Below are 84,639 nucleotides of genomic sequence, written 5' to 3'. Positions count from 1 at the left end.
AAAATAAAAAAAGCAGACCTATAAGCCGGATTCTGTATCTCGATTGCTCGAAACCCTTATCATTTATCTAGACTTGCAATTACTCACAAGTTCAAGCTGTCTACCCTTCAACAACGAACGAGAAGCCCTTAAATGCTGATATACTTGACATTTCACCGCATAGAGTTTACCTGGTTTCACTACAGCATTATCTGTACATACTTTCTGTTGCACTTGTCCTAATCTTACGACCGACGGGCGTTACCCGCTATGCTTCTCTTTGGTGTCCGGACTTTCCTCCCTCAATAAATTGACGACGATAAGGCGGTCTGCTGGTGCAAAAGTAGTTTTTTTAGGAGCTAATCCCGCTATCCGTTGCAATCTTTTTTTTAAATGTCACACTTCGACAAGCTCAGTGTGACATTTAAAAAAAAGGATTTCCACTTCTATCAGGGCTATGGGAGAAACCTGCCAAATTAATTCCTATTTTTAAATTTTGGGATTTATTTTCTAAAATTTACATCGACTTAGACAAGCTCAGTCTGACATCTATAAAAATTTGACTTTTGAAATTGTTTTTTGAAATTGAAATTGCTTTTTGGAATTTTAACTTCTATATTTGCTTTCGAATAAAAATTCTATGGAACAATTTGTAGTATCGGCCCGCAAATATCGTCCGCAAACGTTTAAAGACGTTGTGGGACAACAAGCCATTACCAATACTTTACTCAATGCCATAGAAACCAATCACCTTGCCTCTGCCCTATTGTTTACTGGCCCTCGTGGTGTAGGAAAAACAACTTGTGCGAGGATTCTTGCCCGAAAAATAAATCAAGAAGGTTACGACGATCCGTATGAAGATTTTGCCTTTAATGTTTTTGAACTTGATGCGGCATCTAACAACTCGGTAGATGATATTCGTAATTTGATAGACCAAGTTCGCATTCCGCCACAAACAGGAAAATACAAGGTTTATATCATCGACGAGGTGCATATGTTGTCTTCTGCGGCATTCAACGCTTTTTTGAAAACGCTGGAAGAACCGCCTAAACACGCCATATTTATTTTGGCTACGACCGAAAAACATAAAATTATTCCGACGATTTTATCTCGTTGTCAAATATTTGATTTTAAACGAATTACGGTAAAAGATGCTAAAGAACATCTAGCAGAAATTGCTAAAGAACAAGGAGTAGCCTTTGAAGACGATGCTTTGCACATTATTGCACAAAAAGCTGATGGAGCTATGCGAGACGCTTTGTCTATTTTTGATAGAGTGGTTTCTTACTGTGGAAACAACCTAACTCGTCTGGCTGTAACTGAAAATCTAAATGTGCTTGATTATGAAACTTATATTGGTATAACTGATTTAATTTTGGAAAATAAAATTCCAGAATTATTATTAGCTTACAATGATATTTTATCCAAAGGTTTCGATGGACATCATTTTGTGGCAGGATTGGCATCACATTTCAGAGATTTATTAGTTTCTAAAACGCCATCAACCATTTCCTTACTTGAAGTTGGCGAGCAAGCACAAAAAATGTATTATGCACAATCGCAAAAAGCCTCACAAGAATTTCTTTTGCAAGGAATTGAAATTGCCAATGATTGTGATTTAAAATATAAAGTGTCCCAAAATCAGCGATTACTAGTTGAACTTTGCCTTATGCAGCTTGCCTCTATCACTTTTGATGGAGAAAAAAAAAAGTTGACAAATTTATAATTCCACCTACATATTTTAGGAATAATGGATATTCTATTTCAGAAAAAATAAATGTCAATGTCAATAGCAATGTCAAAAATCAAAATTTAATTGCTGAAATTGAAATTCAAAAAGAGAAAAATCAAATCGAAGATGATGAAAAGTCTCCAGAGGATATAAATAATATCGAAATTACAAATTTAGAAATAGAGGAAGTTGAAAAAGTTACTCAAAAAATCCAAAATCCTAATTCTCAATTCCTAAATCAAAACAAAGTTTCTGCTTTATCAATGTCGAGTATTCGTACCAAAAAACAACTAGAAGCACAACTCAAACCACAGGAAAAGCACCACGACGAATTACCTACAGAGCCATTTACTGAAACCCAAATGCTAGAACAATGGATAAAATATGCTAATAGATTGGGTGACAAAGGTTATAAGATATTAGAATCTTTATTATTGCTTAATGATCCAAAACTGGAAGGTACAACGATTATTCACGAATTGCCAAACGAGAGTTCAAAAATAGATTTTGAAGGAGAGAAACACGATTTATTAGGTTATATTCGAGGGAAATTGCACAACCACAACATTACCATCGAAATTAGGATAAACGAAACTATTGAAGTCAAAAAAGCTTTTACGGTTCAAGAAAAATACGAACGCTTGAAAGGGTTGAATCCAGCTTTAGAATTATTGAAAAAAACTTTTGATTTGGATTTGTAAAAAAGTATCAAATTAGTTAATTAATTCAAGTTGCTAGTTAATTTTTTTATAGAAATCATAATCAATGACTTGATAATAGTAGTGAAAATTAGTGCAAGTTAGATTGATAATATCCATTTTATGAAACACAGATTTTAGAAATTTCTAAAATTTCTAAAATCTGTGTCAAAAAAACGATTCTATTTCTATTGTTGATTTAAATTTATTTATAGCTTAATTAATTAGCAACTTATATTAATTAAATGAAAATCAAAAAAGCAAATCCAAAAGACCATTTGATTTTAACTGAAATAACAAAAAAATCAAAAGCATATTGGGGATATTCCGAACAACAAATTTTGAAATGGAATGATAATCTGACAATTTCAGAAGATTATATTAAAAATAATTTTACTTTTAAGTTATTAAATGATAAAAAAATTATTGGCTATTATTCGTACCTAATCAAAGAAAATGTTGTTGTAAAATTGGATAACTTATTTGTATTGCCTGAATATATTGGAAAAGGATTTGGAAAATATTTAATTAATGATTTTTTTAACCGAATTAAGAAAGGCAAATTTGAAAAAATAACGCTTAATTCAGAACCAAACGCTGAAAAATTTTATCAAAAAATTGGATTCACAAAAATTGGAGAGTTAGAAACTTCCATAAAAAATAGATTTATGCCGATTATGGAACTAGATCTTTAAAACATCAGTACTCTTTTATTTTGCTCGACTATTCTCTGATTCTCCTGTAGCCTTCTTTTTATAAGTAGTTTTTGTAAGTTTTCCAAAATTGTATGACAATGCAAGCCGTAAATAATTGGTATTGAATTTTCGATTGTAATATATTTGAGTTTCACCCACATTATAATCGCCAGAAGGAAAAGCTGTGTGAAATATATCATTGGCGATTAATCTGCATTTTAATGATTTATTAAGAAAACTTTTTTCTAAACCAATAGTTATATTCCATCTGCTTCTATCATAATATAAGCCAGAATATTTTTCGCCAAGATACCAAGCTAATAATTCAATATTAAATAAATTTGGGATTTTAAAAGTAGTATTGGTATATAAATAAAGTTGAGGCTGTGGCGTTAAAATTTGAAAGTTGAATTGATCGTCTTTTAAATCAGTATAATTAAAACTTAAATTGTTTGTTGAAGTCAACCAATCAGTACTAAAACTTTTAGAAATTGTCAAAAAATAATTGTTGCGGTTTTTTAAATTAATCCCTTTTAAAACATAACTATTTGGCTCACTACCTCTTAAAGCTGCTCCGTTAATTGGATCTGTACTATAATCATAGCCTATTTTTAAGCTATAACTTTTATATTTAGTATTCATTTCTATAGAATGAGCTTTTTCTGGAACCAAATCTGGATTACCTTGAATAGAAGTAAATGGATCTTGATATATAAGATTAGGATTAAGTGCTCTATATTGTACCCTGTTTATTCTGGAAGAATAAGAAGTATTTAAACTCAGTTCATCAGACAGTTTTATGTTTAATGACGCACTAGGGAATGCATTCCAATAATTTTTTGCTATTGATTGTAACTTTTTTTCAGATTCAACAATCAGTAAATAATCGGTTGTTTCTGTTCTTAAGCCTACGGAATAATTTATTTTACTATTCCATTTGCCTTTATAATTTATATACGTTGCTGCAATAGTTTCTTCATACCTAAAGCTATTGGAAAGTAAATCAACTTGCGTAAAGTTTTGTCCATTGGTTGAAGTAAAAAAATCTAAAACAGAATTGTTACTGGCGTTACTAATTCTAGCTCCAATTTCTATCATATCATCATTTTTAAATGCTTTTGTAAAATCTAATTGAGCATTTGAAAAAGCTATTTTAAAATTAGTTAAGTTTTTTAAGACATTAAATGAAGTTAAACTTTCCTCCCGTTTTTCATCAATAAGATCATTAATGTTGTAGCTATAAATAACATATTGTGTACCTATAAACAAAGAAGATCCCAATGTATCAAGCACCGAATTGTAGTTTACTGATATAGAATTATTATAAGTTGTATTGTCTTTTTTTATATCGCTAGTATATAAACCTAATCCAGAATTAGTGGTAATTTGATTAAAACTAATTTGATTTCCTCCCAATTTTTCAAGAAAACCATTGTATTCTGCCGAAATATAGCTTTTATCATTTATTTCATATTGTAAACCTACTCCATAATTAGAATAATTGTTTAAATCTCTATTCCATTCTGTTTTTAAATTGGAGTTAAAAAATTCATTTTGCGCTTCTCTTTTTCTAGTTGTTTTTAGTACTTCTCTATCTTTACCCGATTGAATTGAATAATTTCCCAATAAAGAAAATTTGCCATATTTATAGTTTAAATCACTACTTGTAAAAGTGTTAAATCCTGCATAATTTGAATAACTAGTATTCTGTTTTATAGAACCATTGTATCCATCATCACTATTTTTTTTAGTTTTAATATTCAAAACAGCTCTGCCTTCTGCTTCATATTTGGCTGAAGGATTAGATATAACTTCGATTTTATCTATTTGGGAAACTGGAATTGAAGCAAATTGCTCGTCGGTAATTCGTCTTCCATTCAAATAGATAATTGCCTGTCCTTTGCCAAAAATCGAAACGCTATTTCCATCTAAAATAATACCTGGCGTTTTACTTAATATCTCATTTAGTGAATTACTTTCTGAAAGCAACGTATTTGAAACTTTGACTTCAACTGTGCCATTGGCTTTTTGAATAATTGTTGGATTTTTTACTGCAATTTTGACTTCATCTAGGAGAGAAGAGCGCATTTTTACTTCAATAACTCCTAAATCGATTACTGCTTTTCCTTTATATTTTACTTTTAGGAAAGTATCTTCAAATTCCAATGAAGTTAATTTTAAAATTATCTCTTCATTATTTAAGTTACCTACTAGAAATTTTCCATCCAAAAAACTATTTCCTTTAATGAAAGTTGAATCTATGGAAGACAAGACTAGTACATTGCCAAAAAGTAATTCTTTATTAGAATTCGTAACTTTTGCAGTTATTGAATTTATGGTTTGTGAATTTGAAAGGACTGAAAAAAAGAAAAGGAAGTATATAAACATTCTTTGCATAAACTTATTTTTTTATTTTTTAATTAACCATTATTGCAATGTTATTAACCACTTCGTTAATTCCGTTTAGTTTTTCAGTTGGGATAAGCATTCCGTTAGCTAGTAATATGATAGTTAAATTTTTATCTGGAAATTTTCTGAAAGCAGTCGCAACACCTCCTGAAAAACCATAAGATGTTTGTTCGTTAACTTTTATTAAATCCAATCCGTAACAAAAATATCTTTGCTTTTTATAATCAAATGGTGTTAGCAATTGTTTCTTTGTTACTTCTGAAATAAAAATTCCTTCGTCAAATTTTTTATTCCAATCAATAAAACTGTTCAAGGTTAAGTTAAGCCCAGCAGTTCCGTACATATACTCTGGAAAGTTCCAATTTCTTTTCAAAAAATAATTATCATTTTCACGTTTCATATAACCATAACTCAAGTTCTGTATAACTTTTAAATTATTTCCTTCAAATACCACCAAGTTTTTAGAAGAAGGAAATTGGGTTTCAATTATATATTCACTTAACGTTTTTCCAACTATCTTTTTTAGAATACGGCTTAAAACCCAAAAGTTAGTTTGATTGTAATCGAACTCATTGCCACTGCTAAATTTTATAGAATCTTTATAAACTTTACTTTTTGCTACTTCTTCATCTCTGTCGGTTTCATAGGCAACTATATCTGGTAATCCTGACGAATGAGTAAGTAAATGTTTAATTTTTACATTTTTCCAATCTTCGGGCAAATCATCTAAAAAATCGGAAATTGTATTTTCTAAAGACATCTTTTTTTGTTCAATTAATTGATGAATTGTAATAACAGAAAAAACTTTTGTTGTAGAAAATAAAGGAAATAAGGTGTTTTCATTTACAAGCACTGAATATTCAACATTAGCAACTCCATAATACCTTTTATGAATTATTTTGCCATTTTTGATAACTGCTAATGCTACACCTGGCAAATTATATTGCTCTTGAACTTTTGAAATATAACTATCAATATCATTATTGAGTTTAGTATTAGTTTGTGCGTTTATTTCCAAAATAGAAAATAGACTTATTATTAAAAGTAATGGCAGTCTCATTTATTCTTGTTTTTTACCTTTTTCTATATTTGTTGAAATTTTATCCACAATAAACCACTCGTTATTAATTTTCATCATATTAAAATAATCTGTAAATAATCGTTGTGGTGTTTCTATTTCACATTTTGCTGAAGCAATGTTTGCTGTAACATCAATCGTGACAATTTTACCTTTTGTGTTTTCTATTTTTGGTCGAAGCTTGAATCTACCCAAATAATTTTTTCTATCAATTACTATTACTTGATTGTCTTTTATATTTTTTAAGTTGCAAGTTGCGTGCATAGTTTTTCCAAGTTTTAATGAATCACCAGTCATCCATCCATCAAAATAGGTTTCAATGGTTTTTTCGATAAGCTTTTTTTCTTGGATCAAATTATCAGAAGTTTCAGTTTTATTTTGTGCATTTGTAGAAAATACAAAACATAAAAAAGGAATAAGGCATAAGGATACTCTTTGCATAATTTTAATTTTTAAAATTGTTTCTGCAAAGATGCTAAGTCAAACTTAAATGAAGGTACAAGAATTATAAAATGGTAGTACGGATTTATAAATTTGTACTACTCTTTGTTATTTTGCTGAAAATTGAGTGGTGTCGAGCCTTTGATTTTTTTAAAAGCAGAGAAGAAAGTAGATTTTGAACTAAACCCTACTTCATAGCCAACGCCTTCCAAAGTGAATTTATCGTTGGTTAGTATTAGGTTACAAGCTTCATTAATACGATATTCATTGACAAAAGTGGTGAAGTTTTTACCTAAATTATCATTTAAAAGTTGTGATAATTGGTGACTAGATATATTTACCTCGGTTGCAAATTCGTTCAAGCTTAAATTTGGGTTTTGATACCTCTTTTTTTCATTCATTATTTTTTTAATCTTTTCAATCAAAAAGTTGGCATCGGCATCATTTACTTTTTTATTGACATACTTAATTGTGGTTAATGAGAACAAACTGTCAGTTTTATTTCTAAAAAAGAAGGCGAGAATACTAATGTATAATAGTAATGAAAATAGAATTGCCCCATTTATGTAAATGAAATAAATGGTTAAAATACTCATTGCATAAAATAAAAAAATGAGTACATTACTAAAATAAACAAGCAACAACCAGTTTTCATTTGGTTGAATACCATCAGAAGTTTTTATGAGCTTTCTTTTAATAATATCTTTTATAATAATTCCAGAAGCAAGAATATAAAGAAACCAAATAGTGTAAATAAATGGTATGATGTGACTTCCCCATAGCTCAGGATAAGTTATATACGGAACTACTATTCCAATTATAGCAATCACAATAAATAATAGTGTAAGGTGTAATTTCCAATTATTAGGTGTTGTTTTTCTTTTTTCTACTATAGATTTGGTAAAGAAAAAAAGTAAAGGCCCAATAAAAAAACAAGCGGAAAGTCCTATTTGCAAATAAATTTTAGAAAGCCCGTGATTAAAATAAAAGAAAACAGATTTTCCAATTCTAATACTTAATGCAAATAGCAATAAACCTAAGAAATAATTGGATAAATGTTTTCCTTTGTTAATAAAAATAAGATAACTACCTAATATTAAACCATTAAATACACCTAGTAAACTAAAAAAGAATAAAATTTCTCTACTTGAATTCATTTATTTAAAGTAATTGATAATTCGTAAATCCCAAATTAAATCTTCCCATAATACAAAGCTTTCACAATACCATCAGACAATCCAATTTTTGGTACATAAATTTTGGTTGCACCACTCCATTTCATTGCTTTAAGATAAATGCTTAATGCTGGGATTATAACATCGGCTCGATCTGTATTTAAAGCTAATTCAGCAATTCTTTGTTCGTAGGTAAGTGAACTTAAATATTGGTATTGCGAGTTTAAATACATATATGACAATGGTTTTTCTTGCGCTTTACCCGACAATTTAAATATTTTATTGATATTTCCACCAGAACCTATTAATGTGATATTTTCATAAGGTTCGGTGATGGTTTTAATCCATTTTTCTATTTCTTCCCAGACTATTTCGTTTACCATATTATTTAGTAAACGAACCGTTCCGTTTTTAAATGATTTAGAAGCTATCATTTTTCCATCAGAAAACAAAGAAAATTCGGTGCTTCCGCCACCAACATCAACATATAAATAGGTTTCTTCGGTTTTTATAAACTGATGCAAATCGGAGGAAGCAATAATGGCAGCTTCTTTTTTTCCATCGATGATTTCAATTTTAATATCAGCTTTCTTCTTAATAATTTCAGTAATTTCTTTTCCGTTATAAGCCTCACGCATAGCAGAAGTAGCGCACGCCATATACTTTTCTACTTTATATACTTTCATTAATAGTTTGAATGCTTTCATCGCATCAATCATCCTGTCAATATTCTCTTCGGTGATTTCTCCTACTGTAAAAGCATCTTGTCCCAAGCGTATTGGAACACGAACTAATTCACTTTTATTAAACTGTGTTTCTTTGCCTTCTTGCTCAACAACGTTGGTTATCAACAATCGCATAGCATTTGAACCAATATCAATGGCGGCATATTTTTTTATTGAAATCATTCTTTGATTTTAGATATTAGAATTGGATATTTAGATTTAAAAATATCTATTTCAGTCTTTCTTCATAATATTTATAGGTTTCCAATTGTGCTCTAAAAACTGGATTATCCCCACGCAAACGGTACTTGTTGTCTAATTTTTCGGAATGAAAACGTGCCTTTACGTTTCCTTTCCAACCCAAATCAAAAGTATCTATTAATTCTGTTTTTATATCTTCATCATAAATTGGACAAGTAACTTCGACTCGAGCATCTATATTTCGAGTCATTAAATCAGCTGATGAAATATAAACTTCAGGGTTATTATTGTTTCCAAAAATATAAACTCTAGAATGTTCTAAATAATTATCAACAATTGAAATGGCTTCAATATTCTCGCTCATTCCCTTTATTCCTGGCACAATAGAGCAAATTCCTCTTATAATTAATCGAATTTTTACACCAGCTCTACTAGCATCATATAGCTTATCTATCATTTTAACATCTGACAAACTATTCATTTTCAATTTAATATAGGCAGATTTTCCTAGATTAGCGTTAAGTATTTCTCTATCAATCAATTTATAGAAACGAGTTCGAGTATAATGAGGAGAAACGATTAAATGTCTGTATCTGTGAATTCTATAATTAACCATAAAAAAATCGAAAACTTTAGAAACGTCTTTCAAAATTTCTTGGTGTGCTGTAAATAAAGATACATCGGTGTAAATTTTTGCAGTCGATTCGTTAAAATTTCCTGTAGAAATAATTCCATACCGTTTTAATTTTCCATTTTCAATTCGTTCTACCAGACAAATTTTACTGTGTACTTTTAGTCCTTTAACCCCAAAAATAAGATGAATACCTTCGGTTTGCATTTGTTCTGCATAAAAAATATTACTTGCTTCATCAAAACGTGCTTGTAATTCTATTTGAACGGTAACTTTTTTACCATTTTTAGCTGCACTTATAAGCGAACTTATAATTTGAGAATTCTTCGCCAATCGATACAATGTTATTTTTATGCTAGAAACATAAGGATCGAGTGCTGCTTCTCGCAAAAATTTAATAATATAAGAATAAGATTGATATGGCGCGTTGACAAGATAATCTTTTTCGTCAATTTTTTTGAGCATACTTCCTTCTAAACTTAAATCTTTTAAAGGTAAAGGAATGTTTGTTTTGTATAATAAATCATATCTACCAAGATTAGGAAAATCCATATAATCTCTACGATTGTGGTATCTTCCGCCAGGAATTATACTTTCTTTAGCATCGATTCCCATATTTTCTAAGAAAAATTTAAGTGTGTCTTTTTCTATATTTTGGTCGTAAATAAAACGTACTGGCTCGCCTATTCGTCGGTCTTTTACACTTGACGATACTTTCTCTAAAAAACTCTTATTCAAATCGCTATCTAAATCCAACTGAGCATCACGTGTAATTTTTATCATGTGTGCCGAAATACTGTCATAATCAAAAATATTGAAAATATTATGCAAATTGTATCGGATTAAGTCATCCAAAAGTATAATATATTGTTTGTCATTTATAGATGGCAAAACCACAAAACGATTGATGTTTTTTGGAATTTCGATTACAGCATATCGAATGTCTTTTTTAGATTTTAACTTGTCTATAATTGATAATTTTTCTTTGGGTTTTATGACCAATTTTATGGCTAAATACCCAGAAGTATCTTTAAGTAATGGAAACTCAGCCAAATCATTCAAAATAATAGTTACCAATTCAGGACTTACTTTTTGAATAAAATAATCTTTAACAAACTGTTCTTGAGAAGCAGGAATTTCACTTTCGTTAATCATATAAATTTGCTGATCTTCGAGCTCTTTTTCAATTACATTTAAAATTCGTAAGCTTTCTGATTGTTGGCTTATCACTATTTCTGTAATTTCTTTAAGTAGTTTTTGAGCAGAAATACCTCCTAATAACTTTTCGCTGGCTTGTCCAGAAATACTTAAACGACGAATTGCAGCATAGCGAACTCTAAAAAACTCATCTAAATTATTGGAAAAAATACCTAAAAATCGCATTCTATCCAATAATGGAACTCGTTCATCCGCAGCTTCTTGCAAAACTCTAAAATTAAATGCTAACCAACTTTTTTCTCTATCTACGTATCTATTTTCTGTAACTGCCATTATGTAATTTCTTTTGGAAAAATGGTATGAATTGTTTTTCCTTTTTGAATGTTAGACCAAGTATTTTCTTCAAATTTAACAAATACTAAACCAGCGGTAGGTACATTGTATATTAACTTATCACCAAATTTATTGACAAAATCGGTTAGGGCTCCATTATGGCCAAAAACGATTAAATTTTCGATTTCATCAGGACATTTCTTAATTATTTGAGCTAAATCATATTCATCAAAAGTGTATAACTCGTCTTTAAAATTAATGACATTATCGTCAATTGACAGCGTTTTGCAAAATAAATGAGCTGTTTGAGATGCTCTTTTGGCCGAACTACTCCAAATTGTATAGGGTGAAGGCAAAATTGACTCTGCTTTTTTAGCAACTATTTTGATGCTTTCGATTCCTATATCAATCAATTCTCTATCTTTATCAGAAACAGGTAAATCCCAACTGGATTTGGCGTGACGAATTAAAATTAGTGATTTCATTTTTAAATCTTTTTCTAAAATTAATGATTTTTTATTTAACCACAAAGTTCATTAATTAAAAGAGCAAAGTTCACTAGAAATAAAAATCTAGTGAACTTTGTGTATAAAAAAAATTAAAGCTATTTAATTCAAAAACTAACGAATTAACTTTTTGTATTTCAAGCGTTTAGGAGTCAAATCGCCACCCAAACGTTTCTTTTTATTTTCCTCATATTCTGAGAATCCTCCTTCAAAATAATAGACTTCAGAATCGCCTTCAAAAGCTAAAATATGTGTGCAAATTCTATCTAAAAACCATCTGTCGTGAGAAATAACCACTGCACAACCTGCAAAATTCTCTAAACCTTCCTCCAATGCACGAAGCGTGTTTACGTCCAAATCATTGGTCGGCTCATCTAGCAAAAGAACATTTCCTTCTTCTTTCAAAGTCATTGCCAAATGCAAACGATTGCGTTCACCACCCGAAAGGGTCGATACTTTCTTATTTTGTTCTCCACCACCAAAATTAAAACGAGACAAGTAAGCACGAGAATTGACTTGACGACCACCCATCATAATGAGTTCTTGACCATCAGCAAAATTTTCCCAAATAGATTTATCTGGATTAATATTAGAATGCGCCTGATCTACATAAGCAATTTTTACGGTTTCGCCCACCAAAAATTCTCCAGAATCTGTTTCTTGTTCGCCCATAATCATTCTAAAAATTGTCGATTTACCAGCACCGTTTGGCCCAATAATTCCAACAATTCCAGCCTGTGGTAGCGTAAAATTCAAATTATCATAAAGCAACTTATCTCCAAAAGCTTTTGCCACATTTTTGGCTTCAATCACATTTGTTCCTAAACGAGGCCCGTTTGGGATATAAATTTCTAGATTTTCATCTAATTGTTTTTGATCTTCGTTTAGCAATTTATCATAATTCTGTAAACGTGCTTTTTGCTTGGTTTGACGACCTTTGGCTCCTTGACGAACCCAGTCTAACTCTCGCTCTAAGTTTTTACGACGTTTAGAAGCTACTTTTTCTTCTTGTGCCATTCTAGTCGATTTTTGGTCTAGCCAAGAGGAATAATTTCCTTTCCACGGAATGCCTTCTCCTCTATCCAACTCCAAAATCCAACCAGCCACATTATCTAAGAAATACCTATCGTGGGTTACTGCAATTACAGTTCCAGAATATTGTGCCAAATGTTGTTCTAACCAAAGTACCGATTCTGCATCCAAGTGATTTGTTGGTTCATCCAGTAATAAGACATCAGGTTGTTGCAATAATAAACGACACAAAGCCACACGACGACGCTCACCACCAGAAAGATTTTTGATAGGTGTATCTCCATCAGGAGTACGTAAAGCATCCATTGCAATTTCTAGTTTGGTATCGATTTCCCAAGCACCAAGCGCATCAATTTTATCTTGTAAAGCAGCTTGACGATCCATCAACTTCTCCATCTTCTCAGCATCTTCATAATACTCAGGCAAACCAAACATATCATTGATTTTGTTAAACTCATCAAGCACTGCCATAGTTTCGGCAACTCCTTCTTTTACAATTTCGATAACCGTTTTACTATCGTCTAGTTGTGGTTCTTGTTCTAAATAACCAACCGTGTAGCCAGGTTGAAAAACAACATCGCCTTGGTAATTTTTATCAACACCTGCAATAATTTTTAAAAGAGAAGATTTTCCAGAACCATTAAGTCCTAAAATACCAATTTTTGCTCCATAGAAAAAACTTAAATAGATATTTTTAAGTACGGGTTTATCTGCACCTTGATACGTTTTACTCAATTTTTGCATTGAGAATATTACTTTTTTATCGTCTGACATTTTTAGTTATATATTAATTTTGATATTGAATTTGTTAAACCCTTCCTTTCAAAGCATTAAAAACCCAAGCTATAGAAAAAAAACCTATTCCTATTGTAACGAAGCCCCATCCAGCTACATCATCATATTTAAAAAGTCCCATCCCTATTAGAATGAGTCCCATAATTATCATCAGTAAGGTGGCGTAACCTAAAATTGTATTTTTATTCATTCCCATAGTCTTATTTTTTATTAAATTTTGAGGACAGCAAATATCGGGATTAATTTTAAAGTGGAAAAACTTAATTGAAGATTTTGATTAACATTTCCTTTAATAAATCTGATTGCGGCAAGGCATTAGCTCCTACTCCTTTGCTTTTTACATCAATATCTCTCAAAGTAGTTACAATTTGACTAACTTTTTTCATTGGATAATTACGTAAAGCCAAATCATATTCTTTCAGAAAAAACGGACTCACACCTAAAACTTTGGCAACATTATTTGGGTTTCTGTCTTTTAATCCATGGTATTTTAGAAGTTTAATAAAAAAACTAAAAACCAAACTCGTGGTTACTACCATTGGATTATCTTTTGGATTATCTGCAAAATACTGTGCTATTTGGAAGGCTTTGAGTTGATTTTTAGATCCTAATGCATTTTGTAATTCAAATACATTAAAATCTTTGCTGAAACCTATATTTTCCTCAATATGTTTGGCAGAAATAGTACTCCCTTTTGGTAAAACAATAGCAAGTTTATCTAATTCATTGGCAATTTTACTCAAATCTGCACCCAAAAATTCTACAAGCATAGCGTTTGCTTTGGGTTCAATTGTATATCCTTTGCCTTGCAAAACTCTCGAAATCCATTGTCCGACTTGATTTTCGTACAATTTTTTACTTTCAAAAACAACTCCATTTTTATTTAATAATTTGGTTATTTTTTTACGTTTATCTAGTGTTTTATATTTGTAGCAAAAAACTAAAACTGTAGATGGCATTGGGTTTTCGGCATAACTCTCTAGTTTGTCAATAGTTCGTATCAAATCTTGGGCTTCCTTAACTATCACAACTTGTCGCTCAGCCATCATTGGGTAACGCTTTGCGGTTCCAATAACATCTTCAATAGTTACGTCACGACTATATAAAACAGTTTGATTGAAGCCTTTTTCGTCTTCAGAAAGTATATTTTTTTCGATATATTCTGCTAATTTATCTATGTAATAAGGTTCTTCTCCCATTAAAAAATAAATAGGTTTTATATTACCTGCTTTGATATCGCTTATTATTTTTAAAATTTCGTCCACTAAAAATGTTGATTTGGTTATTTGGTAATTCGTTTATTTGATATTACTTTCGTGAAATGCAACCACTACATTTTCCTAATTATACATTTCGGTTCAAAAATAGTGAAAATAAAGTGTCTATTTTTGATGAAATTAGAAAAAAATTCGTGATTTTAACTCCAGAAGAATGGGTACGTCAAAACGTAGTTCAGTTTTTATTGGAAGAAAAAAAATATCCAAAATCATTAATAAATGTTGAGAAAATTTTAAAAATTAATGGATTAACCAAACGATATGATGTTGTAGTTTTTAATAACGATGGTTCTATTTTAGTTTTGATAGAATGTAAAGCACCAGAGATTAAAATTTCGCAAACTACTTTCGACCAAATTGCTCGTTATAATGTTACCTTAAAAGCAGAATATTTAATGGTAACCAACGGATTGAATCATTACTTTTGCAAGATGGATTTTGTGAATGAAAAATATGAATTTCTTGAAACTTTACCTGAATATAAAAATTAGATGTTAGAAAAAAAAATTGCGGTAGTTATTTTAAACTGGAATGGACAAGAATTGTTAAAACAGTTTTTGCCTTCAATAATAAAATATTCACAAGAAGCTACTATTTATGTTGTTGATAACGCTTCGACGGATGATTCTGTTTTATGTATTAAATTGCATTTCCCTACTATAAAAATCATCCAAAATAAATATAATTATGGCTTTGCCAAGGGATATAATGAAGCTTTAAAGTTTGTAGACGAGGAAATTTATGCCTTAGTAAATTCAGACATTGAAGTTACCGAAAATTGGCTTGAACCTATCATTTCGTTATTTGAAATCGAAGCTCAAACAGCCATTATTCAGCCTAAAATTTTAGATTTTAAAAACAAAGAATATTTTGAATATGCTGGTGCCGCAGGAGGTTTTATTGACAAATATGCGTATCCGTTTTGTCGTGGACGAATTTTTGAAACTTTAGAAAAAGACAATGGTCAATATAATGATACAATTGAAATTTTCTGGGCATCAGGTGCTTGCTTTTTTATTAGAAAAGAAGTTTTTTTGGAATTGAAAGGTTTTGATGCTGATTTTTTTGCACACCAAGAAGAAATAGATTTGTGTTGGAGAGCATTTAATAAAGGATATGTTACCAAATACCATAGCAAATCTACTGTTTATCACATTGGAGGAGCAACTTTGCAAGAAGGAAATCCTAAGAAAACATTTTTGAATTTTAGAAATTCGCTTTGGATGATGTTAAAGAATCTTCCTAAATCAATCCTAATCCAAACACTCTTAATACGAATGCTTCTTGATGGAGTGGCTGCTTTTCGATTTTTATTTCAAGGAAAAATATCGCATTTTTTTGCAGTTGGTAAAGCGCATTTGTATTTGTATATGTCCTTTTTCAATTTTTTAAAGAAACGAGATAGCCATCAATCAAAAAAATATTATAAAATAAAATCTATAGTTTACCGTTATTTTATTAACAATGGCAAGGTATTTGACCATTTGTAAACAATCAAAAACAAAAATAATTATGAAAAAAATCTTAATTTTATTAGCAACAATCTCATTACTAACCAGTTCCTGTGTTTCTAAAAAGAAATTTATCGAATCTGAAGCAAAAAACAAAGAGATTCAGGATTTATTGAATACGGCTACTGTAAAATTAAATTCTTGTTTAGAAGAAAAATCAGGTCTTAACGCTTCATTAGCTAGTTTAAGAGATCAGAATGATAATTTGAAAAAGAACAATTCTGACTTGATTAACAATATGGGGAATATGACTACTTTGTCTACAAAAGGTGCCGAAAACATTGAGAAAGCTTTAGAAACTATTAAGGAAAAAGACCTTAAAATTACTCGAATGCAAGATGCTTTAACTAAAAAAGATTCTGTAACTCTTGCTCTTGTCACTAGTCTAAAAAGTTCTGTAGGAATCTCTGATCCAGATATTGAAGTTAATGTGGAAAAAGGAGTGGTATTTATATCTATTGCCGATAAATTAATGTTTAAAAGCGGAAGTTATATTGTAAGTGATCGTGCCAAAGAAATATTAGGAAAAGTAGCCAAAGTAGTTAATGACAAACCAACATTTGAGTGTATGGTTGAAGGTCATACTGATGATGTACCATTTACAGGAAATGCCATTTTGTTAGACAATTGGGACTTGAGTGTAAAACGGTCAACAGCTATTATTCGTGTTTTGACCAAAGAGCATAAAGTAAATCCAAAACAATTAATTGCTGCTGGTCGTGGTGAATTTATCCCTTTAGTTGATAATAGTACAGCTGAGAATCGTTCTACAAACAGAAGAACTCGTATTGTGGTTTTACCAAAAATTGATGAGTTTTACGAGATGATTGAAAAAGAAATGAAAAAACCAGTGAAATAGTAATTAAACATTGTTATTTTATTTCGGAATAAAATTATTGAAGTAGTATTTGTTTTTATCCAAAAAACATATTACCGATTAACTGAAGCAAATCCAAAAAAAAAGAGGCATTAAATTGCCTCTTTTTTTTTGGATTGTTTATTTTAAACTTTTAGATTATTTCTTTTTCTTTTTTGAAGATTTAGATACATCTGCTGATTTTTGAGGCAATTCATATTTCATAGTTACCGTGTTTAAGTTATATTTCGATTCTACAGCTTTATTCTTTAATGTAAAATCTCCTGTTGGTAATAGTGTAAAATTGTATCCTTCATTTCTATTTCGCTCTTGGGTTTCAGAAGCGGTTTTATTTTTATCTAAAAAAACTTGCTCTTTTATGTTTGTTGAAGTTTGGGTATTCGAAAAAACTTGCATTTTCGTTGCTGGATTCCAAATTTGAACATTTGTAACAACAATTGTTTCTTTTTTAAGCTTTGTTTCTGAATTCATTTTTTCTGTCCAAGATACATAGTACAATGGAGTAGATTTAGTCACAAATTTTTTAATCACACAATCAGTAGGTGTAATGCTGCTTGAAAATGCTTTTAATAAAAGTGTATCTTTTTTAATTGAATTCTCGTTTCTAAAAATATAAAAATTTGGCTTTATAACTTCAGCCGTTAGGTTTTCTGTTTTGGTAATTATAACAGCTACTATTGGATTAGTAGTCGACTTTTTCTTTTTTTGAGCATTACTAGTTCCGCAAAAAAGAACTAAAACAAGTAGGGCAATTTTTTTCATAATTTTATTTTTATTTGGAAAGGTAATATACAAAAATTGATGATATACAAGATTAAACTAATTTTAATTTTATAAAGATATTGCGTTTAAGAGTAATTATGCAGTTGCTTGATTTGTGGCTAGCGGAATATTATGAACGTCAGATTTGAAGATTGTACTATTTTTTAATTTTTATTTAGAAACTTAACCATATTGGCTTTCATTCATTCGTGAGTAATAATAGCTATTCCCATTTTATTTTTAAGGTCTAAGATTTATGAAAATTCAAATATTAGAGATTGCTATTTTTTGTTATTTATTTAAGATATGATATTCAATTAATCCATCAATTGGGCGACGCAATACATTTCCAATTTTGATGTTGTGTTTCTTGAGTACTTGTTCTAATTCTTCTTTGAGATAAAATGCTATTGAACCTATGAAATGTACTGGAACTTCTTTATAATTATCAAATTGTTTGATATAGTTTTCTACAAAATCTTCCATTTCTTGATAAATGTATTTTTTGCAAAAATCAGTATCTTTATGCTTGATTAAAAACTTGGCAAAAGTAGCCAAATAGGCATTTGGATTGGGTTCTTTGTACAGATTATTCTTGACTGGATCGGGTTCTACATCATATGTGGTTTCAAATTCTTTGGCTAATTCGGGTGGCATTTGGTTGAAATAATAAGCTCGTAATAAATGACGTCCAAAACGATTTCCTGAACAATCGTCCATAACAATATAGCCCAGAGATTGTACTTTTTGATGCAAAACAGTACCATCAAAATAACTACAATTGGATCCTGTTCCTAATATACAAACAATGGCTTTTTCGTTTTTTGGAGTTGTGGCATAAACCGCTGCATAAGTATCTTCGTGAACAGAAACGGTTGCATTTGGAAAGTATTCCTTGAAAACTTCTGTTAAAAAAATTTTCATTCTGTCGGTACCACATCCTGCTCCGTAAAAGAATAGACTGGAAACTTCTTTTTTGTTATGTGAAATATCAAAACGATCTTCTAGCCTGTTTAAGATTTCTTCTTTGGTTAATACCTCAGGATTTAATCCTAATGATTGTGTGGTGAAGAATACTTTTCCATTATAATCTATGGCAATCCAATCGGCTTTAGTAGAACCGCTATCTACGAGTAGTTTCATTTTATTCAATTAAAAATTAAAAATTACGAATTACGAATAAAAAATTCGAAATTCAATATTTATTATTTGAAATTAAAAAAAAACGAATTAAAAATTATAGCCAATTTACTACTTTAAAGCATTTTATAATTTTTAATTCGTAATTATATTAATTCGTAATTATTTATAATCCCGCAATGTGAACCGATAAATCTATTAGTTTGCTTGAATATCCGTACTCGTTATCATACCAAGAAACGAGCTTGAAAAAAGTAGAATTCAAGCCGATTCCAGCTTTGGCATCAACAATAGATGTTCTTGGATCTGATACAAAATCTTGTGAAACTACATCGTCTTCAGTGTATCCTAAAATACCTTTCATTGTGGTTTCTGAAGCAGTTTTCAAGACTTTCATTATTTCTTCGTATGTAGTTTCTTTAGCCAGTTTAACTGTTAAATCGACTACAGATACATCGACAGTTGGCACACGCATTGACATTCCTGTTAGTTTCCCATTAAGAGCCGGAATTACTTTTCCAACTGCTTTTGCTGCGCCTGTTGATGATGGAATCATATTAACTAATGCAGAACGACCACCACGAAAATCTTTGCGTGATGGACCATCATTAGTCATTTGTGTTGACGTTGTGGCGTGAATGGTTGTCATTAAACCTTCCACGATTCCAAAATTATCATTAATTACTTTAGCCAATGGTGCCAAGCAATTTGTGGTGCAAGAAGCGTTTGAAACTACAAGGTCTGTAGCTTTTGCTTCGGTGTGGTTTACGCCCATTACAAACATCGGGGCATCTGCTGATGGTGCTGAAATAATTACTTTTTTTGCTCCACCAGTAATGTGTGCTTTGGCAGTATCTATTGTAGTAAAAAAACCAGTACATTCGGCTACTACGTCTACTCCTACTTCGTCCCATTTTAGATTTACTGGATCTTTTTCTGCAGTAATTCTGATGTGATTATCATTAACGAATAGTTTTCCATCTTTTACTTCTACTTTTCCTGCGAAACGTCCGTGCACTGAATCGTATTTTAATAAATATGCTAAATGATCTACATCTAACAAATCATTTATGGCTACTACCTCAACATTATCTCTATTGAAGGTTTCTCTAAATACTATTCTTCCAATTCTTCCGAATCCGTTTATTCCTAATTTTACTTTTGACATTTTTATTGTTTAATCGTTAATGTATTAATTCGTTGATTTGGTTATTTGTTGATTTGAAATAAACAGTTATGTTGACATAATATCAGATACTCTTAATAATTCTTTATCGATAGAATAGTGCCCTTTGATGGCTTGTTCTAATGGTGTTAGTGCAATTTCATCTTTCAGAACACCTACCATATAATTTGATTTTCCTTCCAGTAATGATTCAACCGCTTTTACGCCCAAACGTGAGGCTAAAACCCTATCGAAACAAGATGGCGATCCACCTCGTTGCATATGTCCTAATACTGAAACTCGAACATCATATTCAGGCATATGTTCTTCAACATAATCTTTTAGTTCAAATACGTTCTTACCCATTTTATCTCCTTCGGCAACTACTACAATACTTGATGATTTTCCTGATGCCTTAGATTTTTGAAGTGATTCTAACAAACGATCTAATCCTAAATCTTCTTCAGGAATAAGGATTTCCTCTGCTCCTGCTCCAATTCCAGCATTTAATGCTATATGACCAGCATCACGACCCATTACTTCTACAAAGAAAAGACGATTGTGTGAACTGGCTGTGTCTCGAATTTTATCGATTACTTCCACAACTGTATTTAATGCGGTATCGTAACCTAATGTATGGCTCGTGCCAAAAATATCATTGTCGATAGTTCCTGGAATTCCCATTACAGGAAAATTGAATTCATTATTGAAGATTTCGGCTCCTGTGAAAGTTCCATCTCCACCAATAACGACCAATCCGTCAATATTTGAATTGACAAGATGTTGGTGCGCTTTTTGACGACCTTCAACAGTCATAAATTCTTTGGAACGAGCAGATTTTAGTATAGTTCCGCCTTTGTTAACAATATTATTCACTGATCGAGGTCCCATTTCTTTGAAATCGCCTTCAATCATTCCTTGATAACCACGGTATATTCCGATACATTCTATGTTATGAAAAGCGCACGTACGAACAACCGCACGAATGGCTGCATTCATACCTGGAGAATCACCTCCAGATGTAAGAACGCCAATTTTTTTTATGTTTTTTGACATTATTGCAATAATTGAATTGTAAAATTAAGAAAGTAATAAAAATAGTTGCGATATATTTGTTAAAATATGTGACATCCTTAAAATTTCAAACGTTTTCGTTAATAAGTTTTTAATCAAGGACTGAATTTAGTTTATTTCTGGAACTAATTCTGTTTCATTTTTTGGTTTTTCAGTCGATTTTTTTTGACGTTGCTCTGTAAATTGAATAAACTCAGGAGTTAAGTCAGAATCTGGAATTTCGTCTTTAGATTTTTTGTCTGTCTTCTCTTTTTTTGAATTAATTATCTTTCGAATCAATTCTTTAAAATTATTAAAATCAACTTCATAAGTTAAACCTATTCCTTGAGTATAACCAACACCTTCCCCTATATAACTAATATCGTTTTCACGGTTGAAAACTCGAGCTTTGAGTGAGCCATCTTCGTTTAATCTCAGTTGAATTTCAACATCACCCACAATAGCTGATTCATTAACACCACCAACAGGAACTCCTAATTTTCCATTGAGTGTCACTTTCTCACTAATTTGGGTTGAAAGTGTAAATCCTACTTGTCCGCTACTTTGATCTTCAAGGTTTTTACTATTATTACCTTGTACATAATATGGATTTACTTTGAACTTATCATCTTCACTAGAAAAAATTCCATCAAAAAGGCCTTTGGCTGTTTCAAGAAGATTTCCAGTCAAAGCAGTTCCATCAACACCACTATCACTCAAAAATCCACCAGTAGAAAGTAAATATATGGCTTGTTTCTGTCTGGTATCACTATCACTTAATTTGAAATCTAAATCTGATTTTAGAACTGAACTTACAGTTGGAAAATTAATTGATATTTCTGGAACAGGATTAGTTAATTTATCCGTTAATTTTATAGATACTTCTGTAGGGATTTTTTTTGTAAACGAAGAATTATCTAATAGTATTCCAGGATTTGCTTCTGTTTTATAAACGGCTTCCATATTTAATATTGCATTGAGTGGATTGCCTTCCCACGAAATGGATCCTAGTGGTTTTACAATGAATTTCTTATCAATAATCCCACCATATTTGAAGTTATATTCCCCTTTGTCGACAATAAAGTCACCATACATATTGAATTTTCCTAAAGTATTTATTTCCATAAGGATGTCGCCATAACCTCGTCCTTTCAAACTATGCCCTGTACTTTTATTGATAATTACTTCAATTTCAGCTTCTTTTGTAATATTCAATTGAAAATTAAGTTCCAATCCATTGTTTATTTTTATTTTTTTGGAAAGATTTTTAGCAAGACCATCTGTAGCAGATTTGAATTTGATAAAATCGCGTTCTGAAGTCGATTCTGAATCACTAATCGGAATTTTTATTGAAGTTCCTTTTTCAGATGTGGCATCAACATTAATAACCAATCCGTTTACAGGTCCTTTAATAGTAGCATCGCCATCGATAAAAGCAGTTCCATAATAGAGTGCATCATCCGCATCTTTAGTATCTAATACTACAATTCTATCTGAAGAAATATTTAAATCAAGGAACCAATCTGCAAACTTTGTATGACGAATTCCTCCGTTTAAAATACCTTTAGTTTTATATTTTACATCCGAAATATTGATACTTCTAAAAGCAAATTGATTCTCTGTTACATCAACAATGGAATTGTTTTTAAAATTATAATCCACATTCAAATATGGAATTTTGAGTCCTGCTTCGTTCAAATAAAGTCGTCCAGTAATTTCGGGTTCTTGAAATTCGCCCTCAAATTTAGCTGTTCCTGATGCAAAACCACGAATGTTTTTTATAACCTCGCCGCCAAGTGGACTAAATGCAGACATATTGAACTGGTCGAGTCTTAAATTTAGATCTAAAAAAGTTTTTTTATTGTCAATTGATACATTTCCGTCAGCTGAAAAAGATTCTAATCCATCATTTTTTAGTATAGAATTAATTTTAAAATTTTTGAATGTATTGTCCCCTTGAACATCAATGGCTAATTTTCCAAGTGCAAATTTATTGATGCTCAAACTATCAACAGTTATAGTTGATGATGGCTCATATATAGATTTATTTTGTTTAAAATTAACCAATCCATTTACTTTCCCTTTGATTTTTAGACTGTCTATTGCTGGTGTTATTTTATCCAAGTCGACATCTTTAAACGATAATTTCAAGTCTTTATAAGTAGAGTCCCGCAAAACACCCATCAGTTCCATTGCTTGTTTTTCGTGAGTTATTGCAATTTTTTCTATCGAAAAATCGGTTAGTTTTTTATTGAAAATGATTTTATTGTCTTTGGATTCGTTTTCATTTATAAACCACAAATAGTCTTTAAAATTTATTTCCGATTTCTTGATACCAACCACACTATTGTTTTCCTCATTTATAGTATGGTACATATTCAGATTGTAAAAGTCATTGCCTTTTTTACCTCCTTTAAACTCGGAACGGAAAAATAAAGTATCGTTTGCAGTAACATTTATTAAACTGAAATCAGAAACAGTATAGTGTTTTGTTTTTATACTGTCCAATTCTACATAAGCATTGTACAATGGATTTTTGTTGTCAATTTCAATATTTATATTTTCAAAATAATTGTCGTAAGCCTTAATTCTAGGAGATTTGAAATTAAATTTAAAATCATCGTTATCTGAGTTTATAGTTCCCCTCATAATTGTATTTTCACCTAGAGACACTTCAGGATAAAAAACTTCAATTAATTTGTTATATACATTAAAATCAAACTTCAAAAACTGTCCTTTGTTGACTTTATTGGGAGAATAATTAGCATATAAACTTCCTAAGGAATTCTCTATCAATTTCTGCAATTGATTAAACTGGAATTTACCCACGACTTTTCCTTCGATGATATCTGGAGAATTAATAGTCATTGTTCGTACTCTGTTTTCATCAAAGGTAGATTTGACAACAAAATCATCAAAAAAGTAGGTGTCATTACCATTTTCATATGATGTTTGATTAATGTATACTTCTCCATACAAATTATCAATGCTATTTCCTTGCAATTTCATTACAACATCGCCTCTAAATACTGCAATGGAATCAGCAGTATAAAATTTTAGCTTTTCAAGATTTGCATATTCCACATTGGCGTGAAAATCATATTTTTTCTCCCGATTGCTTATATCTAAAACACCGTCAAAATTCATTTTTAGATTGGGATCATTTGTTGCTATATTTCCTTTAAAAATAGAGCTATTCATAATCCCATCAATAGAAATATTCTTGTAGTTATAGTTGTTGTAAACAATGCTTTGCGCTGTACCTTTTAGTTTGGTATTTAAAAATTTCTGTGTAAACCCTTTACCATCAACATCTAAGTTAAGATTCACAACACCTAAATCACTTCTGTTTAAAAGTTTTCCGAGATTAAAATTTTCCAACTTAATGTTTCCTAAATAAGTGGCATTGTCAATATTATTAATGTTTGTCATATCCAACACAGATTGAACCTTACCTAAATCAGTGTTCAAAATAACATCTGCTTTTATGGTTTTTAGAGTCACTTCCGTTTTTCCTGAAATAGTAAATGTTCCAAATTTCTTGAAAGTAGTTGGTAAATTTTCGCCAAGAATTTTTGGCAAAATAGCAGTTAAATTATTGTATGTAGAAGAAATTTTGTTAATATCTCCTTTCATATAAAAATCATTTTTCTTTTTTGAAAATAAATTTTTAAATGTAAAATCACCTATAATTTCAGAATTATTATTGTCTTTTAATTTTAATTTTTGGGTAGAAAAATCGTTTAAAGTTCCAATAATTTTTGAACTAAAATCAAATCTTTGGTTTATGCCAAATTCACCATAGAAAAGTTTCAAATCGTTAGACGATAATGAAGCTTGATTTACTTTAATGTCAAAAACTACTTTGTTATTAAAATCTGAGAAATCTTCTCTTTTATATCGCAGAACAATATCGCCATCGAGTTTTGATTCAGGCGTTTCTAGCTTTAGTTTATCCAGAATTATGTTTTTCTTGGTATAGGTAAAATGTGAATTCAAATCATTGACAATCAATCCACGCTGATCTACAAAAGACATTTGATTGATAATGGTACTGACGTCTGGTCCAAGGACTTTAAAATTAGCAGTTTGGGCATTTAATTTTCTTAAATTAAGGATTTTAGGATTACTTAAATTATTATCTGTTAAAATGAAATGACTGTTTGTTACATATATATTTTTTGAAGTAAGAAGAAATTTCTTTTTTGATTTTGATGGTTTTCCGTCATCAAACAATGCTATAAATTTATCTAAATTTGAATCCTTTTCGCCCTTGTAATTCTTTAGGTGAAAATCTAAACCATCTAATCTAATATCTCCAAAAGTCAAATCACCATCAATTAATTTCTGATAATCTAGGATATTAGTTTTTAATCTGTTAATATAAAAAAGAGTGTCTTTTTTATGGTCTTTGACCATAATTTTTTTAAGTTTCATTCCTCCAAAAACACTAATGCTTGCCTGTTCAACTGTAATATCTGTACCAAAATCTTTATTTAATTGTTGGGTTATATACTTTGCCAATTTGGTTTGCGTAGCTGGTAATGACAAAACAATAGCTCCTACCAGCAAAAGTAAAATGATTCCCAAAAGGAAAGACAATACAAATTTTGTTATTTTTTTAAAGACGTTATTTTTTTTATTTTCTTTCAAGAATTGCAATTTCCTATAGTAAATGTATCCAAAACTAAAGTTTTTAATAAAAAAATCTATATTTTTGGACTTCGATGTAAATTTAGAAATTTTATATCGGTTTGTCAAATATAACGCAAAATCTGTGCCTTTTATGATTCCCAATCCTATTTATATTCTTGCTATTGAAAGTTCCTGTGATGATACAGCAGCAGCAGTTCTTGAAAACAATACTGTTTTATCCAATGTTGTAGCAGGGCAAGCCATTCACGAGCAATATGGAGGCGTAGTTCCTGAATTAGCCTCTAGAGCCCATCAACAAAATATAGTTCCTGTCATTGATGCTGCTTTAAAAAAAGCTAATATCACTAAAAGTCAACTCTCCGCTATAGCTTTTACACAAGGTCCAGGACTTATGGGCTCCTTACTTGTTGGCAGTTCATTTGCAAAATCAATGGCACAAGCATTACATATTCCAATCATTGGTGTAAACCATATGCACGCTCATATTTTAGCACACTTTATTGACGAAGAAGGTTTTGATAAACCTGAATTTCCGTTTCTGGCTTTGACAATTTCAGGTGGCCATACACAAATTGTAAAAGTAATTAGTTTTTTTGATTTGGAAATCATTGGCGAAACTACTGATGATGCTGTTGGAGAAGCTTTTGACAAAAGTGCCAAAATACTTGGACTACCCTATCCTGGCGGACCATTAGTTGACAAATATGCACAACTTGGCAATCCAAAAGCGTATAAATTTACAAAGCCTCGAATTCCAAATTTAGATTTCAGTTTCTCGGGTTTGAAAACTCAAATTCTTTATTTTATCCAAAACAATATTAAATTAAATGCTAATTTTATTGAAGAAAATAGGAATGATATTTGTGCTTCTATTCAAAATATTATTATTGAAATTCTAATGGAGAAATTGAAACTCGCTGTCAAACAAACTGGAATTACCCAAGTTGCTATTGGTGGTGGTGTGTCAGCAAATTCAGGCATTCGAAATGCAATAAAAGAAAGTGAAGCTAAATTAGGTTGGAAAACTTTTATCCCTAAATTTGAATACACCACCGATAATGCTGCTATGATTGGTATTGTAGGATATCATAAATTTTTAGAAAATAAATTTAATGACATATCAGTAGTTTCTAGTGCACGAATCCCTTTTTAATTATGCAATTATTTTACAATCCCGACATAAATTCTGATTCTAACACTTTTTCTTTTGACAAAGAAGAGAGCAAACATATTGTTAAAGTTTTACGTAAGTTAGAAGGCGATATATTATATGTAACGAATGGTTTAGGTTATTTATTTTCAACTGAAATAACTTTAGCAACCGAAAGAAAATGTACTGTAATTATAAAAAATACACAAAAAAATAATTCTACAGATTTTTACTTACATCTAGCTGTTGCTCCAACGAAAATGAACGAACGATTTGAATGGTTTCTAGAAAAAGCTACAGAAATAGGCATACATGAAATTACTCCTATTATATGTAACAATTCTGAAAGGAAAATCATTAAAACGGAACGATTGGATAAGGTAATTCAATCCGCAATGAAGCAATCATTACAATATTTTTTACCTAAATTGAATGAGCCGATTTCTTTTACCGATTTTATAAATAAAAATCACGACGGAAATTTATGTATTGCTCATTGCGAAGAAACAGATAAAAAACTATTGAAATCAATTATAAAACCCAAACAAAAATATACCTTACTTATTGGTCCTGAAGGTGATTTTTCTGAAAAAGAAATTCAACTCGCAATCCAGAACCAATACATTCCTATTTCTTTAGGAAACACACGATTAAGAACCGAAACTGCTGCCATTGTTGCTTGTCACAGTATTGTATTTGCAAACGAATAAATTATGAAAAAGATACACTTCTTATTTATACTCTTGTCAATAGGAACTTTTGCCCAAGAAATAGCATTACTTAAATATAATGGTGGTGGCGATTGGTATGCAAACCCAACATCATTGCCTAACTTGATAAAATATTGCAATCAAAATATTAATACTAAAATAAAAAGCAAACCAGCAACTGTAACTCCCAGTAATGCAGATATTTTTTCATATCCCTACATCCACATGACGGGACACGGAAATGTGGTTTTTAATGATATCGAAGTGGAGAACCTTCAAAAATATCTTCTTTCAGGAGGATTTCTTCACATTGATGACAACTACGGTTTGAATGAATATGTGCGAAAAGAAATTGTAAAACTATTTCCTAATAATGAATTGGTAGAAATTCCTGTAACGCATCCTATATTTCAAAAACCGTATAGTTTTCCTAAAGGACTACCAAAGATTCATGAGCATGATGGTAAAAGACCACAAGCTTTTGGAATATTTATTGAAAACAAGTTAGTGCTACTTTATACCTATGAATGTGATTTAGGAGATGGTTGGGAGGATACTGAGGTTCACAATGACCCAAGAGATGTTCGTGAAAATGCCTTAAAAATGGGTGCAAATATTATGAATTTCATTTTCAATAATTGATATTTATAATTTATGGAAAATGAAATTACAAACCTTACAAACAAAATGAAAAATTTATAATTTGCATTTCAATACAATAAAGTTATTAAATTTAGTTATTTGATAATTTTTAAATAAAAAAAATAGTAATAATTTAAAATAAATGATTTTTTAATTAAAAATTTTCAACATTGATATAATCCTGAGTACTCATATTTATCAACTATTTAGCAAGTTATTAACATAATTAACGGTATCATTTCTAAATAAATTGAAGTTTTATTTGAAATAAAATTTTGCAGATAACAATTTTTTTTATAGTATTGTGGAAGAATTAACTAAAATTCAAAAAAATTATTAACCAAACCAACCAAATTATGAAAAAATTAGTATTGAGTGCTTTAGTTCTTGTATCTATGTTTTCTTGTCAAAAAGAAGATGCTGCTGTAACTCCAGAAAATACTGCTTCAGCAGTAAGTAACATTGGACATAGAGCCTGTGCATCTCAAGATGTTTTAGAAGAAAATTTAAGACAAGATCCAAAATTAGCAGCAAAAATGCAAGAAATTGAGGATTTTACACAAAAAGCCATTAAAAGCGGGAACCGTATTGTAAATGGTAAAATTGAAATTCCAGTTGTTTTCAATGTATTATACAGAACAACATCAGAAAATGTTTCTTTAACACAACTTCAATCTCAAATTGATGTTTTAAATAAAGATTTTAATGGTTTAAATTCAGACTACAATACTGCAAATAATCCTTACTCAACTGTAAGAGCAAATGTTGGAATTTCATTTGTATTAGATCAAGTTATTAGAAAGTCTACAACCAAAACTTCTTGGGGAACTAGAGACGCAATGAAAAAATCTTCTGGAGGAGGAATTTCTCCAACATCTCCAACTACAAAATTAAACTTTTGGGTTTGTACTATAGGTGGTGGAATTTTAGGTTACGCACAATTTCCAGGCGGTTCATCAAGCACTGACGGTGTTGTATGTGATGGGAAATATGTTGGTCTTTCTGGATCAGCTAATGCACCTTTCAACTTAGGAAGAACTGCAACTCACGAAGTTGGTCACTGGATGAATTTACGTCACATTTGGGGTGATGCTACTTGCGGATCAGATTTAGTTTCTGATACACCAACTCACAATGATGCAAATTACGGTGTTCCAGCTGTTGGACACAGAAGTACTTGTTCTGGCGCTCCACTTGAAATGTATATGAACTATATGGACTATACTGACGATAGAGGAATGTACATGTTCTCTTTAGGTCAAAAAACAAGAATGGATGCTGTATTTTTAGCTGGTGGCTCAAGAGCTTCATTCAGACTATAATCTGTCAACCTAAATATATTTAAAACTCGCTCTTGTAGCGAGTTTTTTTTATTATATTCGAATAGGACATCCTGAATAATTTCAATCTGACTCGACCCACGTTCACAAACGCCTTAACTCGCCTGTTAAAATTGCGCAAACAACAATGAAAAATATAAAATTGAATACCGTTATAATGCTGTAAAGCAAACCCTAAATGGATTATCACTAATGCAATCCTAAACAATATGGATTAAATTAAAGAATATATAAATACTATTTTAATAAAACTATTGCTATAAACATTAATTATTTATCATTATTTTAAACTAATAAAAGAAAATAATTCAAAATTAATTGATTTTTATTGTAAATACTATCAACATTACATAAGTATGAAAGCCTCATATTTATCAACTATTTTGCAAGTTATTAACATAATTTGTGTTATTTTTTAGATAAAATTAAATTTTATTTGAATTAAAAAATTTGAAATCAATTAAATTTTTTATAGTATTGCAAAAGAATTAATTAAAATTCTAATAAAATCATTAAACCAACCAAACCAACAAAACCAACCAAATTATGAAAAAATTAGTATTTAGCGCTCTTGTGCTTGTATCTATGTTTTCTTGTCAAAAAGAAGATGCTAATGTAACTCCAGAAAACACTCCTTCGGCAGTAGCTATTAACAAAGTTAGCCTCAGGGGTTGTATAACTCAAGAAATGCATGAATTAGATTTAAAGAAAGATCCAAGTTTAGCTAAAAGAATGGCAGATATTGAAGAATATACTAAAAATGCAATGTCTCAAGGCAGAATTGTAAATGGTGTATTAGAAATTCCTGTAGTATTCAACGTATTGTACAGAACGAGTACTGAAAATATTTCTCTTGCCCAATTACAATCTCAAATTGATGTATTAAACAAAGATTTCACTGCAACAAATAGCGATATAAATACAGCAAACAATCCATATAGCTCAGTTAGAGTTAACGTAGGAATTAGATTTGTTTTAGATCAAGTTATTAGAAAAGTGACAACTAAAACAGTATGGTATTCTGAAGATCAGTTTATGAAAAGTACTGCAAATGGTGGTATTGCTGCTACATCTCCAACTACAAAATTAAATTTCTGGGTTGTTAACAATTTAGAAAGTAGAACTCAAGGACAATTATTAGGATATGCACAATTTCCTGGTGGTGCTTCTTCAACAGATGGTGTAGTTTGTGGACACTATTGTACTGGAACTGGTGGTACTACTTCAGCACCGTTTAATTTAGGTAGAACTGCAACTCACGAAGTTGGTCACTGGATGAATTTACGTCATATTTGGGGTGATGCTACTTGTGGATCAGATTTAGTTTCTGATACCCCAACTCATAATGCACCTAATGGTGGTGTTCCAGCAGTAGGACACAGAAGTACTTGTTCTGGTGCTCCATTAGAAATGTATATGAACTATATGGATTATACTGACGATAGAGGAATGTATATGTTTTCTATTGGTCAAGCAAACAGAATGCTTACAATATTTGGGACTTCAGGTTCAAGAAGCTCTTTTAGATAATCAATATCAAAAACATAATAAAAACTCGCTTTTATAGCGAGTTTTTTTGTTATATTCGTTTAAAATTTTTAATATGACATCAAAAATAATTGCAAACGGAATAGTTAGAGCTATAGGAATTATAGTTGGTATTTTATTGGCTTTATTTTTTATATATGAAATTCAGTCTGTACTAATCTATCTTATCGTTTCAGTAATCTTAGTATTGATAGTAAATCCACTAGTTGAATTTTTAAAAAAAAGATTGAAATTTCCAAACATTTTAGCTGTAGTTTTCACAATGTTTTTTATTGTATTGTTATTAGTTGGCTTTATTATGATGTTTATTCCTTTACTAGTTGCTCAAGGCGAAAGCTTATCCTTATTAAATATTGTAGCCATTGAAAACAATATTTTAGAGTTACTAAATAAAATTGAAATTTACTTAACCAATCATAATATTGACGCCTTAAAACTAGTCAAAGAAGCAAAATTTACCTCACAATTAGATTTTAATTTCATTCCAGATTTTCTAAATTCTACTCTTGGTTTTTTAAGTAGTTTCGGAATGGGAATGGCATCAGTACTGTTTATCACTTTTTTTATATTGAAAGATAAAGTACAATTTATGGTTGGAATCAAAAAAATCATTCCAGATACTCACGAAGAAAAAATTTTAAATTCATTAAGTAAATCAAATGAAATGTTGAGTCGCTACTTTATTGGTTTAATTATTCAGTTGTCAATCGTGTTTGTCTTATATCTTATTGTTTTACTAATCTTTGGAGTTCAAAATGCACTTATAATTGCTTTTTTATGTGCCATTTTAAATATTGTTCCTTATGTTGGACCTCTTATTGGTTCAATTCTAGCCGCTATACTAACAATGATTAGTAATTTAGGTGGTGATTTTCAAAACGATATTTTACCTACTACCCTATTTGTTTTATTAGGTTTTTGGATTGTTCAAATTATAGACAATAACATTTCACAACCCTTAATTTTTTCAAAAAGTGTAAACTCACATCCATTAGAAATATTTTTAATCACATTGATCAGTGGCTTTTTATTTGGAATAACGGGTATGATAATAGCCATTCCGTTTTATACTATGCTGAAAATTATGGCTAAAGAATTTTTCCCTGAAAATAAAATCATTAAAACCATTACTAAAAACATATAATGCAATCGTTATTATTGAATCCCGAAATTCAAAAGTATATTAATGAAAATTTAGAAAATAGTATTACTAAACTTTCCTTACAAAAAAATCCTTTCCCTGAAATAAGCTATTCTGAAATAATCAATCAAATTATTTCCAAAAATAAATCTAAAGAAAAACTACCTACTTGGTTTACTAAGGAAAATATAATTTATCCAAGTAAGATTTCAGTCGAACAATCATCGTCAGAAAAAACTGCAAATTATAAACTAGAAATTGTTTCAGGCGAAAGTCTAATAGATTTGACGGGCGGTTTTGGTGTTGATGATTATTATTTTTCAAAAAAAATAAAACAAGTATTTCATTGTGAATTAAACACAGAATTATCTAAAATTGTAAAACATAATTTTGAAATTTTACAACAAAAAAATATTCAATGCATCCAAGGCGATAGCTTAGAAATACTAAAAAATTTAAACCAAAAAATAGATTGGATCTACATCGATCCTTCCAGAAGAAGCGATGTAAAAGGAAAGGTTTTCTTACTCAAAGACTGTTTGCCTAATGTCCCTGAACTTTTAGATGATTATTTTAATTATTCTAATAAGATTTTAATAAAAACAGCTCCAATTTTAGACATTACAGCGGGATTGAATGAGTTAAATTTTGTAAAAACAATTCATATTGTAGCTGTAAACAATGAGGTAAAAGAAATTTTGTGGGAAATAGAAAATAATTTTGAAAAACAAATTACAGTTAAAACTATCAATATTTTTAAAGAAACGGAACAGCGATTTGATTTTGTTTTAGAAAACGAAAAGCCAATGTTGAAATACGTTTTACCAAGAAAAATTCTCTATGAACCCAATGCTGCAATCTTAAAATCGGGTGCTTTTAATTTAATTTCAAATCGTTTCGAAGTGGAAAAATTGCATCAACATTCCCATTTATATACCTCAGACGCAATCGTTGATTTTCCAGGGCGCATATTTAGTATCCAAAAAACATTTGAATACACAAAATCAGCAATGAAAGAATTTTTAGCCAATACAAAAGCAAATGTAACAATCCGAAACTTTCCTGAAACCGTAGAAAATATTAGAAAAAAATGGAAAATAAGCGATGGTGGAAATAATTATATTTTTTTTACTACAGATGCAAATAATCGTAAAATTGTTATAATTTGCGCCAAAATTAATAACCAATGAGAATTACACAATTATTTTTCTTACTCTTACTTCAAAATTCCATTTTTGCACAAAAAAATCCTTGTGAATATGCAACAAATTTAACCGATTCAATAGGCACAATCAAGCAAACAAAAGGTTACTTGGTATATGAGAAAAATTTTGGAAACACTAGTCAATATATTTTTCTTTCCTTGCTAACTGAAAATGATACTCCAAAACTAAATTTACAAATCATTCAAAAAAGTCCCGATTTTATTGCTCCAAAATGTGTGGATAAAAATTCAAAAGTATATTTTCAATTATCCAATGGAAAAATATACACTTTTGTAAGCGAAAGTGAGAATAAATGTGACAATCTCTATTATAACAATCAAGAAAAAGTGAATAACCGATTGTTAGATTCTGATTTTTTATTCCGAAAAGATGATTTTGAAGATCTAAAAAAGTTCAGCATCTCATTAATGAGAATTAAATATGCCTCTGAAACAATTGATTATATTTTACCTAAAGAATTAAACTCGGAAAAATTAAACGAAATTTCAGAACCAGAACGATTTTTCATAGCTAATTTTTCTTGTATTGAGTAATTAATCACATTTCCAAGTAAAGTTTGATAATTTGTCTTTTTTTGATCCAACTAAAGTATAGTGCCACCATTCTGAATCTAAAGATTCAAAATTATTTTTCAGCATAATTTTTTTTAATAATTTTCTGTTTTTAAGAACTTTTTTTGATAATTTTTTATTCAAGTGGCTAGATTCTGGTCCAAAAAAATCAAATACTGTTCCCATATCTAATTCTAGACCATCTTTATCAACAAGAGTAATATCAATAGCTCCACCACGGTTGTGAATAGAGCCTTTAGAAGGATTGGCAACATAATTAGGATCTGAAACAATAGTCCACATTTTTTTTTGTACATCCAAAGGCCTGTAACAATCAAAGAGCTTTATTTTAAATCCTTTTTTTTGAAATTCTTTATTAGCACTAATTAAGTTATTAATGGTTTTTAACCTTAAATAACAAGAAGCACAATCATATACTTTAGCTTTTAAAAAATTATCAGTAGTTGCATATTTCATATCCAAAACAAAATCTTTGCTAAAATCAGTAAGATTAACAAAAGTAGTATCACTAATTTGAGATTCTGCATTTTGAGATTTTAGTGAACATAAAGTAAACAATGCAATTGAAATATAAATAATAAAAGTGTATTTCATAGAAATTATTTTTTTTACGAAAGTAAGAAATATTTGTAATAAAAAATCCTTTGATTTCTCAAAGGATTAATAAAAATTGTGACCCAGTCAGGATTCGAACCTGAGACCTACTGCTTAGAAGGCAGTTGCTCTATCCAGCTGAGCTACTGGGCCAATTTTTGTCGGGGTGGCAGGATTCGAACCTGCGGCCTCCTGCTCCCAAAGCAGGCGCGATAACCGGGCTACGCTACACCCCGAAAAGAAAAAGCGGAGAGTGAGGGATTCGAACCCTCGGTACAGTTTCCCATACGCATGTTTAGCAAACATGTCCTTTCGGCCACTCAGGCAACTCTCCAAAAAAAGAACTTAATGCTCCTTTTAAGCGGTTGCAAATGTAACTCTTCAAACGAATATTACCAACTTTTTTTTTGTTTATTTTATGTTATTTGCAACATAAATATCAAACACATTATAAATCAAGGTTATATAAAATAAGATTTATGAAATTAAATATTCGATATCTATAAAAATAGTATCAAATATTGTTGATAATCTAGTTTATATTCTTCTTAAAATTATTAAATTCGCACAATAATTTCAGAAAAAATCAAAATGAAAAAAATAGTCATAGTTTCAGCAGTTCGTACACCGATTGGGAGCTTTATGGGAGCTTTATCCACCATACCAGCACCACAACTAGGTGCAATTGCCATTAAAGGAGCGTTAACCAAAATTAATTTGGATCCAAGCCTAGTTGATGAAGTATATATGGGGAATGTTGTTCAAGCTGGTGTTGGACAAGCTCCTGCAAGACAAGCTGCAATTTTGGCTGGCTTATCAAACCATGTTGTTTGCACCACAATTAACAAAGTATGTGCTTCAGGAATGAAAGCTGTTATGATGGCTTCTCAAGCTATTCTATGTGGTGATGCTGAGATAGTGGTTGCTGGTGGAATGGAAAATATGAGTATGATTCCTCATTATGTTCAAATGCGAAATGGCGTTAAATTTGGACCAACAACAATGCTTGATGGAATGCAAAAAGATGGACTTGTAGATGCATACGATAATCAAGCTATGGGTGTTTTTGCTGATTTGTGTGCCTCAGAGTATAAAATCACCAGAGAAGAACAAGATGATTTTGCAATACAATCTTACACTCGTTCTACAACAGCTTGGGAATTAGGAAAATTTGATAATGAAATTGTACCTGTAAGTATCCCACAAAGAAAAGGAGACCCAATAGTTGTTTCTAAAGATGAAGAATTCACTAATGTGAAATTAGATAGAATTCCAACTCTAAATGCCGTTTTCACAAAAGAAGGAACTGTGACTGCTGCAAATGCCTCAACTATTAATGATGGAGCAGCAGCTATGGTTATAATGAGTGAAGAAAAAGCAATAGCTATGGGATTGAAACCATTAGCATATATTAAAGGATATGCAGATGCAGCACAAGAGCCAAAATGGTTTACAACTGCTCCTGCAAAAGCATTACCAAAAGCCTTAGCTAAAGCTGGAATTTCTCAAAGTGAAGTGGATTTTTTCGAATTTAACGAAGCTTTTTCAGTAGTTGGACTTGCTAATTCAAAAATACTTGGTTTAGATAATAACAAAGTAAATGTAAATGGAGGAGCTGTTTCATTAGGTCATCCGCTAGGTTGTTCTGGAGCAAGAATTATTGTTACTTTGCTAAACGTTTTAGAACAAAATAAGGCTAAAATTGGTGCCGCAGCAATCTGTAATGGTGGCGGTGGCGCATCCGCTATTGTAATTGAAAGAATCTAAAAACAATTAAAAATTACGAATTAAAAATTAAAATCTAACTTATAATTTTTAATTCGTAATTTTTAATTTTTAATTTAATATAATGTTTGGAATTTGTAATTTAGCCAATATCCCTTTACGTTTTGAACCAAGTGATCGAAGTGAAATTGTATCACAGGTATTATTCGGTGAATTTTTTACTATATTGGAAAAAACACCGAAATGGTCAAAAATTCAATTGGAATTTGACGACTATATTGGCTGGATTGATAATAAGCAATATAAAGATCTTAGTTCTGAACAGTACTCACAATTATCAAAAGATAGTATTATATTAAGTAATGATTTGATAGAATATATTACAGATTCATCCAACTTATTAATGCCGATTCCACTTGGATCATCATTGACTTTTTTAAATTATGATGGAATTAATACCGATAATTTTGCCTATGAAGGCCTAAAAACAAGCGGGATAAAGCCTAAAATGGAACTTCTAAATAGTGCTTTTTTGTATCTGAACGCACCTTACTTATGGGGTGGTAAAACACCTTTTGGTATTGATTGCTCTGGATTTACACAAATGGTTTACAAACTAAACGGCTATAAATTGCTTCGAGATGCATCACAACAAGCAAGCCAAGGTGAAGCTTTAAGTTTTATTGAAGAAAGCGAACCTGGAGATTTAGCTTTTTTTGATAATGAGGAAGGAAATATTATTCACGTAGGTATTATTATGGAAGATAATTATATCATTCACGCCAGTGGCAAAGTTCGTATTGACAGATTGGATCATCTTGGTATTTATAATGCTGAATCAAATCGACATACTCATAAATTAAGAGTTATCAAAAAAATTGTATAAAAAAAGGCGCTAAAATAAAGTTTTAGCGCCTTTTTTATAATACAAAATGTTTTATTTTGAAGCTTTTAATGCTTTGTATTTATCATCCATATCAAGAGCTCCATAAATACCCAATAATGTAGCTTTTACTTCTGGATCATTTACAAAAAGTTCATGTGCTTTTTCTAAATACGTCAATGCCGATTTATACATGTTTTTTTGTTTTAATTTCAATGCGTCGTATTTTTTTGTATCTTCAGCTGACATACCCAATTTACTCATTTGATCCACTAATTCTTTGTCGCCGTCTAATTTTAAAATGGCCAAATTCAAATAAGCTTCTTTATATTTTGGATTCAAATCGATTGCTTTCTGATAATATTTTTCAGCTTCAATCTTTCCAGGTATTGTTTTAGAAGAAATTACACCTAGATTGTAATATAAATCTGCATCATTTGGTTTTTTAATCAATAATTCAGTAACCAGTTTTTTATACATATCAAACTCATTTGTTTTAAGGTATAAATTTGCTTCAGTAAGAATCAATGAAGTGTCATCAGGATTTTGGTATCTAGCATTAACAATGGCTTTTTTTGCGCCCTTAATATCCCCTTTTTCAATAAGAATTTCTGTAATGTGCTTGTAAATTTCTCCTCTCTTAGACGGAACTGTTTCTGTTTTAGGCGTAGAATGAGTACCTAGTTTTATAGACATTTCTCTTTCTGCTATAGAATTAAAAGTTTCTTCTTGATTGGTAGCTTTATTTTTAGCAGTATAAGTTGTCCCCTTTCCAGAATAATTAATTTCTTTCAATTTAGTATAATACTCAAGAGCCAGATCCAAATCTCTAGAATTTAATGCGCTTCCTGCTGCATAATACAACATAATTGAATCTCTTCTTTCTAGTTGGTATACTTGGTATAACTTTAACGCACTTTCTTTAAATTTTTTGTCTTTATCATCTGCAAGAGCACCATTAAAAAGTACTTCTCTGATTTCTTTTAAAGAAGCTTGTGCAAGTACGGTATATTTTGGTTTATCCGATGTGCTTTCAATAGCAACCAATTCATTATAAGATTTTGCAGCTTCTAATAAATTTTTATCCGTATCTACATTCTTTTTTGACTGATCGTAAAGCGCATTCCCTTTAAGAAAATAGAATTGTGCTTTTGTGGCATCGTCTGCATTAGTAATTAAATATTCTGCTTCTTCCAAAGTTCGTTGAGCTTCGTATGAATGACCCCCTCTAAGTGATTTTTCAGCTGATTTTAATTCTTCTTTCTGTGCAAATGTTACAACAGAAATTAATATTGATGTTGTTAAAATTAAATTTCTAAATTTCATTTGTTCTATTTTAAATTAATTATTCTTGAGATTCTGTTTCTTCAGAACTTTCATTGCTTGTTTCATCAGATGAACTTTCTTCAGAAACTTCTTCTTCTACTGATTCGTCAACTATTTCTTCTTCTTCACGCAATACTTTGGCAACAGCCGCAATAGAATCGTTACCTTTGATATTTATCAAACGAACACCTTGCGTGGCACGTCCCATAACACGTAAATCAGACACCATCATTCTGATTGTTAACCCAGATTTATTGATAATCATTAAATCATCAGCATCTGTAACACTATTAATCGATACAAGAGCTCCCGTTTTTTCTGTCATATTAAGGGTTTTCACTCCTTTTCCTCCACGGTTTGTAATTCTGTAATCGTCTAATGAAGAGCGTTTTCCATATCCGTTTTCGGTCACTACTAAAATTTCACTTTCCATATCGTTTACAGAAACCATGCCAATTACTTCGTCTGCATCATCTTTTAAGGTAATTCCACGAACTCCTGAAGCTGTTCTTCCCATTGGACGGGTTTTGCTTTCTTCGAAACGAACCATTTTCCCAGAGCGTCCAGCAATCAAAATCTGACTTTCGCCATTGGTCAATTTAGCTTCTAACAAGGCATCGCCTTCTTTAATGGTAATAGCAGCAACACCATTAACACGTGGTTTAGAATATTTCTCTAATGAAGTTTTCTTAACTTGACCTTTTTTAGTCACCATAATCAAATTATGACTCTTTATATAGTCTTGATCTTTCAAATCTTGGGTGCAAATAAAAGCAGTCACTTTATCGTCACTTTCAATGTTGATTAGATTCTGAATAGCTCTACCTTTTGCCGTTTTACTTCCTTCAGGGATTTCATAAACTCGCATCCAGAAACATTTCCCTTTTTGAGTAAAGAACAACATATATTGGTGGTTGGTTGCTACAAACATTTGTTCCAAGAAATCGGCATCACGAGTTCCAGCTGATTTTTGACCAACTCCTCCTCTATTTTGAGTTTTGTATTCAGAAAGATTGGTACGTTTGATATAACCTGCATGTGAAATGGTGATTACCACATTTTCATCGGCAATTAAATCTTCGATACTCACATCTCCACCAGAATATTCAATTTGTGAACGACGAGCATCGCCATATTTCTCACGCATATCCTCTAATTCTTCTTTGATTAAAGCCGTTCTCAAATTGACATCTGCCAATAATCCTTGTAAATATTCAATCAATTTTTTAATTTCTTCATATTCAGCTCTTAACTTGTCTTGTTCTAGACCTGTTAATTGACGCAAACGCATTTCAACAATGGCACGTGCCTGAATGTCAGATAATTTGAAACGTTCGATTAATTTTTCTTTGGCTTCATCCGTATTTTTAGAAGCACGAATCAAGGCAATTACTTCATCAATATTATCTGATGCAATAATTAATCCTTCTAAAATGTGTGCTCTTTCTTCTGCTTTACGTAAATCAAATTGTGTTCGACGAACCACAACATCGTGGCGGTGTTCTACAAAATAATGAATCAAATCTTTTAGATTCAACATTTGAGGACGACCTTTAACCAATGCAATGTTATTAACAGAAAATGAAGATTGTAATTGTGTAAACTTGTATAAAGTATTAAGGACAACGTTTGGTGTAGCATCACGCTTCAAAATATACACAATACGCATACCATTTCTATCCGATTCATCACGAATATTTGATATTCCTTCTATTTTTTTATCGTTTACCAAATCAGCAGTACGCTTAATCATATCTGCCTTATTGACTTGATAAGGAATTTCAGTTACAATAATACATTCACGACCATCCACTTCTTCAAAACCAACTTTGGCACGCATTACAATACGACCACGACCTGTTTTAAAAGCTTCACGAACGCCTTCATAACCATAAATAATTCCACCAGTAGGAAAATCTGGTGCTTTAATATGATGCATCAATTCGTCTATCTCAATATCATTATTTTCAAGATAGGCTAATGTTCCATTTATAACTTCTGTAATATTGTGTGGAGGCATATTGGTAGCCATACCAACTGCAATCCCTGTAGCTCCATTAATAAGTAAAGTAGGAACTTTAGTAGGCATTACTTTTGGCTCATATAAAGTATCGTCAAAGTTTAACTGAAAATCAACAGTTTCTTTTTCAATATCTGCCATAATATCTTCAGAAATCTTACGCATTCTAGCTTCTGTGTAACGCATCGCCGCAGGGCTATCGCCATCTACAGACCCAAAGTTACCTTGACCATCTACTAAAAGATAACGCATGCTCCACTCTTGTGCCATACGAACCATAGCATCGTAAACCGATGTATCGCCGTGTGGGTGGTATTTACCCAAAACTTCTCCAACAATTCTTGCCGATTTCTTATGGGCTTTATTTGAAAAAACTCCTAAATCATACATACCATATAAAACCCTTCTGTGAACTGGTTTTAAACCATCTCTTACATCGGGCAAGGCACGTGATACAATAACCGACATCGAATAATCGATGTAAGCTGTTTTCATTTCGTCTTCAATGTTAATTGGGATTAACTTTTCTCCTGTAGACATACTTATATTACTGTTTAATTATGTTAATTTAAAAATCCTGCTAATATAAGCTTTCTAGATTATTCTTTGAATAGAAATGTGTAGAAATTTCTTCTTTTTATTAACAAATTACGATACGGTTTTAGTTAATAAATTATGACATAATTAACTCTTATTTTCAAATATTTTTTGTCAATTAGCTGTCAATATATTTAGTAGGGAATGATTTTTGCTTTTGAATTGATAAATTACTAAATTTACATTAATAATATATATTTTATGGATGATAATTTTTCACCTAGAGTCAAAGATGTAATTACTTACAGCAAAGAAGAAGCCTTGCGTTTGGGTCACGATTTTATTGGTACTGAGCATTTAATGTTAGGTATTTTGCGTGACGGAAATGGCAAAGCAATTTCTATTCTAAATAGTCTTTCTGTCGATTTAGAACACTTGCGTAGAAAAGTAGAAATATTAAGCCCTGCAAATCCTAGTGTAATTGTAGGTAACGATAAAAAAAATTTACATCTCACAAGACAAGCAGAAAGAGCGTTAAAAACAACGTTTTTAGAAGCTAAAGTTTTTCAAGCCACTTCAATAAGCACAGCGCACTTGCTTCTGTGCATATTAAGGAATGAAAATGACCCAACAACCAAGTTGCTCAATAAATTACAAATTGACTATGATATAGCCAAAGAACAATATTTAACTATGATGCCAAACGAAGAAGATTATCAAGATAATTTCCCTAAAAACGAATCCCAATATGGAGATGATTCAGGACAAGATGACAGTTTAAAAGGCGATAATTTCAACAATCCTGCCAACAAGTCGAACAAAAAATCCAAAACTCCTGTTTTAGATAACTTTGGGAGGGATTTAACAGAAATGGCTGAAGAAGGAAAATTAGATCCTGTTGTAGGTCGAGAAAAAGAAATTGAACGTGTTTCGCAAATTTTAAGTCGTCGAAAAAAGAACAATCCTTTGCTTATTGGTGAACCTGGTGTTGGTAAATCTGCCATTGCAGAAGGTTTGGCTTTACGAATTATCCAAAAGAAAGTTTCAAGAATTTTATTTGGGAAACGTGTTGTGACATTAGATTTAGCAAGTCTAGTTGCTGGTACAAAATACCGTGGACAGTTTGAAGAACGTATGAAAGCGGTAATGAACGAATTAGAAAAGAACGATGATATTATTCTTTTTATTGATGAAATTCACACCATAGTTGGTGCTGGAGGTGCTACTGGTTCACTTGATGCTTCAAATATGTTTAAACCTGCATTAGCTAGAGGAGAAATACAATGTATTGGCGCAACTACGCTTGATGAATACCGACAATATATAGAGAAAGATGGAGCGCTAGAAAGACGTTTTCAAAAAGTGATTGTAGAACCTACATCTGTAGAAGAAACCATTACAATTTTGCACAATATTAAGGACAAATACGAAGCACACCACAACGTAAATTATTCCGACGAAGCTATTGAAGCTTGTGTAAAATTGACTGACAGGTATATGTCGGAACGATTTTTACCAGACAAAGCTATTGATGCCCTTGATGAAGCTGGCTCACGTGTACACATTACTAATATTGAAGTTCCAAAACAAATTTTAGATTTAGAACGTCAATTGGAAGAAGTTAGAGAATTGAAAAATTCTGTTGTAAAAAGACAAAAATATGAAGAGGCTGCTAAACTTCGTGACGATGAAAAACGAATCGAAAAAGATTTAGCCATTGCACAAGAACAATGGGAAGATGATTCTAAAAACAATCGAATTGAAGTTACAGAAGATAATGTTGCCGATGTAGTTTCTATGATGACAGGAATTCCTGTAAATCGTATTGCTCAGACCGAAAGTAATAAATTAGCTAAACTACCTGAACTAATTCAAAATAAAGTAATTGGACAAAATGAAGCGGTTTTAAAAATTGCTCGTTCCATTCAAAGAAATCGTGCTGGACTGAAAGATCCAAACCGACCAATTGGTTCGTTTATTTTTCTTGGACAGACAGGTGTTGGTAAAACTCAATTGGCAAAAGTTTTAGCTAGAGAATTGTTCGACTCTGAGGATGCGTTAATACGCATTGATATGAGTGAATATATGGAAAAATTCTCTATTTCCCGTCTCGTTGGTGCGCCTCCAGGATATGTAGGTTATGAAGAAGGTGGACAATTGACTGAAAAAGTACGTCGCAAACCCTATTGCGTGGTACTTTTAGACGAAATTGAAAAAGCGCATCCTGATGTTTTCAATATGATGCTACAAGTTCTTGACGATGGCTTTATGACGGATAGTTTGGGTCGAAAAATCGATTTTAAAAATACTATTATTATTATGACTTCCAATATTGGAGCGCGTCAATTGAAAGATTTTGGTCAAGGTGTTGGTTTCGGAACTGCTACACGTGTTGCAAATGCGGAAGATAATTCTAAAAGCATTATTGAAAATGCTTTAAAGAAAACATTTGCACCAGAATTTTTAAATAGAATTGATGATGTTATTGTATTTAATGCCCTTGAAAAAGAAGATATCAACTCGATTATCGAAATTGAATTAGCTAAATTGTATACAAGAGTGAAAGATCTTGGTTATAGCTTAAAACTTTCTGATGCTGCCAAAGCGTATGTTGCCGAAAAAGGTTTTGACAAACAATTTGGTGCAAGACCATTAAAACGTGCCATTCAGAAGTATGTTGAGGATTTATTAGCCGAAGAAATAATTACTTCAAAAATTAATATTGGTGACGAAATTTTTATGGATTTTGAAGAAGGGGAAACCGAACTTTCCATTAAGGTTTTGAAAGCGGAAACGCCAAGTAGTTAACTTTTGCATTTTATTAAAATAAAAATCGGGATAATACCCGATTTTTTTATGCTTTGACACTTAAAAATTTGTAGAAATGGTTTTGGGTAATAAAGCCATCAAATTTCATAAATTAGTAAGCGTTTTTTATTGCAAAACTCCAAACAAACACTTTATAAAAATGTGTCTTCTTTTGGATATTTATAATTTATTTATTCCGAAAACTTTCTGGTGTTTCATTCGTAACTCTTTTAAAAGCAGAATAAAAACTACTATAATTTTGAAAACCCAATTCAATGGCAATTTCATTAATAGGTACATCTGTTTCTTTTAGCAGTACACTTGCTTTTTCAATTCTTTTATTCAAAATATATTGATGTGGAGTGGTGTTAAGATATTGCATAAAAATACGAGATAAATGTCGTTTAGTCCAATTTGTGATCGACAACAATAATTCTACATCTAATTTTTTATGAATATTAGCATTAATATATTCAACTATTTGTTTCATCTTTTTTGGTGTCAATTCCTCCATTGGATTTTCACTTCGTATGGTATCAATTTTTTTGTATTTATAATTGTTCAATACAACACTTACAGAGGCAATAATGCTGTCTGGTCTAAATGGTTTAACTATATAACCGTGTGGTCTTGTTTCTTGCGCCCTATCGAGGGTCATTTTGTTAGAATACGAGGTAATATAAATATAAGGTATCGTATCTTTTACTAACAAATAATTACCCAAATCAATTCCATCAGCAAGCTGGTTTAAATTAATATCAATGAGTACCAATATAGGATTATGCACCTCAATCGCTTCTATTGCGGTTTCTACTGTTTTTATATTGGTAATCACTTCATAACCTTCTCGTTCTAGAATTTTTTTAATATCTAAAGCAATGAGTGATTCGTCTTCGACCACGATTATTTTTTTATTCATACATTTTATTTTAGGTAAGCAATTTTAAAATTGTATGTTATATTGCATTCCTTTATTATTTGCAACTTTTAGTAAACCGTCTAATTGAAAAACCAGTTCTTCCACGAGTTCTAAGCCCAATGTTTTTTTTGCATTTTCCTTTTTTTGAATCCCAATGCCGTTATCGCTTACGACCAATTCGTATTTTTCGTTTTTGCGAATCAATTGTAAGGTTATGAGTCCTTTTTGATAGTTTATAAAAGCGTGTTTGTAAGCATTATTCACCAATTCATTTATTATAAGTCCTAGTGGTATCGCTTTTTGAATATCAAAATATACTGGCTCAATTTCTAACTTTAAAGTGATATTAGTATTTACATTGCTGTATGCGTTTAAGATACTGTTGGTTAAATTATCTACATATTCTTTAAAATCGACTTGGCTTAAATTGTCTGTTTGGTATAAGTTTTCGTGAATTAAAGACATAGATAGTATACGAGACTGACTAACAGCCACAAAATCGCTAATATTATTGTTGGCTTCCTGCGCTTGAATATTCAGCAAACTCATTACCAGTTGCATATTGTTTTTAACCCGATGGTGAATTTCTTTAAGTAAGGTTTCTTTCTCAACTAGTGATTTTTGAGTAAGTTGCTTTTCGTTTTCGAGTTTTATATTGGTCTGCTCGATAATTTTATTTTTATTTTTGATGGCTCTGTTATTTCTAACATAAAAAAAAGTGGATAGTAGTGCCAGTAATAAAGCAACAGAAACATAGAGCAAGTTTTCTCGTTGTTTTTTATTTTCGACTGTTTTTTGAAGTTGGGCAATTTCTAATTTTTTTATGCTGTTGTTTTTGTCTTTTACATTTAAATTAACCTGTAGTTCGTTTAACTTATTTTTGTTGTTTAGTGCGTTCTGTTTTTCTTTTATGACAGCTTGCATTTTATAATATACCAAGGCGTTTTTATAATTTCCTAGTGCTTCTTCTACCTCACTTTTTGTCTGAAAAAGGTCTAAATTAAAGCCTTCATCGGTAACAGGTTTTGGCTCGTTTATTGCATTGTCAATCATTGCTAAAGCTTCCTTTTTTTTATTTAACTTTAAATAAATTTTGCTCGCTTTTTCATAAATTTTAGCTCTATAAGACATATCTTCAATTTTATTATCCAAGCATTTGTTAATAAATATGTAAGATTCGTTGTATTTTTTTAACTGGTAATAACATTCAGCGAGATAGTTGTGGGTATAATTAAGTGCATATAAATAGTTAAATTTTTTAAAAAAAATTTCATTTTCTAAACCAATAGTTAATGCTTCTTCGTAATGTTTTCCGCTAATTAAAATTCTTATTTTGTTTACTTGTAAACTATGTATTGCCATTGGGTCTCCAACCGATAATGCTATTGCTTTATCTATATATTCGCTTGCTAATGCGTAATTATTTAAATCGCTATAGATAAGTGACATAGCAAGATAACTTTTCTTCTTTATATAAACCGTAGTTTCATAATTTATGGCTTTCTTCGCATATACTAATGCTTCTTTAAGAAGATTTAAATCACTATATAACATAGCGCAAGCATTATACATAATGGCTAAATTTATTGGCCGATTATTTTTTTTTGCTCTTATTAAACTGTTATCTAATAGTACTTTTGCTTCATCAAACTTGGTTGCCATTTTCATAAAGTTTGATAATTCCTCTATAAATCTAAAATATACATCCCAATCTTTTGAGTTATACAATAACGCTTTGGCTTTTTTTGCGGCACCAACCGCCTTTTCAAAGTCACTATTTTTAGTATAAGTGTCTGCTAGAAACCAATAATAATGTCCAATCCCTTTTTGATAGTTAATTTTTTGAGAAAATTGCAACAGCTTGTTGTTGTATGTTTCTAATTTTTGTGTGCTTACAAACCTTAATTCGTCGCAAAGTTTAATATAAGTATTTGCTTTTATTGTATCCTCTTTCTGAGTTTTTAATAACACAAGTAAACTGTCTATTTTTTTGTTTTGAGCAAAATTGAAATTTATACAAATACAATACAGAAATACAAGTAGAATCTTTTTCATAATTAGTATAATTTTTTAATATTGAAATGTAAACACTTTTTTTTGAAAAAAAAAGTAGTCAATAAGTAACTATTGTTATATAAGTTAGCAACAAAGAATTTTACAACAAAACCACCCCGTTACACAAGGTGGCTCATCAACCAATAAACAAAAAAAAATTATTACGTTTTTGTTATTTACAGGACTTTTATTTGTAAAAATTAATGATTTATAAACATACCTGAATATCGCTCTGACTCAGTAGATGTTACATTTAATATGTAAGTTCCTTTGCTTAGTGTACTTATATCGATACTGGTCTCATTAGTATTATAAACTTTCTTGTTTAGCATTTTTTTGCCACTCATGTCGTAAAAGGTTAATTCAAAATCAGATAAGGATTTAGTCAGTTTTACGGAGCAAATATTGTCTTTGACACTAACAATTATTCGAGAATTGTCATTTTTAACTTCATTTGTAGCTAATGCAGCATCGTACTTGTAAACTCTCACATAATCTACAAACATGGTTCCAGGAAAGGGCGTTGTTGCATCTGGTGATGGAGGCCAACCGCCTAGTGCTAAATTCAATTTGATTCTATGATTGGTATGCAGTTCATCAGTACTATCATTATTATTCCAAATATTTAAAGTACCATATGCAGTACCATCTACATACCACGTGATAGATTCTGGTAATCTTATAACGCTGTACGTGTGATAAATAGACATATCTAAAGCTGGTGAACTTGCTCTTGGAGCTCGACCATCTTCACCTGCTATATTTCGCCAGTGTGCAGTACCGCGAACAAAATTTTCGGTACCTAAAAATTCCATAATATCAATTTCACCATAACTAGGCCAACCCAAACCATTAAAAGCACCTATGGTCCAAAAGGCAGGAAAAAAACCTACTCCTGTGGGTACTTTTATTCTCGCTTCATATTTGCCGTAACCCAGATTGTTTATGGCACTGGTAGTTTCTATACTTGACGATGTAAATTCGTAATTAGTAACTACTCCTTGAGGGTTAGTTTGAGTATAATTTTCGCGCAAAGCAATAATTTCTAAATTATTGTTACGAACCTTTAAGTTTTCTGGTCTCGATGTATAACATTGCACTTCGTCAGTATGTCTACTCGTTTCTAGAAACCATTTGTTAGAGTCCAAAGTAGTACCTGTAAAATTGTCTTCAAATAATAACTCGGTGCTTATTTGTGAAAGAGAGATACTATAATTAAATAGTACAGCAGTAAGTATTAAAATTTGTTTATAATTTTTCATTTGCTTGTAGATGAAGGTTATTTAATTTGTTTTAATTTTATATAACATTTATTTTTTTATAATTTTTCTCGTTGTTATGTTTTGGTCTTTGATGTTAGTTACCGTCATAAAATAAATTCCGCTTGTAGCCCAGTTTCCTGAGTCTATGACTGTTTTTTGGTTTTTAATTTCCGTTTTATAAACTGTTTGCCCTAGAATATTGGTTATTTTTATTTGATACCCTTCTTGAATATAGGCTTCATCAATTTCAATAGTTACTTGGTCTTCAGTTGGGTTAGGATATATTTTAATAGTATTTTTTACAACCGATTCAAATTCGGAAGTTCCTAATGTGCTAGAGTATTCATATTGTAAAATTCCAAAATCACCACTAATAGTGTTCGTATTGTCTTTAATCCACTTTGTGTTTATAGATGAAGTTTCATATTGTTTTCTGTCAAAGTTTTGAATCAACACATTTTCTGAGTTCGAAATCACAATAATAGCTTGATCATTTGGACTTATTATATTGTGGTTACCAGAGCCACCAATCAGATTGACTGTGTTGCAATTTGTAATATTTATTAATTCAAATTTATACTCATATTTAAAACCAAAAACAGTAATATTATCGGCATTATTTAATTTCATTTGAGGCGAATTATCCAAATGTTCTATGCTTATTTGATAAAACGTAATTGGGTTTGTAGTGTTTTCTATTAGTACGAAATGATAACGATTGGCATGATTCAATTCAAGATTCTCGTCAACCCTACCAGAAATTTGATCCGTCACCAGATTGTATATTTTTCCTCCAGCGTTACCACTAAAAAGAAAATAAGGCGTTTCGGCAGGATTTAAAGGAATAGAAGTCAACCAAACAGAATTTTTCATAGGCTCTGTAAGCACATCCAGAATAACAGTATTAGGCGTTTGTATGTGAAGCGCTTGTGTGTGCGGATACATTAACAACCCGAAATCCGCCAAGTATAAACTTCCTGTGGCTACATTTGGGCTATCCATTAATGGTCCATTTGAGTTTAACCATTGTCTATCTGGCATAATAAATGAATTAGAATTAGCAGAACCTATCATTACTAAACCGCTTTTTAAATGTAAAGTGTTACGAATTTCAAAAAAACCGCGGGGTATAAAAACAATTTTACCATGATTAGGATGCCCAACTGTAGTAGCATGATCAATAGCACGTTGTATAGCAATACCATCATCATCAGTGGCATTAACATCTTCTGGTGTAGCTCCATAACCTGGAGCTGTAATGTCAATAATATCGTCTTCCCAAGTAGGTAAACTTGTCCAAGTGTGCAATGTTGTAAAATTTGTAGCAGGTAAAGCTGCAGAAGTGGAAATTGTACCGTTTAATTCATAATTGGCTGTACGATTATTTAAATGAGTAGTGTTTTTAAAAACGGTACTTTGATCTAAACTGGTCGTGTAAACATAATTGGAAAGTTTAGTCCACATACTTGTTGTGCCAGGTACAATACTAGCACCAGAACTTGAAGCGAAATAACCACTTTTTATAATGGTTTGCGATTTAAAGTAAGTGTTTCTTATAGTAACATCTTGCGCATAATTGTCTATCGCAATACCCGAAACTCCTTTTACCTCTATGCTTCCATCTGATAAAGATAAGTTGGCATAGCCTCTATAGGCAACTCCAAAAACAGAAGGATCTGAAGCTGGTATATTACTTTCTTTTTTTATAGCAATTGCTCTATAGTTACTAGTGGGTGCAGTAGGACTTGTAATTTTGAAACCCGCAATAATTAATGGACCTCTTGTGCTTGTTACATTTATACCTGCTTTTTGTTGATTTTCTAGTGTTAATCCAAAAACGGTAGGATTGGGTCTAAAATCGGCTTGATAAATACCATAATCTCCACCTTTCACACTTAGATTGTTTACACCACCACCAGAACCTGGCAAATTATATACTCCTGAATTAAAATCGGTTCCTGTGATAGCTACATCTTCAATTACACAATATTGTGCTCCATTCATAGATAATGCATTTACAGTAGGATTGTTTCCCATTTCGATATCTATACCACGAAAGACTGAACCATAATGAGTAGAAGGATCTATGGAACCGTTAAAGATATTATCGTAAAAAACAAGAATATTGTCTGCTACAGTAGACCCATTTGTAAGCACAATTTTAGGTTTAGTAGTTCCTACAGTAGAACCTATTAGTTTGTGGGTAGATTTCCTGTTATTACTTGTAAGGCAATATAGCTGGTTGCTTACTCTGTAGGTTTTATCTCCAGGAAAAAAAACGACAAGATCTGCCTTATACCCATCGTTTATGGCATTTTGTAGCGCAACGGTATCATCGCCACCGTTACCAGCATTGTAGGGTGCTTTTGTAACATCTAGAAATCCTTTTCGCCAGTTGGGTTGCATAGTGTTTATGGTGGCTTGGGGTAAACGTGTTGGCCAAGTAGCATCTGTAAATTTCGCATTTCGATCGCTTTCTATACCAGCTAGAACCATAGCTTTTTTTAATTTCCCTTTGGTAGGATTTGATGTTTTTTTAGGATGTATTGCAAATACATCTGTTGTACAGCAAAAAATTACCCCTACAAAGAAAATAAATAGTGCTTTTTTCATAAATAAAATTTTGTGTATGAAATAATTAATTTGAAATAAATATTTAATTTGCAAATTTATAAACTAACAAATAGGTCACCTTTAAAAAAGGGACATTACATTTAAAAAAGGGACATTTATTTTTAGGGCTTGTTAAAAAAGCACCAAATTACTGGGCTTTGTAGCGAAAAAAAGTTTTATTAATTGCACTACAAAATAGCTCTTTATTGGTTTTTTTATAGTAGTACTTAGTAATAAATATGTTTTTTTATAAAAATATACCCTTTTTATATTGAATTTATTATTTATACTATAAGATTTCTCGTTCCTCGGAATGACAAACTGCTGGTTTTAGGATTTTAGTAAAACCAAAAAAAAAACCACCCCAAAAAAACAGGGATGGTCTTAACAAACTAAAAACTACAATTATTATTTTTTAAGCAATAGCGCTTTTATAGCTGCCATTTCGCTTTTTAATTGCGCCATTTCTGTTTCTTGTTCATTTATTTTCTTTTCTTGTGCAATAGCGTGAAGCGTTAGTTCCTCTACCGTTTGCTCTAAGGCTACGTCCATATCAATCATAGTGTAGCCATTTGCTTCATAATGTTTAGACGATTTGAAGGCTGGTAAGTGCTTGTTCTCTTTGATGTAAGCCTCAGTTTCTGCTAGTGTTTTTAGTTTGTAGCTGTCCTCAAAAACATAGTCAGCGGTTGGAGCAGAAATTACAGTATAGTTAGTAGCGCCTACGCCTCCCCCAACCATAAGTTCTTGGCTCGCATTACCGTTTGTTCCTATACCTACATAGCCTGCTGAATTAACAACAAAATAAGGAAAACTGTTCAATGATCCTGCACCAGTACCATCATTACCTATAGTAAAAGTATCTCTAACTCCTAAGTTAGTAGCACTATTATCATTACCAATGTTTACAAAGATATTTGAGCCTCCATTTGTTTCATTTATTCTTTGTATGTATAGATTATCATCATTAACACCAGAAGTAGGTGTAGAAAAACTAAGCTTCGGTCCATAACCATTAACACCATTTCCTAAACCACTATTTCCTATTTGAATGCCACCGGAAAACTCTACATTTCCACGAAACCATGCACCGTCTGTTTCTGCATTTATTTCAAATAAAGAGGCTCCCCCATTTTGTCCGACTGCAAAATTACTTTTTCCATCTGGTATTGTTAAATAGCTTGTATATTGATCTGGATATCTCATCGGACTAAATGGGTTATTTTGAACACCCATTCTCCAGCCATTATTATTTAAAGTACTGAGAAAAAACTGCTTATCTGCACCTAAACCCATATTACCATTAAAAGATGCATTTCCAGATTTATCAATAATAAAGTCTTTTGTTCCAATATCTTTAATATTAAAACCCTTATTATTTGCTGTAGATCTCGAGATTGAAAATCCATCATCTAAATTATTTAACATATACGAAATACCATTTGTGGGTTGTTTATCATCATTTTCTCTTAACACATTTCTATGCAGTCTTATATAGCAAGGATAACCACTATCACCTTTACTGATTAAAAAGTTCTGCTGTGTGGTTCCACCGTCAAAAGCACCACTTGGATATGAATTGCTTTGCGCAATCATATTTGTAAAACTTATAACATTTACTCCCATAATAAGACTAAATTTTAAAATCTTTTTTTCTAAATTTTTCATAATTATAATTATTTAAGTTATTGTTTTATAAATTGTTTTACTATGCGCTGGTCGTTTACTTGTACTTGTAGCAAGTAGTTGCCTTTGCTTAGGTTGGCTACGTTTATGGTGCCGTTGTTTACTTTGCCTGTACTTACTTCTTGCCCAGCAACGTTATATATGGCATAGGGCGTGTTGTTGTCTATAGCCGTGATGTTCATAAAATCGCCAGAAACTGGGTTGGGGTAAATGGTGAGGTTTGTAGGGTCTGGTTTTTCAGGTTTAGAGTCCTGCGCTATTGGCTCTTTTATTATTATATCTGAACCACCATTACCTACTCTGCCATAAATTGGATTAGGGTTTACAATAGTTACCGAATAGTCTTGAATTTCTCCTACACTGACTGTATTACCTCCATAATTACTAAGAAAATCACAAGGATAAACAGTTGTTGTAGTGGTATTTGTATTAGTACTAGAATTAATTTGCTGATAGATAATTCTCATTCTAACTGTACCTATAAAAGCAGTCGAGGGTACATTAATCATATCAGACACAAAAGTTACAGGGATATTATCAGTGACACTTTTACCAGTAGTGCCTTTGTAACTTAAAAAACCACAAGCTACTTTTTCGGAGGCTTCAAATACGCCATCAAAATCAAAATCTATGAAGATAAAAACATCTGTCTCCGAACCACCAATGGGGGCAGCAGTCACTTTTATAATATTACCCGGTTTTGCGCTCCCTAAGGTGAGAGTGGGAATACTACCATTAGTAATTTCTACATCGGTAAAATTATTGTAGGTGTTTCCTGTACTACTAGTACGTGCAAAAGTTGGATAAGTTAACTGACTTGCTATACTGACTTGCTGTATATAGGCATTTGCATTGTAGTTATCAGCATCTTTGGGTATTGTTGCTGGTTTGCAATAATCAAGTGTAGTAAAATCTGTGTTAGCAGTTGTTGTACTCTCTGCTGATGAATTACCATACATATCTAAAGCTGTCACTGTAACGTTGTATGTGTTATTTGGATGTAATCCTACTATGGTATAACTTGTTGTTGTACTAAACCCTACAGGTACATCATTTGCAAAAATAAAATAGCCAATAATATTGCTAGAAGTACTTGCCGACCAAGAAGCAAGACAACCTTGGGTGGTTATATTTGTCAGCGTAGGGGATCCAGGAGCATTATTCGTTTGATTGGCCTCATAAAAAACATGAGTGCTTTGCATACTTTCTTCGCCTGTACTAGAGGTAGCAGTAATGTATAGCTCATAGTTCATAGGCAAGGGCATTTGACTATCTGATAAAGTAATAGATCTTGTGGTAGAAAGTATACTTAGATTAACAGCAGTGAACACAGCATCAGTCCTTCTCTTTAAGTAAATGGTATAGTAACTAACTGCTGCCCCTGAAATTGGTGCTGTCCAAGTAAAAGTGGTTGAGTTATAATAATTTCCTAATGTATTTACGGCAAAACTTTGAGGGGCACCTGGTGGATATAACTTTGCCTCCTTTGCTTCATCTTTGTTTCTTGCTATCGCAAAAAAAGTGTTGAATAGGGTGAGTAATAGGATTGTTTTTTTCATAACCTCCATTTTTTTTATTTAAATTATTAATTTGTAGTTAGTTGGCGACACTTGGAAAGTTCGAGGGTATAGAAGTTGGTATGTTTAAGTCAGTTGAGGCATTTACACTTGTAGTTCCTATGCAATTATAAAATTTTAACAAAGTGGAATTATATAAGTTAGTTGGGAAATTTTGTAGTTGAGTTAAAATTCCAAAAACGCAAACACCGACCATAATTTTTACTCTAATAGCATCATTGTCTGGATTCGGTAGTTGAGGATTAGGAGGTGGATTAAAGTAAGTATATATTTGTCCTGCTTTCACACAAGTTAAAATTCCAACCGCAGTAAAAAAAAGTGTCATTCCGGAAGTTGAGACGCCACCTATAATAGCATCTACAACACAACCAAACACAAAATAAGCATCCAGTGAACTTTTCTCTTTAAATTTATTAAAAAATAGACTATCACTAATAGCTAATTTATAAACTTCTGCAGCTTCACTTTCACTTAATTTAGCAATTTCAGGATTGTTTGTTATAAATTTATTTTCATAATTTACAGTATTTTCAATTACTTGATTAAACTCATTAGAATTTTTAAAACCTATGGTTAAAGTCATTTTATCATATTCATCCTGAGATAAATTTGGTTTTTTGGCAAGTGTTTCAATCATTAAATAATTTTCCTGTTGCTGCTCTACTCCTAACTTTGATTGTTTGAGCAAAAAAATGAAAGGAATTATTAATTTAAATTTACAAAATTTCATAAAATCATCATCATTGACCAACTTATTGGCTATGTTTTGCTTTTCAATATAAGTCATAATTTTTGGCGGCAATCCATTTGCATACGCTTGGCCGCTGGGATATAATGCTCCAAATAGCATCAGTACGGTTAGGAACATCCCTTTTATTTTATTTTTCATAACATTAAAAATTTACTTTATTATTTGTTTTTTGTACTCGGGTAGCTAGTGCTTGCACAAGGGTACGAGTCACTAGCTTGGTCTTGGGGATTTTTTGTGGTTTTGTCATGGTTTTTTAGTTTACTTGTTAATACTGTTGTAAATGTAATGTTGTAAAAAATGAGGTATATTTAAAAAAAGGACATGACATTTAAAAAAGGGACATTTATTTTTAGGGCTTGTTAAAAAAACCTTAAAACACGGGGGTTGGTAGTGTAAAAAAAAAGTTTTTTTTAGTAGTAATAACTTATCCCTCTTTGTATAGGTTTATGTATTGTTTAAAACTGGTTGTTTTAATGTGTTTTCATTTCTGGTTTTAAAATTCTAGACAACTGTAAGAGTATTGTTTTTAAAATATTGGTTTTTTTATTTAAAAAAAACACTTTTATTAATTCAAATATTTACTTTTGATTTTTTAAATGTCAAACAATATTATGTTACAAAACAAAGTCATTATTGGTAGCGAAGAATGGTTCTCGTTTCCTGATTTGAACATTCCGTACATTAAAGCTAGAATCGATTCTGGTGCCAAAACATCAGCCTTGCATGCGGTTAATATTTCGCCTTTTATTCGTGATAACGAAAACTGGGTGAAATTTGACATTAACCCAATTCAAAACAACACCAAAGCGGTGAAGCATTGCGAAGCAAAATTGATTGACAAACGTGTGGTAAAAAGCTCTAGCGGTTATCGGGAGCAGCGTTATGTAATACAAACACATCTTAAAATTGGGGAAGAATCTTGGAATATAGAAATGACATTGACCAATCGAGATTCAATGGGTTTTAGAATGCTTCTGGGTCGTGAAGCTATGAGCGGACGATTATTGGTTGATCCTGAACAAAAATATGTACTAGAACAGCCATCTGCTGAAACTATAAAAGAAAACTATAAAAGCTCGGAAGAAATAAAAACGGGTTTACGCATAGGTTTGTTAGCCAGTAATCCAGAATTGTATAGTAACAAACGAATTATCGAAGCTGGTGAAATGCGTGGACACGAAATGTTTTTCTTGAACATCAAAGAATGTTACATGAAACTGGATGCCACTAAACCTGAAATTCATTATCGAGGTGGTAAAGTTTTAGACGATTTTGATGCTATAATCCCGAGAATTCGTCCTAGTATTACTTTTTATGGTTGTGCTTTGACACGACAATTTGAGGCTTTGAAAGTATTTTGTTTGAACTCATCGGCTGCCATTACACAATCTCGTGACAAATTGTACTCCTTGCAATTGTTGTTAAATCACGGCATTGATATTCCTACAACAGGTTTTGCCAATTCCCCTTTAGATACTGACGATTTGATAAAAATGGTGGGTGGTTCGCCACTTATCGTAAAATTACTAGAAGGAACGCAAGGAAAAGGAGTTGTTTTGGCCGAAACCAAAAAAGCTGCCGAATCGGTAATTAATGCTTTTAAGAGTTTAAATGTCAATATATTAGTTCAAGAATTTATCAAAGAAGCCAATGGTAAAGACTTGCGGTTATTTGTAGTAGATGGTAAAGTTGTAGCCGCTATGCAAAGAGAAGCCTTGCCGGGAGAATTTAGAGCCAACATACATTTAGGCGGTTCGGCATCTATAATAAAACCAACAATTGAAGAAAAAAGAATTGCTATAAAAGCGGCTAAAGCTATGGATTTGAAAGTGGCTGGTGTAGATATTATTCGTTCTTCAAAAGGACCATTATTGTTAGAAGTTAATTCATCACCAGGATTAGAAGGTATTGAAGGCGCTACGCACAAAGATATTGCTGGCGAAATGATTAAAGCGATTGAGAAGAATTTTAAAATAAAAATTTAGTCCTTTTTTTAAAATAATTCTTCTTCTTTCATTTTATTAAAAACCATTCTCATACAACTTTGCCCATTTGTTGATGCGTCCCAATAATATTGGTGAATTTTAAGATGATAAAGTGTTATAAAATTGATTAGACTAAAATCTTGTATTGGAGAAATTTCATAATTTATATTTATAGGTTTTAAAGAAGAACCTTCTATGCCAAATTCTGACTCACCAATTGTACCGTCTTTTTTAAAATTTGTAGCCAATGCATCGGATATTGAATACACATTTATCCATTTTAATTTTTCATCCATTTCTAAACATCTATTGGTATAAAAATTGGTATAATAGGCTTTTATAAATTCATAAGGAGTTCCAATGGTTATAAACAATTCGATACTTTTTTTTGTGTTTATTGAAGGTACATTGCCAATGGGATAGAGCAAATCCAGAGCTAAAATACTTCCTAAACTGTAACTATGTATGTGTATTTTTGAATCTATATTTGTTTCTGAAATATATTCTATGAGTAAGTCCAAATTACCCAAAATAAGTTGGCTTTGATCGCCATATTGAATATAACTGTCAACACAAGCAAACTCGGTTGCTAATGAAGTAACTATTTCCTTAGATCGTGGAATTATTAATAGAAGTAATGTGGTTAATGGCATTACAAACATCACACTAAAATAGGTTAAATCTATGTTTGCTATTTTAAAAGGCAATTGAATTTCGGTTAATTTAGTCGTCAATGCCATAAATGCAATAATTGCAGATGGAATCATAAACAGTATGGCTAAAGAAATTATCAGAAAAATTAAAAATATGTAAAAAGTCTGACCAGTTCTATTATAACCATTGTAAAAAAAAAGTCTTTTTAATAAAATGGGGAACTTTTTGACGACTAATACAAATAAGAGTACATTTTTATATAAAATATTGTATTTATTGAATTTTTCAATTAATATTTCTCGATATTTAAAATCATAAAACTTGTAAATTACATTTTCTTTAGTGTCTTTTTTTTCTATTATACTGACTACTGTTGATTGCTTTCCTTCTTGATAGTCAATTTTTTCAGTTTTTATTTCAAAAATTGCCCCTATTGAATTATAACTCAACTCATTTCTAAATCTAGTAGCATATTTCTCTACCGATTCCTGATGGAAAGTTTCTCCCAAACCAGTTATATATACTCCTATTTTAGCCATTTAATAAATTTTTAATATAGAATAATTATAACAAAGTTATGGAAATACATTTTAAATACTGCTTGATTATCAAATGCTTAACATTTACATATTGAATGTAATTTTGTATTTTTTGAATAAACTATAGATTTTTTTAGCTACTATTTCTTTTTTTAAACAAAAAAATTAAAGTGAAAATTGATTGTTTTTATCAGTTTTGAATTGACTGAAAAAAGAATATTTCGTTACTTAAATATAATACCAATCTGAATGATTTTAGATTTTTATATAAATAGGTTAATACAGAAAACTAAAACTTATAAAACAGTTTTGCATTCTTAAACTTGAAGCGAAATCAAATAATTAGGTTTTTACTCTTTATAGATGAGTCTGAACGGGACAATATTAATAGCTCTGTTTTCAATAAGTAATTTAACATCCTCTCTTAAAAACTCCCATTCATCCTCATTAAACAAGCTTGATTTATTCTTTACCAAATAAATATCAATGGTTGGTACATATCCAATATTGCTATCTAAACTGGTTTGAATACCATTTTTAACTTCAATACTTTCAATTGAATCTCCGTAATGATTTTTACAAAGTATAATTATATCTTGTCGTGTAACAACTCTTTGATTTGAAATAAGGTTCTCACGATACGCATATATTTTTTCAGAGTTTGTTAATTCATTTTTACCCCCTTTTGTAGTTGATAATAATTGAATGCTGTCTTTGTCAAAATCCGAACCTTTGTGCAATGCAAATTTTGAAAAAGTATTTATTTTGTTTGCACTTTCACCATTAGTGGTCCAATATTTTACAAACAAAGTACCTTTTTCATTCTTACTATTTGAATTCAAAATCAAATAGGGATTGTTTGAATTTTGAATCCCTATTTGTGAAATTTTATTTTTGAATCTTGATATAATTTGATTGATTTCTTTCAAATTATTATCTGTAAAATCATTTCCAAGTCTTGAAAATGCTGATGCTTCGTCTCTAATTAAATCAATTAAATAATTTATTTCTTCAGTAGCATTCCGTTCGTCAAATCTTGCAATTCCACCAAATCTCAAATACGCATAATCTTCATCGTTTGATTCGTCAATATTTACAATATCATATTCTTTATTTTTGTCATTTAAAACTGAAAATAATTCCAGAAAATATTCCTGATTCAAATTAAGAGGATATATGTTCAAAATATCTTTGATACTTCCTTGAGTTTCGTTTAGTTTTTTGTTTATTACTGGAAAACAATTATTGGCACAAAAAATTTCGGAAAGAATATGCGGCCCAACAACATTTGGAAATACAATTTTAAGCCATAAAAGTTTATCTTCTTTTATTTTCTTTAAATCTTCAATAGGAATAAAATTTTCAAAATCAGCTGGAACTTTATAATCATCGTCCGAAATGTTTATAATGTCTTTTATCGTCAAAAAATTATCTTTATAATAATCATTAATATGATCTTGAGCTTTATCGATATGATAAAAATCTTGTTGCATCAAAGCCGTTTCTTCCGCTTCTGTTTTGGCATCACTATTATAACCTTTTGAAATAGTGAGTTCCGTATCGTTCAAAAACCATTTTGCTCGTGGCAAAAAATTGAAAAATATGTTTTTATGCTCTAAATTTTTTAAATGAAAATAGAACATCAAATCTCTTATTACGCCATCGCCTTCGTGTTGAAGACCGATCCAAATAGTACCGTGAGGTGTAGGGTTTTTATAGTTCTTACTGCTTGTTAATTCTTTAAATTGATCTTTTATAACTTGTTGTACACCATTTGGTAACACCACATAGTTAATTTTATTACGATTTAGTTTAATAGGTTTTGTTGGTCCAAAATAATAACTTTTGATAACACTTTCCGTTGGATTATATGGATTTATTTCTTTCTTTTGAAAATAAAACTGATGATAATTATGCAATACCGATTCATTTTCAACAGGATATGCTTTTAAGATGCCTCTAGCTGCTGTTGCTTTTGTAGAAGCTGTTGGTGTTAATATATCAATAAGTCTTTCAGTTATACGCCGTCTGCTTGAAAAAATTTCGTTGGATATTTTTTCTAATTCTTTGGCACAAACATCAAAAAGAAGATTTACAATGGGATCAAAAACGTTTTCCAACTCAACATCAGAGTAGCCCCAATGTTTTGCTGCACGTTTAAGTAATCGGTCTTTTATTTGATCTTTTGATAACTGATTCATAAATTATATTTTACTTAACTGAAAAAGGCGCCATATAATAGGAGCTTTGATAATAATAAGGCTGATTGGTTTGTTTTATAATGCCGTAAACTACTATGTCAAGGCGTTTCTTGACGCGTATGTTATGATCTGAACTAATGGTATCTTCAACAACTGACAATGTAACATCTGTAACAATCAATCGTTGTTCATACTTTTTTACTTTTTCGTGAACTGACTCTTTTATTTGATCTTTTAATTGAGTTGGATTTGCCAGCAAGTTAAAATCGGTTTCCCAAATAATTGTTCCAAAATCTAAATCGTATTTGTACTCCCCAAAAATAGTGGTTATGATAAGCGCAATATATTCAGCTAATGACTCTTCAAGGGTAATTTTCCTAGAGTCTTCGCCAATGGTTAATTTTCTAAAATCAAATGGTATTTTATAAAAGAGTTCCTTCATTTATTTTGGTAAATTTAATTTCGTTGTCTTCTGTTAAGTTTACCTTAAGCCTATCCCCTTTTTGAATTTCATTTGCAATTATCATACGTGAAAGAGGTCTTTTGAGTTGATTACGAATTGTTCCCTTAATAGGTCTTGCTCCATATTCGCTACTGAAACCCAAAAGTGCAATTTTCTCTTTATCTTCTTGATCTATTTCTAATGTAATGTCCAGTTTTTCTAAAAGCTGAAGTAATTCTTTCTTTAAATGGATTTCAAAAATCCTAGAAACACTTTTAACATTAATAGGTGCAAACGGAATAATTTCTGTCAATCTACCTAAAAACTCAGGACGGAAATAGCCCGTCATCAACTGAATTAAGTCATTTGATTTTGGAACTACATCTTTTTCAAAAGATTTGACAATAAAATCTGAACCAATATTCGAAGTGAAAAGTATAACTGAATTTGAAAAATCTCCCTCTTTACCCAATCTGTCGTGCAATTTTCCTTCGTCTAGTATTTGAAGAAAAACATCAAATACTGATTTATGTGCTTTTTCAATCTCATCAAACAATACAATAGAATATGGTTTTTGTCGTATTTTGTTTACTAACAATCCACCTTCTTCATACCCTACATATCCTGGAGGAGCTCCATATAATAAGGCTGCTGAATGTTCTTCTTTAAATTCAGACATATCCAGTCTGATAATAGCATTTTCATCACCAAACAAAAAGTCTGCCATTGATTTTGCTAATTCCGTTTTACCAGTACCCGTTGGACCTAGAAAGAAAAAAGACCCAATTGGCTGACCAGGTTTTGTAAGTCCAGATCTGGATTCTAAAATAGCATCCGAAACTACTTTAACTGCGTGATCTTGCCCAATCACCCTTTGTTTAAGGGTTGATTCTATTTCTAATAACTTTTCTCTTTCATCAGATTTTACTTTTCCAGCAGGAATTCCAGTTATACCAGAAACTACTAATGATAAATGAGAGGCAAGAACGGCATTCTCTTGTTTTTCAAGAAGTTCTAATTGTCCTAATAAATCACTAATATGTGAAATTTTTTGGGAACTATCTGTTAATGTTGGGAAAATTGTAATACTTTCATCTGCTTCATTGAATAATTTTCCTGATTTTTTTATAATATCAATATGAAGCCAATCTATTTTTTCTAAAGTTTCGTCATTTACTTCTGCTAAAGCCAAATCAGAAACTTGCTTTTTCAATTCTGGAAGTTCTTTTTTTATGGTTTCTTTAGCCACTTTTAATGACGACATCGTTCTGTCAATAAGATCTAAAGCAGAATCGGGTAATGATTTCTCCTTTAAATATCTTTTAGAAAGTCTAATTGCTTCTTTAATTCCTTCCTCATCGATTGTAAAATCGTGATGTTGTTGATAATTTTCGATAACATTGTGAATCATTCTAAAAGCTAAATCTTGAACAGGCTCTTGAAGTTCTAATGTTTCAAATCGGCGAGATAATGCATCGTCTTTGCCAAGTGTTTTACGATATTTTTCTGTTGTGGTAGCCCCAATAAAAGTAATATCGCCTTTTGACAATTCTGATTTTATAATACTTCCAATTCCTGAACCTTGATTTGAATCAAACAATTCATGAATATCGTCAATAAAAACAATAGGTTTGTCGTATCTTTTTAGTTCATTAAATATTTTCTGAAGTCGGTCTTCTACTTCGCCTTTATAGGATGCGCCAGCGAATAATGAACCGATTACAATTTCAAAAACAGAAGCATTATTGAATGACGTTAAAATTGTTTTATTAGATATTTTATTGCAAAAACCATCTACCAATGTTGATTTTCCAACACCAGGTTCTCCAGTGATAATAACGTGAGGTTTGAGTTTTCTGTTTAAAATTTCGGTAATTACTTTCAACTCTTCATCTCTTCCTATCATAGGAATTGATTGTTTTTGTTTTGTCTGAGCTATTTTATTAACACAATATTTTTCTAAAATAGAAGAATTTCCTGTTGCTTGTGAACCTGAAGAGTTTGTCCCGTTTTGAGGAGAAACTGTACCATCAACAAAAATAGATGTTAAAGTAGCTGCATTTACAGGCAAGGATTTCAATTGATCGTGATTAAAACCAATACCAGGAGTTACTAATGTGATAAGTAATGTAGCAAAATCAACTTCTCTATTGTGTTTTGCAGCAATGATTTCAGCTTCTTCAAATATTGCAATCGCTCCTTCATCTGCAGCTGGATCATCATTTGGTTTTGAAGCCTTAGGCAGTTCACTAATACGGATTTCAGCCCATTCCTCAATATAAAAAACATCAATACCTTTAGAATCGAGTTCTTTTAAAAAATCAAATTGTGGATTCAAAAGTGCTTTAACAATATGTGCTGATGAGTATTTATTGTTTAAACTTTCTTTAGCATAACGTTTTGCAATGTGGATTATTTGAGCAATATCTTCTGATTCCATATTTGAAATTCTTAGTTTTTATTGATTTGTTCACAAATTTGCAATTTCATACTTAAATCATTGCTCTTGTTTTCTAATGTTTTATTTTCTTCCGTTAGTTTATCAATTGTACCTTGACTATCGTTTGTTTGAGTTGATACCTTTTTTGATTGAACTAACTTGTTTGTATACAAAATTACGTTTCCATACAATTTTGAATCCACTTCAAGTGAATCTGCCTTTTTTTGTAAATCAACTAATTCGGAACTGATTGTTTGTTCTAAATAAGGAAATTGTTCAGGAGTTTTATCCAATGAATCTATTAGTTTACAAATGTGCTGGTACTTTTCTGAAAACTCTTTTTGATAGTTAAAGTTTTTAACTATTTTTTCATTTTCAGATTTTAAAACTTCGTTTTCTTTAAGAGGAAGTCTGAAGTCAAAAAATAAGGCAAAAATTAAAACACCTGTAGTTACTACAAACATTAGTAAAAACATTATAAATGCGGAGTTACGTTCTTTTTTATTTAAAATATCCATAATAATTTATTTAGTCTGCTAAGAAAGAGGGTGATGAATTAGGGGTTTTGTCATTTTTAGTATCTGTTCCAAATATACTTGAACTTATTTTGTCGTTTTTAAGAACATTTTCGTTTACAAATATACCAGTATCCCGTTTTTTACCAATATAATCTAGTTGATTTAATATTGAAAACAAGTTGTCCATTTTTGAGATAAAGTAAGTCACTAAACTTATAGTTTCTTCAATATCAAAAGCTTTATATTTAATATTGATGGTATCTGAAAATAATCTTTCAAAATCACCACTTTTAGTATCTGTCCATTCAGAAAAATAGTTGAACAACATTTCTTTACCATCACCAGAAAAAGTGTCGAAACAATTCTTTAATACTCGTGCTAAGCTGACATTATTTTCTAAAACCGTCATTGGTTTTATACTGAAATTAGTCCATTTGTTATGAGTAATATGCTGCTCAACGTGTCTTAAAATTTTATCGCAAGCTTCATGAACCATATCAGCAATAACGTTTTTATCATCATTATTGTTTCGGAACTTAATTTTTTGAACAATTTGTACGGAATTAAATTCAAGTTGTTTGAAAAACATATCATATGTTTCAAATAGACTTACCAAGCTCGGGTGGCTATTGACCGTCAAAGATGGTGGGATATAGTTGGTTAATATTTCACATGTTTCCGAAGTTGATGCAAATTTTGCAATTGGAAATTGTAATGAACCAATATTATTTTGATTTACTTCACTCTCAACAACAGTAGTTAAAAAATATTTAGAAACAGCATAAGGAAAACGAGGTGGAATTTCTTCCATATTTTGTTCTCCCGAAGGAATACGCTGATATGGATCAACATTTAGCATTAAGAAATAATTATTTTCAGTCAAACTCATCTTTTTTAAATCAATTTTTTCTGAAAAAGAACCTGTAAAATCAGTTATTTCAATTCTTCCACCACCAGGAGTTACCGCTTTAAGCATTTTAATATCAACACTTAATTCATTGTGTGTATCGATTGAAATTGCAAATTGAAACGGGCTAGTTAAGTTGGAACTTAATAAACCATAGTTAAGATTGTTTACTTCTAGATTTCTTGCATCACGAATCAAATCTTCAACATTATCTTGCAATTCAATAAAATGATTTTTATTGATTTTCATTCCTTCAATCCAGTTTACTGGAAAGTGTTTGATGTTTTCTGCCATAATTTTATAATTATATTCTTTGACAAATTATTGTTTCGCCGTCTTTAACATTATTAGCATCGATAGCTACTTCTGGATCAATATATTGTGATGAACCAAACCATTTTGGTTTTGTATAAAAATACCATCCGTAGGGTTGATCTTTATCATCGACATATTTGATTTTATCTACTGGATTTTTTTCGTTGTAATCATTTATGAAATAATAAAAAAGACGACCGTAATCAATTGCTTTAGGTGCTTTTACTTTAAAATTTATTATTTGATTATCATCCTCCTTTTTTTGAAAAACTAAATTCAGAATTATAATATTTCTCATTTCTGAAGCTTGTGGCAATGGATATTTAGTATTTAATGGGTAAAACCATCTTTTGTGCAACTTTACTGGGATTGAAATTGCAGCTTCAAATAATGAATATGTTAATGTAGGAATTGTAAAAAACAAAAGAGTTCCTATTAAATAATATAAATAGGGTAATTCATTAAAATATCCTGCAATTATCGCCACAAATGCAGCCAGATAGAATGCTGACACAAATGCTATAAAAATTTCAGTATAATTTTTTTTAGAATCAAATTTTTTGAAATTGGTATGAAACAAGTACAAATGAATTGTTCCTGCAAACCCAAAATAAAATTGCAGCGATACAAAGCGTTGCATTACTGAAGTGTCCTTAAGGTTGTATAAAATACCTCCAAAAAGCAAAAAAATCAGCGCTTGAACAATTATATAAATAATGTAACTTTTTTTATCCTCTTTTAATTTTGGAGTTTTTGAGCTAATTAAAATAGTGATAACCATAGCAATTGCTATAATTAAAAACACATAAATCATTGCTTCTCCCCCGTTTATTTTACTTAAATATCTACGCATTATAATCTTGTTGAAATTCCTAATCTACATTTGTAATTTTTTTGACCAAGTTCAAATTGCTCATCTTCTGAATTTAAATTAATCTTAAATGAATATTGAACGTGAAATGGTAAAAATAGGTTAAAAAAAGTTGTTAAAAATATTTCCATCGTTTGATTTAAAAAATAATTTTGAAGTTTTTCAGAATTTTTTAATGGTCCTATGCTAAAATTGTACTTTTTCAAAAATATTTCTTGGTTACTTTCAAGTGTTGTATTGATACCCATAATTAAATCCGTAGATTTTTCAATTACATCATAACCCTTTTCCAATTTTATATTACTAATATGATAACTGACTTTTTCGTTAAGCATATCTTCTAAAATTTTGCAAATTGAGTCAATACTCTGATCTGAGCTTTTGTTTTGCTTTAATAAAGCATAAAATATTTTTACAACAAGTGGATCTGGAATTGTATTTTCTACAACAAGAATCATTTTAATGATATCCGCAATGCCATTTGAACTAATTTTTGAAAAAAAATCAGATTCATATTTTTCAATAATGTGCCTGAATCTAAAAAGCTCATTTTCAATTGGATTAAAAAAATGCCTTGCTTCTTTTTCTTCTTTTTTTCTAATCTTGAACTCTTGGGAAGCATCGTTTATTAACTCCCTGCTTCTTGAATTATGAGATATTCTTTCTGGTAAAACGTCATAAAAACCATCACGACTAATATCAATATTTATAATCTCCTTATTTAAAGCATCAAGTGAGACATTCATTCTGTCTTTACTGAATTTTCTATAAAAAAGACCCCTTGATTTGATTACTATATCGCTATCCTCCGTATTATTTTCTAATATAGCATCAAAAAGCAACTCAACCCTTAAATCAAAAGAGGTTAAATTTCTATGATTGTTTAAAACCGAAGCATTTTTTATCATAAATTTTATTTCTTCAATCTACCAAATGCTTTGTAGTATTTTTTCCAGTAGGGCTTTTTCAAACTCGAAATCGAGCACCCATCTGTTGAACTTGCTGCAAAAAATTTATCATTAGCTAGGTAAACCCCAACATGAGAAAATAATTTTTCATCATTATTTCTAAAGAAAACTAAATCGCCTTCTCTTAATTCATCCACAGGATCGTGCAATTTAATTTTTTTATAAAAAGCCATATCCGCAGCAGTTCTTGGCAAATTTGCATTGTATACATGCTTGTACAAACGTTGCATTAAGGCAGAACAATCTATCCCGTTTTTATCCTCACCTCCATATAAATAGGTGGTTTCTTCCCAACTTTTTATAAAAATATATAATTTTTTATTGGTTATTTCTTCAACTTTTACGTCAAGTTTGTCCGCAAAATATTTTTTATCCTCGTCTGTTAATTTTTTATCATAAGTATACGATTTTGGGGCAACTCCCAAAATACTTTCAACCTCTCCGTTGGTTAACGGGTCAATTTTTTTTGATTTACATTCTACAAAAAGAAATGCTATTAATAGAACAAGTCCTAATTTTTTAATCATAATATTTTTTTTTAACTAATCGTAAATTACATAAAAAAATAAGTAATTTACAAACATTTTAGTGATTCCAAATGTATAATTTTTTTATTATAAAATAAAAAGTTTTTTTTTAAAATATTTCAATACTATTCGTATTCAAAATTTTGAAAGGCAATTAAACATAGATTATTGCAACTGATTGCAAAATTAGTGTTTTTTATTAAAAAGACAATTATGACTTAACCTATTATAATAAAACAAATTTGACTAAAAATAAATTTGCCTTTCTTAAAAAATGTTTGTAAAATATTTAATGTTAAATAAAAAAAAAGGTAAATAATAATAATTTTAAGAAAAAAAAAGTAAAACCAAGAAGAATTTTTATAATTTTGAAAAAAAATATTTTTAAACCTAATTTTTTAATGAATAAGACTTCACAAATAAAAACACATTTTGACATAAAGGTTATTACATTTTTTATTTTAATTTTTATATTTTCATGTCTACTTTTAATAGTAAAAAAGCAAATGCAATCAAATTGCAATGTAGAAACATTCAATGTAGAAACATCCTCATATAAAGAGGGTCGAATAATAGTATTCTCAGATACTACAAAAAAGTCGTATGACTGGAAATGGGATTTTGGAGATGGTAGCAAAATAGCATACTTATCTAAAGTAAGTCATGCTTTTGAAAAAGCAGGTAATTATAATGTGAAATTAATAATTAATGACAATTGTACTATTGAGAAATTAATCACTATAATTCCTGGGAAAAAAGAGCTCGATGCAACTTTATACCCAAAATTCAATGCTCCAAGAAATATTGTTCAAGGTCAAGAGGTAACATTTCAAGACCTAACACCAAATGCGAAGACATGGGAATGGCGTTTTGGAGATACAAAAGGCTTTTCTGTTGATGCAACTAGTAAGAATCCTAGCTATGTATACAAAACTGATGGAAACAAAAGCGTAACACTTGTTGTCAATGGAGATTACAATCATGTTAAAAAGATAGATGTTTTTGTAACTAAAGCAAAACAAGTAAATCAAGTTAAACCCGATGTTGTTGTAGGTCCAATTAAAAAAAGAGGTCCAAAAATTAAAGGAATGGACGAAGAACAACTTGTAAGAGGATTAGTTGGTATTTCGCAAGACTTGATTACATTTCAATCTTTTTCAAATTATTTTTGTAAAGATGCAATGCCACAAGTAAATGTTAACGATAAAAAAACAATATCACTTAAAGAACTGGATGAGGAAATTCGAGGTGAAAAGATTAAGATAAGGAAAGTATCTATTCAAAAGGATAATGAACAATGCATAACTTTCATAAATTTAAATTATAAATAACACAATTAAATAAACTAACATTATGGCAGAAAGATTTACAGGGAATTTCGGAATAGGGGGTAACGAAGTACGAGTTGAAGGACAGGAAGGTATCACTGAAATTCCAGGAAACAAAACACTTATTGCACAGAAACTAACCACAAAAACTCCAACAAGACCAGAAATTGTTACGGGATTAAAAAATATGGATGAGGTTTTTGCGCATTTTGACCCTAAAATTAATGTTGCATTTGAAGATGACAAAGGTCAAACCGTAAAAGAAGAATTAGCTTTTAAAAATATTGGCGATTTTTCGTTAAACGGTATGACTGAACAAAGCCCATTTTTAGGTGATTTAAAAACGAAAAGCGAACAATACAAAAAAATGATCAAACAACTTAAGACTAATAAAATTTTAAAATTAGCCTTGCAAGATGCAGAAGCAAAAAAATCAATGATCGAAGCATTAGATTCTTTAATTAATGAAATTGATCAATCAAATAAATAAGACAAATAAATTATGGCAAATCAAGAAAGTTCAAAATCAGAAGTAGCTAATAGTAAGGAAGTTAAAATAGCTGATTCACGTTCGCTCGAGCAATCATTAGAAGGTTTTATAGAATTTGGAGGATTCGATTTACTTGAAGGCTCTATTGATGGTATTCAAAATCTAAGTCCCGAAAGAAAGGCTAGAAAAAATATATTTTTAACCGAAAGCAGTAAAAAAGCAGAAAGAGAAAATTTAAAAAAAGTACTGCAACTTTGGAAAGATACATTACAAGAGTCAGACAATCTGGTCGATTTAGTAAACGAATGTTCAAAAAAATCTGATGAATCAGAAATTATATTAAAAAAGAACCTTTCACAAGCTGTTGCTGATGCAAAAGAGCTTGAAGAAAGTTACAGAACTCTTTCATTATTTTATAAAAATACCGAAGAAAGTAAGTTAAAAAACATATCCATAATGAATGCTGAACTAGATCAATTAAAAGATTTAGACAATTCAAGATTTATTGATAATATTGAAGCTGAATTAGTAAATGGTTTTGATAGACTGGATTTAAGACAAAATTATTCCATTTTAGTTATTCCAGGTTATTTAGGTTCCAATAAAGTAATTGAAAAATGGGCTAAAATTGCGTATGAAAACAAAGTAATGCTGATTACCGATTTTCAACATTTAGACGAACCGGATGATGTTATGGAAATGTTTGAAGCTTCAAATCTAACTGGAGGCGATACCTACAGATCAAATGTTATGATGGCGTGTAACTGGCTAGTAGGTAGAGGAAAACACGATGAAATCGACGAAGAAGACAATTTATATTTACCACCTTCAGCAGCATTAGCGGGTAAAGTGTACAACACGCTTATGTCGCAAATTACGGCAGGTAAAAAATTTGGTGGAATAAACGAAGTGGACGGTGTTAAGTTTGACTTAAAGAAAAGTGAAATTGCTAATTTAGAAAGCTTAGGTTTAATACCTATGGTTAATGAATATGGTAAAGTAATGGCTTTCTCCGGAAAAACACTTTTTAGTGGCGATAATTTAGGTTTACAAACGTATTCTGTAGTTCGTGTTTTTGATTATGTAACTAAAGTACTTATGGACTTCTTAAACAGAAGAGCCTTTGAAAATTTTAATGCCATAACAAAGAAAGAAATTTTAGGTCAAATTGTTAAATTCTTAGACAGCGTTTCAGGCCCTGGTAAACTAATTGAAGATTTTGAAATTAAAAGATTTGAACAAGATTTAAATCAAAAAGATAGAATATTTGTTGATATTAGATTAAAACCTTATTTTCCAGCAAAAAATTTCCTTATTAAAATGGATGGACAAAAAGGTGATGATGGAAATGATTGGGATACGGAATATTCTAACGTTTAAACGCATTAAAATTCGGTCAAATACACTATGGCTAGCTATCTATTAATCAATAAATTAATGTTAAAATAATGTTGCTTTTTTAAAATTAATATATATATTTGCAACCAAAATACGTAAGGTTTTTAACCTTAAACCGAAAATGAATTATTAACTTTAAATATAATAACTATGTCATTTAAATCGAAATTAAAGGTTGGGGGTAAAGAAGTTAACATCTTAAATGTTTCTTATGATTTGTTTCAAGAAGTAGATGCAACTGGGCGTCCATCGTCAATAACACGTGGAGGTAAAATTACAATAACTGTTGAGTCTACTGGTGATTCATTCTTTGCAGAATGGGCTGTAGATAACTTCAACAGACAAGATGGTTCAGTAGTGTTTGTTAAACGTGATACAGATGCCACATTAAAAGAATTAAAATTCACTGAAGCTTACATGGTGAAGTACAATGAAACTTTTGATAGCACTGGAACTACTCCTTTATTAGAAACTTTTACAATTTCTGCAAAAGAACTTACTTGTGTTAATATGGCTTTCGCAAACGAATGGGTATAAATCATTTGTAAAATTTCAATAAAACTTTATAACAAAAGGACTACTAAATACAGTCCTTTTGTTTTTAGTTTTTTTATTAACTTAAATCATATTATTTATGTCTTTTTTAGCAAAATTCGAAATTGATGGCGAAGCAATGAATGTATTGGAATTTCATTGCACAATTGGTCAAGAAACAGATAAGACAGGTAAACCGTCAGCAGATCCACATGGTGGAAGCGTTCGATTACTTCTTGAATCGACAAAAAGTACTATGCTTTTTGATTGGATGGTAAGCAGTTCTCAAACTAAAAATGGTAAAGTTACCTTTTATAAAAGAGATGCTTTATCAAAAATGAGAGAGCTTGAATTTAATGAAGGCTATTGTGTACGATATGATGAATATTTTACTTCGGATAGTAATAACCCAATGAAAATTGAAATTGTAATTTCTGCCAAAGAAATTATAATGAATGGTTCAAAATTGACTAGAAATTGGCCATTGAAATTTTAATATATGGGAAGTTTAGATCCCGCTTTTTTTAATTCTTTATCAAAACATTTTAATTCTTCACATTCTCTTGAAATGTCTCCGCTAGCGGAGAAGTTTCCTAATATGTCACCTTACGGTTTTTGTAATAACAATCATCTTTATTTTGTTATGCTTACAGAAACAGTACCGTATGATGACATTATAATAAATACCAAAAAAAAGTCAACATCCTTTGTAAGGACTAATGATAAATTTGATAGAGTCTTTAAGGATGGCAAATTTGTTGGAAAAACAACAAAAGGCTTTGCTGAAACTTTATTTAAAGAAAAAGGAAAGTTACATACAGAAACTTCTCATCCCGAAGGTGTTGGTATGGGAGCTGTAGATGGTGCGATAATCTTTTTACTCACAGCAGGTACTTCTAGAGTATTTAGTCTATTAAGCTCAGTATTTAAAAGCGCTACGGTCAAAGTTGTAACAAATGTTACAGCCAACATAGCAGTTAATGCAACTACCCAATATATAGCAAATGGTAGAAATATTGGGGATATTAATATGTTTGAAGCAGGATTATCAGGAGTTCCTAGAATTGGACGTGGACTAATGGGTGAGTTAGCTCCTGTAGTGATAGGAGAAACATTTAGTTACTCAGCAAATAACATTAAAAGAGGAGACGGAATTCAAAAACCTAATACATTCGAAAAATGGAGCACGCAAGTAGGAGGTGGTATCTTAAGTTTTGGTTTTGGAAAAGTAACTGATAATCATCTTGCTGGTGAGGGTGTTGGTGGATTGGTAGTTGGTGGATTTTTTAAAGGTTTTGTAGAAACAGGTTCTAATGCAGCACCGAATTTAATTAACGAAGAATAAAATTATGAAGAATTTAAGAACAATAATTGTTATAATTTTTATTGTTTGCTTAGTTTTATTCATTCAATTAAGATCATATTACTTTGAAAGAGAATTATCTAAAAAAGGTGAGCTTACAGTTGGCAGAATTGATAGTATTGTAGTAATGCCTAAACTTACAAATATATATATGTCTTATTATTTTGAAAAAGTAAAATTTATAACGCCTGAAAGAAAAACTAATAAATACATAAACAAAAATTATGTTGGAAAATTTTATGAACTTAAATACTTAAAAAGATATCCTTCTATTGTAAGAACAAACTTTTCAAAACAAGTTACAGATACAACAGCCATATTAAAAGCAGGCTTTTCAATAGAGGATATGGAAAAAATAAAGTAACTGGAGGTTTTTAATTTATATATTATGAAATACACATATATTATCATTGTCTTATTATTGTTGTGTTCCTGTAGTAGTTATATGTATAATAACAAAGAACTTGAAGGAATATTAGGCATAGATAACGTAAATACTTCTAAAGAATTTAGTTATGAAAACTTTGCTGGAATTCAAGGAGAGGGTTATTTAGTAAATAAATATATTTTAAGCGAAGAGACAATTACTTCATTTAAAATATCGATAAACAAAAATGAATTTCCATTAAAAGATAGTTACAAGGAGAAATGGGAATTAATAAAATGGAATAAAGGAATGATTTTGAATGCTAATATACTCGATTTGTTTACTGTATTTAACAAAATGGGAAGTTCTCAAATAAATGACTTGAAAAATGACCTAAATAAAGAAAATAATTTTTATTCTGTTTTTTATAAAGATTCTTTAGAAGATCCATATGCAATAGAAATATATATAATTAATCCTGAAACTCGTGTATTATGGGTTGTTAATGTAGTAACTTAAATAATAAACCCGATTGTGCAGATATATTGTTAGTAAGAAAGCTCAGGGTTGTTAACAACTGATGTGTGAACTGCAAATCTTAATTTTGCTAATTTAAATTTTAATAAATCGGCTTGAAGGTATGGTTGGCATCAAAAAAACACCATTAGCATTCGGAGGTAAAGGAGACCAAAGTTATAGTTCTTTGGGTGCAATGAGTGGAAATGATGGACTAACAAAAAACGGGAGATTTAATTCTAAATTTAGTTCTGATTTAGATTTTGCACCGAATTTAATGAAAAGTCACGAAGGTTTAAATATTCAGCCAAGTGCTTCACACATACAAGATTTCTGGGGTATTCAATTTGGTGTTGGAGCTAAAGTTTTTTTTGGTGTTGAATTGAATCTTAAATTAGGATTATTGAAGGAATGATAACAATTGAATTCCCTACTAACGGTACAAGTCAAATAGTTGTCTATAAGGGGAGTATATTGTTTTTAACTGTAGCAAGAAAGTTTTATTTTGGTTCTAAAATTAAGGGAGAATTTTTTCAGGAAGAAAAAAAAATTGCAATAGTTTCAATTTTTTTTTCTAGAATTAAAATAATTTTTCAAGAGTTTGATTGTTGCATAAAAGTGTATAAAAATAGATTGTTTTCTACAAACTTTAAGATAGATAATGATGAAATAAAAATTGTAGAAAATCCATTGTACTTTTTACATTCTAAATTTTATTCCAAAATCTATTGGAATAATCAACTAGTTGGAACTGTAGAAATGCAAAAAATTTTAGATTTTAAAGGAGTTACTTTAAAACTTAAATTTAACACCACGGATGATAAAATACAGTATTATTCAATAATTTCATATTTGACAACTTGTTTAAACATAAATATTTAAAGTTATCAAATATGAAAATAAAACACATAATTGCAATATTTATTATTTGTATTCAACCTAATTGTTCAAAAAAAAAACTTCACTACTCAAGTTGATGATTTAATTTATAAAAACGGCGAGCAGAAAATAGTTTTAGAAATCTTGAATAATCAAAAATATCTTAAAGAAAATGTTGTAGAGAAGATTAAAGTAAAATGCGAAAACATTAAAACTGAAAAACTTTCTTTTTCTGGTAAATGGATTAGCTTTTATAAAACTAATGAAGATAAAAAAAATGAATTGTTTTTAAATATTAATCTTAATGATGATGAAGCCAAAGTGTCAAGAAATTATGAATTAATAATATCATATCACGATGATAATATTAATTTTTCTAACAAATTTATTATCCCTATAAAAAAGCAATAAATACATTTTATATGTTATTCAACAATAAAGTTCTAAACAAAAAAATGTTAGTTTTTAACTCAATTCTTATATATGATGCTTTCACCTTACTTTCAATTTGATGGATTTCGATTTGAATCTTTTGGTGATGCTTGGCTTCAAAACTTAATACATAATTATATTTCCAAAGAATCAACATATGAATATGATTATCATAATGTAAATGTAAGTTTTGGAAAGAAATGAAAAAAATAACATTTATAAGTGTACTTGTAATTATAACAGCATCTTGTTCCAAGGGTATATGGTTAAATGAAAATGTGTATAGGGCTAAAAAACCTGACTTTTCAATATTGAAAGAACCATTTGCAAAAAATGATTTAATAGATACTGAATCTATTTATATTTCCTCATCAAAAAAAATTATGATGGTAAAAAAAATTTTAACACTATAGGTTTTTATAATGATGGTAGGCTTTTTATGAATACTTATACTTCTGATGCTATTTCATCTCAAATAAATACTTCAAATTCTTGGGAAACTTCAGCTGTTGTAGGATATTATAGAACTGAAAACACTAAAATTAAACTTCAGTATTTTATTTCTAACGGTGGTGGAATATATGAAATGAAAAATGGATTTTTAAACAAAGATTTTATTATTATAGAAGAAAGAATTAATTTATTATTAAAAAGTGAAGTCAGATATGATACGCTGTTTAAATCTAAATACAAATTGAAATCTTAATTTCTTGAAAAAAAATCTTATCTTGTACGATTATTAAATTTATTATAAATTGAAAATTTAAATTTTAATCTATTATGGAAGAGCTTGAAACTAAATTTTTTGTGGGATTGAGTTGGCACTTTGGAGGGAATAACTCCTATATGAGTGGAACAGCTGGTGTTGGTGTTAGTAGAAGGATTCAGTTTATTGAGCCTGGAGTCAATCTTGCTGTAAACTTCTATAATGGAGGAATCGGTTCAAAATCAAACAGCAATATGATGCACTATGACACTGTCTTAACTGCAAAATTAACTGCTGGTGCTGGAAATGGAAATCCAATGACAATTTATCCACTTCACATTGATAGTGGTACTGGACTTGAAGATAAATTTAAATATTCAGCTACAATAGGAACTAATTTAATTTTAAACAATAGCGGAAGAAATCAAAACGTTGGATTTATTCAATTAAGAGCTTCCGATTTTAGTTTTCAAACCTACAATGACTTTGGAGGATTCAAAAAAATAGGTATAAGCGACGGTTACGATAGATGGTGGACTGGTGGTGGTAATATTACAATAGGTGCAAAAAATAGTGAATATCAATTGATTGTTGCAAGTGATGTTTTTACTGCCGATACTGATACCGAAAATGAAATCGATAGAGCAAATGCTCACAGAAATTTAGAAGAATTCAATAGCAATAATACAGGAAGCAAATTTGATAGGTTCAAAAACAAAATATCAAATTATACACCCGCAACCGCATCTGAAGTTGATCAAACATTCTTAGACGCAAGTCGAAATGGAGTTGACTTGAAACCAGAACTACATTCTTTTGATTTAAATCAAGGTCGAACTTCATTTAGAGCAAGAACTCCTCAAGGCAATTTTGGAATAAATAGTTTAGGCCAAGGCAATATGTATTCTCAAAATATGATACATCGTCTTATTAATTTTCATCTCATTCCATCAGAACGACCAAATTTTTGGGAATTTCAATACAGTCCCGTAAAAAAAGAATTCTAATGAAAATTTGTCCTTCATACTCTCTAGTATTTCTGTTTTTTTTTAATTCTTGCGGACAAAAATTTTATGCAAAAAAGGATTTTACTTTTTTTGACAAAAACTTTATACTAGATTCAAGTTCATCCTTAAGAACGGATGGTGTTTATGTTCTAGAAAATATTTGGACCAGCCGAAATGGTGATACAACTGAAACTCCAAAAAATAGTAAATTTTATATTTTTTATAAAAAAGGTCAATCAAATTTAATCCTTTTAGACACGCCTTTTTCAGAAGATAATTTAGCCTCTAAAATTAACGATACTGTTACTACTTTAAAAAAAACAAGTACATTATTCCAAGGATATTATAAAATCAAAGACGGAAAAATTATCATTCAAAATGTAAATACTTCATTGAGACAATTTAATTATTCTTATGGGTTTATTGAAAATAATAAACTAATAATTGTAAAAAAAACAATTGAAGGTAATGGAAAATTTGAAGATAAATATTTTACTGATTATTACAAAGAAACCTACGTTTTTAAAAAAATAGACACTGTAAATCCTGACATAGAACCAAATTGGTAGCCGATTATTTACAAAATTAAGATTTTACATTGATACTGTTTTAACCTGTTGGGTGTAATTATTCATAATTTAATGCTAATTATATTTCTCAAAAGGCAAACTACGATTATTACATTAGAATACTATAACATCATATTTATTGTTTTCATAAGTAATTCAATACTTTTATTTTATGAAAAATAAAAAATATTAAACTATTCTCCTCACCTACTCTTTATTACTACATTACAATATGTATTTTCACAATCAAGAAATGATTCAACGACTTAGATGACACTTTAAAGAAGTTACAATCGCCGAAAAAAAACTTTCTGAAAGGATAAAAAAAGAAACTCTTACAAAAGGTATTTTAGGAAATAGGTTAAGAGAATCAAATTCAGGATTTGAACATTATGAAATTTATTACGATAAAAATAAAATTATAAATTTATCGATAGCAATTCAATATTATAGTTTCGATTTGAATAATGGCAAAAGAATTGGATTGAATTTGTTTATAAATCATCAAACTCTTTAAAAAAAAAAGTAAACTAAAAGATCAAGGCATAAATTTGACCTTAAAAACAAATGATTTATTTAACTTTAAATAATTACTAATAAAAATAGCTCTGAGATTTATTTTCCAGTTTTCGATATTAAGAATTACAGGAATAATGGTTATCAATACTGTATTGTTCATTTTGACTGGAAAGATATTAAAAATCTTATTTCATCCTTCTATAATAAAAAGTTGCTACCAAAATGAAAAATTACCAAGCCTTTTAACTGCATTATTAAACCAAAAAAAAAAACAGTTTCAAAAATATTTTTGAAACTGTTTTCTTTTTTATGCTAAATAAAGTATATGATTTAGTATTACTTACTCTTTTTGAGATTGTAACGCTAAATTATAAATCACTAAGCCAAAACCAATCTTATTTATTGCATCTGCAATATTATAAACAACATCGATATTAAGGTTTAAACCGTGTAATCCACTATACCATCCATCAGTTCCTAACATGTAACCTAGAGGGTAAATCGACCAACCTACAAGTACAAACCAACATAAAATTTTGTGTGCAGCTAAGACATTTCCGCCTGCAGCATTGGCTAGTTTTGATGCTGATCCCATCCAGATTTCGTAAACAATCACGAAATATGCAATACCTGAAACTAATCCCCAAAGCCAAGCATTATCTCTATCGACTGCTTCTCCTATATAACCTGTAACAAGCATAATGATAGACAACACAATCATTTTGGTTAACAAACCTTGCTTAGCACCTGCTACTTTAAGAATCAAAAAGAACTCCACACACATTAATGGCACAGTCAAAATCCAATCCACATAACGGAAAAACGTAGGAGATTCCTGAAAAGCAGCCCAATAATCTCTCATGTAGAAATAATGTACCGCTGCAATGAAGGTTATTAAACCTGAAACTAATACTGATGTCCTCCATTTTTTATCAAATTGACTCAGCGATAAAAAGAAAAAAGCAGATGCCGCAAGCATCGCCATACAACCAACAAAAAATGTAAATCCAACATAATCCGTTGGTAACATTTTAGTAACTAAACTAGGGAATAACATGTAATTTGTCATAAAAATTTAATTTTTAATTAAGGTTAAAATAATTTTGTTTAACGAAGATAATAAATAATTGAACAAAATAAATATGTTTTTTAAATTATTTTTAATAAATTTGATAGATAAATACAATATTAACAATTGTTTATGGGCAAAAATCATAATTTCATAATCCTGCTGAGTTTCTTTTGTCTTTGGATCAATTCGTTTTTTTCAGATAAATTCCAGATTATAATAGGATTTATATTCATTTTATCCTTTGGAATTCTTCACGGAGCTAATGATTTGAAATTGATACTAACATTAAACATAAAAAATAAGTCCATTTCATTTTATAAAATAATAACTTATTATATAGCTGTAGTTTTAGTTGGAGTAGTCTGTTTTTATACAGTTCCTTTATTTGCCTTAATATTATTTATATCTGTTAGTGGGTATCATTTTGGAGAACAACAATGGCAAAACTTAGAAAATCGAATAAACAAAAGATTTATTTATAGCTTTCAATTTACTTATGGAATTACCATACTACTTATTTTATTCCATTTTCACCAACAAGAAGTTCAAAATATAATATTCGAAATTACATCCGTTGCAATTTCGAATAGTTATATTCCGTTACTTTTGAAAATATTTGGTTTGGCATTAATCAGTATGCTTTTATACCTATACTTGAAAGTAGTCGAAATAAGAAATCAACTAATACTAGAAGTTTTTTATTTATTAATTTTCACAATTATATTTATTTCATCAAGCTTAATTTGGGGGTTTGCAATATATTTTGTCTTATGGCATAGCATTCCGTCAATGATAGATCAAATTCACTTTTTATACTCGGATTTTAATTTTTCAAATTTTAAAAAATATATAAAATCAGCGTTTATATATTGGATTGCTTCTTTATTTGGAATTGCCCTACTCTACTTTATTTTTAAAGAGGAAAAAATGTTTAATGCCTTATTTTTTTCTTTTTTAGCAGCGATTACTTTTCCACACGCTTTGGTAATTTTGAAAATGTTTGGAAGGAAATTTTGAATGTTGTAAACAAAAAAACCGAGCGATTTCTCACTCGGTTTTCAAAATTATCTAATTACTTGTCAATGCTTTTTAGTTACTAATTTGTTATGTTTTTGTGATTTTGAAGATGTTTAAAACGAAAAATTGAAAATCATATAAAAATTCAAATCTAATTCTTAATTATTTTCTTAGTCCCAAGTTTCCCATCGTTCGTTTTTATTTGCAGGATGTACATTCCGTTTGATAAATCTGAAATATCGATATTATCTTTAAGAGAATACTTAACTTTTCTTCCTTCTAATGAAAGAATTTCAATATTTTCGATACTTTCTTCGCTTTTTACATTCACAATTCCGTTTGCTGGATTTGGATAAATACTAAAATTAGAAAAGGAATTGAAATCATTTCTACTTAAAGCAGATGCTTCATTATATAAACTCAAAACTTCAGTTGCAGTTAAAGTTGTTTTATATAACCTAATATCATCAATGATTCCTGAATATCTATTTGTTGAAATCAAATTATTTAAATGATTATTTGATATACTAATTGATCTTAATGTTGACATTAAATTCCATTGGTGCAAACCTGAACCAGTCATTGAATAATATTGGTCTCCATTTGATATTTCTAATACATTATTAACGTATATTTTATAAAAATAGCGCATACGTAAAACTCCAGCGCTAGGATAATCGCTAGACTTTTGCATCGTTATTACTACATGTTGCCAACTATTATTTGCTATAGTTGATGTAGAAATTGAATTCGTATAATCAGAATTCCCACTATAAGGTATTCCTCCAACACCCCCAACAGTAAAATACCAGCTAAAATTAGCTGCTAAACCTATTTTCCCATTTTGCAAATAAATATACCAACCTGGTTTAGTGTTATCCTCTACAGATGAAGTTCTACTACTTTGATCTATAATAGTTTGTTTATTTGCATTCACTACCGAAGTCTTTATCCAAAAACTAACCGATAAATCATTAGAGAAAAGCGCACTTCTTTTAAAATAATCTCCAGCTAAATTCATTGCACTAGTGCTTCCTCCAAATCTATCAGTTATAAATGTTGAAGCGCTTCCTGTTTGAGTTAAATTTTCGGCAGTACCATAAGTATCTAAAATATTACTGCTAAAATTATATTCGCTATCTAAATTTGTTGTTGGTATCTGCGCCCACGTTTTTGAGCATAATACTAATACTAAAAATAATAATTTTGTTTTCATAATTTTTGTTTTATTGTTATGGTACAAAATTGATATATTCTGTAATTCTATATAAATCAAAAAAAAATCATTTAGCTCAAAAAACGACAATTTGATTCAAAAAACGACAATTTGTTGCAAAAGCATTATTTTACTGTCAAATAATGTATTTTTGATTATAATTCAAAAAAAAACTGCTTGCCATTTGTTTGAAATGTGAAATAAATCGATTAATAATGAAAAATTGGTATGACTCTTTAGTTTCCATTGGAATCAACAACAGCAATCAATCTAATTCGGAAATAAAAAGAATTAAACTATTCAACACGTTTTGTTATTGTTGGTATGTTACGGCTATTATTTTAATACTAAATTATGTAACTAAAACACCCATTCTTTATTTAAATGTTGTTGTTCATTTTTTGCAATTGATAGTTATTGTCTTGTCGCAGTATTTGCACAGAATAGGAAAATACGAAATGGGCAGATTTATGTTTGCTTTTATGCTTATTGTAAATAGTTTTGTTTTTGGAAACTTTATCAAAAAAGGGCAATTGTTAGAGTTTTATTTAATTTTGGCGCCAGCCGTTAGTTTAGTGCTTACAGATAATAAGAAAATAAACTATACTATCTTTTCTGCCGCTATTTTGTGTTTTTCTATTCCGAACTATTTTTTTAAACACTATCCAACGATTAATTTTTATAGCCCAGCTTTAGTTTGCTTGTTCTTTTTGTTTTATATTCTAACTAACTATTTTAAAAAACAGAATAATAAAATTGAAAATCTTTTAGAATTAGAACGGGATAAAGTTATTGGAGATAAAGCTATATTGGAAGAACAAAAAAATAAGCTCGATAAGTTAAATGAATTTAAATCCCATTTTTTTGTCAATTTTTCACACGAAATTAGAACACCACTAACCCTAATTCAAGGAAATGCTTCTAGAATAAATTTGAAAGGTTCTGTAGAAGAAAATCAAGAAAAAATTAATATTATTAATAGTCAGATTTCCCAAATACAAAGTATCATAAATAACATTATCGATTTAAGCAAAATAGATTCCAATGAGTTTACTATAGATGGTAAAAAAGTTGTTTTTCGTCCTTTTATAGAAAAACATTATTTCGAATTCAAAGAAGTATTTCAAAAGAAAAAAATTGAATTTAATTTAAAAATAGAAATTCCTGAAATTACTGTTTTTATGGACGAAGATTTAATGTCGAAATCTATCAATAATTTGTTATCCAATGCTTTAAAATTTACACCAAACAATGGAATGGTAGAGATCGCAGTTTCTTTAGAAAATGATTTGATAATTAGGATAAATGACACAGGGATTGGAATTCCAGAATACGATTTAGATAAAGTATTTGATCGCTTTTTTCAATCCAAAAACGATATTACCAAGAGTCAGGGAAGCGGCATAGGTTTATCTTTTACTCAAAGTATTGTAGAAGCACATCAATTTAAAATTTCGTTGTCCAGCATTCCTAATATCGCAACCACCTTTACGATTACCATTCCTAAAAAAGCTATAGAATATAGCCTTGTTAAAACAGAGAGTTATTCAAAAGTTGTTAAAAATAGTATTCCTAAAATAGCAACTATTCCTAAATCGAAAACTGCGAATAGATCAATCTTGATTGTAGATGATAATGAACAAATGCGAGATTATTTGAAACAAGTTTTAGAAGATTACCAACTTACCGAGGCCGAAAACGGTCAAGAAGCTTTAGAAATTTTACAACAACAATCGTTCGATATTATTTTAACGGATTATATGATGCCGGTTTTAGACGGAGAAGGTCTTGTTATAGAAATTAAAAAGAGAGAATTAAAAACGCCAATAATTGTATTAACTGCAAGAAGCGATCAGGAAGGAAAACTTAATATGCTTCGTTTGGGAATTGATGGTTATTTGAATAAACCTTTTATAGAAGAAGAGTTGCTTTTAATGATACAAAAATCGTTGCAATCCTTAGACACTTTGATTACTTTTGAAACCACTTTAGAAACTGATGAAAAAGAAAGTTTGAATGCTTTTGCAGGAAAATTTAATATCGAATTGAATACACTTATCAATACCCGTTTAGATTCATCAACTTTTGGGGTTGAAGATATTGCACTACATTTAAATATTTCGAAAAGCACACTAAACCGAAAAATTAAAGCTATTTTAGGACAAACCACGCAAGAACTCATTATGGAAGCTCGTTTTCAAAAGGCAAAAACACTACTATTTGAGAATCCACACGCTACCAAAAAAGAAATTGCTGAGAGTGTTGGAATTACAAATGCAACTTATTTTTTTACTAAACTAAACGAACGATTTAGGAGCTCGATTTAAAACTATCTCTAATGACTGGAATTTTGAGTTTAAAATTATTCCTATATCTTTTATGTTGAATTGAGTTATTCTTGTGTAAAGATAAAACGGAATCATATTGAAGATCTAAAAAACATATTGAAGATCTAAAAAACATATTGTAGTAAAAAATGTAACTTAATTTTAAAATTTTTCGAACAAAAAAACCGAGCAATTTCTCACTCGGTTTAGTCTATTATCTAAAAGTCTATTATCTTTTATCTAAAAAAGAATTATTTCACTTCTTCAAATTCTACATCTTGAACATCATCTCCTTGTGCTTCACCTTGTGGTTGAGCAGCTTGTTGACCTTGTTCTCCTTGAGCGTACATTGCTTCTGTAGCTGTTTTCCAAGCTGCATTTACATTGTCTAAACCTTTTTGAATAGCTTCTAAGTCTTGTGATTGGTGAGCCATTCTCAATTCTGTCAATGCATACTCGATAGCGGTTTTGTGCTCGTCAGTAATTTTATCAGCTAGTTCTTTCAATTGTGTTTCCGTTTGGAAAATTAAACTGTCAGCTTCATTGATTTTTTCAACTCTTTCTCTAGCGATTTTGTCAGCTCCAGCGTTAGCTTCAGCATCTTTTTTCATTCTTTCGATTTCTTCAGATGTTAATCCAGACGAAGCTTCGATACGAATATCGTGAGATTTTCCAGTTCCTTTATCAGTTGCAGAAACTTTGATGATACCATTAGCATCAATATCAAAAGTTACTTCAATTTGTGGAACACCTCTTGGTGCTGGTGGAATACCGTCTAAGTTGAAACGACCAATTGTTTTATTATCAACAGCCATAGCTCTTGCACCTTGAAGAACGTGAAGTTCAACAGTTGGTTGAGAATCTGCAGCAGTTGAGAAAATTTGTGATTTTTTAGTTGGAATAGTTGTGTTAGACTCAATCAAAATTGTCATAACGCCACCCATAGTTTCAATTCCTAAAGATAAAGGTGTAACGTCTAGTAACAATACATCTTTAACGTCCCCAGATAAAACTCCACCTTGAATCGCAGCACCAATAGCTACAACTTCATCAGGATTTACACCTTTTGATGCTTTTTTACCAAAGAATTTTTCAACTTCGTCAGCAATTCTTGGCATACGAGTTGAACCTCCAACAAGAATAACCTCGTCAATATCAGATGTAGATAAACCGGCATCTTTCAACGCTTTAGCAACTGGTTCCATAGAACGTTTTACTAAAGTGTCAGACAATTGTTCGAATTTAGCTCTTGATAATTTTTTAACTAAGTGTTTTGGTCCAGAAGCAGTAGCTGTAACGTAAGGCAAGTTGATTTCTGTTTCAGCAGAACTTGACAATTCGATTTTTGCTTTTTCAGCCGCTTCTTTAATTCTTTGCAAAGACATTGGGTCTAAACGCAAATCAATCCCTTCTTCAGC

The 84,639-nt window shown here is 30.4% G+C and carries 73 protein-coding genes, 3 tRNA genes and 1 other RNA gene; 36 read left to right on the top strand and 41 right to left on the bottom strand.

What is annotated here, in order from left to right:
- Positions 1-5 precede the first annotated feature (5 nt).
- Positions 6-315: RNase P RNA component class A (rnpB, locus tag RMO70_RS16870), an RNA gene on the bottom strand.
- Positions 316-619: 304 nt separating this feature from the next.
- Between rnpB and dnaX the strand changes: the two genes are divergently transcribed.
- The 3 genes from dnaX to RMO70_RS16855 all read left to right on the top strand — a co-directional run bounded on the left by dnaX (position 620) and on the right by RMO70_RS16855 (position 3,104).
- On the top strand, positions 620-1,705 hold the full coding sequence (gene dnaX, locus RMO70_RS16865) for a DNA polymerase III subunit gamma/tau (RefSeq protein WP_310557611.1): 1,086 nt from the start codon (positions 620-622) through the stop codon (positions 1,703-1,705).
- 269 nt (positions 1,706-1,974) lie between these two features.
- Positions 1,975-2,412, top strand: a complete 438-nt coding sequence (locus tag RMO70_RS16860; RefSeq protein ID WP_310557610.1) for a DNA polymerase III subunit gamma/tau — start codon at positions 1,975-1,977, stop codon at positions 2,410-2,412.
- 242 nt (positions 2,413-2,654) lie between these two features.
- Positions 2,655-3,104: a GNAT family N-acetyltransferase gene (locus RMO70_RS16855; protein ID WP_310557609.1), complete on the top strand. Its 450-nt coding sequence runs from the start codon at positions 2,655-2,657 to the stop codon at positions 3,102-3,104.
- A 15-nt stretch (positions 3,105-3,119) separates the two neighbouring features.
- Here RMO70_RS16855 and RMO70_RS16850 read toward each other — a convergent pair whose 3' ends face one another.
- The 10 genes from RMO70_RS16850 to holA all read right to left on the bottom strand — a co-directional run bounded on the left by RMO70_RS16850 (position 3,120) and on the right by holA (position 14,853).
- Positions 3,120-5,501: a TonB-dependent receptor domain-containing protein gene (locus tag RMO70_RS16850; RefSeq protein WP_310557608.1), complete on the bottom strand. Its 2,382-nt coding sequence runs from the start codon at positions 5,499-5,501 to the stop codon at positions 3,120-3,122.
- Positions 5,502-5,520: 19 nt separating this feature from the next.
- Positions 5,521-6,573 (bottom strand): serine hydrolase domain-containing protein, encoded by a 1,053-nt coding sequence (locus RMO70_RS16845; RefSeq protein WP_310557607.1) that lies wholly within the window; start codon positions 6,571-6,573, stop codon positions 5,521-5,523.
- Positions 6,574-7,032, bottom strand: a complete 459-nt coding sequence (locus tag RMO70_RS16840; RefSeq protein ID WP_310557606.1) for a nuclear transport factor 2 family protein — start codon at positions 7,030-7,032, stop codon at positions 6,574-6,576.
- Positions 7,033-7,130: 98 nt separating this feature from the next.
- The gene (locus RMO70_RS16835) at positions 7,131-8,189 is read right to left on the bottom strand and encodes a helix-turn-helix domain-containing protein (protein WP_310557605.1); all 1,059 of its coding nucleotides are present in this window, start codon (positions 8,187-8,189) and stop codon (positions 7,131-7,133) included.
- A gap of 35 nt (positions 8,190-8,224) precedes the next feature.
- Positions 8,225-9,115 carry an exopolyphosphatase gene (locus tag RMO70_RS16830; protein ID WP_310557604.1) on the bottom strand — a complete coding sequence of 297 codons (891 nt, stop codon included), beginning with the start codon at positions 9,113-9,115 and terminating at the stop codon, positions 8,225-8,227.
- Between the two features lie 46 nt (positions 9,116-9,161).
- Entirely contained in the window at positions 9,162-11,255 is a 2,094-nt protein-coding gene (ppk1, locus tag RMO70_RS16825) for a polyphosphate kinase 1 (RefSeq protein WP_310557603.1), read from the bottom strand.
- A complete protein-coding gene (locus RMO70_RS16820) occupies positions 11,255-11,740 on the bottom strand; it encodes a histidine phosphatase family protein (protein ID WP_310557602.1) in 486 nt (161 codons plus the stop codon). Before RMO70_RS16820 ends, ppk1 begins: the two co-directional genes overlap by 1 nt.
- Positions 11,741-11,875: 135 nt before the next feature.
- Entirely contained in the window at positions 11,876-13,567 is a 1,692-nt protein-coding gene (ettA, locus tag RMO70_RS16815) for an energy-dependent translational throttle protein EttA (RefSeq protein WP_310557601.1), read from the bottom strand.
- 34 nt (positions 13,568-13,601) lie between these two features.
- Positions 13,602-13,784, bottom strand: a complete 183-nt coding sequence (locus tag RMO70_RS16810; RefSeq protein WP_310557600.1) for a CAL67264 family membrane protein — start codon at positions 13,782-13,784, stop codon at positions 13,602-13,604.
- Between the two features lie 64 nt (positions 13,785-13,848).
- On the bottom strand, positions 13,849-14,853 hold the full coding sequence (gene holA, locus RMO70_RS16805) for a DNA polymerase III subunit delta (protein WP_310557599.1): 1,005 nt from the start codon (positions 14,851-14,853) through the stop codon (positions 13,849-13,851).
- A gap of 56 nt (positions 14,854-14,909) precedes the next feature.
- On the opposite strand from holA, the gene RMO70_RS16800 reads away from it, so the two are divergent.
- Genes RMO70_RS16800 through RMO70_RS16790 form a run of 3 tightly spaced genes read left to right on the top strand, consistent with a single transcriptional unit; the run spans position 14,910 to position 17,235 of the window.
- Positions 14,910-15,356, top strand: a complete 447-nt coding sequence (locus tag RMO70_RS16800) for a type I restriction enzyme HsdR N-terminal domain-containing protein (RefSeq protein WP_310557598.1) — start codon at positions 14,910-14,912, stop codon at positions 15,354-15,356.
- Positions 15,357-16,355: a glycosyltransferase family 2 protein gene (locus tag RMO70_RS16795; protein ID WP_310557597.1), complete on the top strand. Its 999-nt coding sequence runs from the start codon at positions 15,357-15,359 to the stop codon at positions 16,353-16,355. It abuts the gene before it with no gap.
- Positions 16,356-16,377: 22 nt separating this feature from the next.
- A complete protein-coding gene (locus RMO70_RS16790) occupies positions 16,378-17,235 on the top strand; it encodes an OmpA family protein (protein ID WP_310557596.1) in 858 nt (285 codons plus the stop codon).
- A gap of 156 nt (positions 17,236-17,391) precedes the next feature.
- On the opposite strand, the gene RMO70_RS16785 is transcribed toward RMO70_RS16790, so the two are convergent.
- The 5 genes from RMO70_RS16785 to RMO70_RS16765 form a co-directional block, all read right to left on the bottom strand.
- Positions 17,392-18,015, bottom strand: a complete 624-nt coding sequence (locus tag RMO70_RS16785) for a hypothetical protein (RefSeq protein ID WP_310557595.1) — start codon at positions 18,013-18,015, stop codon at positions 17,392-17,394.
- Positions 18,016-18,306: 291 nt separating this feature from the next.
- Complete coding sequence (locus RMO70_RS16780; protein WP_310557594.1) at positions 18,307-19,158, bottom strand: N-acetylglucosamine kinase; 852 nt, start codon at positions 19,156-19,158, stop codon at positions 18,307-18,309.
- Positions 19,159-19,321: 163 nt separating this feature from the next.
- On the bottom strand, positions 19,322-20,323 hold the full coding sequence (gene gap, locus RMO70_RS16775) for a type I glyceraldehyde-3-phosphate dehydrogenase (RefSeq protein ID WP_310557593.1): 1,002 nt from the start codon (positions 20,321-20,323) through the stop codon (positions 19,322-19,324).
- A 66-nt stretch (positions 20,324-20,389) separates the two neighbouring features.
- Entirely contained in the window at positions 20,390-21,376 is a 987-nt protein-coding gene (gene pfkA, locus RMO70_RS16770; RefSeq protein WP_310557592.1) for a 6-phosphofructokinase, read from the bottom strand.
- Between the two features lie 126 nt (positions 21,377-21,502).
- Positions 21,503-25,975 carry a translocation/assembly module TamB domain-containing protein gene (locus RMO70_RS16765; protein ID WP_310557591.1) on the bottom strand — a complete coding sequence of 1,491 codons (4,473 nt, stop codon included), beginning with the start codon at positions 25,973-25,975 and terminating at the stop codon, positions 21,503-21,505.
- A gap of 184 nt (positions 25,976-26,159) precedes the next feature.
- Between RMO70_RS16765 and tsaD the strand changes: the two genes are divergently transcribed.
- The 8 genes from tsaD to RMO70_RS16725 all read left to right on the top strand — a co-directional run bounded on the left by tsaD (position 26,160) and on the right by RMO70_RS16725 (position 34,319).
- Positions 26,160-27,182: a tRNA (adenosine(37)-N6)-threonylcarbamoyltransferase complex transferase subunit TsaD gene (gene tsaD, locus RMO70_RS16760; protein ID WP_310557613.1), complete on the top strand. Its 1,023-nt coding sequence runs from the start codon at positions 26,160-26,162 to the stop codon at positions 27,180-27,182.
- Positions 27,183-27,184: 2 nt separating this feature from the next.
- Positions 27,185-27,889 (top strand): 16S rRNA (uracil(1498)-N(3))-methyltransferase, encoded by a 705-nt coding sequence (locus tag RMO70_RS16755; protein WP_310557590.1) that lies wholly within the window; start codon positions 27,185-27,187, stop codon positions 27,887-27,889.
- A 3-nt stretch (positions 27,890-27,892) separates the two neighbouring features.
- Entirely contained in the window at positions 27,893-28,531 is a 639-nt protein-coding gene (locus RMO70_RS16750; protein ID WP_310557589.1) for a DUF4159 domain-containing protein, read from the top strand.
- Positions 28,532-28,887: 356 nt separating this feature from the next.
- Complete coding sequence (locus tag RMO70_RS16745; RefSeq protein WP_310557588.1) at positions 28,888-29,853, top strand: zinc metalloprotease; 966 nt, start codon at positions 28,888-28,890, stop codon at positions 29,851-29,853.
- Between the two features lie 564 nt (positions 29,854-30,417).
- Positions 30,418-31,401: a zinc metalloprotease gene (locus RMO70_RS16740; protein WP_310557587.1), complete on the top strand. Its 984-nt coding sequence runs from the start codon at positions 30,418-30,420 to the stop codon at positions 31,399-31,401.
- Between the two features lie 73 nt (positions 31,402-31,474).
- On the top strand, positions 31,475-32,563 hold the full coding sequence (locus tag RMO70_RS16735) for an AI-2E family transporter (RefSeq protein WP_310557586.1): 1,089 nt from the start codon (positions 31,475-31,477) through the stop codon (positions 32,561-32,563).
- Positions 32,563-33,750 carry a THUMP-like domain-containing protein gene (locus tag RMO70_RS16730; protein WP_310557585.1) on the top strand — a complete coding sequence of 396 codons (1,188 nt, stop codon included), beginning with the start codon at positions 32,563-32,565 and terminating at the stop codon, positions 33,748-33,750. Before RMO70_RS16735 ends, RMO70_RS16730 begins: the two co-directional genes overlap by 1 nt.
- The gene (locus tag RMO70_RS16725; RefSeq protein ID WP_310557584.1) at positions 33,747-34,319 is read left to right on the top strand and encodes a hypothetical protein; all 573 of its coding nucleotides are present in this window, start codon (positions 33,747-33,749) and stop codon (positions 34,317-34,319) included. Before RMO70_RS16730 ends, RMO70_RS16725 begins: the two co-directional genes overlap by 4 nt.
- Here RMO70_RS16725 and RMO70_RS16720 read toward each other — a convergent pair whose 3' ends face one another.
- From RMO70_RS16720 to RMO70_RS16705, 4 genes are all read right to left on the bottom strand, one after another.
- Positions 34,320-34,952, bottom strand: coding sequence for a M15 family metallopeptidase (locus RMO70_RS16720; RefSeq protein WP_310557583.1), 633 nt, complete (start codon positions 34,950-34,952; stop codon positions 34,320-34,322).
- A 79-nt stretch (positions 34,953-35,031) separates the two neighbouring features.
- Positions 35,032-35,105, bottom strand: a tRNA-Arg gene (locus RMO70_RS16715).
- 8 nt (positions 35,106-35,113) lie between these two features.
- Positions 35,114-35,188, bottom strand: a tRNA-Pro gene (locus RMO70_RS16710).
- An 11-nt stretch (positions 35,189-35,199) separates the two neighbouring features.
- Positions 35,200-35,286: transfer RNA gene (locus RMO70_RS16705), tRNA-Ser, on the bottom strand.
- A 257-nt stretch (positions 35,287-35,543) separates the two neighbouring features.
- Here RMO70_RS16705 and RMO70_RS16700 point away from each other — a divergent pair.
- Together RMO70_RS16700 and RMO70_RS16695 are read left to right on the top strand one after the other, a co-directional pair.
- Positions 35,544-36,719, top strand: a complete 1,176-nt coding sequence (locus RMO70_RS16700) for an acetyl-CoA C-acyltransferase (protein WP_310557582.1) — start codon at positions 35,544-35,546, stop codon at positions 36,717-36,719.
- A gap of 82 nt (positions 36,720-36,801) precedes the next feature.
- Positions 36,802-37,563: a C40 family peptidase gene (locus tag RMO70_RS16695; RefSeq protein ID WP_310557581.1), complete on the top strand. Its 762-nt coding sequence runs from the start codon at positions 36,802-36,804 to the stop codon at positions 37,561-37,563.
- Positions 37,564-37,614: 51 nt separating this feature from the next.
- Here RMO70_RS16695 and RMO70_RS16690 read toward each other — a convergent pair whose 3' ends face one another.
- Both RMO70_RS16690 and gyrA read right to left on the bottom strand, forming a co-directional pair.
- Positions 37,615-38,886 carry a hypothetical protein gene (locus RMO70_RS16690; RefSeq protein WP_310557580.1) on the bottom strand — a complete coding sequence of 424 codons (1,272 nt, stop codon included), beginning with the start codon at positions 38,884-38,886 and terminating at the stop codon, positions 37,615-37,617.
- 19 nt (positions 38,887-38,905) lie between these two features.
- Complete coding sequence (gene gyrA, locus RMO70_RS16685) at positions 38,906-41,446, bottom strand: DNA gyrase subunit A (protein WP_310557579.1); 2,541 nt, start codon at positions 41,444-41,446, stop codon at positions 38,906-38,908.
- Between the two features lie 258 nt (positions 41,447-41,704).
- On the opposite strand from gyrA, the gene RMO70_RS16680 reads away from it, so the two are divergent.
- Positions 41,705-44,251, top strand: coding sequence for an ATP-dependent Clp protease ATP-binding subunit (locus RMO70_RS16680; RefSeq protein WP_310557578.1), 2,547 nt, complete (start codon positions 41,705-41,707; stop codon positions 44,249-44,251).
- A 187-nt stretch (positions 44,252-44,438) separates the two neighbouring features.
- Here the strand turns inward: RMO70_RS16680 and RMO70_RS16675 are convergent, their stop codons facing one another.
- The 7 genes from RMO70_RS16675 to RMO70_RS16645 all read right to left on the bottom strand — a co-directional run bounded on the left by RMO70_RS16675 (position 44,439) and on the right by RMO70_RS16645 (position 55,252).
- Positions 44,439-45,170: a DNA-binding response regulator gene (locus RMO70_RS16675; RefSeq protein WP_310557577.1), complete on the bottom strand. Its 732-nt coding sequence runs from the start codon at positions 45,168-45,170 to the stop codon at positions 44,439-44,441.
- A 24-nt stretch (positions 45,171-45,194) separates the two neighbouring features.
- Entirely contained in the window at positions 45,195-47,225 is a 2,031-nt protein-coding gene (locus RMO70_RS16670) for a histidine kinase dimerization/phosphoacceptor domain -containing protein (protein ID WP_310557576.1), read from the bottom strand.
- A gap of 200 nt (positions 47,226-47,425) precedes the next feature.
- Complete coding sequence (locus tag RMO70_RS16665) at positions 47,426-48,487, bottom strand: family 16 glycosylhydrolase (RefSeq protein ID WP_310557575.1); 1,062 nt, start codon at positions 48,485-48,487, stop codon at positions 47,426-47,428.
- Positions 48,488-48,535: 48 nt separating this feature from the next.
- Complete coding sequence (locus RMO70_RS16660) at positions 48,536-51,100, bottom strand: T9SS type A sorting domain-containing protein (RefSeq protein WP_310557574.1); 2,565 nt, start codon at positions 51,098-51,100, stop codon at positions 48,536-48,538.
- Between the two features lie 408 nt (positions 51,101-51,508).
- A complete protein-coding gene (locus tag RMO70_RS16655) occupies positions 51,509-52,726 on the bottom strand; it encodes a hypothetical protein (protein WP_310557573.1) in 1,218 nt (405 codons plus the stop codon).
- A 59-nt stretch (positions 52,727-52,785) separates the two neighbouring features.
- Positions 52,786-54,345 (bottom strand): T9SS type A sorting domain-containing protein, encoded by a 1,560-nt coding sequence (locus RMO70_RS16650; RefSeq protein ID WP_310557572.1) that lies wholly within the window; start codon positions 54,343-54,345, stop codon positions 52,786-52,788.
- A 37-nt stretch (positions 54,346-54,382) separates the two neighbouring features.
- The gene (locus RMO70_RS16645) at positions 54,383-55,252 is read right to left on the bottom strand and encodes a hypothetical protein (RefSeq protein WP_310557571.1); all 870 of its coding nucleotides are present in this window, start codon (positions 55,250-55,252) and stop codon (positions 54,383-54,385) included.
- Between the two features lie 473 nt (positions 55,253-55,725).
- Between RMO70_RS16645 and rimK the strand changes: the two genes are divergently transcribed.
- A complete protein-coding gene (rimK, locus tag RMO70_RS16640; RefSeq protein WP_310557612.1) occupies positions 55,726-57,099 on the top strand; it encodes a 30S ribosomal protein S6--L-glutamate ligase in 1,374 nt (457 codons plus the stop codon).
- An 8-nt stretch (positions 57,100-57,107) separates the two neighbouring features.
- On the opposite strand, the gene RMO70_RS16635 is transcribed toward rimK, so the two are convergent.
- The 9 genes from RMO70_RS16635 to RMO70_RS16595 form a co-directional block, all read right to left on the bottom strand.
- Positions 57,108-58,292, bottom strand: coding sequence for a hypothetical protein (locus tag RMO70_RS16635; protein WP_310557570.1), 1,185 nt, complete (start codon positions 58,290-58,292; stop codon positions 57,108-57,110).
- Between the two features lie 350 nt (positions 58,293-58,642).
- Entirely contained in the window at positions 58,643-60,493 is a 1,851-nt protein-coding gene (locus tag RMO70_RS16630) for a hypothetical protein (RefSeq protein WP_310557569.1), read from the bottom strand.
- A gap of 10 nt (positions 60,494-60,503) precedes the next feature.
- Positions 60,504-60,935 carry a GPW/gp25 family protein gene (locus RMO70_RS16625; RefSeq protein ID WP_310557568.1) on the bottom strand — a complete coding sequence of 144 codons (432 nt, stop codon included), beginning with the start codon at positions 60,933-60,935 and terminating at the stop codon, positions 60,504-60,506.
- A complete protein-coding gene (locus RMO70_RS16620; RefSeq protein ID WP_310557567.1) occupies positions 60,916-63,375 on the bottom strand; it encodes an ATP-dependent Clp protease ATP-binding subunit in 2,460 nt (819 codons plus the stop codon). Before RMO70_RS16620 ends, RMO70_RS16625 begins: the two co-directional genes overlap by 20 nt.
- An 11-nt stretch (positions 63,376-63,386) precedes the next feature.
- Positions 63,387-63,893: a type VI secretion system TssO gene (gene tssO / locus RMO70_RS16615; RefSeq protein ID WP_310557566.1), complete on the bottom strand. Its 507-nt coding sequence runs from the start codon at positions 63,891-63,893 to the stop codon at positions 63,387-63,389.
- Between the two features lie 10 nt (positions 63,894-63,903).
- Positions 63,904-65,094 carry a hypothetical protein gene (locus RMO70_RS16610; protein ID WP_310557565.1) on the bottom strand — a complete coding sequence of 397 codons (1,191 nt, stop codon included), beginning with the start codon at positions 65,092-65,094 and terminating at the stop codon, positions 63,904-63,906.
- Positions 65,095-65,104: 10 nt separating this feature from the next.
- Complete coding sequence (locus RMO70_RS16605; protein WP_310557564.1) at positions 65,105-65,968, bottom strand: TssN family type VI secretion system protein; 864 nt, start codon at positions 65,966-65,968, stop codon at positions 65,105-65,107.
- Positions 65,968-66,894: a hypothetical protein gene (locus RMO70_RS16600; RefSeq protein ID WP_310557563.1), complete on the bottom strand. Its 927-nt coding sequence runs from the start codon at positions 66,892-66,894 to the stop codon at positions 65,968-65,970. The genes RMO70_RS16605 and RMO70_RS16600 overlap by 1 nt, the downstream gene beginning before the upstream one ends.
- Positions 66,895-66,899: 5 nt before the next feature.
- Positions 66,900-67,481, bottom strand: coding sequence for a C40 family peptidase (locus RMO70_RS16595; protein WP_310557562.1), 582 nt, complete (start codon positions 67,479-67,481; stop codon positions 66,900-66,902).
- A 506-nt stretch (positions 67,482-67,987) separates the two neighbouring features.
- On the opposite strand from RMO70_RS16595, the gene RMO70_RS16590 reads away from it, so the two are divergent.
- The 16 genes from RMO70_RS16590 (at position 67,988) to RMO70_RS16515 (ending at position 77,070) form a co-directional block, all read left to right on the top strand.
- Positions 67,988-68,812 carry a PKD domain-containing protein gene (locus RMO70_RS16590; protein ID WP_310557561.1) on the top strand — a complete coding sequence of 275 codons (825 nt, stop codon included), beginning with the start codon at positions 67,988-67,990 and terminating at the stop codon, positions 68,810-68,812.
- A 22-nt stretch (positions 68,813-68,834) separates the two neighbouring features.
- On the top strand, positions 68,835-69,299 hold the full coding sequence (locus RMO70_RS16585; RefSeq protein WP_310557560.1) for a hypothetical protein: 465 nt from the start codon (positions 68,835-68,837) through the stop codon (positions 69,297-69,299).
- A 12-nt stretch (positions 69,300-69,311) separates the two neighbouring features.
- Positions 69,312-70,679 (top strand): DUF5458 family protein, encoded by a 1,368-nt coding sequence (locus RMO70_RS16580; RefSeq protein WP_310557559.1) that lies wholly within the window; start codon positions 69,312-69,314, stop codon positions 70,677-70,679.
- A gap of 168 nt (positions 70,680-70,847) precedes the next feature.
- The gene (gene tssD, locus RMO70_RS16575) at positions 70,848-71,234 is read left to right on the top strand and encodes a type VI secretion system tube protein TssD (protein ID WP_310557558.1); all 387 of its coding nucleotides are present in this window, start codon (positions 70,848-70,850) and stop codon (positions 71,232-71,234) included.
- Positions 71,235-71,331: 97 nt separating this feature from the next.
- Positions 71,332-71,727, top strand: a complete 396-nt coding sequence (tssD, locus tag RMO70_RS16570) for a type VI secretion system tube protein TssD (protein ID WP_310557557.1) — start codon at positions 71,332-71,334, stop codon at positions 71,725-71,727.
- Positions 71,728-71,799: 72 nt separating this feature from the next.
- Complete coding sequence (locus tag RMO70_RS16565) at positions 71,800-72,576, top strand: hypothetical protein (protein WP_310557556.1); 777 nt, start codon at positions 71,800-71,802, stop codon at positions 72,574-72,576.
- Positions 72,577-72,580: 4 nt separating this feature from the next.
- Positions 72,581-72,958 (top strand): hypothetical protein, encoded by a 378-nt coding sequence (locus RMO70_RS16560; protein WP_310557555.1) that lies wholly within the window; start codon positions 72,581-72,583, stop codon positions 72,956-72,958.
- A gap of 24 nt (positions 72,959-72,982) precedes the next feature.
- Positions 72,983-73,480 (top strand): hypothetical protein, encoded by a 498-nt coding sequence (locus tag RMO70_RS16555; protein ID WP_310557554.1) that lies wholly within the window; start codon positions 72,983-72,985, stop codon positions 73,478-73,480.
- A 121-nt stretch (positions 73,481-73,601) separates the two neighbouring features.
- A complete protein-coding gene (locus RMO70_RS16550; protein ID WP_310557553.1) occupies positions 73,602-73,892 on the top strand; it encodes a hypothetical protein in 291 nt (96 codons plus the stop codon).
- Complete coding sequence (locus tag RMO70_RS16545) at positions 73,889-74,359, top strand: hypothetical protein (protein ID WP_310557552.1); 471 nt, start codon at positions 73,889-73,891, stop codon at positions 74,357-74,359. The genes RMO70_RS16550 and RMO70_RS16545 overlap by 4 nt, the downstream gene beginning before the upstream one ends.
- Positions 74,360-74,389: 30 nt before the next feature.
- The gene (locus tag RMO70_RS16540; protein ID WP_310557551.1) at positions 74,390-74,767 is read left to right on the top strand and encodes a hypothetical protein; all 378 of its coding nucleotides are present in this window, start codon (positions 74,390-74,392) and stop codon (positions 74,765-74,767) included.
- A gap of 72 nt (positions 74,768-74,839) precedes the next feature.
- On the top strand, positions 74,840-74,992 hold the full coding sequence (locus RMO70_RS16535; protein WP_310557550.1) for a hypothetical protein: 153 nt from the start codon (positions 74,840-74,842) through the stop codon (positions 74,990-74,992).
- The gene (locus RMO70_RS16530; protein WP_310557549.1) at positions 74,989-75,201 is read left to right on the top strand and encodes a hypothetical protein; all 213 of its coding nucleotides are present in this window, start codon (positions 74,989-74,991) and stop codon (positions 75,199-75,201) included. Before RMO70_RS16535 ends, RMO70_RS16530 begins: the two co-directional genes overlap by 4 nt.
- Before the next feature lie 26 nt (positions 75,202-75,227).
- The gene (locus RMO70_RS16525; protein WP_310557548.1) at positions 75,228-75,494 is read left to right on the top strand and encodes a hypothetical protein; all 267 of its coding nucleotides are present in this window, start codon (positions 75,228-75,230) and stop codon (positions 75,492-75,494) included.
- Positions 75,495-75,568: 74 nt separating this feature from the next.
- Positions 75,569-76,501 (top strand): polymorphic toxin type 23 domain-containing protein, encoded by a 933-nt coding sequence (locus RMO70_RS16520; RefSeq protein WP_310557547.1) that lies wholly within the window; start codon positions 75,569-75,571, stop codon positions 76,499-76,501.
- Entirely contained in the window at positions 76,501-77,070 is a 570-nt protein-coding gene (locus RMO70_RS16515) for a hypothetical protein (RefSeq protein WP_310557546.1), read from the top strand. The genes RMO70_RS16520 and RMO70_RS16515 overlap by 1 nt, the downstream gene beginning before the upstream one ends.
- A gap of 859 nt (positions 77,071-77,929) precedes the next feature.
- Here the strand turns inward: RMO70_RS16515 and RMO70_RS16510 are convergent.
- Complete coding sequence (locus tag RMO70_RS16510) at positions 77,930-78,658, bottom strand: bacteriorhodopsin-like (RefSeq protein ID WP_310557545.1); 729 nt, start codon at positions 78,656-78,658, stop codon at positions 77,930-77,932.
- Positions 78,659-78,790: 132 nt separating this feature from the next.
- Here RMO70_RS16510 and RMO70_RS16505 point away from each other — a divergent pair, with 132 nt between their 5' ends.
- Entirely contained in the window at positions 78,791-79,678 is an 888-nt protein-coding gene (locus RMO70_RS16505) for a Brp/Blh family beta-carotene 15,15'-dioxygenase (protein ID WP_310557544.1), read from the top strand.
- A gap of 151 nt (positions 79,679-79,829) precedes the next feature.
- Here RMO70_RS16505 and RMO70_RS16500 read toward each other — a convergent pair whose 3' ends face one another.
- Complete coding sequence (locus tag RMO70_RS16500; protein ID WP_310557543.1) at positions 79,830-80,894, bottom strand: T9SS type A sorting domain-containing protein; 1,065 nt, start codon at positions 80,892-80,894, stop codon at positions 79,830-79,832.
- 215 nt (positions 80,895-81,109) lie between these two features.
- Between RMO70_RS16500 and RMO70_RS16495 the strand changes: the two genes are divergently transcribed.
- Positions 81,110-83,221 carry a response regulator gene (locus RMO70_RS16495; RefSeq protein ID WP_310557542.1) on the top strand — a complete coding sequence of 704 codons (2,112 nt, stop codon included), beginning with the start codon at positions 81,110-81,112 and terminating at the stop codon, positions 83,219-83,221.
- A 251-nt stretch (positions 83,222-83,472) separates the two neighbouring features.
- Here RMO70_RS16495 and RMO70_RS16490 read toward each other — a convergent pair.
- A partial coding sequence (locus tag RMO70_RS16490; protein WP_310557541.1) for an Hsp70 family protein occupies positions 83,473-84,639 on the bottom strand: 1,167 nt, incomplete at its 5' end.

The organism is Flavobacterium sp. (assembly GCF_031422135.1).
Classification (GTDB): Bacteria; Bacteroidota; Bacteroidia; order Flavobacteriales; family Flavobacteriaceae; genus Flavobacterium.
Note: the sequence above shows the minus strand (reverse complement) of the source record. Positions and strands in the feature narration are given on the sequence as shown.

What these genes read in the sequence shown, in the direction of transcription:
- dnaX (WP_310557611.1), top strand. Translation starts at nt 620, where the DNA reads ATGGAACAATTTGTAGTATCGGCCCGCAAATATCGTCCGCAAACGTTT.
- RMO70_RS16860 (WP_310557610.1), top strand. Translation starts at nt 1,975, where the DNA reads ATGTCGAGTATTCGTACCAAAAAACAACTAGAAGCACAACTCAAACCA.
- RMO70_RS16855 (WP_310557609.1), top strand. Translation starts at nt 2,655, where the DNA reads ATGAAAATCAAAAAAGCAAATCCAAAAGACCATTTGATTTTAACTGAA.
- RMO70_RS16850 (WP_310557608.1), bottom strand. Translation starts at nt 5,501, where the DNA reads ATGCAAAGAATGTTTATATACTTCCTTTTCTTTTTTTCAGTCCTTTCA.
- RMO70_RS16845 (WP_310557607.1), bottom strand. Translation starts at nt 6,573, where the DNA reads ATGAGACTGCCATTACTTTTAATAATAAGTCTATTTTCTATTTTGGAA.
- RMO70_RS16840 (WP_310557606.1), bottom strand. Translation starts at nt 7,032, where the DNA reads ATGCAAAGAGTATCCTTATGCCTTATTCCTTTTTTATGTTTTGTATTT.
- RMO70_RS16835 (WP_310557605.1), bottom strand. Translation starts at nt 8,189, where the DNA reads ATGAATTCAAGTAGAGAAATTTTATTCTTTTTTAGTTTACTAGGTGTA.
- RMO70_RS16830 (WP_310557604.1), bottom strand. Translation starts at nt 9,115, where the DNA reads ATGATTTCAATAAAAAAATATGCCGCCATTGATATTGGTTCAAATGCT.
- ppk1 (WP_310557603.1), bottom strand. Translation starts at nt 11,255, where the DNA reads ATGGCAGTTACAGAAAATAGATACGTAGATAGAGAAAAAAGTTGGTTA.
- RMO70_RS16820 (WP_310557602.1), bottom strand. Translation starts at nt 11,740, where the DNA reads ATGAAATCACTAATTTTAATTCGTCACGCCAAATCCAGTTGGGATTTA.
- ettA (WP_310557601.1), bottom strand. Translation starts at nt 13,567, where the DNA reads ATGTCAGACGATAAAAAAGTAATATTCTCAATGCAAAAATTGAGTAAA.
- RMO70_RS16810 (WP_310557600.1), bottom strand. Translation starts at nt 13,784, where the DNA reads ATGGGAATGAATAAAAATACAATTTTAGGTTACGCCACCTTACTGATG.
- RMO70_RS16800 (WP_310557598.1), top strand. Translation starts at nt 14,910, where the DNA reads ATGCAACCACTACATTTTCCTAATTATACATTTCGGTTCAAAAATAGT.
- RMO70_RS16795 (WP_310557597.1), top strand. Translation starts at nt 15,357, where the DNA reads ATGTTAGAAAAAAAAATTGCGGTAGTTATTTTAAACTGGAATGGACAA.
- RMO70_RS16790 (WP_310557596.1), top strand. Translation starts at nt 16,378, where the DNA reads ATGAAAAAAATCTTAATTTTATTAGCAACAATCTCATTACTAACCAGT.
- RMO70_RS16785 (WP_310557595.1), bottom strand. Translation starts at nt 18,015, where the DNA reads ATGAAAAAAATTGCCCTACTTGTTTTAGTTCTTTTTTGCGGAACTAGT.
- RMO70_RS16780 (WP_310557594.1), bottom strand. Translation starts at nt 19,158, where the DNA reads ATGAAACTACTCGTAGATAGCGGTTCTACTAAAGCCGATTGGATTGCC.
- gap (WP_310557593.1), bottom strand. Translation starts at nt 20,323, where the DNA reads ATGTCAAAAGTAAAATTAGGAATAAACGGATTCGGAAGAATTGGAAGA.
- pfkA (WP_310557592.1), bottom strand. Translation starts at nt 21,376, where the DNA reads ATGTCAAAAAACATAAAAAAAATTGGCGTTCTTACATCTGGAGGTGAT.
- tsaD (WP_310557613.1), top strand. Translation starts at nt 26,160, where the DNA reads ATGATTCCCAATCCTATTTATATTCTTGCTATTGAAAGTTCCTGTGAT.
- RMO70_RS16755 (WP_310557590.1), top strand. Translation starts at nt 27,185, where the DNA reads ATGCAATTATTTTACAATCCCGACATAAATTCTGATTCTAACACTTTT.
- RMO70_RS16750 (WP_310557589.1), top strand. Translation starts at nt 27,893, where the DNA reads ATGAAAAAGATACACTTCTTATTTATACTCTTGTCAATAGGAACTTTT.
- RMO70_RS16745 (WP_310557588.1), top strand. Translation starts at nt 28,888, where the DNA reads ATGAAAAAATTAGTATTGAGTGCTTTAGTTCTTGTATCTATGTTTTCT.
- RMO70_RS16740 (WP_310557587.1), top strand. Translation starts at nt 30,418, where the DNA reads ATGAAAAAATTAGTATTTAGCGCTCTTGTGCTTGTATCTATGTTTTCT.
- RMO70_RS16735 (WP_310557586.1), top strand. Translation starts at nt 31,475, where the DNA reads ATGACATCAAAAATAATTGCAAACGGAATAGTTAGAGCTATAGGAATT.
- RMO70_RS16730 (WP_310557585.1), top strand. Translation starts at nt 32,563, where the DNA reads ATGCAATCGTTATTATTGAATCCCGAAATTCAAAAGTATATTAATGAA.
- RMO70_RS16725 (WP_310557584.1), top strand. Translation starts at nt 33,747, where the DNA reads ATGAGAATTACACAATTATTTTTCTTACTCTTACTTCAAAATTCCATT.
- RMO70_RS16720 (WP_310557583.1), bottom strand. Translation starts at nt 34,952, where the DNA reads ATGAAATACACTTTTATTATTTATATTTCAATTGCATTGTTTACTTTA.
- RMO70_RS16700 (WP_310557582.1), top strand. Translation starts at nt 35,544, where the DNA reads ATGAAAAAAATAGTCATAGTTTCAGCAGTTCGTACACCGATTGGGAGC.
- RMO70_RS16695 (WP_310557581.1), top strand. Translation starts at nt 36,802, where the DNA reads ATGTTTGGAATTTGTAATTTAGCCAATATCCCTTTACGTTTTGAACCA.
- RMO70_RS16690 (WP_310557580.1), bottom strand. Translation starts at nt 38,886, where the DNA reads ATGAAATTTAGAAATTTAATTTTAACAACATCAATATTAATTTCTGTT.
- gyrA (WP_310557579.1), bottom strand. Translation starts at nt 41,446, where the DNA reads ATGTCTACAGGAGAAAAGTTAATCCCAATTAACATTGAAGACGAAATG.
- RMO70_RS16680 (WP_310557578.1), top strand. Translation starts at nt 41,705, where the DNA reads ATGGATGATAATTTTTCACCTAGAGTCAAAGATGTAATTACTTACAGC.
- RMO70_RS16675 (WP_310557577.1), bottom strand. Translation starts at nt 45,170, where the DNA reads ATGAATAAAAAAATAATCGTGGTCGAAGACGAATCACTCATTGCTTTA.
- RMO70_RS16670 (WP_310557576.1), bottom strand. Translation starts at nt 47,225, where the DNA reads ATGAAAAAGATTCTACTTGTATTTCTGTATTGTATTTGTATAAATTTC.
- RMO70_RS16665 (WP_310557575.1), bottom strand. Translation starts at nt 48,487, where the DNA reads ATGAAAAATTATAAACAAATTTTAATACTTACTGCTGTACTATTTAAT.
- RMO70_RS16660 (WP_310557574.1), bottom strand. Translation starts at nt 51,100, where the DNA reads ATGAAAAAAGCACTATTTATTTTCTTTGTAGGGGTAATTTTTTGCTGT.
- RMO70_RS16655 (WP_310557573.1), bottom strand. Translation starts at nt 52,726, where the DNA reads ATGGGAGTAAATGTTATAAGTTTTACAAATATGATTGCGCAAAGCAAT.
- RMO70_RS16650 (WP_310557572.1), bottom strand. Translation starts at nt 54,345, where the DNA reads ATGAAAAAAACAATCCTATTACTCACCCTATTCAACACTTTTTTTGCG.
- RMO70_RS16645 (WP_310557571.1), bottom strand. Translation starts at nt 55,252, where the DNA reads ATGAAAAATAAAATAAAAGGGATGTTCCTAACCGTACTGATGCTATTT.
- rimK (WP_310557612.1), top strand. Translation starts at nt 55,726, where the DNA reads ATGTTACAAAACAAAGTCATTATTGGTAGCGAAGAATGGTTCTCGTTT.
- RMO70_RS16635 (WP_310557570.1), bottom strand. Translation starts at nt 58,292, where the DNA reads ATGGCTAAAATAGGAGTATATATAACTGGTTTGGGAGAAACTTTCCAT.
- RMO70_RS16630 (WP_310557569.1), bottom strand. Translation starts at nt 60,493, where the DNA reads ATGAATCAGTTATCAAAAGATCAAATAAAAGACCGATTACTTAAACGT.
- RMO70_RS16625 (WP_310557568.1), bottom strand. Translation starts at nt 60,935, where the DNA reads ATGAAGGAACTCTTTTATAAAATACCATTTGATTTTAGAAAATTAACC.
- RMO70_RS16620 (WP_310557567.1), bottom strand. Translation starts at nt 63,375, where the DNA reads ATGGAATCAGAAGATATTGCTCAAATAATCCACATTGCAAAACGTTAT.
- tssO (WP_310557566.1), bottom strand. Translation starts at nt 63,893, where the DNA reads ATGGATATTTTAAATAAAAAAGAACGTAACTCCGCATTTATAATGTTT.
- RMO70_RS16610 (WP_310557565.1), bottom strand. Translation starts at nt 65,094, where the DNA reads ATGGCAGAAAACATCAAACACTTTCCAGTAAACTGGATTGAAGGAATG.
- RMO70_RS16605 (WP_310557564.1), bottom strand. Translation starts at nt 65,968, where the DNA reads ATGCGTAGATATTTAAGTAAAATAAACGGGGGAGAAGCAATGATTTAT.
- RMO70_RS16600 (WP_310557563.1), bottom strand. Translation starts at nt 66,894, where the DNA reads ATGATAAAAAATGCTTCGGTTTTAAACAATCATAGAAATTTAACCTCT.
- RMO70_RS16595 (WP_310557562.1), bottom strand. Translation starts at nt 67,481, where the DNA reads ATGATTAAAAAATTAGGACTTGTTCTATTAATAGCATTTCTTTTTGTA.
- RMO70_RS16590 (WP_310557561.1), top strand. Translation starts at nt 67,988, where the DNA reads ATGCAATCAAATTGCAATGTAGAAACATTCAATGTAGAAACATCCTCA.
- RMO70_RS16585 (WP_310557560.1), top strand. Translation starts at nt 68,835, where the DNA reads ATGGCAGAAAGATTTACAGGGAATTTCGGAATAGGGGGTAACGAAGTA.
- RMO70_RS16580 (WP_310557559.1), top strand. Translation starts at nt 69,312, where the DNA reads ATGGCAAATCAAGAAAGTTCAAAATCAGAAGTAGCTAATAGTAAGGAA.
- tssD (WP_310557558.1), top strand. Translation starts at nt 70,848, where the DNA reads ATGTCATTTAAATCGAAATTAAAGGTTGGGGGTAAAGAAGTTAACATC.
- tssD (WP_310557557.1), top strand. Translation starts at nt 71,332, where the DNA reads ATGTCTTTTTTAGCAAAATTCGAAATTGATGGCGAAGCAATGAATGTA.
- RMO70_RS16565 (WP_310557556.1), top strand. Translation starts at nt 71,800, where the DNA reads ATGTCTCCGCTAGCGGAGAAGTTTCCTAATATGTCACCTTACGGTTTT.
- RMO70_RS16560 (WP_310557555.1), top strand. Translation starts at nt 72,581, where the DNA reads ATGAAGAATTTAAGAACAATAATTGTTATAATTTTTATTGTTTGCTTA.
- RMO70_RS16555 (WP_310557554.1), top strand. Translation starts at nt 72,983, where the DNA reads ATGAAATACACATATATTATCATTGTCTTATTATTGTTGTGTTCCTGT.
- RMO70_RS16550 (WP_310557553.1), top strand. Translation starts at nt 73,602, where the DNA reads ATGGTTGGCATCAAAAAAACACCATTAGCATTCGGAGGTAAAGGAGAC.
- RMO70_RS16545 (WP_310557552.1), top strand. Translation starts at nt 73,889, where the DNA reads ATGATAACAATTGAATTCCCTACTAACGGTACAAGTCAAATAGTTGTC.
- RMO70_RS16535 (WP_310557550.1), top strand. Translation starts at nt 74,840, where the DNA reads ATGATGCTTTCACCTTACTTTCAATTTGATGGATTTCGATTTGAATCT.
- RMO70_RS16530 (WP_310557549.1), top strand. Translation starts at nt 74,989, where the DNA reads ATGAAAAAAATAACATTTATAAGTGTACTTGTAATTATAACAGCATCT.
- RMO70_RS16525 (WP_310557548.1), top strand. Translation starts at nt 75,228, where the DNA reads ATGAATACTTATACTTCTGATGCTATTTCATCTCAAATAAATACTTCA.
- RMO70_RS16520 (WP_310557547.1), top strand. Translation starts at nt 75,569, where the DNA reads ATGGAAGAGCTTGAAACTAAATTTTTTGTGGGATTGAGTTGGCACTTT.
- RMO70_RS16515 (WP_310557546.1), top strand. Translation starts at nt 76,501, where the DNA reads ATGAAAATTTGTCCTTCATACTCTCTAGTATTTCTGTTTTTTTTTAAT.
- RMO70_RS16510 (WP_310557545.1), bottom strand. Translation starts at nt 78,658, where the DNA reads ATGACAAATTACATGTTATTCCCTAGTTTAGTTACTAAAATGTTACCA.
- RMO70_RS16505 (WP_310557544.1), top strand. Translation starts at nt 78,791, where the DNA reads ATGGGCAAAAATCATAATTTCATAATCCTGCTGAGTTTCTTTTGTCTT.
- RMO70_RS16500 (WP_310557543.1), bottom strand. Translation starts at nt 80,894, where the DNA reads ATGAAAACAAAATTATTATTTTTAGTATTAGTATTATGCTCAAAAACG.
- RMO70_RS16495 (WP_310557542.1), top strand. Translation starts at nt 81,110, where the DNA reads ATGAAAAATTGGTATGACTCTTTAGTTTCCATTGGAATCAACAACAGC.